This window comes from Fenollaria massiliensis (assembly GCF_000312505.2).
GTDB classification, from domain to species: domain Bacteria; phylum Bacillota; class Clostridia; order Tissierellales; family Peptoniphilaceae; genus Fenollaria; species Fenollaria massiliensis.
Genome location: NZ_HG326227.1, coordinates 57,672 through 173,014 on the forward strand (window position 1 = coordinate 57,672; position 115,343 = coordinate 173,014).

General features: G+C 33.5%; 119 protein-coding genes, 7 tRNA genes, 4 pseudogenes, 1 riboswitch and 1 other annotated feature (2 of these 132 cut by a window edge). Of the genes and pseudogenes, 125 read left to right on the forward strand and 5 right to left on the reverse strand.

Going from position 1 to position 115,343, the window contains the following annotated elements; genetic code table 11:
* From BN30_RS06015 to BN30_RS09650, 26 genes and pseudogenes are all read left to right on the forward strand, one after another.
* Positions 1-1,211, forward strand: the 3' portion of a protein-coding gene (locus BN30_RS06015; RefSeq protein WP_019214607.1) for an MFS transporter. Its footprint begins 1 nt before the window's first position; only the last 1,211 of its 1,212 coding nucleotides appear in the window; the start codon is cut by the window's left edge — 2 of its three bases fall inside, at positions 1-2; the stop codon is at positions 1,209-1,211.
* Positions 1,212-1,671: 460 nt separating this feature from the next.
* A riboswitch (cobalamin riboswitch) is annotated at positions 1,672-1,843 on the forward strand.
* A 160-nt stretch (positions 1,844-2,003) separates the two neighbouring features.
* Positions 2,004-3,380 carry a sirohydrochlorin cobaltochelatase gene (locus BN30_RS06020; protein WP_019214608.1) on the forward strand — a complete coding sequence of 459 codons (1,377 nt, stop codon included), beginning with the start codon at positions 2,004-2,006 and terminating at the stop codon, positions 3,378-3,380.
* A gap of 3 nt (positions 3,381-3,383) precedes the next feature.
* Positions 3,384-4,400: a pyridoxal phosphate-dependent aminotransferase gene (locus tag BN30_RS06025; protein WP_019214609.1), complete on the forward strand. Its 1,017-nt coding sequence runs from the start codon at positions 3,384-3,386 to the stop codon at positions 4,398-4,400.
* Positions 4,397-5,698: a cobyrinic acid a,c-diamide synthase CobB gene (locus BN30_RS06030; protein WP_019214610.1), complete on the forward strand. Its 1,302-nt coding sequence runs from the start codon at positions 4,397-4,399 to the stop codon at positions 5,696-5,698. Before BN30_RS06025 ends, BN30_RS06030 begins: the two co-directional genes overlap by 4 nt.
* The gene (locus BN30_RS06035) at positions 5,688-6,317 is read left to right on the forward strand and encodes a precorrin-8X methylmutase (RefSeq protein WP_019214611.1); all 630 of its coding nucleotides are present in this window, start codon (positions 5,688-5,690) and stop codon (positions 6,315-6,317) included. The genes BN30_RS06030 and BN30_RS06035 overlap by 11 nt, the downstream gene beginning before the upstream one ends.
* Entirely contained in the window at positions 6,314-7,381 is a 1,068-nt protein-coding gene (cbiD, locus tag BN30_RS06040) for a cobalt-precorrin-5B (C(1))-methyltransferase CbiD (protein WP_019214612.1), read from the forward strand. The genes BN30_RS06035 and cbiD overlap by 4 nt, the downstream gene beginning before the upstream one ends.
* Complete coding sequence (gene cbiE, locus BN30_RS06045) at positions 7,375-7,965, forward strand: precorrin-6y C5,15-methyltransferase (decarboxylating) subunit CbiE (RefSeq protein ID WP_019214613.1); 591 nt, start codon at positions 7,375-7,377, stop codon at positions 7,963-7,965. The genes cbiD and cbiE overlap by 7 nt, the downstream gene beginning before the upstream one ends.
* A gap of 31 nt (positions 7,966-7,996) precedes the next feature.
* The gene (locus BN30_RS06050; RefSeq protein WP_195890978.1) at positions 7,997-8,500 is read left to right on the forward strand and encodes a bifunctional cobalt-precorrin-7 (C(5))-methyltransferase/cobalt-precorrin-6B (C(15))-methyltransferase; all 504 of its coding nucleotides are present in this window, start codon (positions 7,997-7,999) and stop codon (positions 8,498-8,500) included.
* Positions 8,493-9,248 (forward strand): precorrin-4 C(11)-methyltransferase, encoded by a 756-nt coding sequence (gene cobM, locus BN30_RS06055; protein WP_019214615.1) that lies wholly within the window; start codon positions 8,493-8,495, stop codon positions 9,246-9,248. The genes BN30_RS06050 and cobM overlap by 8 nt, the downstream gene beginning before the upstream one ends.
* A pseudogene (locus BN30_RS09210) lies at positions 9,241-10,199 on the forward strand (cobalt-precorrin 5A hydrolase). The gene cobM and the pseudogene BN30_RS09210 overlap by 8 nt, the downstream one beginning before the upstream one ends.
* A 1-nt stretch (position 10,200) precedes the next feature.
* The gene (gene cobJ, locus BN30_RS06065) at positions 10,201-10,920 is read left to right on the forward strand and encodes a precorrin-3B C(17)-methyltransferase (protein WP_019214616.1); all 720 of its coding nucleotides are present in this window, start codon (positions 10,201-10,203) and stop codon (positions 10,918-10,920) included.
* Positions 10,917-11,674 (forward strand): annotated as a pseudogene (gene cobK / locus BN30_RS06075) (precorrin-6A reductase). The gene cobJ and the pseudogene cobK overlap by 4 nt, the downstream one beginning before the upstream one ends.
* Complete coding sequence (locus tag BN30_RS06080) at positions 11,658-11,954, forward strand: cysteine-rich small domain-containing protein (protein WP_019214619.1); 297 nt, start codon at positions 11,658-11,660, stop codon at positions 11,952-11,954. Before cobK ends, BN30_RS06080 begins: the two are co-directional and overlap by 17 nt.
* Positions 11,947-12,480 (forward strand): bifunctional adenosylcobinamide kinase/adenosylcobinamide-phosphate guanylyltransferase, encoded by a 534-nt coding sequence (gene cobU, locus BN30_RS06085; RefSeq protein WP_019214620.1) that lies wholly within the window; start codon positions 11,947-11,949, stop codon positions 12,478-12,480. The genes BN30_RS06080 and cobU overlap by 8 nt, the downstream gene beginning before the upstream one ends.
* Positions 12,477-13,196 carry an adenosylcobinamide-GDP ribazoletransferase gene (cobS, locus tag BN30_RS06090; RefSeq protein ID WP_019214621.1) on the forward strand — a complete coding sequence of 240 codons (720 nt, stop codon included), beginning with the start codon at positions 12,477-12,479 and terminating at the stop codon, positions 13,194-13,196. The genes cobU and cobS overlap by 4 nt, the downstream gene beginning before the upstream one ends.
* A gap of 8 nt (positions 13,197-13,204) precedes the next feature.
* Positions 13,205-13,777: a histidine phosphatase family protein gene (locus BN30_RS06095; protein WP_019214622.1), complete on the forward strand. Its 573-nt coding sequence runs from the start codon at positions 13,205-13,207 to the stop codon at positions 13,775-13,777.
* A 1-nt stretch (position 13,778) separates the two neighbouring features.
* Positions 13,779-14,558 (forward strand): TraX family protein, encoded by a 780-nt coding sequence (locus tag BN30_RS09215; RefSeq protein ID WP_019214623.1) that lies wholly within the window; start codon positions 13,779-13,781, stop codon positions 14,556-14,558.
* A complete protein-coding gene (locus tag BN30_RS06105; protein WP_019214624.1) occupies positions 14,558-15,442 on the forward strand; it encodes an S-layer homology domain-containing protein in 885 nt (294 codons plus the stop codon). The genes BN30_RS09215 and BN30_RS06105 overlap by 1 nt, the downstream gene beginning before the upstream one ends.
* A 119-nt stretch (positions 15,443-15,561) precedes the next feature.
* Positions 15,562-16,143: a hypothetical protein gene (locus tag BN30_RS06110; protein ID WP_019214625.1), complete on the forward strand. Its 582-nt coding sequence runs from the start codon at positions 15,562-15,564 to the stop codon at positions 16,141-16,143.
* Positions 16,143-17,054 carry a DMT family transporter gene (locus BN30_RS09220; protein ID WP_019214626.1) on the forward strand — a complete coding sequence of 304 codons (912 nt, stop codon included), beginning with the start codon at positions 16,143-16,145 and terminating at the stop codon, positions 17,052-17,054. Before BN30_RS06110 ends, BN30_RS09220 begins: the two co-directional genes overlap by 1 nt.
* Before the next feature lie 196 nt (positions 17,055-17,250).
* Positions 17,251-17,327, forward strand: a tRNA-His gene (locus tag BN30_RS06120).
* A gap of 17 nt (positions 17,328-17,344) precedes the next feature.
* A tRNA-Lys gene (locus tag BN30_RS06125) sits at positions 17,345-17,421 on the forward strand.
* 4 nt (positions 17,422-17,425) lie between these two features.
* A tRNA-Leu gene (locus BN30_RS06130) sits at positions 17,426-17,509 on the forward strand.
* A 106-nt stretch (positions 17,510-17,615) separates the two neighbouring features.
* Positions 17,616-17,691, forward strand: a tRNA-Arg gene (locus BN30_RS06135).
* 291 nt (positions 17,692-17,982) lie between these two features.
* Entirely contained in the window at positions 17,983-19,914 is a 1,932-nt protein-coding gene (gene thrS / locus BN30_RS06140; protein WP_019214627.1) for a threonine--tRNA ligase, read from the forward strand.
* 130 nt (positions 19,915-20,044) lie between these two features.
* Positions 20,045-21,070, forward strand: a complete 1,026-nt coding sequence (locus tag BN30_RS09650) for a C40 family peptidase (RefSeq protein ID WP_019214628.1) — start codon at positions 20,045-20,047, stop codon at positions 21,068-21,070.
* A gap of 154 nt (positions 21,071-21,224) precedes the next feature.
* Here BN30_RS09650 and BN30_RS06150 read toward each other — a convergent pair whose 3' ends face one another.
* Positions 21,225-22,217, reverse strand: a complete 993-nt coding sequence (locus BN30_RS06150; protein WP_019214629.1) for a helix-turn-helix domain-containing protein — start codon at positions 22,215-22,217, stop codon at positions 21,225-21,227.
* A gap of 159 nt (positions 22,218-22,376) precedes the next feature.
* On the opposite strand from BN30_RS06150, the gene BN30_RS06155 reads away from it, so the two are divergent.
* The 25 genes from BN30_RS06155 (at position 22,377) to BN30_RS06265 (ending at position 46,959) form a co-directional block, all read left to right on the forward strand.
* Entirely contained in the window at positions 22,377-24,131 is a 1,755-nt protein-coding gene (locus tag BN30_RS06155) for an ABC transporter ATP-binding protein (RefSeq protein WP_019214630.1), read from the forward strand.
* On the forward strand, positions 24,115-25,836 hold the full coding sequence (locus BN30_RS06160; RefSeq protein ID WP_019214631.1) for an ABC transporter ATP-binding protein: 1,722 nt from the start codon (positions 24,115-24,117) through the stop codon (positions 25,834-25,836). The genes BN30_RS06155 and BN30_RS06160 overlap by 17 nt, the downstream gene beginning before the upstream one ends.
* A 10-nt stretch (positions 25,837-25,846) precedes the next feature.
* Positions 25,847-26,446: an MptD family putative ECF transporter S component gene (locus tag BN30_RS06165; RefSeq protein WP_019214632.1), complete on the forward strand. Its 600-nt coding sequence runs from the start codon at positions 25,847-25,849 to the stop codon at positions 26,444-26,446.
* On the forward strand, positions 26,443-27,159 hold the full coding sequence (locus BN30_RS06170) for an energy-coupling factor transporter transmembrane component T (RefSeq protein WP_019214633.1): 717 nt from the start codon (positions 26,443-26,445) through the stop codon (positions 27,157-27,159). Before BN30_RS06165 ends, BN30_RS06170 begins: the two co-directional genes overlap by 4 nt.
* On the forward strand, positions 27,152-27,358 hold the full coding sequence (locus BN30_RS10410) for an ATP-binding cassette domain-containing protein (RefSeq protein ID WP_019214634.1): 207 nt from the start codon (positions 27,152-27,154) through the stop codon (positions 27,356-27,358). The genes BN30_RS06170 and BN30_RS10410 overlap by 8 nt, the downstream gene beginning before the upstream one ends.
* A gap of 22 nt (positions 27,359-27,380) precedes the next feature.
* Entirely contained in the window at positions 27,381-28,556 is a 1,176-nt protein-coding gene (locus BN30_RS10415; RefSeq protein ID WP_278244162.1) for an ABC transporter ATP-binding protein, read from the forward strand.
* A 354-nt stretch (positions 28,557-28,910) separates the two neighbouring features.
* The gene (gene recJ, locus BN30_RS06180) at positions 28,911-30,662 is read left to right on the forward strand and encodes a single-stranded-DNA-specific exonuclease RecJ (protein WP_019214636.1); all 1,752 of its coding nucleotides are present in this window, start codon (positions 28,911-28,913) and stop codon (positions 30,660-30,662) included.
* Between the two features lie 4 nt (positions 30,663-30,666).
* The gene (locus BN30_RS06185; RefSeq protein WP_019214637.1) at positions 30,667-32,811 is read left to right on the forward strand and encodes a RelA/SpoT family protein; all 2,145 of its coding nucleotides are present in this window, start codon (positions 30,667-30,669) and stop codon (positions 32,809-32,811) included.
* 2 nt (positions 32,812-32,813) lie between these two features.
* On the forward strand, positions 32,814-33,263 hold the full coding sequence (dtd, locus tag BN30_RS06190; protein ID WP_019214638.1) for a D-aminoacyl-tRNA deacylase: 450 nt from the start codon (positions 32,814-32,816) through the stop codon (positions 33,261-33,263).
* Positions 33,264-33,893, forward strand: a complete 630-nt coding sequence (locus tag BN30_RS06195; protein ID WP_019214639.1) for an MBL fold metallo-hydrolase — start codon at positions 33,264-33,266, stop codon at positions 33,891-33,893.
* Entirely contained in the window at positions 33,877-35,139 is a 1,263-nt protein-coding gene (gene hemZ, locus BN30_RS06200; RefSeq protein WP_019214640.1) for a coproporphyrinogen dehydrogenase HemZ, read from the forward strand. The genes BN30_RS06195 and hemZ overlap by 17 nt, the downstream gene beginning before the upstream one ends.
* A gap of 18 nt (positions 35,140-35,157) precedes the next feature.
* Positions 35,158-36,951: an aspartate--tRNA ligase gene (gene aspS / locus BN30_RS06205; RefSeq protein WP_019214641.1), complete on the forward strand. Its 1,794-nt coding sequence runs from the start codon at positions 35,158-35,160 to the stop codon at positions 36,949-36,951.
* Complete coding sequence (locus BN30_RS06210) at positions 36,929-37,636, forward strand: tRNA threonylcarbamoyladenosine dehydratase (protein ID WP_019214642.1); 708 nt, start codon at positions 36,929-36,931, stop codon at positions 37,634-37,636. Before aspS ends, BN30_RS06210 begins: the two co-directional genes overlap by 23 nt.
* On the forward strand, positions 37,623-38,051 hold the full coding sequence (locus BN30_RS06215; RefSeq protein ID WP_019214643.1) for a SoxR reducing system RseC family protein: 429 nt from the start codon (positions 37,623-37,625) through the stop codon (positions 38,049-38,051). Before BN30_RS06210 ends, BN30_RS06215 begins: the two co-directional genes overlap by 14 nt.
* Positions 38,052-38,076: 25 nt before the next feature.
* Positions 38,077-39,318: a serine hydroxymethyltransferase gene (gene glyA / locus BN30_RS06220; RefSeq protein ID WP_019214644.1), complete on the forward strand. Its 1,242-nt coding sequence runs from the start codon at positions 38,077-38,079 to the stop codon at positions 39,316-39,318.
* A 206-nt stretch (positions 39,319-39,524) separates the two neighbouring features.
* A complete protein-coding gene (der, locus tag BN30_RS06225; RefSeq protein WP_019214645.1) occupies positions 39,525-40,838 on the forward strand; it encodes a ribosome biogenesis GTPase Der in 1,314 nt (437 codons plus the stop codon).
* The gene (gene plsY, locus BN30_RS06230) at positions 40,838-41,431 is read left to right on the forward strand and encodes a glycerol-3-phosphate 1-O-acyltransferase PlsY (protein WP_019214646.1); all 594 of its coding nucleotides are present in this window, start codon (positions 40,838-40,840) and stop codon (positions 41,429-41,431) included. The genes der and plsY overlap by 1 nt, the downstream gene beginning before the upstream one ends.
* Before the next feature lie 9 nt (positions 41,432-41,440).
* The gene (locus BN30_RS06235; protein ID WP_019214647.1) at positions 41,441-42,448 is read left to right on the forward strand and encodes an NAD(P)H-dependent glycerol-3-phosphate dehydrogenase; all 1,008 of its coding nucleotides are present in this window, start codon (positions 41,441-41,443) and stop codon (positions 42,446-42,448) included.
* Positions 42,435-43,661, forward strand: coding sequence for a biotin/lipoyl attachment domain-containing protein (locus tag BN30_RS09235; RefSeq protein WP_019214648.1), 1,227 nt, complete (start codon positions 42,435-42,437; stop codon positions 43,659-43,661). The genes BN30_RS06235 and BN30_RS09235 overlap by 14 nt, the downstream gene beginning before the upstream one ends.
* Entirely contained in the window at positions 43,661-44,350 is a 690-nt protein-coding gene (locus BN30_RS06245; protein WP_019214649.1) for a YggS family pyridoxal phosphate-dependent enzyme, read from the forward strand. The genes BN30_RS09235 and BN30_RS06245 overlap by 1 nt, the downstream gene beginning before the upstream one ends.
* 10 nt (positions 44,351-44,360) lie before the next feature.
* Positions 44,361-44,543, forward strand: a complete 183-nt coding sequence (locus BN30_RS10085) for a hypothetical protein (RefSeq protein WP_019214650.1) — start codon at positions 44,361-44,363, stop codon at positions 44,541-44,543.
* Positions 44,537-44,806 carry a cell division protein SepF gene (locus BN30_RS10090; protein WP_019214651.1) on the forward strand — a complete coding sequence of 90 codons (270 nt, stop codon included), beginning with the start codon at positions 44,537-44,539 and terminating at the stop codon, positions 44,804-44,806. The genes BN30_RS10085 and BN30_RS10090 overlap by 7 nt, the downstream gene beginning before the upstream one ends.
* Complete coding sequence (locus tag BN30_RS06255) at positions 44,806-45,579, forward strand: YlmH family RNA-binding protein (protein ID WP_019214652.1); 774 nt, start codon at positions 44,806-44,808, stop codon at positions 45,577-45,579. The genes BN30_RS10090 and BN30_RS06255 overlap by 1 nt, the downstream gene beginning before the upstream one ends.
* Before the next feature lie 7 nt (positions 45,580-45,586).
* Complete coding sequence (gene lspA, locus BN30_RS06260; RefSeq protein ID WP_019214653.1) at positions 45,587-46,054, forward strand: signal peptidase II; 468 nt, start codon at positions 45,587-45,589, stop codon at positions 46,052-46,054.
* Positions 46,045-46,959 (forward strand): RluA family pseudouridine synthase, encoded by a 915-nt coding sequence (locus BN30_RS06265; RefSeq protein WP_019214654.1) that lies wholly within the window; start codon positions 46,045-46,047, stop codon positions 46,957-46,959. The genes lspA and BN30_RS06265 overlap by 10 nt, the downstream gene beginning before the upstream one ends.
* Here the strand turns inward: BN30_RS06265 and BN30_RS09245 are convergent.
* Positions 46,943-48,655 (reverse strand): Rqc2 family fibronectin-binding protein, encoded by a 1,713-nt coding sequence (locus BN30_RS09245; protein WP_019214655.1) that lies wholly within the window; start codon positions 48,653-48,655, stop codon positions 46,943-46,945. The two genes, BN30_RS06265 and BN30_RS09245, sit on opposite strands and share 17 nt — an antisense overlap.
* A 119-nt stretch (positions 48,656-48,774) precedes the next feature.
* Between BN30_RS09245 and BN30_RS06275 the strand changes: the two genes are divergently transcribed.
* Genes BN30_RS06275 through BN30_RS09655 form a run of 16 tightly spaced genes read left to right on the forward strand, consistent with a single transcriptional unit; the run spans position 48,775 to position 63,647 of the window.
* On the forward strand, positions 48,775-49,656 hold the full coding sequence (locus BN30_RS06275) for a YicC/YloC family endoribonuclease (RefSeq protein WP_019214656.1): 882 nt from the start codon (positions 48,775-48,777) through the stop codon (positions 49,654-49,656).
* Positions 49,657-49,663: 7 nt separating this feature from the next.
* The gene (locus BN30_RS06280; RefSeq protein ID WP_019214657.1) at positions 49,664-49,903 is read left to right on the forward strand and encodes an extracellular matrix/biofilm biosynthesis regulator RemA family protein; all 240 of its coding nucleotides are present in this window, start codon (positions 49,664-49,666) and stop codon (positions 49,901-49,903) included.
* The gene (gene gmk, locus BN30_RS06285) at positions 49,904-50,515 is read left to right on the forward strand and encodes a guanylate kinase (protein ID WP_019214658.1); all 612 of its coding nucleotides are present in this window, start codon (positions 49,904-49,906) and stop codon (positions 50,513-50,515) included.
* Complete coding sequence (gene rpoZ / locus BN30_RS06290) at positions 50,512-50,697, forward strand: DNA-directed RNA polymerase subunit omega (RefSeq protein WP_019214659.1); 186 nt, start codon at positions 50,512-50,514, stop codon at positions 50,695-50,697. The genes gmk and rpoZ overlap by 4 nt, the downstream gene beginning before the upstream one ends.
* A gap of 1 nt (position 50,698) precedes the next feature.
* Positions 50,699-51,892 carry a bifunctional phosphopantothenoylcysteine decarboxylase/phosphopantothenate--cysteine ligase CoaBC gene (gene coaBC / locus BN30_RS06295; RefSeq protein WP_019214660.1) on the forward strand — a complete coding sequence of 398 codons (1,194 nt, stop codon included), beginning with the start codon at positions 50,699-50,701 and terminating at the stop codon, positions 51,890-51,892.
* A complete protein-coding gene (gene priA / locus BN30_RS06300) occupies positions 51,892-54,246 on the forward strand; it encodes a replication restart helicase PriA (RefSeq protein WP_019214661.1) in 2,355 nt (784 codons plus the stop codon). Before coaBC ends, priA begins: the two co-directional genes overlap by 1 nt.
* Positions 54,247-54,255: 9 nt before the next feature.
* The gene (gene def, locus BN30_RS06305; protein ID WP_019214662.1) at positions 54,256-54,759 is read left to right on the forward strand and encodes a peptide deformylase; all 504 of its coding nucleotides are present in this window, start codon (positions 54,256-54,258) and stop codon (positions 54,757-54,759) included.
* Positions 54,759-55,691: a methionyl-tRNA formyltransferase gene (gene fmt, locus BN30_RS06310; RefSeq protein WP_019214663.1), complete on the forward strand. Its 933-nt coding sequence runs from the start codon at positions 54,759-54,761 to the stop codon at positions 55,689-55,691. The genes def and fmt overlap by 1 nt, the downstream gene beginning before the upstream one ends.
* The gene (locus BN30_RS06315; RefSeq protein ID WP_019214664.1) at positions 55,691-56,404 is read left to right on the forward strand and encodes a zinc metallopeptidase; all 714 of its coding nucleotides are present in this window, start codon (positions 55,691-55,693) and stop codon (positions 56,402-56,404) included. The genes fmt and BN30_RS06315 overlap by 1 nt, the downstream gene beginning before the upstream one ends.
* Positions 56,397-57,683, forward strand: a complete 1,287-nt coding sequence (rsmB, locus tag BN30_RS06320; RefSeq protein WP_019214665.1) for a 16S rRNA (cytosine(967)-C(5))-methyltransferase RsmB — start codon at positions 56,397-56,399, stop codon at positions 57,681-57,683. The genes BN30_RS06315 and rsmB overlap by 8 nt, the downstream gene beginning before the upstream one ends.
* Before the next feature lies 1 nt (position 57,684).
* Positions 57,685-58,716 carry a dual-specificity RNA methyltransferase RlmN gene (rlmN, locus tag BN30_RS06325; protein ID WP_019214666.1) on the forward strand — a complete coding sequence of 344 codons (1,032 nt, stop codon included), beginning with the start codon at positions 57,685-57,687 and terminating at the stop codon, positions 58,714-58,716.
* A 12-nt stretch (positions 58,717-58,728) separates the two neighbouring features.
* Positions 58,729-59,460 carry a Stp1/IreP family PP2C-type Ser/Thr phosphatase gene (locus tag BN30_RS06330; RefSeq protein WP_019214667.1) on the forward strand — a complete coding sequence of 244 codons (732 nt, stop codon included), beginning with the start codon at positions 58,729-58,731 and terminating at the stop codon, positions 59,458-59,460.
* Between the two features lie 10 nt (positions 59,461-59,470).
* Positions 59,471-61,501, forward strand: coding sequence for a Stk1 family PASTA domain-containing Ser/Thr kinase (gene pknB / locus BN30_RS09250; RefSeq protein ID WP_019214668.1), 2,031 nt, complete (start codon positions 59,471-59,473; stop codon positions 61,499-61,501).
* Positions 61,501-62,361, forward strand: coding sequence for a ribosome small subunit-dependent GTPase A (rsgA, locus tag BN30_RS06340; protein WP_019214669.1), 861 nt, complete (start codon positions 61,501-61,503; stop codon positions 62,359-62,361). The genes pknB and rsgA overlap by 1 nt, the downstream gene beginning before the upstream one ends.
* Before the next feature lies 1 nt (position 62,362).
* A complete protein-coding gene (rpe, locus tag BN30_RS06345) occupies positions 62,363-63,013 on the forward strand; it encodes a ribulose-phosphate 3-epimerase (protein ID WP_019214670.1) in 651 nt (216 codons plus the stop codon).
* Positions 63,003-63,647, forward strand: coding sequence for a thiamine diphosphokinase (locus BN30_RS09655; RefSeq protein ID WP_019214671.1), 645 nt, complete (start codon positions 63,003-63,005; stop codon positions 63,645-63,647). The genes rpe and BN30_RS09655 overlap by 11 nt, the downstream gene beginning before the upstream one ends.
* A 99-nt stretch (positions 63,648-63,746) precedes the next feature.
* Here BN30_RS09655 and rpmB read toward each other — a convergent pair whose 3' ends face one another.
* Entirely contained in the window at positions 63,747-63,938 is a 192-nt protein-coding gene (gene rpmB, locus BN30_RS06355) for a 50S ribosomal protein L28 (protein WP_019214672.1), read from the reverse strand.
* A 232-nt stretch (positions 63,939-64,170) separates the two neighbouring features.
* Between rpmB and BN30_RS06360 the strand changes: the two genes are divergently transcribed.
* From BN30_RS06360 to BN30_RS06385, 6 genes are read left to right on the forward strand one after another with little or no spacing between them, the layout of a single operon-like run.
* Positions 64,171-64,533 carry an Asp23/Gls24 family envelope stress response protein gene (locus BN30_RS06360; protein ID WP_019214673.1) on the forward strand — a complete coding sequence of 121 codons (363 nt, stop codon included), beginning with the start codon at positions 64,171-64,173 and terminating at the stop codon, positions 64,531-64,533.
* 9 nt (positions 64,534-64,542) lie between these two features.
* Positions 64,543-66,183 carry a DAK2 domain-containing protein gene (locus BN30_RS06365; RefSeq protein ID WP_019214674.1) on the forward strand — a complete coding sequence of 547 codons (1,641 nt, stop codon included), beginning with the start codon at positions 64,543-64,545 and terminating at the stop codon, positions 66,181-66,183.
* Positions 66,183-68,207 (forward strand): ATP-dependent DNA helicase RecG, encoded by a 2,025-nt coding sequence (recG, locus tag BN30_RS06370; RefSeq protein WP_019214675.1) that lies wholly within the window; start codon positions 66,183-66,185, stop codon positions 68,205-68,207. Before BN30_RS06365 ends, recG begins: the two co-directional genes overlap by 1 nt.
* A 10-nt stretch (positions 68,208-68,217) precedes the next feature.
* Positions 68,218-68,775: a 16S rRNA (guanine(966)-N(2))-methyltransferase RsmD gene (gene rsmD, locus BN30_RS06375; protein ID WP_019214676.1), complete on the forward strand. Its 558-nt coding sequence runs from the start codon at positions 68,218-68,220 to the stop codon at positions 68,773-68,775.
* Positions 68,772-69,251 (forward strand): pantetheine-phosphate adenylyltransferase, encoded by a 480-nt coding sequence (coaD, locus tag BN30_RS06380; protein ID WP_019214677.1) that lies wholly within the window; start codon positions 68,772-68,774, stop codon positions 69,249-69,251. Before rsmD ends, coaD begins: the two co-directional genes overlap by 4 nt.
* A 3-nt stretch (positions 69,252-69,254) precedes the next feature.
* Positions 69,255-69,749 (forward strand): hypothetical protein, encoded by a 495-nt coding sequence (locus tag BN30_RS06385; protein ID WP_019214678.1) that lies wholly within the window; start codon positions 69,255-69,257, stop codon positions 69,747-69,749.
* A gap of 59 nt (positions 69,750-69,808) precedes the next feature.
* Here the strand turns inward: BN30_RS06385 and lpdA are convergent, their stop codons facing one another.
* Together lpdA and BN30_RS09660 are read right to left on the reverse strand one after the other, a co-directional pair.
* Positions 69,809-71,203, reverse strand: coding sequence for a dihydrolipoyl dehydrogenase (gene lpdA, locus BN30_RS06390; protein ID WP_019214679.1), 1,395 nt, complete (start codon positions 71,201-71,203; stop codon positions 69,809-69,811).
* 81 nt (positions 71,204-71,284) lie between these two features.
* Positions 71,285-72,436 carry a tRNA(Met) cytidine acetate ligase gene (locus tag BN30_RS09660; RefSeq protein ID WP_019214680.1) on the reverse strand — a complete coding sequence of 384 codons (1,152 nt, stop codon included), beginning with the start codon at positions 72,434-72,436 and terminating at the stop codon, positions 71,285-71,287.
* Positions 72,437-72,530: 94 nt separating this feature from the next.
* On the opposite strand from BN30_RS09660, the pseudogene BN30_RS09265 reads away from it, so the two are divergent.
* The 52 genes and pseudogenes from BN30_RS09265 to hisS form a co-directional block, all read left to right on the forward strand.
* A pseudogene (locus BN30_RS09265) lies at positions 72,531-73,732 on the forward strand (acetate kinase).
* Between the two features lie 116 nt (positions 73,733-73,848).
* Positions 73,849-74,028: a 50S ribosomal protein L32 gene (rpmF, locus tag BN30_RS06405; RefSeq protein WP_019214681.1), complete on the forward strand. Its 180-nt coding sequence runs from the start codon at positions 73,849-73,851 to the stop codon at positions 74,026-74,028.
* Positions 74,029-74,302: 274 nt separating this feature from the next.
* On the forward strand, positions 74,303-74,392 hold the full coding sequence (locus BN30_RS10555; RefSeq protein ID WP_242824756.1) for a helix-turn-helix domain-containing protein: 90 nt from the start codon (positions 74,303-74,305) through the stop codon (positions 74,390-74,392).
* 11 nt (positions 74,393-74,403) lie between these two features.
* Positions 74,404-75,006: a hypothetical protein gene (locus BN30_RS06410; RefSeq protein WP_019214682.1), complete on the forward strand. Its 603-nt coding sequence runs from the start codon at positions 74,404-74,406 to the stop codon at positions 75,004-75,006.
* A 656-nt stretch (positions 75,007-75,662) separates the two neighbouring features.
* On the forward strand, positions 75,663-76,121 hold the full coding sequence (locus tag BN30_RS06425) for a Csac_0668 family 2Fe-2S cluster-binding (seleno)protein (RefSeq protein WP_479723591.1): 459 nt from the start codon (positions 75,663-75,665) through the stop codon (positions 76,119-76,121).
* Positions 76,122-76,262: 141 nt separating this feature from the next.
* Complete coding sequence (locus BN30_RS10235) at positions 76,263-76,520, forward strand: hypothetical protein (RefSeq protein WP_019214686.1); 258 nt, start codon at positions 76,263-76,265, stop codon at positions 76,518-76,520.
* 343 nt (positions 76,521-76,863) lie between these two features.
* Complete coding sequence (locus BN30_RS10345) at positions 76,864-76,992, forward strand: RNA polymerase sigma factor (RefSeq protein ID WP_019214687.1); 129 nt, start codon at positions 76,864-76,866, stop codon at positions 76,990-76,992.
* Positions 76,993-77,076: 84 nt separating this feature from the next.
* Positions 77,077-78,051, forward strand: coding sequence for a phosphate acyltransferase PlsX (gene plsX, locus BN30_RS06440; protein ID WP_019214688.1), 975 nt, complete (start codon positions 77,077-77,079; stop codon positions 78,049-78,051).
* Between the two features lie 11 nt (positions 78,052-78,062).
* Entirely contained in the window at positions 78,063-78,290 is a 228-nt protein-coding gene (locus tag BN30_RS06445) for an acyl carrier protein (RefSeq protein ID WP_019214689.1), read from the forward strand.
* Complete coding sequence (locus BN30_RS09665; protein ID WP_019214690.1) at positions 78,290-79,003, forward strand: ribonuclease III family protein; 714 nt, start codon at positions 78,290-78,292, stop codon at positions 79,001-79,003. Before BN30_RS06445 ends, BN30_RS09665 begins: the two co-directional genes overlap by 1 nt.
* Positions 79,000-80,079 carry an elongator complex protein 3 gene (locus tag BN30_RS09280; RefSeq protein WP_019214691.1) on the forward strand — a complete coding sequence of 360 codons (1,080 nt, stop codon included), beginning with the start codon at positions 79,000-79,002 and terminating at the stop codon, positions 80,077-80,079. Before BN30_RS09665 ends, BN30_RS09280 begins: the two co-directional genes overlap by 4 nt.
* Positions 80,066-83,569: a chromosome segregation protein SMC gene (smc, locus tag BN30_RS06460; protein ID WP_019214692.1), complete on the forward strand. Its 3,504-nt coding sequence runs from the start codon at positions 80,066-80,068 to the stop codon at positions 83,567-83,569. The genes BN30_RS09280 and smc overlap by 14 nt, the downstream gene beginning before the upstream one ends.
* 250 nt (positions 83,570-83,819) lie before the next feature.
* Positions 83,820-84,710, forward strand: a complete 891-nt coding sequence (ftsY, locus tag BN30_RS06465; protein ID WP_341348926.1) for a signal recognition particle-docking protein FtsY — start codon at positions 83,820-83,822, stop codon at positions 84,708-84,710.
* Between the two features lie 140 nt (positions 84,711-84,850).
* A complete protein-coding gene (locus BN30_RS06470) occupies positions 84,851-85,204 on the forward strand; it encodes a sigma factor-like helix-turn-helix DNA-binding protein (protein WP_019214694.1) in 354 nt (117 codons plus the stop codon).
* An 11-nt stretch (positions 85,205-85,215) separates the two neighbouring features.
* On the forward strand, positions 85,216-86,556 hold the full coding sequence (gene ffh / locus BN30_RS06475) for a signal recognition particle protein (protein WP_019214695.1): 1,341 nt from the start codon (positions 85,216-85,218) through the stop codon (positions 86,554-86,556).
* A gap of 15 nt (positions 86,557-86,571) precedes the next feature.
* Positions 86,572-86,874 carry a 30S ribosomal protein S16 gene (gene rpsP, locus BN30_RS06480; protein ID WP_026880687.1) on the forward strand — a complete coding sequence of 101 codons (303 nt, stop codon included), beginning with the start codon at positions 86,572-86,574 and terminating at the stop codon, positions 86,872-86,874.
* A 15-nt stretch (positions 86,875-86,889) separates the two neighbouring features.
* Complete coding sequence (locus BN30_RS06485) at positions 86,890-87,117, forward strand: KH domain-containing protein (RefSeq protein ID WP_019214697.1); 228 nt, start codon at positions 86,890-86,892, stop codon at positions 87,115-87,117.
* A 3-nt stretch (positions 87,118-87,120) separates the two neighbouring features.
* On the forward strand, positions 87,121-87,609 hold the full coding sequence (gene rimM / locus BN30_RS06490) for a ribosome maturation factor RimM (protein WP_019214698.1): 489 nt from the start codon (positions 87,121-87,123) through the stop codon (positions 87,607-87,609).
* Positions 87,609-88,337 (forward strand): tRNA (guanosine(37)-N1)-methyltransferase TrmD, encoded by a 729-nt coding sequence (gene trmD / locus BN30_RS06495; RefSeq protein ID WP_026880689.1) that lies wholly within the window; start codon positions 87,609-87,611, stop codon positions 88,335-88,337. The genes rimM and trmD overlap by 1 nt, the downstream gene beginning before the upstream one ends.
* 1 nt (position 88,338) lies before the next feature.
* On the forward strand, positions 88,339-88,686 hold the full coding sequence (gene rplS / locus BN30_RS06500) for a 50S ribosomal protein L19 (protein WP_019214700.1): 348 nt from the start codon (positions 88,339-88,341) through the stop codon (positions 88,684-88,686).
* A 107-nt stretch (positions 88,687-88,793) separates the two neighbouring features.
* Positions 88,794-89,633, forward strand: a complete 840-nt coding sequence (gene ylqF, locus BN30_RS06505; RefSeq protein ID WP_019214701.1) for a ribosome biogenesis GTPase YlqF — start codon at positions 88,794-88,796, stop codon at positions 89,631-89,633.
* Positions 89,626-90,252, forward strand: coding sequence for a ribonuclease HII (locus BN30_RS09285; RefSeq protein WP_019214702.1), 627 nt, complete (start codon positions 89,626-89,628; stop codon positions 90,250-90,252). Before ylqF ends, BN30_RS09285 begins: the two co-directional genes overlap by 8 nt.
* Positions 90,242-90,619: a YraN family protein gene (locus BN30_RS06515; protein ID WP_019214703.1), complete on the forward strand. Its 378-nt coding sequence runs from the start codon at positions 90,242-90,244 to the stop codon at positions 90,617-90,619. The genes BN30_RS09285 and BN30_RS06515 overlap by 11 nt, the downstream gene beginning before the upstream one ends.
* A 2-nt stretch (positions 90,620-90,621) precedes the next feature.
* A pseudogene (locus tag BN30_RS09290) lies at positions 90,622-92,147 on the forward strand (YifB family Mg chelatase-like AAA ATPase).
* A 1-nt stretch (position 92,148) separates the two neighbouring features.
* Positions 92,149-93,231 carry a DNA-processing protein DprA gene (dprA, locus tag BN30_RS06525; RefSeq protein WP_019214704.1) on the forward strand — a complete coding sequence of 361 codons (1,083 nt, stop codon included), beginning with the start codon at positions 92,149-92,151 and terminating at the stop codon, positions 93,229-93,231.
* A gap of 6 nt (positions 93,232-93,237) precedes the next feature.
* The gene (gene topA / locus BN30_RS06530; RefSeq protein WP_019214705.1) at positions 93,238-95,313 is read left to right on the forward strand and encodes a type I DNA topoisomerase; all 2,076 of its coding nucleotides are present in this window, start codon (positions 93,238-93,240) and stop codon (positions 95,311-95,313) included.
* A 53-nt stretch (positions 95,314-95,366) separates the two neighbouring features.
* Positions 95,367-95,432: a sequence feature (ribosomal protein L21 leader region), on the forward strand.
* A gap of 11 nt (positions 95,433-95,443) precedes the next feature.
* Positions 95,444-95,755, forward strand: coding sequence for a 50S ribosomal protein L21 (gene rplU, locus BN30_RS06535; protein ID WP_019214706.1), 312 nt, complete (start codon positions 95,444-95,446; stop codon positions 95,753-95,755).
* 2 nt (positions 95,756-95,757) lie between these two features.
* Positions 95,758-96,120 (forward strand): ribosomal-processing cysteine protease Prp, encoded by a 363-nt coding sequence (locus tag BN30_RS06540; RefSeq protein ID WP_019214707.1) that lies wholly within the window; start codon positions 95,758-95,760, stop codon positions 96,118-96,120.
* Positions 96,114-96,404, forward strand: a complete 291-nt coding sequence (gene rpmA, locus BN30_RS06545) for a 50S ribosomal protein L27 (RefSeq protein WP_019214708.1) — start codon at positions 96,114-96,116, stop codon at positions 96,402-96,404. Before BN30_RS06540 ends, rpmA begins: the two co-directional genes overlap by 7 nt.
* Positions 96,405-96,459: 55 nt before the next feature.
* On the forward strand, positions 96,460-97,719 hold the full coding sequence (obgE, locus tag BN30_RS06550; RefSeq protein WP_034450663.1) for a GTPase ObgE: 1,260 nt from the start codon (positions 96,460-96,462) through the stop codon (positions 97,717-97,719).
* A gap of 8 nt (positions 97,720-97,727) precedes the next feature.
* Positions 97,728-98,021, forward strand: coding sequence for a YhbY family RNA-binding protein (locus BN30_RS06555; RefSeq protein WP_019214710.1), 294 nt, complete (start codon positions 97,728-97,730; stop codon positions 98,019-98,021).
* A complete protein-coding gene (gene nadD, locus BN30_RS06560; RefSeq protein ID WP_019214711.1) occupies positions 98,011-98,601 on the forward strand; it encodes a nicotinate (nicotinamide) nucleotide adenylyltransferase in 591 nt (196 codons plus the stop codon). Before BN30_RS06555 ends, nadD begins: the two co-directional genes overlap by 11 nt.
* Positions 98,594-99,169, forward strand: a complete 576-nt coding sequence (yqeK, locus tag BN30_RS06565; protein WP_019214712.1) for a bis(5'-nucleosyl)-tetraphosphatase (symmetrical) YqeK — start codon at positions 98,594-98,596, stop codon at positions 99,167-99,169. Before nadD ends, yqeK begins: the two co-directional genes overlap by 8 nt.
* 3 nt (positions 99,170-99,172) lie before the next feature.
* Positions 99,173-99,514 carry a ribosome silencing factor gene (gene rsfS / locus BN30_RS06570; protein ID WP_019214713.1) on the forward strand — a complete coding sequence of 114 codons (342 nt, stop codon included), beginning with the start codon at positions 99,173-99,175 and terminating at the stop codon, positions 99,512-99,514.
* A gap of 2 nt (positions 99,515-99,516) precedes the next feature.
* Complete coding sequence (locus BN30_RS06575; RefSeq protein WP_019214714.1) at positions 99,517-99,897, forward strand: RidA family protein; 381 nt, start codon at positions 99,517-99,519, stop codon at positions 99,895-99,897.
* Positions 99,898-99,906: 9 nt separating this feature from the next.
* A complete protein-coding gene (locus tag BN30_RS06580; RefSeq protein WP_019214715.1) occupies positions 99,907-100,860 on the forward strand; it encodes an L-threonine 3-dehydrogenase in 954 nt (317 codons plus the stop codon).
* A 204-nt stretch (positions 100,861-101,064) separates the two neighbouring features.
* Positions 101,065-101,520, forward strand: a complete 456-nt coding sequence (gene tnpA / locus BN30_RS06585; protein WP_019214255.1) for an IS200/IS605 family transposase — start codon at positions 101,065-101,067, stop codon at positions 101,518-101,520.
* Positions 101,521-101,964: 444 nt separating this feature from the next.
* On the forward strand, positions 101,965-103,152 hold the full coding sequence (gene nifS / locus BN30_RS06590; RefSeq protein WP_019214716.1) for a cysteine desulfurase NifS: 1,188 nt from the start codon (positions 101,965-101,967) through the stop codon (positions 103,150-103,152).
* Positions 103,152-103,601, forward strand: coding sequence for a Fe-S cluster assembly scaffold protein NifU (nifU, locus tag BN30_RS06595; protein ID WP_019214717.1), 450 nt, complete (start codon positions 103,152-103,154; stop codon positions 103,599-103,601). The genes nifS and nifU overlap by 1 nt, the downstream gene beginning before the upstream one ends.
* A 4-nt stretch (positions 103,602-103,605) precedes the next feature.
* Positions 103,606-104,814: an AI-2E family transporter gene (locus BN30_RS06600; RefSeq protein WP_084691392.1), complete on the forward strand. Its 1,209-nt coding sequence runs from the start codon at positions 103,606-103,608 to the stop codon at positions 104,812-104,814.
* Between the two features lie 10 nt (positions 104,815-104,824).
* Positions 104,825-107,458: an alanine--tRNA ligase gene (alaS, locus tag BN30_RS06605; protein ID WP_019214719.1), complete on the forward strand. Its 2,634-nt coding sequence runs from the start codon at positions 104,825-104,827 to the stop codon at positions 107,456-107,458.
* Positions 107,459-107,524: 66 nt separating this feature from the next.
* Positions 107,525-107,776, forward strand: coding sequence for an IreB family regulatory phosphoprotein (locus BN30_RS06610; protein WP_019214720.1), 252 nt, complete (start codon positions 107,525-107,527; stop codon positions 107,774-107,776).
* Positions 107,777-107,817: 41 nt separating this feature from the next.
* Positions 107,818-108,249 carry a Holliday junction resolvase RuvX gene (gene ruvX, locus BN30_RS06615; protein ID WP_019214721.1) on the forward strand — a complete coding sequence of 144 codons (432 nt, stop codon included), beginning with the start codon at positions 107,818-107,820 and terminating at the stop codon, positions 108,247-108,249.
* Positions 108,239-108,478, forward strand: a complete 240-nt coding sequence (locus BN30_RS06620; RefSeq protein ID WP_019214722.1) for a DUF1292 domain-containing protein — start codon at positions 108,239-108,241, stop codon at positions 108,476-108,478. Before ruvX ends, BN30_RS06620 begins: the two co-directional genes overlap by 11 nt.
* Positions 108,479-108,493: 15 nt before the next feature.
* Positions 108,494-110,155: a ribonuclease J gene (locus tag BN30_RS06625; protein ID WP_019214723.1), complete on the forward strand. Its 1,662-nt coding sequence runs from the start codon at positions 108,494-108,496 to the stop codon at positions 110,153-110,155.
* Positions 110,156-110,181: 26 nt separating this feature from the next.
* Positions 110,182-112,806, forward strand: coding sequence for a valine--tRNA ligase (locus BN30_RS06630; protein WP_019214724.1), 2,625 nt, complete (start codon positions 110,182-110,184; stop codon positions 112,804-112,806).
* 7 nt (positions 112,807-112,813) lie between these two features.
* Complete coding sequence (locus tag BN30_RS06635; protein WP_019214725.1) at positions 112,814-113,788, forward strand: CPBP family intramembrane glutamic endopeptidase; 975 nt, start codon at positions 112,814-112,816, stop codon at positions 113,786-113,788.
* Between the two features lie 92 nt (positions 113,789-113,880).
* Positions 113,881-113,956: transfer RNA gene (locus tag BN30_RS06640), tRNA-Phe, on the forward strand.
* Between the two features lie 3 nt (positions 113,957-113,959).
* Positions 113,960-114,034: transfer RNA gene (locus BN30_RS06645), tRNA-Gly, on the forward strand.
* Between the two features lie 7 nt (positions 114,035-114,041).
* Positions 114,042-114,115 (forward strand) — tRNA-Cys (locus BN30_RS06650).
* 81 nt (positions 114,116-114,196) lie between these two features.
* A complete protein-coding gene (locus BN30_RS06655; RefSeq protein WP_019214726.1) occupies positions 114,197-114,895 on the forward strand; it encodes a DUF6873 family GME fold protein in 699 nt (232 codons plus the stop codon).
* A gap of 1 nt (position 114,896) precedes the next feature.
* Positions 114,897-115,343, forward strand: partial view of a histidine--tRNA ligase gene (gene hisS / locus BN30_RS06660; protein WP_019214727.1) — the 5' end (the start) only. The gene runs 855 nt beyond the window's last position; 447 of the gene's 1,302 nt are visible here — the first part of the coding sequence; the start codon lies at positions 114,897-114,899; its stop codon lies beyond the right edge, outside the window.

The following is a 115,343-nucleotide window of genomic DNA, read 5'->3' on the forward strand; positions in this document are numbered from 1 at the left end:
TGAGTCAAACAAAAGAAACAAATATGAAAAATTTCAAAAAGACAAAAATAATATATATTATAATGATGTCTTTATATGGATTTGCAGATAAACTTTATGGTAGTATATATATTGCATTTATGCGATCTGCAAATTTATCTATGCTTCAAATATCTAATCTATTCAGTATTGAACAAATTTTATTAGCAATATTTGATTACCCTACTGGTACCATATCAGACAAAATAGGTAGGAAAAAAATAGCATCTCATGGCTTTATAACTTGGGGGATCAGTTTACTAATATTTGCTTATTCTAAAAGCTATACTTATTTTTTAATTTCAATGATTTTAATGGCATTAGGACTAGCACTTATCTCTGGAGCGCCAGGTGCCTGGCTTGTAGACCATATGATAAAAGATGGTGTTTACGAAGAAAGGACTAAAATATTCCCACAAATACAAACTATAGTTAGTTTTTTTGCAATAATAGCATCTATTTTTTCATATTTTTTTATAGATATTTCTAATAGTTTGCCTATTATAGTTGCTGGACTAATCTCTATATTTACAGGTTTGTACTCATACGTTGTGGGAGAAGATAATTATGGATTTAGTAAGCATCCTAGTCTGTTGAAAACGTTGAATGAAAACTTGAAATCCTTTCTTAAAGATAAGAGAATGATATTCTTAACAATAAAAAAATTATTGTCGTATGTTTCTTTTGTGGCTTTTATACTTTATTGGCAAATATATCTAACGGAGACACTAGAATTAGAAGCAAAGTTTTTACCAATATTTCTTATTATATTTATGTTTTCTTTAACTGCTGGAAATTATCTGTCTTCGAGAATTGCAAATAAGTTAGAGAATTATTATGTATCTATTGTTGGACTTATAGTAAGTGCTGTAGGTTTTGCATTATTAATTCTTGGGGATAATTTAATAACATTTATTATAGGCTCTATTCTTATTGAAGTTGGATTTGGAATAGAACAAGCTATGACACCTACATGGACTATGGAATATATTAAAAGTGAAGTCAGAGCATCATATGCTTCAATATTTAGTACGATACAATCCATTTTTGGATTCTTTATTATAAATTTGTTAGGCCTTTTCTCTGAATTAGCAGGTATAAATATTGTATGGCTACTTGGAATTGTAGTTATTTTTCTTGAAATAGGTATTGTTCTATTATTTGTTAAAAAATATAAATCAATAAGGAGTTAATAGTGAAATTATATGAAATCATATATTAACATGTGTAATATCTAAATCATAAAATTTATAATTTTCAATGATGAAGAGCATGTTAATCTAATGAATAGATTGTTTAAAACTAAAAGTTTAATTAAAAGTTCATGATATGTCTTTTGAGTCTTTAAATCAATTGATGAATATATTACTATAACAACGAAATAATTTAGAAGAAAACAAAATGGATGCCACCTATTTTGTATAGGCTAGCATCCGTTTATTTAAAATTAATAATAAAATAAAAAAATGCACTTATGTCAAAACAATTGTTTTACATCTGTGCATTTTTTTGTAAGCTAAATTTTTAGGAAATTATTTTTGAAAAAGTATGCACATATTATATAGCTCTAATTAAGTCGTGTCCGTGTTTTGAATCACAAATAATAAAATTTATAAAAATTTATTATTACACTTGAAAAAAATTTTTATATATGATATTATATAGGTGTAATTTTTGAATGTTCAATATAAAGGGAAGCTGGTGTAAATCCAGCACAGCCCCCGCTACTGTAAATAGTGACGAGTCTATGTATACCACTGGGAAACTGGGAAGGTTTAGATGAGGTTGATCTATAAGTCAGGATATCTTTAGAACGTTCGTATAAAGTTACTTCTTCGGTGGGAAGGAAAAACTTACTAAATATGTATGTTTTATATCCTTGATACCCCTATTCAAGGATTTTTATTTTCCAAAAAACCGGCGAGAGAAAAGGCGCGCTTCTCCTATTTTTCCTTTTCTCTCGAGTACATATTATGGAGGTTCATATGAAAAAGGCAATATTACTTAGTTTTTTTGGCACAACAAGGCTTAGGGAACACGAAAGAGTCATTGATAAATTTATTAATGGCTTTAAAAATGAATTTAATGACTGTGATATTAAAATATGCTTCACTTCAAGGATAGTTAAAAAGATACTTGAAAAAAAGGGCATGTCTTTTGATGATGAGTGTGAGGCTATTAAGAAGCTTAAAGAAGCTGGATACAAAGACATAAGAGTAGTTTCGACAAACATCATCCCTGGAGAAGAGTATAAGAAGCTTAAAAATGTTTCAAATAGACTGACTACGCCATTTATCAGTAATAGCAAGGATATAGCTAAGCTTATAGATGGAATGACTGCCTTTAAATTAAACGAAGGCGAAGAATTTATCTATGTTGGTCATGGTACTTATCACGTGGCTGATAGGATATACGAAGACATTGACAATGCTTTTAGAGAAAAGAACAATAAATATCACATGATGAGCATTGAGGGTGAACTTGATCTTGATAGCGTTGTAGAAAATTTATCTAAAGATACAAAAACAATTTATCTAAGACCATTTATGCTAGTTTCTGGTGTTCACATGCTTGAAGACATCGCTTCTGATGATGAGGACTCAATCAAGTCAAGGCTAGAAAAGCTTGGTTACGAAGTAAAACTTATTGACAAGGGTCTTGGAGAAGAAGATTATTTCTTAAACGACTCTATAGAAAAAGTTAAGGCAATGGAAGAGCCGCTACTAAATATAGTTGGCGTAGGACCTGGCGATGAAGATTTACTAACTGTCAAGGCTATACTTACTTTAAAAAATACAAACGCTGTCTTTGTTCTTGACAACAGAGGCCGTAATCTTGCTCTTGACACAGTTATGAGCTACGTTAAAGATAAGCCAATCATCAAGATGCCGTTTGATATGAAAAGTGCTAACGAAGCTTTATATAATGATTTAAAACTTAAACTGGAAGAGACTTTAGCTGAGTATAGAGACGTGAGCTTCGTAACTATAGGCGATGCGGCAGTTTTTTCGACACCTATGAATCTAAGTAAGATACTTGATAAAAAGATAAATATAAATCTAATTAATGGTATGCCATCTTTCGTTGCACTGACTGCCATGAATAAAGAGCTGCTTATTGAAAAAGGCGAAAGTCTTGTGATAAGCGATAACACAGAGCTAGTTGAGGCAGCAAAGCCTGACAGAGCTGTTATACTTAAGGGAACTCTCAATAAAGAAGCTGTTTTAAAGCTTAAAGATACTTACGAGGCTGAATATTTTAAGAGAATATCGATGCCGAACGAAATGTATCTTACAGATGAGGAAGAAATACGCAAGGATAACGATTATATCTCGCTATTCTACTTAAAGAAAAGGAAGTAAATTATGCACGGAGCCAATTTTTATGATTATGATAAAAAACTCATAGATTTCAGCTCTAACATAAACGTATTTAATATGAACGAAAGACTTTTCTCAATTATCAGGGAAGATTTTGACCATGTCAATGTTTATCCTGATATAAAAGCGAGAGAAGCGATAGATAATGTAGCCACTTACTTGGCTTGTGATGCGTCTAATATTATCCTGGGCAATGGGTCTATAGAGATAATTGATAAGGCGATACACAGGGCGAGTCGAGTGGTTATTTTTGACCCTTCGTTTTACGAGTACGAGCTTAGAGCGAGTGTTTACAAAAAAGAACTGATTAGAATAAATTATAAGGATTTTAAAATAAATTTTGATGAATTAAATATTTTAAAGAAGAATGACTTACTTATACTCACTAACCCAAATAATCCTAATGGCAGATTATTAAAAAAAGAAGAACTAATTAAGGCGCAAGAAATTTGCAAAGAGCATGGTGCGACACTTTTACTTGACGAGGCCTTTATTGAGTTTACTCTGCATGATTATGACAGCATAAAATTATTTAAGGATGAAGACGTGATTATTGTAAGAGCCATGACAAAGACATTTGCTTTGCCAGGCGTGCGCTTTGGCTTTGCCTATGCGCCTAAGGATTTCAAAGACTACTACGATGAATTGAGTCTTGCTTGGTCGACTGGCTTTATACAAAATGAAGCAGCAAAATTATTGGCAAATAACGAAGAATATTTAAGTCAAACAAAAAAATATTATCAAGAAGAGAGAGCTAGATTAAAAAATTTATATAAAGATTTTAAAAATTTTGAGATGATAGATAGCGATGCGAATTTCTATTTAATTAAATTAAAAAAATATAATGACGAAGAAATGTATAAGATTATGCTAGAAAAGGGTATATTAATAAGAAGGATGCAAGGCTACAAGAATATTGGGAAAAATTACGTGCGCCTTGCGATAAGAACTCGTGAAGAGAATGATTATTTAATCGAAAAACTAAGGGAGATAGAAAATTGAAAGGCATATGCATAGCCGCAATGAACTCAAATAGCGGCAAGACAACTATAAGTTTAGCTTTGGCAAGACTGCTTGCGAATAAAAATAATAAAGTGAAGTATCTTAAGAGTGGACCCGATTTTATCGATTCAAGACTCGGCTCATTCGCATCTAAGGGGGACTATGGTAATGTTGACATCTTCATGCAAAAGAGTGGCGCAACTGAAGTAGGTGCAAGTGATGCGGACTACTGTGTTCTAGAAGGAGTCATGGGCTACCTAGACGGCATATATAATACGATGGAGGCATCAACTTATGCTAATGCAAAAGCTTTGGGACTTAAAACTGTTTTAGTACTTACACCAAAGGGCGAGATGTTTTCACTAATTGCTAAGCTAAAAGGCTTTACAGACTACGCTGATAATATTGTTGGCGTCATATTTAATAAAACACATGCAAAATTATATACGATATATAAGGATCTAGTAGAAAAAGAACTTGGCTTAGAAGTTTTTGGCAATATCGAAATGGACGAGGACTTTGTTATAGAGGACAAGGACCTTGGACTAGAACTGCCAAGTGATATCAAGGCTTTTGATGAGAAGCTTGACAGAATAGCTGCAAAATTAGAAAAAGAGATAGATTTTGAAAAACTTTTAAAATATTTCGAAGCGGCAAAGACAGAAGCAAAAAAAGATTTTCCAAAATCAAAAACTAGAGTAGCGATAGCCTATGACAAGGCATTTAATTTCTATTACAAAGAGAATATTGATTTTCTAGAAAAATATTTTAATGTGAAATATTTTTCTGTGTTAGACGAGGAAGAAGTTCCTGAAGCTGATTTACTTTACATTGGCGGAGGCAATTTAAAAGATCATTTAGAGATAATCGAAAAATCAAAATCCTTAGAAAGCATAAAAAAATATTATGATAATGGCGGAAAAATATTTACCGAAGGTGAAGCGACTTACTTTTTAGCAGAAAGCTTTAACGAGCACAAGATGCTTGGCATTATGAATGGCAAGGCTGTTAGTGAAAAAAGGCTTCATAACTTTGGTTACGCTTATCTAAAAGCACTTAGAAAGAATTTTTTATTTGATCAAGACAAAATTTTCCATTCGCAAGAATTTCATAAGAGCAGCTTAAGTGATAATGAATTTAATTTATTTAAGGTAGAAAAACCATATAGAGAAGACACTTGGACGAGCTCTTTTGCAAACGAAAGAGTCGTTGCGATTGAGCAAAACATTTCCTTTGTTCAAGATGAAGAATATTTTTATAAAAAGATAGATAGTTTAAGAGGTGAAAATGATGTATAATTACGACAACAACCCCATGAATATTGAAAACACAAGTATGGACATAATCGATAAGGAGCTTGAAGGCACTAAGTTTACTGATACCGAAAAGCTTATAGTGAAGAGAATGATTCATTCGACAGGCGATTTTGATTATAAAAACATAATTGATATAAGAAATAATTTTCTTGATGAAGCACTTGATGCGCTTAAAAATGGTGCCAAGATTTATACTGATACAAGGATGACTATGGCAGGCGTGAATGAAACTAGCTTAAAGAAGCTAAACTGCGAGATCATTAATCACATCAAGGACGACGACGTAAGGGAGCTTGCTAAAGAAAAAGGAACAACAAGAAGCTACCAAGCGATAGAGAAGACTATAGGTGAAGACATAGCCATATATTCAGTAGGCAACGCGCCAACCGCTCTATATAGAATCATAGAACTGATTAAAGAAGAAAAAATTCATCCAAAGGCAGTTATTGGTGTGCCGGTAGGCTTTGTTGGAGCTGCTGAATCAAAGGAAGCGCTTAGAGAAGTAGGCATAGCACAAATCTCGACAGTAGGCAACAAAGGCGGCTCAAACGTAGCAGCATCAATAATTAACGCGCTTTTATATATTTTATACAGAAAATGAATAAATACGATATAGTTGATGGTAAAAGCCTTAGATATGGCTACACAACAGGCACATGCGCGGCTGTTGCAACACATGCAGCGCTTATAAATCTATTGGACGCGCCAGTTAGTGAATATGATATAGACCTTCCTTGCAATGAGACTATTAATGTTGCTATCAACTCTAATGAAAAGGAGGGTGGCTACGCCATAAGCTCGGTTATAAAGGACGCTGGTGATGACCCTGATCAAACCAATGGCATAGAGATTTTTGCAAAAGTTTCTTTAAGAGATGATGGCAAGGTCATTATCAAAGGTGGCGAAGGCGTTGGCGTTTATACAAATGATTCAATTTTTGGCAAGAAAGGCGAGTACGCTATAAATAAGGTGCCAAGAGAGATGATTACAAAAGAAGTCGAGCTTTTAACTGATAAAGGCGCTGACGTTACTATATTTACGCCCATGGGTGTAGAGATTGGCAAAAAGACTTTTAATCCAAACATTGGCATTGAAGGAGGCATCTCGATAATCGGCTCTACTGGGCTAGTTAAGCCTATGAGTGAAGATGCTCTTCTTAAAACTATAAATTTAGAGATAAAAACGCTTTATCTTGATAAATGTTCGAGAGAAATCGTTCTTACGCCAGGCAGTCACGGCCTTAAAGAGGCTAATAGCATTGGTATAAAAGAAAATGTTGTTTTAACTAGTAATTACATCGGCGACTCATTAAAGATGGCTTATGAAATTGGTTTTAGAAAGATTACTCTTATTGGTCACATAGGTAAGTTTGCTAAGCTATCGATTGGTGTATTTAACACGCATTCAAAGAACGCCGATACTCGTATGGAGGCCTTTGTGTATTATTTAGCGATGATGAATAAGCCTTATGAACTCATTAAAGAGGTGGATGCCTTTATCACAGCAGAAAAATGCTACAATTATCTGTATGATGCAGGCTACAAGGATGTTTTGTGCGCTATGGAAGAGGGAAGCGAAAAACGCGTTAAAACTTATTTAAAAGATGATTCGCTTGAAGTCAGCGTAAAAGTATATTCGTTTGAAAAAGGGGTTTTAGATTGTTAATAGTTGTTGGAGTAGGACCAGGTAAAAGTGAATATATGAGCGTTAGAGCCTATAGGACTATTAAAAATGCTTCTAAGGTTTATGCGTTTAAAAGGGTCAAGGAAGAGCTTGAAGATGAATTCACTCATATAAATGAAATTTCTGTTAAAGATCTAAAAAATATTACAGAAGGCGTTTTATTATTATCTGGCGACCCATCATTTTTTGGCGCAGTTGATTATCTGAAGCGTGAGGGCATAGCCATTGATGAGGTTATTCCGTCTATAACAGCTTTTCAGTACCTAATGAGCAAGTCACAAGTTAATTGGAACGAAGCAAAAACATATTCTCTTCACGGAAGAGAGCTTGATGATGGATTCAAGACCATAGTTATGAATAATGATAAGGTTATAGTTTTATGTGACAAGGACAATAATCCAAAGGCTATAAAAAAATATTTGGACGAAAAAAATATTAAAAGAAAATTTATCGTTGGCACAAATTTATCTCAAAATGGAGAAATAATTAAGACTTACGATGCGGACGATGAGATTGATATAGAAAATAGTTTATCGGTGGTGATTATTATAAATGAAGTGGTTTAAGGACGAGGACTTCATCAGAGGTGAGGTCCCTATGACGAAGTTCATAAAGAGAAACGCAATAGTGAGTTTACTAGACGTGGGTGAAGACGACAAAGTTTTGGAGATAGGCACGGGCACTGGCAGCGTCACTTGTCAAATGGCCGCGATTTGTAAAGAGGTCACTACGATTGAAAGAAATGACGAGGCTATAGAGGTAGCGAAGAAAAATTTTGAAAAGTTCGGCCTAAATAATGTTAAGCTCATAAAGGGCAAGGCGCCTGAGGGAATGGATGGAGCTGATTTTAACAAGGTTTACATCGGCGGCTCAGGAAAAAATTTAGAGAGCATTATGGATAAGCTTGATGAAAAAAATAATTTTACTGTAATCGCTAGTTTTATTATTTTTGAAAATGCTTATGAATTTAAAGATTTACTAAAAAAGAGAAATTATAAAAACATTGATACATACATGATAAATGTGTCTAGAGCGGAGAAGCTTGAGATGATGATAGCTGAAAATCCGGTGATTATTGTGAGGGGTGAAAAGAATGATTAGTTTTGTAGGTGCAGGACCTGGGGATAGTGATTTAATTACAGTTAAGGGACTAAAATTATTAAATGCAGCGGACGTGATTATATATGCTGGCTCTTTAGTATCGAAGGATATATTATCTGGGATAAAAGAGGGCGCAAAGGTATTTGACTCAGCTAAGATGACTTTGGAAGAAGTTATAGAAGAGTTTACAAAAGCAGAGGAAGCTGGTTTAAACACGGTTAGACTACATACAGGCGACCCAAGCATATATGGAGCAATTAAGGAACAAATAGATATGCTGGACTTACTTGGATACAAATACGAAGTGATTCCAGGCGTTACAAGTGCTACAGCTGCTTGCGCTAGAATAGCTAAGGAATTCACTCTACCTGAAGTTAGTCAAACGCTCATCATCACTCGCATGGAGGGAAGGACTAAGGTTCCTGAGACTGAAAAACTAGCCGAGCTAGCTAAGCACAAGACATCTATGGCAATCTATCTTTCGGCTTCACTAACAGAAAAGGTTCAAGAGGCTTTACTTGAAGGCTATGAAGATCCAAATACGCCCGTAGTTATCGCATATAAAGCGACATGGGCAGATGAAAAAATTATTTATACAAACATTGCAAATCTTGTTAAAGATGCCAAAGAGCACAAGATTACTAAGCACGCACTAATACTTGTTGGTAATTTTATTAATGCTCATTACGAAAGAAGTAAACTTTATGATCCAAGCTTCTCGACTGAGTATAGAAAAGCACATGAATAAGATTATTATCACTTACACCGAGGCCGGTCTTGCTATAGCAAAAACCATAGCTTCTAGCTTTGATGCAGAAATTTTTTATAAAGATAAAAATATTGATAAAGTTTTAGAAAAAGAATGGTCTTCAATTGAAACAATAATTTTCATTAGCGCTACTGGCATAGCGGTTCGTAAAATTGCTCATTTAATAAAGGATAAGTACACAGATCCAGCAGTTCTTGTGATTGACGACAAGGCAAAGCATGTTATATCGCTTCTTTCTGGGCACATAGGCGGGGCAAATGAACTTGCCATAGATATTGCTAAGACCATAGGCGCAGAGCCTGTCATAACAACAGCCTCAGACAATAGAGGTCTAGAAGCGCTTGACATTTATTTAAGAGACAATGATTTTGCATATAACTCAAGAGAAGCTCTTACAATAATTATGGGTGCCATAGTAAATAATAAAAAAATTTATCTAGATGCAGATGATTTTGATTTTAAATATGAAAAGTTCACGAACGATAGAAGTGAAGCAGACTACGCCATAATCCAAGATGAAGGCTATATGATAAATGATGATAAAAATACTCTTTATATCATAAAGAAAAAATACAATATGGGCATAGGACTAAGACGAGGCACGGACTTTGCTGTTTTAGAAAAAGCTTTTCAAGAAATTCTTAAAGAGATGGACATAAATCCAAAGGCAATTAAGCGTTTTGGCTCAATCGATATAAAAAAAGACGAAGAGGCACTTCTAGAGCTTTGCAAAAAATATGATAGAGAGCTAATTTTTATACAGCAGATGAACTTAACAAGGTAGATGTCTCGGAAAAGTCTGATTTTGTTAAGAAGATTACAGGTGCTTACTCAGTTAGTGAGGCGGCGGCGAAACTACTTGGCGGCAAAATTATTTTAACAAAAAAGATTATCGATTCAATAACATTTTCAATTACGGAGGAGATATAAAATGAATAAATTATATGTTGTGGGCATAGGACCCGGTTCAAAAGAAAATATGACTTTTAAGGCAGTGGACGCGATTAAAGAAGCGGATACAATAGTCGCATACACAAAGTACCTTGATTATGTAGAGGACTTTATAGCTGGCAAAGAAATTATCAAAACTGGCATGACTGGCGAAAAAGAAAGATGTCAGCTTGCTATCGATGAGTACAATAAAGGCAAGACTGTTGCCATTATTTCAACAGGCGACTCAGGTCTATATGGCATGGCTGGTCTTGTTTATGAAATAGATTCAAGTATAAATATCGAGGTAGTTCCTGGCGTGAGCGCTGCGTTCTCGTCAGCGAGCGTTGTTGGCGCGCCTTTAATGCATGACACAGCTTTAATCAGCTTATCAGACCTACTTACTGATTGGGATCTTATTCTAAAGAGGGTTAGGAACTGCGCTGATGCTGACATGGTTATCGCTCTATATAATCCAAAGAGCAAAAAGAGAGTAGATAACTTAAAAGAAGCACTTGATATAATTAGAGAATATAGAGATGCATCGACACCTATTGCCATGGTTAAAAACGCTCTAAGAGAAGGCATGGACTATAAAATCGGTACGCTTGCTGACGTTGATTATGATTTCTGCGAGATGAATACTACTGTCATCATTGGCAATAGCCAAAGCTATATTAAGAATGGCAAGTTCATTACGCCTAGGGGATACAAGCTATGATACTGATCATAGGCGGAACAAGCGAAGGCGAAGAGATATACGAAAGACTTAAGGACAAGTACGAATTATATCTATCGGTAGCAACAGAGAGCGGAAAAAAACTTTATGCATCAAAGGATTTAATCATGGGCAGGATGAATAAGGACGGATTTAAAGATTTTATCAAAAAAATAATATTGACATGATTATAGATGCTTCACATCCATTCGCAGTTGAGGTAACTAAGAACGCTTCAGAGGCAGCGAAAGAGATGAATATAAGCTACCTTCGTTATGCGAGAAGCGTTTTGGACTACGAAGAAAAGGATAATATAGTTAGAGTGCCATCATATGAGGCGGCTTTTAAATATATTGACACGTTAAAAGATAAGGAAGAAAATTTTTTATTCACGACTGGTTCGAACAGGATAAAAGATTTTGAAAAAGTGAAGGGCAAGAATAGATTTATCTATAGAGTCTTACCGAGTGCTGAGAGCATAAAGATTTGCGACGACAATCATATCGAAATGAAAAACATCATTGCTCAGATGGGTCCATTCACACTTGAAGAAAATGTCGCTTTGATCAATAGGTACGATATAAAATATTTAGTTAGTAAAGAAAGCGGCAAGGTAGGCGGAACTGACGCTAAACTTGATGCTTGTTTACAAACAAATATTATTTGTGTTATAATTACAAGAGAAGAAGAAAATGCTATACATAGCATAGATGAATTAATTAATTACGTGGAGGCTAATTATGGAAGATTCATATAGATTTTTTAATAACAAGAAATGTGCTTACATGCCTTGCCATAAAGTTGATAACACTGAGGATTTTAACTGCTTGTTCTGTTATTGTCCTTTATATCTAATGGAAGAGTGTGGCGGCAATTATAAGATGGCAGCTGGTATTAAGGACTGCTCTGACTGTTTATTACCTCATAGACCAAAGGGTTATGATTATATAATAAAAAAGTTTAGAGAGTACAATCAAAAAAAGGCAGAAGAATATATCGCAAATCTTGAAAAAGAAATGAATAAAGACAATGATTAAGCTTGTTTTAGGCGGAGCAAGAAGCGGTAAGAGTGAATTTGCTGAAGATATTTATAAGGGTGTCGATGACGTGACATATATAGCTACTGCTAAAGCCATTGACAAAGAATTTGCAAATAGAATTGCACTTCATAAAAAAAGGCGCAATACTAAGTGGACTACCATAGAAGCTTATGATAATTTTGCGTCCATCGATATGAAGACTAAATACTATTTTCTTGACGATGTGACAAATATGCTCACAAACATACTTTTTGATCACGTTAAAGATAGAGATATTACTGATGAAGATGCAAGTTTAGTAGAAAAACTTGTGATAGATGAATTTGCAGTTTTATTTAAAAATATAAAAGAAATGGATGCTGATTTAATTATCGTTTCATCAGAGCTTGGTGCAGGACTTGTGCCAGAAGCAAAATTATCGAGACTATTTAGAGATATGCACGGAAAAATCAATCAATACATCGCTAAAAATGCGGACGAGGTTTATTACGTTATCGCGTCCATAGGAGTGAAGATAAAGTGAAGGGACTAATACTAGCCTTGCAATTCTTAACTAGAGTGCCAATAAATATAGGAATTGATTTTAATAAGAAAAACATAGGAGCAATGCTATGTTTCTTTCCTTTTGTTGGCTTAATTATAGCTTTATTCACATTTATTCCGACAATATTTTTGCGTGATAAAATATCCATGGATTTACTTGCATTACTAAATATAATTTTTTATCTGGCTATAACAGGCGCGCTGCACATGGATGGTCTATCCGATACAGCCGATGCCTTTTTATCAAATAGAAGCAAGGACAGAATGAAGGCCATAATGAAGGATTCTACAGTCGGTACTTTTGGCGTAATAAGCATAGTCATAGTACTTGCTGCGAAATTTTTTGCTTTTAGAGAGCTGGCGCTTCAAGGCTTTAAATGGGACTACATATTTATATTTATTTACTCAAAAACACTTGCGATGAATGCTTTTATCTACTTTAAAAGCGCTGATAGCAGCACTTTGTTCAAGACATTTAAAGATAGCAAAAATATTTTTCTAATAAATTTTATGAATTTTGTAATTATAGTAGCTAGCATTTTATTTGATTACAAAGTTTTAATGTATTTAATTATCGAAGCAATAATTTTTATAATATTATATATAATTTCACTTAAGAAAATAGATGGCGCGACAGGAGATGTTATTGGCGCAGCCATAGAATTATCGGAAACAGTGAATTTATTCATCATATAGGGGGTAATATGAAATTTTATTTAATAAGACATGGCGAATCAGAAGACAATTTAAAAAAGATCACATCACGCGTCGATACTAAATTATCGGCTAATGGCAAAGCTCAGGTAAAGACCTTAAGAGATGAGTACAAAGATATTAGCGATAAAAAAGTTATTGTATCAAATTTACTCAGAGCGCAAGAGACAGCTGATCTACTCGGTGTTAAGTCATACGAAATTGATGAGAGGGTTAGGGAGATAGATTTAGGCGAGTTTCAAGGACATTCATTCGATGAACTTGAGATACTTTATCCTGAAGAGACAAAGAAGCGCTTTGAGGAGCCATTTACATTTAAGTTTCCTGGCGGCGAATCATTCACTGATCTAAGGAAGCGCGCAGAAGAATTTTATGAAGAGAAGTCAAAGCTTGATGAGGATATAGTTGTTATATCGCACGAGGGCTTTATCAAGACTATATTGTCCATAGTTATCGGCAAGAAAGAAGCTTATTATAATTTTAAGATAGAAAACGCTAGAATATGCGAAATTGAAGTTATAGATGGCTTTCCTATCATTAATAAACTAAATTACGGAGATTAAAATGGAAGCACAAACAAAATTATTTGAAAATAAAAAAATTGGGGGATTAAATCAAACACAGCTTAAGTTTATAGCGATACTGTCAATGCTTGTTGACCATTTAGTATACGGGATTTTTGAAGTGGGCTTGTATCAAAATATAATCAGCGCTGCAAACATCACCATTGGCGGATCGTACGTAACAGGCGAGATGATGGATAAAATTCACTTCTTTGGTAGGATAGTGATTGGCAGGATTGCCTTTCCATTATTTTGTTTTTTCATAGTTCAAGGCTTTATGCATACAAGAAACAGAATGAAATATGCACTAAGATTATTTATATTCGCTTTTATTTCAGAAGTGCCATTTGACCTAGTAAGTTCAAACACAATTTTTGATCCAAACTATCAAAACGTATTCTTTACATTATTTTTAGGCTTAGCAGCACTTATCATCATAGAAAAATTTGCAAATCAGCCATTTATAAGGATAGCTGGCGTATTACTTTGTATATTTGCAGCCAAATTTTTAAGAACTGATTATGATATATTTGGTGTAATTTTAATAATACTAATGTATTTTGTGAGATTCAATAAATTCCAAAACTTAATGGTTGGTATGTCAACACGCTTCTTCTATGGCTTTTATTATCAAATGACAGCCTTCGTACTAATGTATTTATATAATGGAGAAAGGGGAAAGGGTTTTAAATATTTCTTCTATGCATTCTACCCAGTTCATTTATTATTAATTTATTTCTTAAGAATGTATATAGCAAAAAACCCGATAGCAATATTCTAATGAAAAAGACGATAATTTTAATTGTAATAGCTATGCTAATAAGCCTTGCTTCACCTAGGCTCATGGCTGAGGAAGCTATCAAAACTATAAATATTAAATCAGCTAAATTTGAAAATAATAAAATCGAGATTGAAATCGATACTAATGAAGCTTATCAAAATTTGGAGCTTGACTACAAAATAGATAATCGCAAATGGCTTAGCGATGATTTTGACAATCTTATCACACTTGAATATAAAGAAAAAACTCGCAAATATGTACACAGTTTTAAAGAGGAAATAAAATTTTCTAAGAGCCTTGAAATTAGAATAAGACCTATAATAAATGCTAAAAAAGGTGATTTTTCAAACGTTATTATTTTTAACTATATTCTAAATGCGAAAAATTATGATTCGTGGGCGGCTGATTTTATTCATAAAGCAGATACACTTGGCTTGGTAACTGAGTCGATGAGAGAGGATATGAGCTCTAGTGCGACTAGACTTGAATTTATTGAATCACTAATCAAGGCGCTTGAGTACAAAAAGACAATTAAGGATTTTGAAAAAGAAGAAGTCAATGACACAAAATCCATTGCCGTGAAGAAAGCATATAAATTAAATTTATTAACTTATAATAAGGATAAAACTTTTGGACCAGATAGAAAAATTACAAGAGAAGAAGTAGCTGTAATCTTGGATAAACTCTCTAGCATAATCAAGGCGGAAGACAAGTTTGAGAATAAACTTAAATACGATGATGCGAGCAAATGGGCTCTTAGCGCAATTGATAGCGTTATTAAAAAGGGTATGCTTCTTGGCGATACAAAAGAAAGATTTAACCCAAAAAAGAATATGACAAGACAGGAAGTTTTAGTCACAGTTCTTAGATTAATTGAGATATAATTTTAACTGCTGAGCCATGTGCCAGCAGTTTTCTATATTATTTATAGATTTTTATCGTGTTGACAATTATATTTATCAAGTGTATAATATTTATTAGAGATTATTTTTTGGAGGTTATTATGAAAAAAATATTAATTTCATTACTATTAGCAATATCATTACTTAGCGTTGCTTGCTCAGTACCTAGCACTAAACAAGCAGAGAAGAAGACTGAAACTGCTAGTGAAGAAAAAACAGAAGAAAAAGATAAAGCTGATGATAAGGCTGAAGAAAAAGATGACAAAAAAGAAGCTGGAGATATGAAGGACAAGGTAAATATCAAGTATTTTGACGAATTTAAAGATGATGAAGTCCTTGCTATAGCAAATGTTACTTATAACAATGACAAGGAAGATTTATTTGCCGCATACAATGTAAAAGAATTACGTCTTAGCGAGAATGACGATGCTAAAGAATATCTAATCATACCGAAGGATGACAAGACTGATCTTGTGATTAAGTCAAGTGACTCTGATGGAGATGGTGAGTCATTTACTTTAGGTAAAAAATTTGGACTAAAGCTAGCTATATCAGATAGCGATCTTGATAAGTTCGTATTTACTGTTAAGAATGGCGATAAGACTAAGGACTTTAGCTTGAAGCTTAAAGAAGATGGAAGCTTAGACTTAGATAAAGAAATAATGGAGGTTGTATTTAAATAATGAAAGATAAAACCAAGGGTATATTATGTATGATAGCATCTGCATTAGCATTTTCACTAATGCAGATAGCTGTTAAACTTACATCAGAAGGTGTAAGCATATTTTTACAAGTTGTTTTTAGAAATTTCTTATTGTCAATATTTAGCATTGTAATGCTTAAAAAACATGGAGAAAGTCTAGTTCCTGTAAAAGAACATAGAGTTGCTCTATTTTTTAGAGGCTTTTTAGGTTTATTCGGTGCAGTTATGTATTTTTATGCGACAAAGAATTTGCCAACAGCAAATGCAGCTATTTTACAAAAGAGTTCACCTTTCTTTGTAATGATATTTGCGGCGATATTCTTAAATGAAAAATTAACAAGATTTCATATCATGTCTCTAGTCGTTGCTTTTATTGGAGCCTACTTAGTAACAAATCCATCGGGTAATTACAATCTAATTCCAGCACTATCAGGTATATTCTCAGCAATTTTCGCAGCAGGAGCATATACTATAATAGGCTCGCTTGGAAAAACTGAGAACCCATATAGAATTATGCTTGCTTTTGGCGCAGTTACGTGTGCTTGCTTAATTGTACCTTTAGTACTAACATATAAGAGCCCACTTCCAATTGATTGGTTATGGTTAGTCCTTATAGGCGTATTTGGAGGCTTAGGTCAATATTTATTAACAATTGCATATCTATATGCACCAGCAGGCGAGGTAAGTATATATAACTACACATCAGTTATTTTCTCAGCGATACTTGGATTTATAATCTTTAGAGACAAGATTGAACCTATAGAATATATAGGCATAGTTTTAATTTTAATGTCAGCTGTAATACTATTCTTATATAATCAAAAGAACCTTGGACGCTTAAAAAAACAAAAAATTAAAAAATTTAAAAAAACTATTGACAAAGATGGATAATAGTTGTATAATAAACGAGTGCTTGATGAGATTAGGCACTTACTAAATAATAGATAAAAGAAATTAATAAAATGTAAAGATTTTTTAAAAAAGGTCTTGACAAGCTTTCTTTTATTTGTTATAATAGCAAAGTACTTGTTAAGAGAACTGACTAGTTTGGCTGAACATAGTAAGTGATCTTAATTCCAGAGATATGGTGGGTATAGCCTAGTTGGTTAGGGCGCCAGATTGTGGCTCTGGAGGTCATGAGTTCGAATCTCATTATCCACCCCATAATTTTTTTAAAATTTGGTCCATTAGCTCAGCCGGCCAGAGCACCTGACTTTTAATCAGGGTGTCCCGCGTTCGAGTCGCGGATGGATCACCAACATGCGGGAGTGGCGGAATTGGCAGACGCGCTAGACTTAGGATCTAGTGTCAACGACGTGGGGGTTCAAGTCCTCTTTCCCGCACCAAAAGAAGTGTTCGCACTTCTTTTTTTTATACATAAATTACGTTTTACTAATCCATTGAAATAATCATGTCAAAGCCATTACTATAAACATGATTAATAAACTATCGGCATCTATAGCTCAGTGGATAGAGCAGCTGACTCCGGATCAGCAGGTCAAAGGTTCGACTCCTTTTAGATGCGCCAAAAAATTCTTGACAAAGCAAAGTCTTTGTGATACTATATAATAAATTAATATTTAAAGATAATGAGAGGAAGAGTAGTATACTTAAGCTTATCAAGAGAGGGAATGCTGGCTGTGATTTTCCTATAAGCACTTATATGAAGACTAACCTTGAATCGGATCCGAAAGGAATCACGGAGTTGAGCACGTTATAGCTCTAGAAAAGAAGTAATTAGGGTGGAACCACGGTCTCATCGTCCCTTGAGGGATGGTGGGCTTTTTTTATTTCACCATTAATATTATAGGAGGTAAAAATGTCAAAAATTAATGTAACACTACCTGACGGCTCAAGTAGAGAGTATGAAAAAGGAGTCAAACTTTATGATGTGTGCAAAGACATATCAGAAGTATTATTAAGAGATGTATTAGGAGCCGTTGTTAATGGCACAACAATGGGTTTACAAGAAACGCTAGAAGAAGATAGTAAAGTAAAATTTGTTAAATTTGAAGACAAAGAAGGTAAGGCTATATTTTGGCATACATCAGCCCATCTTATGGCTTATGCAATACAAAGATTATACAAGGACGTTAAATTCGCGATAGGTCCATCAATTGACGATGGTTTTTACTATGACTTCGATACAGAACATAGATTTGTTCCAGAAGATTTTGAAAAGATAGAAAAAGAAATGACTGCCATAGTTAAAGAAGGCGGTATTCTTGAAAGATATGAAATGCCTAGGAATGAAGCGATTGAGCACTTCAAGAAACTTGGTGAAAAATATAAAGTAGAATTAATCGAAGACCTTCCAGAAGATGCTCATATTTCATTCTACAAATTAGGTGACTTCGTTGACCTATGCAAAGGACCACACCTTTATGACATCTCAAAGATTAAAGCATTTAAACTACTTTCAATTGCAGGCGCTTATTGGAGAGGAGACGAGCACAATGAAATGCTTCAAAGAATTTATGCTGTATCCTTCCCTAAGAAGAAGATGCTTGATGAGCATTTAGCAAGACTTGAAGAAGCAAAGCTTAGAGACCACAGAAAGATTGGCAAGGAGATGGATTTATTCAGCATGCATGACGAAGGACCAGGCTTCCCATTCTTCCATCCAAATGGAATGGTCGTTAGAAACGAGCTTTTATCATGGTGGAGAGATGTTTTAGCTAAGAATGGTTATGGCGAAATTTTAACACCTATCATCTTAAATGAAGACCTATGGCACAGAAGCGGTCACTGGGATCACTATAAAGAAAATATGTACTTTACTAAGATAGATGATAAAGATTATGCAATCAAACCAATGAACTGCCCAGGCTCAACTATAGTATACGCAAACAGCCAACACTCATACAAAGAGCTTCCAATCAGACTTTCTGAGTTTGGTCAAGTACACAGACACGAACTTTCTGGTACATTACACGGATTATTCAGAGTAAGAACATTTACTCAAGACGACGCTCACGTATATTGCTTGCCATCACAAGTTGAAGACGAAGTATTTAAGATGATAGACCTAGCAGACTATTTATACAGCACATTCGGTTTCAAATACTCAGTTGAATTATCAACAAGACCTGATGATTTCATGGGCGAGATAGAAACTTGGAATATAGCTGAAGCGGCACTTAAGTCAGCACTTGAAAAGAGAGGTATTAAATACACTATAAACGAAGGTGACGGCGCTTTCTATGGACCAAAGATTGACTTCCACTTAGAGGACGCTATAGGAAGAACTTGGCAATGCGGAACTATTCAGCTAGATTTCCAAATGCCAATTAACTTCGATTTAACATATATCGATGAAAACGGCGAAAAGAAGAGACCAGTTATGCTTCACAGAGCTTTATTTGGCTCATTAGAAAGATTCTTAGGAATACTTATCGAACAATTTATCGGTAAGTTCCCACTATGGCTTGCACCAGTACAAGTAAAGATATTATCAATATCAGAAAAGTTCAACGACTATGCAAAATCTGTTTACGATGAACTAAAATCAAAGGGATACAGAGTTGTTCTTGATGATAGAAATGAAAAGATTGGCAAGAAGATAAGAGAAGCACAAGTTGAAAAAGTTGAGTATATGTTAATAATAGGTGAAGAAGAAGTTAATACAAATACAGTTACTATTAGACATAGAGACTTAGGAGATCAAGGAAAAGTATCATTAGATGACTTTATCGCTAGAATAAAAAAAGAAATCGATACTAAAGAAATTGTAAAAAAAGAAGATAAATAATATACTACTAAAGTATGAAAATTAAGAAAAAATTAAAAAATTTATTTGATAATCAAGGGAAATTTAAGATTTTCCTTGATTTTTTTGTGATTTTATTATATAATATCTAATACCTAAGGGAGGTAATATAATGAAAAACTCAAATCACAGATCATGCGTCTTGCTAGTTTCTTTATTTCTAATCTCATTGATTGGATTTAAAGACTATGGCGTTATGGTTAAACCTTTCGTTAGCAAAGATAATGTAAAATTTAGCGATAAAGAAATTGTTAACATAATAAATGAAGATAATGACTCATATACAGTTAGTAAAAGCGGAAAAGTTATAGATATTTCTAAAGATTATTTGATAGTTACGCACAAAGATACAAAGATGTATAAAGTAGTGTCATTTACAGGTATTGCTGCGTCTAAGGGGCTTGCTCCTTTTGATTACTTGCTACCAGGAGATACTGTTGAGTTATTACAAAAAAGTGACGATGGATACATATTTGTAGACTCTAAGAAACGTGTTGGATTTATTGATATTAAAGATTTAGAGAATATCAAAGAAGCTAATTCAACACAAGCATATTCAAAGGTTAATAAGACTTTAAAGTCAGGAGATAAAACGCTTGCATTAAAGAGAAACGATAAGGTTAGTGTAATTGCTTATGACGGACAAACATTTACATTAAGTGATGGAACTAATTCATTTAAAGCTCATAAGAACGATATATCATTAACAGAATTAAAAGAAGAAAAAGTAGAAGTAGACAGATCAGCATACGCTGGCAGAAACGATGTCGCTGGACTTATAGATTTTGCTAAATCGCAAATAGGTAAGCCATACGTATTCGCGTCAGCTGGACCAGATAGCTTCGACTGCTCTGGCTTAGTTTATTATTGCTACAAGAGTGTTTTAGGTATAACTGTTCCAAGATCATCAGCAGCTCTTGTTTCATGCGGTGTTTCTGTTGAGAGAGAAGATTTACTTCCTGGCGATATACTTTTATTTAATACATCAGGTTCTGGTATATCACATGCAGGTATTTATATAGGGGGCGGCAAGATGGTCCATGCATCAAGTGGACAGCTTATGAGCGTTGTTATTTCAGACATCGACTCAGGTTATTATTTGCCAAGATTTGTCGCAGCTAGAAGAGTAATTAAATAATTTATATTGAGCTCCTATTATGGAGCTCTTTTTCATGTCGGGTGCATGAGATTATTTTCATGTATGAGCCTCAATAAGAAAGGTCTAGTTATATCTAGACCTTTTTCTTTGCTATTTTATTTTTTCTTTGCTATTTTATTCTTTCTTTGCTATTTTATTCGCAGTGATCACATTTTATCTCGTGGTGATTGCAAACTGAATTTCGTACCTCACTAGGAAGTTTTCCTTTGTATCTCTTGTAATATATGGAGAATTTACTTGCCGATGTGTATCCAACAGACTCTGCTATCTCTTTTATAGGCAGCCCTGTGTTTAGTAGAAGTGTTTCAGCCACATTCATTCTTTTTCTCTGAGTATACTCTGTAATGCTTTGACCATATTTCTCTTTGAATAGATTTTTTAGTTTAGTTCCGCTCATTTTAGATATTTTTTCAAGAGTCCCTTGTTTTACATTCGTTTCAAAATGATCTTCTAAAAATCTAGCGACATCTTCAAGAGCTTTATCATCATCAATTTCAATTTTATATTTTTTTCTATTTAAGTATGTGTCAATCACTATACTTATCCACTCATTTGCCTTAGCTTTAAAGAAAAAATCAGCGGCGGGGGCATCCATCTTACAATTTAAAATTTCCATAGCCACTTTTTCTAAGGACTTTGTAAGAATAATTTGATTCGGTTGAAGTAAAGCTGAATAAAATGATTCTGTATCTATATTTATAGCTTCAAGATGTTTTTCTATTAGTTCTTTTTTAAAGCCAATGGAAACGGTAAGAAAATAACAATTCTCATGCAATAAAAAAACAAAATCATCTTTTATATTATCAAAATCAAAAGTACATAAAGAGTTCGCGGTAAGCGTTTGATATGGATTAAATTTTTCTCCGTTTGCGCTAACTATGTAGCTTGTGTAAATTGATACATAGTCTGCCATGCTATAGGTACTATTTCGAATTACTTCTTCTTTAATATAAAAATCATGTATATCAATAATGAAGCCGTCTCCTTCATAAAACCAATATAGGCCTTCTCCATAAGTAGAGTCCTCTTTTTTCCAACAAAAAGTGTGGCCTGCACTTGAGTACTTCTTATTGTTTTTACATTCATCCACCATCATAAACTCTTTTACAAAATCATAATATGTCATAATACACCTATCCCTTTTAGACAATATCCCTAATAGACTTAGTTAGCCGCAGCTATTGCATAATTAATTATAGCTGATGTATAATAAAAAAGCAAGGATAATATTTGCTAGCAAAGAAAATTTTATCTAAAAGGAATATCAAAGAAAGGAGATAATATTATGAAGATTTACAAAAAACTATTTGCTTATGTACAGGATAAAAAATATCTTGGTTTTTTAGCTATAGTCTTTTCTGCTATATCTGCTGTACTTACGGTATATGGATTTTATTTAATCTACAAATTTCTGGATAATTTAATAATTAATTCAGATTTATCTGGTGCAGAGAGCATAGCATTAAAATCTGTTATCACACTAACAAGTGGAGCAATATTTTATTTTGTTTCAGGAATGTTTTCACACTTATTGGGATTTAGGCTTGAAACAAATTTAAGGAAGAGGGGGATCGATGGTTTAGAGAAAGCTAGTTTTAGGTTCTTTGACTTAAATCCATCTGGTCAAATAAGAAAGATCATAGATGACAACGCCGCACAAACCCATCAGGTAGTAGCACACATGATACCTGATAGCTCTCAGGCAATAGTTACACCAGTACTTGTACTAGCACTCGGCTTTATAGTAAGTATAAGAGTTGGTATCACTTTACTTGCTCTTACAATAATCGGAGGCTTAATTTTGGGGGCAATGATGGGCGAGCAAAAATTTATGCAGATATACCAAGAAGCTCTATCTAAACTAAGCGCTGAAACTGTTGAGTACGTTAGAGGGATGCAAGTTGTAAAGATATTTAGAGCAAATGTTGAGTCATTTAAAAGTTTCTACAAGGCGATAAAGGATTACTCGAAGTATGCTTATGATTATTCACTATCTTGTAAAAAGCCTTATGTTTTGTATCAATGCTTATTTTTTGGACTGATTGCAATTTTAATTATTCCTATAGTTTATTTTATGACTAGCTTAGGCAGTACCAAGGTGATTTTACTTGAGCTTATCATGATTTTATTTTTATCAGGAGTTCTCTTTGTTTCATTTATGAGGATGATGTGGTACTCCTTGAACATCTCTAGAGGAAATTATGCAGTAGATACTTTAGAGGCACTTTACAAGGATATGCAAAAAGACAAATTAGTGCATGGCAATGTCAATAATTTTAAAAACTATAATATAGAATTTGAAGGTGTAAGCTTTGCTTATAACGATAAAGCTGTCATTGAAAATTTATCCTTTAAATTAGAAGAAGGAAAGTCCTATGCACTAGTCGGTTCATCCGGATCAGGCAAATCAACAGTAGCAAAACTTATATCAGGTTTTTACAATGTTAATGAAGGAAGCATAAAGATAGGCGGGATGCCAATATCTGAATATTCTGACGAAGCCTTAATTAAAGCCATATCCTTTGTTTTTCAAAGTTCAAAATTATTTAAGAAAAGCATTTATGACAATGTTGCTTTAGCTAATAAAGATGCGGGCAAAGATGACGTTATGAGAGCCTTAAAATTAGCAGGATGCGATTTGATACTAGACAAATTCCCAGAAAGAGAAAATACAATCATAGGCTCAAAAGGAGTTTATTTATCTGGCGGAGAAAAACAAAGAATTGCAATTGCTAGGGCAATTTTAAAGGATTCCAAAATTATTATTATGGATGAGGCATCAGCATCTATTGACCCAGATAACGAGTTTGAATTGCAAAAAGCTTTCAAAAATCTTATGAAGGATAAAACAGTTATCATGATTGCTCACAGGCTATCTACAATTAAAGACCTTGATGAAATACTTGTGATGGATTGTGGGAAAATTATAGAAAGAGGCTCTGACAAAGAATTAATGTCAAAAGATACAAGGTATAAGAGACTGCAAGAGATGTTTAACAGTGCGAATGAATGGAGGGTTTCAAATGAAGGAGTTTTATAAAAAAAGATTTGCTCTTACAGATAAAGGAGCAAGAAATTTAAGTAAAGCAACGCTGGCTTCATTTTTCGTTTATTGTATAAACATGCTTCCTGCAATATTACTAATGATTTTTGCTCAGGAAGTTTTGGAAAATATTGTTAAAAGCAAGGGATTTTATATAGTATTCTCAGTTTTGACCTTGATAGCAATGTATATTTTGCTTTCTATCGAATACGATAAATTATATAGCACAACATATCAAGAAAGTGCGGACTTAAGAATAAGGACAGCGGAGAATTTATCAAAATTACCTCTGTCATACTTTTCTAAACATGATATTTCAGACCTAGCACAGACAATCATGTCTGATATTGAAGGTATAGAGCATGCAATGAGCCACTCGATACCAAAAGTGGGCGGTATGGCACTCTTCTTCCCACTAATATCCATCATGATGCTAGTTAGCAATGTCAAGATGGGTTTAGCTGTAATTATTCCAACGATATTGAGCTTTATATTCATACCTTTATCTAAAAAATATTCAGTTAAGGGAGAAAAAAGATATTATGACGTTCTAAGAGAAAACTCAGAAAGCTTTCAAGAGAATATCGAGATGCAAATGGAGATTAAAGCCTATGGCTTATCAGAAGAAATGAAAGAAAAGCTATATGAAAAAATGGATAAAAGCGAAAAAGTGCACTTAAAGACAGAAATAACTACAATTTTAACTATGTCTATATCTTCAATATTTAGTTTTATTTCCCTTGCTGTTGTGATATTTGTTGGTGTAAATTTAATTATTAATAAAGAGATAAGTGCTCTCTACCTTGTTGGATATTTACTAGCAGCTATGAAGATAAAAGACGCTTTAGATGCATCTAAAGAGGGCTTGATGGAAATATTTTATTTATCGCCAAAAATTGAAAGACTAAAAGAAATCCAAAATCAAGAATTACAAGAAGGCGATAACTATAATTTAAAAAAAATTGATATTGATCTAAAAGATGTTGAATTTGCCTACAATAAAGACGCAAAAGTTTTAGATGGCGTAAGCTTTAAAGCAAAGCAAGGCGAGGTCACTGCTTTAGTAGGCGCAAGTGGCTGCGGTAAAACAACTATCTTGAAACTTATATCAAGACTTTATGATTACGACGAGGGACAAATCTTAATCGATGGCAAAGATATAAAAGAAATATCAACAGAATCCCTTTTTGATAAGGTGTCTATTGTTTTCCAAGATGTAGTTCTATTTAATCAAAGCGTTATGGAAAATATTAGGATCGGAAAGCAAGATGCAAGTGACGAAGAAGTTAAAAGAGCAGCAAAACTTGCAAATTGCACAGATTTTATAGAAAAAATGGATAAGGGTTTCGATACAGTTATTGGTGAAAACGGTGCTGAACTATCAGGCGGAGAAAGACAAAGGTTATCAATAGCCAGAGCCTTCTTAAAAGATGCACCGATATTGATCTTAGACGAGATAGCAGCAAGCCTTGATGTTGACAATGAGAAAAAAATTCAAGAGTCTTTAAACAATTTAATTAAAGATAAAACTGTTGTCATCATTTCACACAGAATGAAATCCATAGAAAATGCAGACAAGATTGTAGTTCTTGAAAACGGAAAATTAGAAAGTGAAGGCAAGCATGAAGAGCTTTTACAAAAATCAAAAGTTTACAAGAATTTAATAGAAAAAACAAAAATGGCAGAAGAATTTATTTATTAGGAGGTTTAAAATGAATAAAAATAATATGAATGGTCTAAAAACAAAGGATTTGATTACTATAGGGGTTTTCACAGCTCTCTATTTTATATTTAATATGATTGGTGGAATGCCTTTTGGAATGAATCCTGTATTAACCTTTTATCAGCCAATGGGTAGTGCTCTTTTATCAGGAATAATATTTATGTTTCTGATCTCGAAAGTGGCTAAAAGGGGAACTATTGCTATTTTGGCAATAATAATTTGTATTTTGAGATTTGCAACTGGCATGCATTGGGCTATGGGTCTTGGAACTTTAGTTATGGGGATAATTGCTGAATTTATAGCAGGAAGCAAGGCTTATAAAAGTAAAAAAATTAACATCCTATCTTTTGGAGTATTTGCACTTGGAGATATAGGGACTTTTGTCGTATATTTTATGGATCCTAAGTCTTGGTCAAATGCAATGATAGAAAAGGGGACAGATATAACATATATAGAGTCTATGAATGCAGCAGCTGCTGATTGGATGATTTATGTTATTGTAATTGGAACTTTTTTAGTTGCTTTATTTAGTGCTTTTATAGGTTCTAAACTTTTGAAAAAGCAATTTGAAAAGGCGGGTATTCTATGATTTCAGGAGAATTGAATACACATATTAATCCATGCACAAAAATAGTTTTGCTATTTTTGTGCATAATTATATCTAGTATATTGCCATCAATAGAATATGAATTAGCTTTTGTAGCATTAATTGCTATTTTTAGTCTTATAAATAGAAAAATAAAAATTGCATTTACTGGGATATTAATATATCTATTAGTTTATTTTCTTAGTATTTTAACTGTAAGATACGGAAGTAATACTTTTAGAAGTATATTTATGCCGTTTTTGGGTTTAGTTAATAAAATTTATCCGGTATGTATGCTTTCTATGACAATACTAAGCACAACGAAAGTGGGGGAATTTTTATCTGCTATGGATTACGTTAATGTTTCTAAAAAAATTTCTATTCCCCTAGCAGTAATGCTTAGGTATATGCCAACAGTAAAAGAAGATTGGCGATATATAAAAGATTCAATGGGGCTTAGAGGGATTTCTCCATCCTTTTTTGGATTTATAAAAAACCCTTCTTTAACCGTAGAATGCATTTATTCTCCTATGATAATTATGGCAGCAAAAGCAGCAGATGAATTAACTATAGCTTCTATCACAAGAGGAATTGAATCACCAAATAAACGAACTTCAATTATAAGAATTAATTTTGGAATTTTAGATTATTTATCTCTAATAATTGGAGTAATAATTACTGCATTTACAATATATTTGAGGTATTTTTATGATTAAGTTAAATGAAGTTTGTTTCAAATATAGAAACACTAAGGATATTAGCCTAGATAATATAAATCTAGAAATAAAAAAAGGAGAGTTTATTTTAATATGTGGTTCTTCTGGATCTGGCAAAACCTCTATTACAAGGCTTATAAATAAGTTGATACCATATTATTATGAAGGAGATTTAAATGGTGATGTAAAAAATAAATGATAAATTATTATCTAACTATCAAATGTTTGAACTTTCAAAAAATGTCGGAAGTGTTTTTCAAAATCCTAGAACCCAATTCTTTAATGTGGATACAAATAGTGAAATTGTATTCGCACTAGAAAACCAAGGAGTAGAAAGAGAAATTTTAGAAAAGAAATTAGATGAAACCTGCAATAAATTAGAAATAAATAAACTAAAAAATAGAAATATTTTTCATTTATCTGGAGGAGAGAAACAAAAAATTGCTTTTGCATCAGTTTATGCAACAAATCCAGATATTTATTTACTTGATGAGCCTTCTTCTAATTTGGATATACCGACAATAGATATATTAAAAAAACACTTATCAATGTTGAAGGAGAGTGGTAAAACAGTTATTATATCTGAACATAGAATCTATTATATAATGGATTTAGTTGATAGAATTATTTATATGAAGAATGGGAAAATTGATAAAATTTTTTCCAATAAGGATTTTTTAAGTTTATCTGAAGATGAAATTAAGACTATGGGTTTAAGAACAAGAAACAAACCTAGTTTAAATATAAAAGAAAAATCACCAATTATAGATAAGTCTTATTTACAGGTAAATAATGTTTCAATTTATAGGAAAGATAAATGCCTTATAGATAGACTTAATTTTTGTGCAAACAAGGGTGATATTATTGCTGTTTTAGGATCTAACGGCATAGGGAAAACTACTTTTTTAAGAACTCTTTGCGGACTTTATACTGATTATAAGGGTGAGTTTATTTTAAAATCTAAAAAAATTGATGAAAAAGCAAGAAAGCAAATATCTTATATGGTTATGCAAGACGTAAATTATCAATTATTTGCTGAGAGTGTCTTTGCTGAATGTAAATTAGGGATAAAGAATGTAAAAGATGATTTAATTAATGAACTGCTAAATGATTTTGACTTATATAATTATAAAAACAGCCACCCTAACACTTTGTCTGGGGGACAAAAGCAAAGACTTGCCATAGTTTGTGGACTATTGTGTAACAAAGAAATTTTTATTTTAGACGAGCCTACAAGTGGGCTTGATTATAAAAATATGCTTAAAACTGTAGAATTATTGAAGTCACATTCAAAAGATAAAATAATTTTTATAGCTACCCATGATTTTGAATTTGCAAGTTTAATTTGTAATCGTGTATTAGATTTAGAAAAAAAACAAGATATACGTGTGATATAATAGAGAAAATTTTTATAAAAATATCTGAGCTAATTAAAAAATATAGAAATAAAGATAAAATAATTTTTATCGTTTCACACGACATAGAATTTTTAAATGAAGTAGCTGATGAAGTTTATGAATTATAAAAAAGTTTATATAAAATTTAAAACAGCAATATTTATGAGAAGGGTCTAGTTATATCTAGGCCTTTTTCGTATTATACAATTGAGTACTTATATAATACGAAGCAATATAATCAAAACTTTAAGATTTTGTATATTACTTTTTTATATAGATTTTCTTTATAAAAAATGCTTTTAATATGAAGCAATTTATGATATAATAATTAAATATAGATAATGGGGTTATTGTATGCAAAAATGGTTTTTGAAAAATAGAAATGCTGAAAATTATACGGCAGTTAAAAATATAGTAAAAGATGATTTATTAGCAAAAGTTCTTTGCAATAGAGGTATTGTAGAAGAGGGAGAAGTAATTGATTACTTAAATGATGACTACTCTTTAATCTACAGAACAGAAGGCCTTCCGGATTTGGAACCGGCTCGTAAAATTATTAAGGACGCTATTGACAATCACAAAAAAATCAGAATCGTTGGCGATTATGACTCAGATGGCATCATGTCTACTACGCTTTTACTAAGAAGCCTTAAGACATTTAGAGCAGAGACTAGCTTTGAAGTGCCTGATAGAAAGCAAGATGGCTACGGCATTAACAAGCGCATTGTTGACGGCTGTATAAAAGACGACGTTTCTGTCATAATTACTTGTGACAATGGTGTATCAGCCTTTGAAGCTGTGAAATATGCGAAAGATAATGGCATCAAGGTCATTGTGACAGACCACCACTTACCAAAAATTGAAGATGGTAAAGAGATTTCTGTTGAAGCGGATGCAATAATTGATCCAAAAGTAGAAAAATCTTCATATCCATTCAAGGATATATGCGGTGCCTTTGTGGCGTTTAAGCTAATCACATATATTAGCAAGGACTATGAATTTAATGCGGATTTAATTGATGAAATTATTCAGTATGCCGCATTTGCAACTATAACAGACATTATGCCGCTACTTGATGAGAACAGAGATTTGATTAAAAGAGGCTTAGAACTAATAAATTCAAGACCAGCCAAGGCATTTTACCACTTGAAAAATGAGCTAAAAGTTGATAAGGAGATAAATGTATTTCATATTGGTTTTATTTTAGGGCCATCAGTCAATGCTATAGGCAGGTTAAGCAATGCAAATCACGCGATTGCAGCTTTTGAGTCTTATGACGATGATAAGATTATAGCCATCTGCAAAGAGTTATACGCTTTAAATCAAGAGAGAAAAGATTTAACAGAGCTTGGTTATGAAGTAGCTATCAAAGAGATAGAGGCAGATGAAAATTTTCTTGATAAAGATGTAATAATTGTAAAATCAAAAGATATAGAAAGAAGCGTCGCGGGTATTGTAGCTGGAAGGCTTAAGGAAAGATACTATAGGCCAGCTATAGCTTTATACGAAGAAGACGGCGTTCTGTATGGTTCAGCTAGATCAATTGAAGAATACAATTTATTTGATGAGCTAAGCAAGGCAAAGGATTTTTTAAGTGGCTTTGGTGGACACAAATTAGCGGCAGGACTTGAACTAAAACTTGATAATTATGACAAATTCGTCACATTTATAAATAACAATTCAAATTTAACGGACGAAGATAAGATAGAAAAAATTTACATCGACGCTTTTTATCCAATTGATTTTCAAAAGTTTTCGATTTTTGATACGATTGAAAAATTAAAACCATTTGGGGAGAAGAATCCGGATGTGTTATTTGCAGACAAGGATCTTGTTTTAAAAGATATAAGCGTTTTCGGACAGAATCGCAACGTTATAAAGCTAAAATTTAGAACTAAGCTTGACAACATCATGACGGCGATACTATTCTACAAAGAAGAAGAGTTTAAAAAAGACTACGAAGACGAGTTTAATTCGGATATTTACAGAGATTTAGCGAGTGGCAAAGAGATAATCATGGATATTTGCTACAATCTTAGAATAAATGAGTATATGAACAATAAAAATCTTGAAATAAATGTAAAGCACTTTAGATTTAGGAGGTGAGCTTATGATAGAAGATTTAATTAAAATTATTGAAAAATATATGACTGAAGAGGAAGTTGCCTTTGTAATGAAGGCTTATGAATATGCAAAATTAATGCATAAGGATCAAAAGAGAAAGTCTGGTGAGCCTTATATTATTCACCCTGTCAATGTCGCTATCATACTAGCTGACCTTGATATGGACGTTGAAACCATTGTATCTGCTTTATTACACGACGTTGTTGAGGACACTCCAGCTACTTATGATGACATTAAAGAGATGTTTTCTGAAGATGTGGCTAAGATTGTTGACGGCGTAACTAAGTTAAACAAGCTTAATTATAAGAGCTCTGAGGCTTTCCAAGCAGAAAATCTTAGAAAAATGATTCTAGCTATGAATAATGATATAAGAGTCATAATAGTTAAGCTTGCGGATAGACTTCATAATCTTCGTACGCTTGAGTACATGAATGAAGAGAAGAGAAAGCAAAAGGCTCAAGAAACTATAGAGATATATGCACCACTTGCTGGAAGGCTCGGAATTTTCAAGATTAAGTGGGAACTTGAGGATTTATCATTAAGATATCTTGATCCAGAAGGATACTATGATTTGGTAGAGAAAATCAATAAAAAGAGAAGTGAACGTGAAAAAGAGATTAATGAGATTATTAAGAAGATATCAGCAGAGCTTGATAAGCAAGAGCTTCACTACGACATAAGCGGTAGGCCTAAGAATTTCTACAGCATATACAAGAAAATGAAGGGCAAGAGCAAAAGTTTTGAGTCCATATATGATTTGATTGCGGTAAGAATTTTGGTCGACACAGTTAAGGACTGCTATGCGGTTCTTGGTATAGTTCACTCCATGTGGAAGCCTCTTCCAGGAAGATTTAAAGACTACATAGCCATGCCTAAGCCAAACATGTATCAATCGCTTCACACAACAGTTATATCAGATACTGGCGAGATATTTGAAATACAGATCAGGACATATGAAATGCATGAAGTGGCCGAGTATGGTATCGCTGCGCATTGGAAATACAAGGGCGGTAAGACTCAGGGTAAAGACGTTGATAGCAAGCTTGATTGGTTAAGGCAATTACTTGAGTGGCAAAAAGATTTAAAGGATCCAAAAGAGTTTATAGATACACTTAAGATAGATTTCTTCGATGATGAAGTATTTGTATTTACACCAAATGGTGATGTTGTCGACCTTCCAGAAGGATCAACTCCAGTTGACTTTGCTTACAGAGTTCACACAGGCGTTGGTAACACTTGTGTTGGCGCTAAAGTCGATTCAAGGATAGTTCCACTAAACTATAAGCTTAAGAATGGTAATATAGTTGAGGTTATCACACAAAAATCATCATCAGGTCCAAGTAGAGACTGGCTGAAATTTGTTAAGAGCCCAAGAGCTAGACAAAAGATAAAACAATGGTTTAAGTCTAAGGAAAAAGACATCAGCATAGAAAAAGGCAAGGAGCTATTTGATAGAGAAGCGAAAAAACTTGGCCTTGAAACAAATATTTTAGATAATGAAAAAATTTATCAAAAATTAGCAAAAGAGCTGTCGATAAACTCGATTAGTGATTTATTTGCGTCCATTGGATATGGCAATTTTAAAGAAAAATTAGTTATAAATAAAATTTTAAATATTAAAAATGCTATTGAAAATGTTGGCTTAACAAAAAATGAAGATGATTATCTAAAGAGCTCTTCATCGAAAAAAGACGCTACGGGCGTTAGAATAGATGGACTTGAGGGCATGAAGATAAAGTTTGCTAAGTGCTGTAACCCAGTTCCTGGTGATGAAATCATTGGTTTTGTTACTAGAGGCTATGGTGTATCTGTTCATAGAAAAGACTGTACAAACATTGCTAATTATCTTGACTCAGACAGATGCTTAGATGCCGAGTGGGACACTGAAGCTAGTGATAAATTCCTTGCAAATGTTACAATTAGAGCGGTTGACAGAACTGGTATACTATCAGAAATAACCGCTATGGCTAAAGAAGCCAATGTTGGTATACAATCACTGAGCGCTAAGAGCAATACAATTAGCGATATATTTATATATTTGACGTTTGAAGTAGTAGGAAAGGATGAGCTTGATAAGATGATACAAAAACTTAAAACGATAAATGGAATTTTGGATGTTTACAGGGCATAGATATGAGAGCAATTGTACAGAGAGTAGAAGAAACTCGATTAGAAGTTGATGAAAAGCTTGTAAGCGAAATAAATGGCGGCCTTTTGGTGTATATCGCTGTTGAGGATGATGATACAGAGGCAGATCTTGAATATATCTTCAAAAAAGTCACTAATATGAGAATTTTTTCTGATGAAGATGACAAGATGAACCTATCTGTTCAAGATGTTCATGGCGAAATACTTCTTGTTTCGCAGTTCACTTTATATGGTGACGCAAGAAAGGGCAATAGACCAAATTTCATGAGAAGCGCTAAGGCTGAGAAAGCTGAAAGCTATTACGAAATATTTAAAGAAAAATTAAAAGCAAGTGGAATAAAATTTAAATCAGGAGTTTTTGGAGCAGATATGCACATACATGCGCATCTTTCTGGACCTGTGACAATATTATTGGATTCGAAGAAGGAGTTTTAAATGAATATTTTTAAGAAAAATGTTGGTGTATATGGATCAAATTCATACATTATTAGTAATGATGATGGCGATGCAATAATCATAGACGTTGGCGGTAATGCTGATGATTTATATGCTTATATGAAAGAACATAATCTAAATCTAAAAGCGATTTTACTTACACATGGTCACTTTGATCACGTTTTAGGCGTAAATGCGCTAAGAAAATTAACAGGAGCACCATCATATATATCAAAAGATGATTATGATATGACACAAAGAACAGATTTTATGCTAAATGACAAGATGAGAAATTACATAGATGAACCTATAAACATAGACCACACAATTGATAAAGAGGGTCCAATGAAATTTGGTAGCATTGAGCTTAATGTAATAAAAACTCCTGGACACACAAAGGGCGGATTAACTTATCAAATAGGTGATAACTTATTTGTTGGTGACACTATATTCTTCCACTCAGTTGGCAGAAGCGACCTTTATGGCGGGGACGAAGCTGAACTTATGGATTCAGTTAATAAAGTTTTGAATTTAGAAGGCAATTACACAATATATCCAGGACACAGCATGAACACTAGCTCAGAAGAGGAAAGGGCAAACAATCCTTACGTCAATGCTAAGAGAAGCTAGTATAAAGAGGATAAAAGAGCTCTTTTGGGAATTTCAAAATATCAAGTCTGGCGTTATTTATGAAATTTTGGATGATGGTGTAAAATTTTCTATAGATGGCAAAGAGAGAACGCTAAGTGGTTTTGATAAATTGACAAATAATGAGATGAAATCTCTTATTTACAAAGAGTTTTTAAAAGAAGGCATAAATCTTCCTTGGGGCATACTTACTGGAATTAAGCCAATGAAGCTATATGCTAAATCAGATGATAAAGAGGCTTTTAAAGAAAAATTCTTTATTTCAGATGAAAAATTTGAGCTGATGGAGAAAACTTTTAAAAATCAAGTGCTTGGGTTCAATCCAAAATATAGTTTATATGTGCACATACCATTTTGCAAGGGAATTTGCTCCTATTGCTCATTTTATACAAATGACATCACTAAAAAATCTTTTGATTTTACAAAATACATTGACACAGTTATCGATGAGATGAAATTTGAGAGTAAAATTAGTGATATATCAGAGCCTGACAGTATATACATAGGCGGTGGAACACCATCTGCGATTGATAAGGCCAATATAGAAAGATTATTAAAATATATCAAAGAAAATTATAAATTTAAAGAGCTAACTTTTGAGTGCGGCAGAGCCGATACTATGGATAAGGAACTCTTTGATATACTTGATAAATATGGTGTTACGAGGATTTGTATCAATCCGCAGACTATGAATGAAGAGACACTTAAGAGAGTTCATAGAAATGCGAGCCTTGATGAGCTTTACAAAGTTTATAAGCTTTCTAGGAACTATAATTTTGATATCAATATGGATTTAATCATAGGCCTTGAAGGCGAGAGGAGAGATGATTACACCAATTCAGTTAAAAAGCTTATAGCTATGAGACCTGAGTCCATCACCATACACAATTTAGCTTTAAAGAGAAGGGCAGTTCTTGCTCAGGAAGATTTTAAGCTTGAAAACATCGATTTATCAAAAGAAATTTACGCTATGCTTTATGCGGCTGGTTATGAGCCATACTACATGTACAGACAGAAGATGACAAACTCAAATCTTGAGAATCTTGCTTTTTCATTAGCTTGTAAGGCGTCTATTTATAATGTGATTTCGATGAATGATTTAAGTAGTATATACGCTTTTGGTGCTGGAGCCGTATCAAAATATATTGACAATGATAATTTAGAGCGAAAATTTAATTATAAAGACATTGATTTGTATATAAAAAACGTTTATAATAAAGATATATAGATTATTGGGAGGATATTTATGGAAACAATGGGAAACTTGCGCAGGAGTGACTACTGTGGCGAATTAAGAATGAAAGACATAGAAAGGGAAGTTATTCTAATGGGCTGGGTGCAAACTCAAAGAAACTTAGGACAACTTATCTTTGTTGATATAAGAGATATAAGTGGTATATCTCAAGTAGTTTTTGACGAGACTATCACTAAAGATGTCTTTGAAAAAGCTAAGGGACTTAAGGGTGAGTATGTTATTGCCGTTAGAGGAAAGGTTAGAGAGAGATCTCAAAAGAACCCACACATCCCAACTGGTGATATCGAAATTTTAGCCGAAGAGCTTAAGATACTTGATACAGCTCAAACACCGCCTATCTATGTAAAAGATGATGACAATGTTGGCGAGCAAATGAGATTAAAATACAGATTTCTTGATTTAAGAAAGCCATTCATGCAAAAAACTCTTATGACAAGAGCAAAAATTTACAAAGCTTTCAGAGACTTTTTAAATGATCACAGATTTATAGAGATAGAAACACCTATGCTTGGCAAATCAACTCCAGAAGGAGCTAGAGACTACATCGTTCCAAGTAGAGTTAATCCTGGAAAGTTCTTTGCCCTACCACAATCACCACAATTATTCAAGCAATTATTAATGGTTTCAGGCATGGATAGATACTATCAAATCACTAAGTGTTTTAGAGACGAAGACCTTAGAGCTAACAGACAACCAGAGTTTACTCAAGTCGATATTGAAATGAGTTTCGTTGACGAAGACGACGTTATGTCAATCAATGAAAAGCTTATAGCACATATATTTAAAGAAATTTTGGATATAGATATAAAGCTTCCTTTAAGAAGAATGCCATTTGACGAAGCGATGGATAAATATGGCGTTGATAAACCAGACTTAAGATTTGGATTTTTAATTCACGATGTGAGCAGCATATTTAAGAACAGCGGCTTTAAGGTATTTAAAGATACTGTTGATGCTGGCAATATGGTTAACGCAATCAACATAGACGGTTATCAAGAAAAATTTACAAGAAAAGATATTACTAAGCTAGAAGAATTTGCTAAGACATTCGGAGCAAAGGGTCTTGCTTGGGTTAAGTATGTAGATAATGAATTTACTGGTCCTATAGCAAAATTCTTTACTGATGAAGAAAAAGAAGCTCTTATTAAAGAGATGGATATAAAAAATAACGATTTAATTTTATTCGTAGCAGATAAAAAATCTGTTGTTAAGAAAACTCTTGGCAACTTAAGAAATGAAATTGCTAAAGAATTAAATTTAAACGATCCAGATAAGTTTGAACTACTTTGGATAACAGACTTCCCACTATTTGAATACAGTGAAGAGGAAGGAAGATACATGGCTATGCACCATCCATTCACACATCCAAAAGTTGAGGATATACCATATATCGAAGAAAGAAAAGATACTGTTAAGGCAAAAGCATACGACATCGTTATCAATGGCGAAGAAATTGGCGGAGGAAGTATAAGAATCAATAACTCCGATTTACAAGAAAAAATGTTTAAGGCACTTGGCTTTACTAAAGAAAGAGCTGAGGAACAATTTGGCTTCTTCATCGAGGCCTTCAAGTACGGAGCTCCACCACATGGAGGAATTGCCTACGGTCTAGATAGATTCGTTCAATTGTTAACAAAGCATGACAATATCAAAGACGTTATCGCTTTCCCTAAGACACAATCAGCAACAGACATATTAACAGGAGCACCAAGCGAAGTTGATGACAAGCAATTACATGAAGTATCTATAAAGGTAGATATAAATGAAGCCGCAAAGAACGATTAGGACTAGAGTTGTTTTAGGAGACGAAATTTTTAATAGTTTTAAAGATGTTAACATTTTAATTGTTGGTATAGGCGGTGTTGGTTCATTTACCTTAGAGTCCTTAGTTCGCTTTGGCATAGAGCATATCACTATAGTTGATTTCGACACAGTTAGCGAATCAAATATTAATAGGCAAATTTTAGCTCTCGATGATACCATTGGCAAGAAAAAAGTTGATGTGATGAGAGAAAGACTTCTTAAGATTAACGATGAACTTGATATAAGATGCATTGATAAGATTTATTCTAAAGAGATTAATGATGAAATCTTTGACAGGCAATACGATTATGTAGTTGACGCCATCGATATGCTTAAAAATAAAATTGAGCTAATCGAGACTTGCCTTGAAAAAAATATTAAAATTATCAGCGCAATGGGATGTGGCAATAAGCTTGATCCGACAAAACTTGAGATATCAACGCTTGACAAGACGAGCGTATGTCCATTAGCAAGAAAATTAAGACAAAAGATAGATAAAAGAGTACAAAAGAAAATTAACGTGGTTTATTCAAAAGAAGAACCTATAGAGAAGAAATTAAAGGATGATGGTAAGGTGGTGACAGGGTCTATATCCTTTGTAACAGCTACAGGCGGTTTATTAATCGCATCAAAGCTTGTTAGAGACCTATTAGATGGAAGAAAATGAAAGCATAGGCAGAATTATTAAGATAGAAGATGGCGAAATGCTTATATCTATGAAGAGGGACTCAGCATGTGGCTCGTGCGAATCGTGCGCAGCTGGATGCGATTCAAAAGAGCACCTAGTTAAAGCAAAGCCAAGAGCAAACTACAAGGTAGGCGACTTAGTATCTATAAGAGTTGATTCGAGAAAGATGCTTAGAGGGGTAATGATGGTATATTTAGTACCTTTACTAGCATTTTTGATAGGAATTTTTGCTTCAAACTACATTTTTAAAAAATTTAGCTTTAAAATTCCCGACTTTTATAGTATAATATTAGGTGTAGTCCTATTAATAATATCTTTATTCATAGTTAAGTCTTATGACAAAAGATATTCTAAAGGAGACAATGATTTATTAATCATAAATAAGCTAAATTAATTTTATTTAAAGGGAGGAAATTAGGATGGATTTTGACAATCTAAAAAAGACAGACAAAGAGATTTTTGATGTCATTGAAAAAGAACACAATAGACAACAAGATCACTTTGAAATGATAGCATCTGAAAACTATGTTTCAAAAGCTGTTATGGAAGCAATGGGAAGTGAACTAACTAACAAGTACGCTGAAGGATATCCAGCAAAGAGATATTATGGCGGATGCGAAGTAGTTGACATCGCTGAAAACATTGCTAGAGACAGACTTTGCAAGCTATTTAACGCTGAACATGCAAACGTTCAACCACACTCAGGAGCTAATGCTAACATCGGTGTTTACTTTGCTGTATTAAAACCTGGCGATAAGGTTTTAGGTATGAACCTTAGCGAAGGTGGTCACTTAACACACGGTTCACCAGTTAACATCTCAGGATCATTCTTTGATTTCGCTGCTTATGGAGTTGACTCTAAGACAGAAGTTATTAATTATGATACACTTAGAGAGATAGCTCTAAAAGAAAAACCAAAGCTAATAGTAGCAGGTGCAAGTGCTTATCCAAGAATTATTGATTTCAAGAAATTCAGAGAAATCGCTGACGAAGTAGGCGCTATGCTAATGGTAGACATGGCACATATCGCTGGATTAGTAGCTACAGGCTTACATCCATCTCCAGTACCTTATGCTGATTTTGTTACAACAACAACACACAAAACATTAAGAGGACCTAGAGGAGGAGCTATACTTTGTAGAGAAGAAAACGCTAAGAAACTTGACAAAGCTATATTCCCAGGAATCCAAGGCGGACCACTAATGCACGTTATAGCTGCAAAAGCAGTTGCATTTGGTGAAGCACTTAAACCAGAATTTACAGATTATTGTAAACAAATTTTAGCAAATGCTCAAGTACTTGCTAAAGAACTTGATAAATACGGATTTAGATTAATTTCAGGCGGTACAGATAACCACCTAATCTTAATCGATATTAAGAAGAAAGGCTTCACAGGTAAAGAAGCTGAAGCAATGCTTGGTGAAATTGGTATTGCAGTTAACAAAAACACAATTCCTAACGAAACAGAATCTCCATTCGTTACAAGCGGTATCAGAATTGGTACTCCAGCTTTGACAACTAGAGGATTCAAAGAAGACGAAATGAGAGAAGTTGCTGAAATCTTCAGAGATACATTTGATACATCAATTGACAGAAAGAAAATTAGACAAAGAGTATCAGATATCTGCAAGAGATTCCCAATGTACGAAGGAATATTCTAAAAAACGAATAAATATTATATTAGAAGCGAGAGATTATCTTTCGCTTCTTTTTTGTGCAAAAATTTTTATTGCATATTAAAAATTATTAATGAATGATATATTATTAAGAAATATATTTTAATGAGAAAATATCTTTCTTAATACTTATTAAGTGTTGAAAACTGTTAATCTTTGTGTTATAATAGTTAGGATAAGGAGGTGTCTGTATGAATAGAGCTGTAGTTAGTATAGTAGGTAAACCAAATGTTGGTAAATCAACTTTATTTAATAAAATTGTTGGTAGAAGAATATCTATCACTGAAGACACACCTGGTGTAACAAGAGACAGGATTTATGCTGAAGCAAGCTGGCAGCAACACGTTTTTGATGTTATCGACACAGGAGGACTTGATCCTTTTGACGATGACAAGATTATGTCAAACATCAGAAAGCAAGCGAACATCGCTATAGAAGCTTCTGACGTGATATTATTTATTGTTGACGGAAGAAATCCAGCGACAGCACTTGATCATGAGATTGCAAATATATTAAGAAAATCAAATAAAAAGATAATTTTAGTTGCAAATAAGACTGAAGGCAAAAGAAAAGATGAATTTTATAATGTTTATGAACTTGCCTTAGGCGAACCGATGTCAATATCTGCTGAGCAAGGACTTGGTATAGGAGATCTTCTTGATGAGATAATTAAGAATTTCCCTGAGGATAGAGACTTCGAAGAAAAAGAAAACTTATTAAAAGTAGCCTTTATCGGAAAGCCAAATGTTGGTAAATCATCTTTAACTAACAGAATTTTAGGTGAAGAAAGAGTTATAGTAACTGACATCGCTGGAACTACAAGAGATGCTATCGACTCATACATCAATATCAAAGGACAAGAGTTTATGTTCATCGACACAGCCGGTCTTAGAAAAAAATCAAGAGTAGATTCATCGGTAGAAGCTTATTCACAAGTAAGAACGCTTTCAAGTGTTGATAGAGCTGATGTATGTGTATTTTTGATAGATGCTGTAGAAGGATTTACTGAACAAGACTCAAAAGTAGTAGGATATGCTCACAATCAAGGTAAAGCGATAATTATCTGTGTAAATAAATGGGACATAGTGGAAAAAGATTCTAAGACTATGAAAACATTTACTGACAGTCTTAGAAATAACTTGCCATTCTTATCTTATGCGCCAATATTATTTATATCGGCTCTAACTGGTAAGAGGGTTGATGAACTTATTGACAAGATCATGGAAATTAATGAATCATACAGCCATAGACTTTCTACTGGTTTATTAAATGATATAATTTCTAACGCAACACTAATCAATCAACCGCCATCTGATAAGGGCAAGAGACTTAAGATACTTTATGCAACTCAATCAGGAACTAGACCACCAGAGTTTACCATCTTTGTAAATGATAAAGAATTAACACATTTTTCATACACAAGATTTTTGGAAAATCAAATAAGAAATGTTTATCCTTTCGAGGGAACATCTATAATTATAAACTATAAGAACAGGAGCGAGTAATGAAAGGCGTATTACTAATTATCATTACTTACTTAATTGGATCAATCTCTAACTCATACATCTTAGGCAAATTATTTAAGATGAAAGACATTAGGGATTATGGCAGCAAAAATGCCGGCGCAACAAACATGATTAGAGTTTTTGGCGCGAAGCTTGGCTTAATCACACTTTTTTTAGATGTATCTAAAGGCGTTCTAGCAGTATTTTTATCCAGATACTTTGAAGTGGATTTTGCTCAGTACATCGCTTTATTAGGAGTAGTACTTGGACATGACTTTCCATTTTATCTAAATTTTAGTGCAGGAAAAGGCGTATCAACTACTATAGGCGGCTTATTACTTATAGACTACAAATTCGCTCTAGCAGTGATGGTATCTATGTTTTTAATAGTTTTAATTACAAAATACGTTTCATTATCATCTTTACTTATGTTCTTAGCGTTTTTCATATACACTTGGCTTAAGTTTAAAGAGATAAATTTAGCAGTTCTAATAAGTTTTGCTGTTGCTTTAATAGGTATATTAAGGCACTCTAAGAACATAACTAGATTAATAAAAGGCGAGGAAAATAAATTATATATATTTAAAAAGTGAGGCAGAGTTTTGAGAATTTCAGTAATAGGTGGAGGTAGCTTCGGTTCAGCTCTAGCTATACACCTAGCAAAGAGTCAAGAAGAATTAAGTCTATACATTAGAAATAAGGATTCTTACAATTTAATAAAAGAAACTCGAATGAACAAAAAATATTTAAAGGATGTTAAAATTCCTGAGAATATATTTTTAATTAATGACATAGAAGAAGCGGTTAAAGACGCTGATATCGTTGTACTTGCGGTACCTAGTCAAGAACTAAGAAATGTTTTAAAGACTATAGAAAAGTATATTGACGAAGAGAAAATTTTTGTCAATGTTAGCAAAGGTATTGAAATAAGTACGCTTAAGACTATGAGCGAAGTTTTTTATGACTTCAATCCAAAGGCAAGATTTGTTTCACTATCTGGTCCATCACACGCAGAGGAAGTTGCTGTTGGCATACCAACAACCATTGTCAGCGCATCAAAATCTGTTTCTGATGCAGAGCTAATTCAAGATATATTTTCAAATGACAATCTAAGAGTTTATGTCAATGATGACCTTTTAGGTGTTGAACTTGCTGGTGCAACTAAGAACATCATTGCTCTAGGAAGCGGTATATGTGAGGGGAGAGGCTACGGTGATAATACTAAGGCGGCTCTAATCACAAGAGGCATACATGAAATAACAAAGCTTGGGCTTGCACTTGGCGCTAAAGCATCGACATTCTATGGACTTGCAGGTATAGGCGATTTGGTTGTTACTTGCACTAGTAGACACTCAAGAAACAAAACTTGTGGTGTATATATAGGCGAGGGATTATCGGCAGAAGGCGCTATTGACAAGGTAGGCATGGTTGTCGAAGGCATAAAAACTACTAAATCAACTTATATGCTTAAAGAAAAATATTCGGTTGAAATGCCTATAGTTGATATGATGTACAAGCTTTTATATGAAAACTATCCTCTAGACAGCGTTGTTGCTGAGCTTATGGGTAGACCACTAAAGCATGAGATGGAAAAATATGAAGATAGATAAGAAGAACGGCAAGGGCTTTTCAAGCTTTTTAGGAGCGTTAGTAGCCTTCATATTCATAATCGTAGCATTTAATACTATAATCACATCATTTTTTAAAAAAGACGTTAAGACCGAAACACCTGTTGAAGAAGTTTTTTATAATTCTGTTGTGATGAATGCGGCATTAATCAAGACTGAAGAGGTTTATCAAGCAGGAAGACATTCTTATTTCACAACTCAAGCCAAAGAAGGCGAAAAAGTTAAGAAAGGTCTTGAGAATTTAAGCGTAACTAAGAGCGCAAACGATGTGATTGATAAAAAATTAGCAGCAATAAATAAAAGACTTAAGGATCTTGATTATGATACATCTGATGATATTGGCTTAGATAACAAAGTGATGACATCAAAAATTAAGGCTTTACAGATAAGTATAAATCAAAAGAGATACGAGGATTTATCTCAAATTTTAAATAGCACTGAAGATGATGAGGATAAATACTATGAAAGTATTAAAAATTACTCCATTGACAAGCTTTTAGAGATGAAGGATGAACTACTTATAAATAAAAGAAGCGATGCACCATCAATTAGAGTGTCAATGTCAGGTATAGTTAGTTATTTTATCGATGGACTTGAAGATAAGTACACGAACAAGAATTTTGATGCTATATTCGAAAAAGATTTACTTGAAGATAGCAAGAGCTACAGTATAAACAAAGCGCAGAGCAATGATAAGTTCAAGATATTTGATAATTTTTCTATGAATATCTTGGCCTTTTCTAACAATGAAAAACTCGAAGATGTTAATGTAAATGATGTAGTCCTAATTGAGTGGGACTTGACTGGGACTAAAACTTATGCTAGAGTACTTAAGAAGGAAAAAGTTGATAAGACTTATAAATTTTTATTAAATATCAGAGAGAGAATATCTGAGCTTTATAAAGATAGATTTTCTAAGATGGAAATAATTTTTGATGAGTACAAAACTTTTAAATTGCCAAAGAGTGCTTTAATTGATAAAGGTAGCGAAAAAGGGGTATATATTAAAGACATAGATAATACCATTAGATATAAAAGAGTGCTTTTAGTCGGCAGTGACAGAGATAACATATATGTGATGAGAACTGACGATAACGGGCTAATGAAGTATAAGAAGCTAAAATTTAGAAGTATAAAGTATTATGACGAAGTTGTGGTATTCCCATCGACTGTAAAGGAGGGCGACATACTATAATGAGTGTAAAAGAAAATTTAATAGATCTTTTAGAATCTATTGATAAAGAAATAGATCTTGCTGGCAGAAAAAAAGACGAAGTAAAATTACTTGCAGTTACAAAAACTGTAGATATTAATCGAATCAAAGAGATTAAAGAATTTGGTCTACACGAGATTGGCGAGAACAAAGTTCAAGAGATAGAAGAAAAGTATGATGCTTTAAAGGATGATTTCGAATTTCACATGATAGGCAGTCTTCAAAAGAATAAGATAAATAAATTACTTGGCAAGATTAAGCTGATTCATTCGCTTGACAGCCTAAGCCTTATCGAAGCGCTTGACAAGAGACTAGCAAGTAATAATATGGAATTAGACGGTTTATTGCAAGTAAATATCTCTAAAGAGGAGTCAAAGAGCGGCTTCTACAAAGATGAAGTAGAAGAAGTTTTAGAAAAAATGCAAAAGTACAAGAACCTACATATACTTGGCTTTATGACTATGGCTCCATTTACAGAGGATGAGGCTGTTGTCAGAAGCACATTTAGAGGTCTTTACGAGCTAAAAGAAAAGATGGCTAGCAAAAAATTTGACAATGTCAATTTAAAATATCTATCCATGGGTATGACGCACGATTATAAAATAGCAATACAAGAAGGCTCAAATATTTTGAGGATTGGCTCAAAGATATTTGGCGAAAGAAATTATTAGGAGGTTTATTATGGGTTTTATGGACAAAGTTAAGTATTTCTTAGGATTCGGCGATGACGATTACGATGAAGAATACTATGACGATGAAGATGAAGTTGTAGAGGAAGAGCCACAAAAGGAAACATCTATCTTCTCAAGAAAAAAGAAAAGGAAAATGTTGTTCCTATTCAAAGAAAAACTGGATCTATGGTGATCACAGTACAAGAACCACTTGGCTACGATGAAGCGCCACTAATTATTGACGATTTAAGATTAGGCAAGGCAGTTGTTGTTAATTTTGAACAACTAGAAGCAAGTGTAAAAAGACAAATTTTTGACTTTATCAATGGCGGCATCTACGCTATCGACGGAAGCATTCAAAAAGTGACTAGAGACATCTTTGTTTTAGCACCAAAGAACATTGCAATAGACGGCTTAAAAGATGAACTTAAAAGCAGAGGCATGTTTCCATTTTAATGAATAAGTCAAAAAATTTAGATAATATCAGTACTGAGAACAAAGAAATTGCAAGAAGGGTTATAGATCTTTGTGAGATCGTGGCAAAGACTAGGTCTATACAGTGCACAGACTTCTACAACCCTTTTGAAGTGAAGGAGATTTCTTCACTTATCAATACGTATGATACTATAAGTTTTAGCCTTATTGGGAATGAAGATTCTGAGAGTAAGGCTATTTTAATTTATCCTGATTACATGAATGAAGTAAACGCAGCTGATTTTGTAAGCCTTATACATGTAGACAAGAAGGATTATGATATTGCTCATAAAGATGTTTTAGGCTCACTTCTTTCACTTGGCATCAAGAGAGAGAAGGTCGGTGACATAATTATTAATGACGAGGCTATATATTTTTATATTAGAAACGAAATTTTAGATTATGTTTTACTCAATTTAGAAAAGATAAAAAATTACGGAGTAGACCTTGAGGTGATTGATTTAGAAACGCCTCTAGCTCGCGCGATAGATTATGAGGAAAAGCTTGTGACGTGCGCATCAGCAAGACTTGATTTGGTATTGGCAAATGTTTATAATTTATCCAGAAGTGATGCAAAAAACGCCATAGAAGCAGGTCTTGTGAAAATAAATTACAAGGTGACATACAAGATTAGCGAAACGCTTGATGTAGGCGACATGGTATCTATGCGTAGACGCGGACGCTTTATTGTAGGCGATTACTTGGGTCTTAGTAAAAAGGATAAACTTAAACTTGTTATAAAAATTGTAAAGTAGGTGTTATATGATTTATTTTTTAATAGTGGTACTAGCGATTGCTTTGGATCAAATAACAAAGTATTTTGCTAAACTTCATTTGGATGGCAAAGCTGCCTATGAAATAATTCCAAACTTTTTTTCTTTTGATTACGTTGAGAATAGAGGCGCGGCTTTTGGCATTATGCAGGGCAAACATATATTTTTCTTTATAGTTACCTTCATTGCCATAGCAATAATTTTATATATTTTCATAACAGAGTATAAAACTCTTATGGTATATGAAAAAGTATTTCTATCCTTTTTCTTAGCAGGAATCATTGGTAATTTTATTGATAGAGCCTTTAGAGGATACGTTATTGATTTTATTTCGTTTAAGTTTGGCTCATACCAATATCCATGCTTTAACCTAGCTGATAGCTACATGTGTGTGATCATAGTTTTATTTATTGGCTACTACATTTATAGAAAGATTAAAGATAAAAAATGCAAATAAAAGAAATTAAGATAGATGATCAAGATGCTGGTCAAAGGCTAGATGCATTTTTAGCAAATTTTGATGAGAGCAAGACGAGGTCCATGTACAAAAAGCTTATTGAAGAAGGATATGTTAGTGTTAATGACAGCCTCTCAAAACCATCATACAAAATAAATGTAGGGGACATTATTGAAATAAAAGAAAAAGAGTCAAGGCGCTTTGAAAAAGTGGCCATGGATATAAAAGTTCTCTATGAAGATGATGATATAGCTGTCATCGATAAGCCAAGAGGACTTATAGTTCATCCTACAAATGATGACGAGCTAAGTCTTGTGAATTATTTGTTATATAGATTTGACTCACTAAGCAGCATTGATGAATCAAGGCCGGGTATAATCCATAGGCTTGATAAGGATACTAGCGGCCTTATTATAATAGCAAAAAACAATGAAGCACATGAAAAGATGAAGGAGCTATTTAAGTCGAGAGAGATTTATAAAGAGTACATCACCATCGCTGTGGGTACTTTTAAGGATGAAGTGACTATGGTTGATAAGGGCATTATGCGTGACCCGATTAAAAAGATCAAGATGTGTGCCTCAGATGAAGGCAAAGAAGCTCACTCCGAAATCCATTTAATTAAACAAAATGAGAATTACGCTTATTTAAGTGTAGTTATTAAAACAGGAAGAACGCATCAAATCAGAGTTCATCTTGCTTATATTAATCATCCAGTTCTTGGCGACAAAACTTATGGATATAGAGGAAAAATAAAAATGGACGGACAAGTCTTACATTGCAGAAAAGTAAGTTTTATCCATCCAATTACGCATAATTTAATAACAATAGAAAGTGATTTGCCAGAATATTTTAAAGAGGCACTAATCAAAACGAATTTATATAAAGCTAAAGATCTACAGTGATGGTTTTGAAGTTCACATAATTAACGAGGCCGGTCTTACCGCTTGGATGTTTTTTAACATTCTTTCTCGTAGTGAAGTCAACATCAACCTTGTTAGAGTCTTTGGCTTTTGAATTTTTTGCGGCAATTTTAGCTGCGAAGACTAAAAGCTCATCGCTTGGGTAGCCACCTGACTTGATTACGACGTGTGATCCAGGAAAGCCTTTGACGTGCATCCATACATCGTTTTTGTCAGCGACTTTGAAAGTGATGTACTCGTTTTGCAAATTATTCTTGCCATAATAAACTTTACTTGTATCGTCATAATCAATAGAATGTATGGCGATTTTTTTTGGTTTATTTTTTATTTTTTTATCTTTTTTAATATAATTATTCTTTATTAACTCAAAATATATCTCATCAAGGTTCTTTACATCGTCAGTTCTGTCTATAGCGTCACTTACAAGCTCAAGATAATTTATCTCATCTTCAGTATTTTCAATTTGCTTTTCTAAAACTATCTCTCTTTGCTTCATTTTTTGATATCTCTTGTAGTATTTTTGTGCATTTTGCACAGCCGATAACTTTTGATCAAGAGGAACCGAAATTTCATTCATATTATCATAAAAGTTTTCAAGTTTAATATCTTTTAGTCCCTTAGAAATTTTGTGTATATTTGATGAGATAAGGTCAGCGTATACCTTGTATGCCTCCCTGTTAGCACTTTCAAGCATCTCTTCTTTTTGCTTTTGTAATTTATTTTTAGCCCTCTTAAGATTTGCACTTATAGTATGTCTCATGTTTTGTGAGCGCTGCGCTATTCTGTCTTTTTGGTCCTTTTCATAATAATATTTATCCAGAAGCTCACTTATGCTAGGAAAATTTTCTTTCTCAAGCGAAGCGTATTGATTTAGGCTGATGGCGTTGTATGCACTCTTTCTTTCGCTTAGCTTATAAATATTGAAGCTATAATTTTTTTCTTTAACTTCTTCAAAAGTTTTTATAAAAGATGAAATAAATTTATTCGCATCATTCTCATCAAGATTTTTAAGAAGATTCTTATCATCTATTGCTGCGTCGAATAATATTTTATTCGCAATCTCAGTACTTAGGCCAAGGAAGGACCTCATTAAAAAGTCTCTTAGCTCAAGATCAGCATTATTAGTCATCATATTTTTAAGATCTTCTTCATCAACGCTTATAGGTGAGACTCTATCAAAGACAGGAGGCCTTTCATATATAAGACCTGGCTCTATCTCTCTTTTGCTAGACATGACAGTAGAAACTCTTTTAATTGCATCAATAACCTTGTGATTTTCGTTGCAAAGAACTATGTTTGAGTACTTGCCCATGATTTCAACGACAAGATAATAAAGAGCTTCTTCATGAAATTCATTGTAGCCACTAAAAACAAATTGTGCGGCTCTATCAAAACCAAATTGCTCGACCTTAACGAGCTTTGATCCAGATAGATTCTTTCTAAGTATCATAGAGAATAAAGGCGCTTCACTAGGATTTTCTTTACTAATCTTGCTCACATAAAAGCGCGGATTATTACTCGAAGCACTAACAAGTACTTTAAAAGAACCATCTTTGCTTCTCATATTAATCATTATCTCATCTTTTTCAGTTTGATATATCTTGTCGACCCTTGCACCGATGTAATTATTATTGAACTCATCAGTCAAGGCTCTTGTTACTATTGCGTCAAATGACATTTAATCACTCCTTATTTATATTATATACAAAGTTACTCTATTTAAATATGAAGAATTTGTCATATTCTATATATATTTTTATAAATAAATGGTATAATATATGCATAAGGAGTGAGACTATGTTAAAAAGTATGACCTCATACGGTTCTAGCGAATATGTTTGTGAAAAATATAAAATAAAATTTGAACTAAAATCTGTAAACAACAGATATTTTGATTTAAACCTAAGAAGCCCGCGCTCGCTTATCGAGTACGAGGACAAGATTAGGCTTGCAATTAAAAAAAGAATATCCAGAGCAAAGATCGACTGCTTTCTAACAGTTGTCTTTCTAGAGGATGATCCTAACGATGTTGAAGTGGATTTAGTATTTTTAAGAAAATATATGAAGGCGCTTAGCTTAATTAAGGAAGAGCTTGGCCTTGATGACGAGATTAAGCTTGAAGACATAATCAGTCAACAAGAAGTTTTAAGCATAGTGAAAAATAATTATGAGAGCGATGAATTTTTAGATATAATGCTTGAAACACTTGAGAAGGCACTTGATAATTTTGACGACATGAGAATTAGAGAGGGAGAAAATCTTAAGAGCGATATACTAAACAATCTTACAGCAATTGAAGAAAATGTTGACAAGATAAAAGAGATTTACATTGATTATACAGATGAATACAAAGAAGATTTTATGAAGAAATATAATGAGCTCATCGAGGACAAGAGCATCATCGATGAAAAAAGACTTGAGTTTGAACTTGCACTATTAGTCGATAAATACGCCATCGACGAAGAGATAGTTAGAATGTATAGCCACATATCTCAATTCAAGTCCATGCTTAATTCAGACGAGACCATTGGCAAGAAGATGGATTTTTTAATTCAAGAGATGAACAGAGAGTCAAATACTATACTTAGCAAGACTAAAAATATTGAAATATCTAAGATAGGCGTTGAGCAAAAGAACCTTATCGAAAAGATTAGAGAACAAATACAAAATATAGAGTAGGTGAATTATGGAATACATTAACGTAGGATTTGGTAATTTAATCAATAAACATAGAGTCATAGCTGTCGTTGGACCAGAGTCTGCTCCTATAAAGAGATTAATTATGGAGAATCGTGATACAATTAGACTCATAGACGCGACTTGCGGCAAGAAAACTAGAAGCGTTATCATCATGGATAACGAGTCCATAGTTCTTTCAACGCTAGCAACTTCAACTATTAGCGAAAGATTGAATGGAGGTAATTAGATGAAAAGAGGTTTTTTGATAGTTCTTTCCGGACCTTCTGGCTGCGGTAAAGGCACTGTTGCTGACGAACTGTTTAGACGCAACGACGACATAGTCTTTTCAGTCTCAGCAACAACTAGAGAGGCTCGTCCAGGCGAAGTAGATGGCAAGAGCTACTTCTTCTTAAGCGAAGAAGAGTTTTTAAAGAAGGTAGAAAACGATGAGTTCTTGGAATATGCTAGCGTTCACGGACATTACTATGGAACTCCAAAAGATTTTATCACTAAAAAGATAGAAGAGGGAGAGATAGTACTGCTTGATATAGACGTTCAAGGGGCGCTTCAAATAAAACAAAAGATGAAAGAAGTAGTCTTTATATTTTTAGTACCGCCATCGATGTCGGAGCTAAAAAGAAGATTAGTTGGCAGAGCGACTGAGAGCGAAAAAGATTTAGAACTTAGAATTGCGAACGGTTTTAAAGAGATAAGCTTCGTTGAAGAATATGATTTCTTTGTAGTTAATGATTATTTAGAAGATGCCGTTAGAGATATCGAGGCCATAATCAAGGCTGAAAAGCATAGAGCGAAGAGATTCAAATATATAAAAGATAGAGTATTGGGGGAAAACAAATGATTTATATTAAAAATAAGGAAGATTTAGAAAAATTATCAAGATATGCCTTAGTTATGATACTTTCAAAGAGAGCTAGGCAAATAGTTGATGGAGCTGAGGCGAAGGTAGATACTGAGTCACACAATCCAGTATCCATCGCTATGGATGAGTATCTTGAAGACAAGATAGAATACGATATTTAAGATGAAGAAAAACATTGTAGTATGTGTCTCTGGCGGCATAGCAGCTTACAAGGCGGCAGATCTTGTATCTAAGCTTTCAAAAGTACACAACGTAAGAGTACTTATGACGAGGGATGCCGTTAAATTTGTGGGCAGCGAAACGTTTAAGATACTTTCAAAAAATAATGTTTATACGGATGTCTTTAATGACGAGGCTAAACCTATGCACATAGAAATAGCTAAGTGGGCAGACATCTTTGTTGTGGCGCCTGCATCAGCTAATACTATAGCCAAACTTGCCAGCGGCATTTGTGATGATATGGTAAGTTTAGCATTTTTAGCAAGCAAGGCAAAAAAACTTGTTGTTCCAGCCATGAACACAGCTATGCTTGAAAATTTGGCGACACAAGATAATATTCAAACGCTTAAAGATAGAGGCATAGATATACTTGATTCAGACAGCGGACTGCTTGCTTGTGGAGACGTAGGCAAGGGCAAAATGCCAGATCCAGATAGAATAATTGATCGCATCGATTATCTATTATCGGAAAAAGATTTGAAAAAATATAAAATACTTGTAACAGCTGGTCATACAGTAGAAGCGATTGACCCTGTTAGATATATCTCAAACCGATCAACAGGCAAGATGGGTTACCAAATCGCTTTAAAAGCTTATAATAGAGGAGCGAATGTCACTTTAATCATCGGACCAAATGATCTTGATATAAAAGATCCATTCAATATCATTAATGTTGTCTCATCAAAGGATATGTATGAAGCGGTGAACAAAGAGTTTGAAGGAGCAGATGCCTTGATCATGGCGGCTGCACCAGCTGATTTCACTCCAGCAGAATACAGTGAAGAGAAGATCAAAAAAGAAGATAGCGATAATCACGATATTAAAATAAAAAAGACTGATGATATAATCAAGTCGCTTAAAGATAAAAAAGATGACAAAGTCGTGATAGGTTTTGCGGCTGAATCAGAAAATGTTATTGCAAATGCAAAGAAAAAACTTTTATCTAAGGGCGCTGATATGATAGTCGCTAACGACATTACACTTAAGGGCTCAGGCTTTAAGAGTGATGAGAACAAAGTAAGCTTTGTATATAAAAATAAAAATGCGACATCATTTGATTTAATGAAAAAAAGTGAGCTAGCTGATATCATTCTTGATAATCTAGCTGTACTATTAAAAGATAGAAAGAAAAATTAATGTTTGCTCAAGTTGTTATTGACACAAAATCGAGAGTTTTAGATAGAGTTTTTACTTATAAGACTGACGAAGCCATCAGCGTTGGAACTAGAGTTTTAGTTCCATTTGGCAGGTCAAATAAGCCTAGCATCGCTGTGGTTTTAAACACATGTGATGAAGTAGACATAGATGAAGCAAAGATAAAATCCATAATCAAGGTGCTTGATGAGAAGGCAATCATCGACGAGAAGATGATTGAGCTTGCTCTATGGCTTAGAAATAGATACATCTCGACTTATAATGACGCACTTAGACTAGTTTTTCCGCCAGGAGGCATTAAGGAGCTAGAACTTTTTTATTATGCTAATGACGATGCACATGGACTTGAAAAGGATAAGGCATATAAAAAAGATGATTTGCTTAAAATTATGACGCTTAATGATTTTAATAAACTCGTTAAAGAAAATATTTTAATTGAAAAATATAAGATTAAGCAAAAAGTTAAGGAGCATTACGAAAAATACATTAGCCTAGTGACTTATGACGAGAAAGCGAGTGAAAAGCAAAGAGCTGTACTTGATTATTTAAGAGAGAATGATGGCATCGCTCTTGAAAAAAATATAATCACTAGCCTTAATATATCTTCATCACCTATAAAAACTCTTATAAAAAAAGGCTTAGTGAGAGAAGATTATATTCAAGAATCAAGAAAAAGAGGCTACGATGTGCCTTCTTATGAAAAGATTAAGCTTAACAAGGAACAAGAAAATGTTTATAAACGCATGGAACGTTCGATTGAGCATAATTTAGGCGAAAAATTTTTACTAAGAGGCGTAACTGGATCTGGAAAGACAGAAATTTACCTACATCTTGTTGAAAAATGTCTTCAAATGGGTAAAGATGCTATAGTACTAGTACCTGAAATAAGTCTTACGCCACAAACAATTAGGCGCTTTATAGGACGTTTCCAAAGAAAAGTACATGTACTCCACTCAAAACTAAGTTTATCTGAACGCTTTGATGAGTATGATGATATAAAATCAACATCGCCAAGTATAGTTATAGGTGCAAGATCAGCGATATTTGCTCCATGCAGAAACTTAGGGATTATAATCATTGATGAAGAGCACGATCAAAGCTACATATCAGACATGAATCCAAAGTATCAAACAGACGAAGTGGCTTATTATAGAAGCATGAGCGAGGGGGCAACGCTATTACTAGCAAGTGCTACACCATCGATATCGTCTTACTATAATGCTAAGCACGGCATATATGAGCTACTTGAGCTTGATAAAAAGGCAAAAGGACAAAAGGAAGCTGATATAGAGCTAGTCAATATGATAGACGAGCTTCAAAGAGGAAACATCAGTCAAATATCATCAAGATTTTATGAAATTATTGATGAGAATCTTAAGGCAAATAAGCAAAGCATAGTTTTTTTAAATAGACGCGGCTATAACAAAGAAATATTTTGTAAAAAGTGCGGCTATACCTTTACTTGTGACAATTGTGATGTGAGCATGACTTATCACAAGGGCATAAATAAGCTTAAGTGTCACTACTGTGGTCTTGTGAAAAATATTCCGAAGACTTGCCCAAGATGCGGGGCAGAGGCCCTAAGCTTTGCTGGTTATGGTATAGAAAAGGTTGAGGAACTACTTAGAAAGACTTTTCCAGAAGCGAAAATACTTAGAGCAGATAGCGACACAATCAAAACAGAGGACGACTACATCAATTTATATAAAAAAATGAACTCAGGAGCAGTCGATATACTTATTGGCACTCAGATGATTAGCAAGGGACTTGACTTTAAAAATGTTGATGCGGCGATCATCGTATCAATCGATGCTAATTTAAATTTCCCAAGCTATTCAGCAAGTGAAGACACTTATAACTTAATCACTCAAGTTGCTGGCAGAGCTGGACGCGATGAAAAAGGCAGAGTGCTTCTTCAAAGCTACGCTAGCGATAACGAGACGATTAGCTATGCGATGAGGGGTAATTACGAAGCTTTTTATAGAAATGAGATTGCTTTAAGAAAAGAATTTTTGTATCCGCCATTTATCAATATGATATACATCGTTGGTACTAGTCTTGATAAAAACATCGTTCAAGCTGAGATGGATTACTTAAGAAGCGATATCGAGAGATATTTGAATAATAATGGCATCAGATGCAATGTCTCAAAGCTAATGCAATGCGCGATTGAAAAGATAAACGCAAGCTATAGATATCAAATAATTTTAAAATACACGAACACTTATTCGAAAGAGATAAAAGATTATATTCGCTTCATTTTATATAGAAGCAAATTTGCAAAGAACAAAAAAGTAAATTATAACATTTATATAAATCCAAAAAATTTTTTATAGGAGGTAAAGATGGCACTTAGAAATATTAGACACGATCAAGATGAAATACTTAGAAAACAGTCAAAACTAGTTAAGGTTTTTGATGATAAACTTAAAGAATTAGCAGATGATATGATAGAGACAATGAATCATGCAGAAGGCGTTGGTCTTGCTGCAGTACAAGTAGGTATACTTAAGCAAATGATAGTCATAGACATAGGTGAAGGACCGATGGTCTTTGTAAATCCAGATATAATCGAAACAGCCGGTAGCTGCGATGATTACGAGGGCTGTCTATCAGTTCCAGGATACTCTGGTGTGGTTGAAAGACCAGAAAAGCTTAAGCTTAAGTACCAAGACCTTGAAGGAAAAGAACATGAGCTTGAGACTGAAGGCTTCTTAACAAGAGTTATATGCCACGAGACAGATCATTTGAAGGGTATTTTATATACAGACAAAGCAAAAGAAATGTTCACAAATGACGAGCTTAAGGCAAAATTAGATAAAGAACATAAGATGGCAGAGGCTAAATAATGAAACTCATCTACATGGGAACGCCATTATTTAGCTTAGCTCCCTTAAAGGCTTTAAAAGATCATGGCTTTGAAATCACCTTGCTAATAACTCAGCCAGACAGAAGACGCGGCAGAAAGATGCAAATCACTTACTCAGAGCTAAAAACTTATGCTCTTGAGAATGATATAGAAGTTTTTCAGCCAGAGGACGTCAATAGTCATGAATCAATAGAAAAAATTAAAAATACTGATGCTGATGTCATCGTTGTCGCTTCTTATGGCCAAATTATTAAAGAAGAAATACTTTATATGAAGAAGTATCATGCAATAAATATACACGCTTCACTCTTGCCAAAATATAGAGGAGCGGCTCCTGTTCAAGCAGCCATCATTAACGAAGACAAAGTAACAGGCATCACTCTTATGAAGATGTCAAAGGGCCTTGATACAGGAAACATGCTGATGACAAGAGAGATAGCTATAGCAGATGACGATACAGCAGATACACTTACTATGAAGCTATCTAATTTAGGCGCTGAGATGATAGTAGAGTATTTAGCTGGTCTTGATACGCTTGATGAAGGCACTCCACAAGATGATTCAAAGAGCTCTTATGTTAGAATGATTAAAAAAGAGGACGCTTTTATCGATTTTAGTGAAAGTGCTTCAAAAACTGAGCATATAATTAGGGCTATGCAGCCATGGCCAGTTGCCTTCACTACTTATAAGGGTGAGAATATGAAAATATTTAAGGCTGCCATAGTTAAAGATACTAGTGATAAAAAGATAGGTACTATACTAAATGTTAATGAAGATGGCATTTTGATTAAGTGCAAGGACGATGCCATCATCATAAGTGAAGTACAAATGCCAAATAAAAAGAGAATGAAAGTTTCTGATTATATAAGAGGAAATAAGATTGAGATAGGTGAAAGGTTAGGAGATAGATAATGATAAATTTTTTAATGCTTACTGGAAGATATCATAATTATATAAGCTCATATTTTATATATATAATTCCAGCTATGCTACTAAGCTTATTCGCTCAATATAAGATACAGGCTGTATATAGAGAATACATGGGTAGACTTAGTTCGCTCGGTAAAAGCGGTTCAGAGATTGCTAGAGCGATACTTGATAAGCATGGACTTAGAAATGTAAATATAAAGGAAGTTCCGGGCACCTTGAGTGATTTTTATGATCCGAGAGATAAAAGTCTTTCTTTATCAAGAGATATATCTGCTGGTACATCCATCGCTTCAATTGCAGTTGCAGCTCATGAAGTCGGACATGCAATTCAAGATAAAGAGAGCTATCCAATGCTAAATTTAAGAAGCTTCATGGCACCGGCTGTAAGAATTTCAAGCAGCTTAGCAATGTATTTGATACTAGCAGGATTATTTTTTGATTTTACTAGATTATTTGATATAGGTATAATTTTATATGCAGTCATAGTTTTATTCACACTAGTGACACTACCAGTTGAGTTTAATGCATCAAGAAGAGCTTTAAACGAGATAAGATCAATGCCGGGAGTAAACGACGAGACCATATATGGTTCTAAAAAAGTTTTAAAGGCAGCGGCTCTAACATACGTTGCATCAGCTTTTGCGGCGCTAAGTGAACTACTAAGACTACTTTCAATGAGGAGAAGAGATGACTAAGATTAACGATAGATACAGAAGCTTTTTGATATTAAAAGATATTTTTGCAAGCGGAGCATACTCAAACATAAGCCTAAGAACTGAGCTTAATAAGATTGACAGCGAAGTATCTAAATCCTTCGTAACAAAGCTTGTTTATGGCGTTGTTGAGAGAAAAAACTATCTTGATTACATCATCTCAAAGCTTTCATCGACAAAACTAAGTAAGATGGATATAGACATAGTCATTATTTTAGAAATGGCTTTATATCAAATCATATACATGGACAAGGTGCCTGAGAGCGCCGCAGTCAATGAGGCAGTAAAGCTTGCTAAGATTGTTAATAAAAGGCTTTCTGGATTTGTTAACGCTAATCTTAGAAATTTTTTAAGAAATAAAGATGACTTGATGAAAATTAATATTGATGATGAAGATGAAAGATTAGCTGTAAAATATTCAATTAATGAAGAATTTTTGGAGCTTTTAAAGAGTGATTACGATACAGAAACTGTAAATAATTTTTTAAACAGGTCCATGGATGAAAGGCTTCTTAATCTTAGAGTAAACACAAAGAAGACTACTAAGGATAGCATCAAAGCAGTTCTTGATAAATTTAATATTAAGTATGAAGAAAGCGATATATCTGTTGATAGTCTCATCATTTATGATAAAGTGAGCGATGTTGTAAAAAGTTTATTTAAGCAAGGATATGTTTCTTTTCAAGATGCGACGAGCTCTAGCCTTCAAGATTATATAAAGCTTGATAAGGGTGATAAGGTGCTTGATTTATGTGCAGCACCTGGAGGAAAATCCATGCACATGGCAGAGAAACTTGAAATGGGCTCAATCACAAGCTGTGATATATATGAGCACAAGATAAATCTACTAAAGAACGAAGCAAATAGACTTGGACTTGATAATATTAATTTTCAGATCAATGATGCCATGAAATTAAATAAAGAATTTATTAATAAATTTGATAAAGTATTGTTAGATGTTCCTTGCTCAGGAAGTGGTATAATATCTAGAAAGCCTGAGATAAAATATCAAATCGATTTAAAAGAGCTAAAAGAGCTTAACGATAAGCAGTGGAAAATATTAAATATTTCCAAGGAATATGTTAAAAAGGGCGGTCTGCTTGTATACAGTACTTGTAGTATACTTAAGCTAGAGAACGAAATTATGGTAAAAAAATTTCTTGAAGAAAACAATGATTTTAATTTGGAAAAATTTATTAAGCACATGCCAACAGAAAAGATTAACGATGGCTTTTTCATTTCATATCTAAGGAAGGAATAATTTGAATAACATTATTAACAATATGTATATTTCAGAGCTTGAGACATATTTTTTAGATCTTGGCGAGAAAAAATTTAGAGCAAAGCAGTTATTTGAAGCTATTCATAAGCAAAAGATAAAAAATCTAGATAAACTCACTACATTCTCACAAGATTTAAAAGATAAAATAAATAATAGCTCTGAGATATATGGAGTAAAAAAAGTTTTAGAACTAAAATCAAAACTTGACGAAACAAAGAAATATCTTTTTGAACTTCATGACGAGAATGTGATTGAAAGCGTTTTGATGAAGTACAAATATGGCTACACTGTTTGCATATCAACACAGGTTGGCTGCAAGATGGGATGCGCTTTTTGTGCTTCAACAAAGAAAGGTTTAATAAGAAACCTTTATGCATCGGAAATGCTTGACGAAATATACGAGATTGAAAGACTAAATGATATAAATGTATCAAACATTGTATTAATGGGTAGCGGCGAAGCACTTGATAATTTTGACGAACTTATAAGATTTATTGAACTAATTAGTGCTAAAGAGGGTAAGAATTTATCGAAGAGAAATATAACTATATCAACGTGTGGTCTTGCCGATAAGATTTTAAAATTAGCCGAATATGATTATCCAATAACACTAACGATATCATTACATAATGCAGACGAAGAAGAGAGAAAAAAGATTATGCCGATTACAAGGAAGTATCCTTTTGATGAGCTTATACCAGCTCTTAAAGAGTATCAGGCAAAAATCAATAAAAGGATATCCTTTGAATACGTTTTAATCGATGGACTTAATGACTCTTATCAATCTGCTTTAGATATAAAAAATTTATTAAAAGATATTAAGTCACACATCAACTTAATTCCGCTTAATAAGATTAAAGAGTACGACGAAGAGCCAAGCACTTCTGAAAATATTAATAAATTTAAAAAATATTTAGAAGATTTTGGCTTTAACGTAACTATTAGGCGTGAGTTAGGAGCGGATATAAACGCTTCGTGTGGACAGCTTAGAAATAATTATCTTGAACAATAGGAGGTGGTCTATGTGAATCTTGGTTATGTATCAGATAAAGGCAAAACGAGAAGCAATAATGAAGATAACTTTTTTATCTACGATGATTATCCATTCCCATTCTTTGTAATTGCAGATGGAGTTGGTGGACACAAGGCAGGCGAACTAGCTAGTAAGATGGCGGTCGATACCATTGCCGATGTTTTAAAGAATAAAAATGATGCGGTTTGTATAGACGATGTTGAAGACGCTATAAGAACTAGCATTGTAAGCGCAAACAATTCCATTTACAAATATTCAAAGTTTAATAAAGAGTGTGAGGGCATGGGCACAACAGTTTTGGTATGCGCCTATTACAAAAACACTTGCCTTATAGCTCACGTAGGCGACTCAAGAGCCTATCTTATAAGAGAGCACGAAATAGCTCAGCTAACAGAGGATCATACTTTTGGTAACGAGCTAATAAAAAGGGCTGGAAGCAAGATTTTTAATGTTAAAAATATAGATAACAAAAACGCTTTAACCAGAGCTTTGGGAACAGAGAAGACTGTTGTCATCGACACTTACAAGTTCATTCACAGAAGTGATGACATAGTGCTTCTATGTACAGACGGACTAAATAAAGAGGTTGAAGATAACTCGATACTTGCAATAGTAGAGAAATACAAGAGCGACTCAATGCAAAAGGTAGCTGAAGAATTAAAGGATAGAGCTATACTTATGGGCGGAAGAGATAATGTTACTATAATAACTATAAAAGCTTAGGGGTGAGAAAATGGATAAAATGATAGGAAAACTTTTATCAGATCGATATGAAATACTAGAAAAAATTGGCGATGGAGGCATGGCAACTGTTTACAAAGCCAGATGTAGAGTTTTAGATAGATATGTTGCTATAAAAATTTTAAGACCTGAATATGCAAGCGACGAAGAATTTATAAAGAAGTTTAATAGAGAATCAAAGGCAGCTGCATCATTATCGAGTCAAAACATAGTTGGCATCTACGATGTAGGCACAGATAAAATCGATGAAGAAAGTATTTATTATATAGTTATGGAATATATAGACGGAACTACATTAAAGGATATAATCGATAGCAAGGGAAAACTTTCTGAAGATGATGCAATTGATTACTCAATACAAATACTTAGAGCCTTAAAGGATGCTCATGACCATAATGTTGTTCATAGAGATATAAAACCACATAATATTATGATTACTAAGCAAGGCACAGTTAAAGTAACTGATTTTGGTATAGCGAGGGCATCAACATCAACAACGGTTACAACAACATCAGATGTTCTTGGCTCAGTTCATTATATATCGCCTGAGCAAGCTAGAGGCGGCTATACTGATAATAAAACTGATATATATTCATTTGGTATAGTTTTATATGAGATGCTAACGGGAAAGAAGCCTTATGATGGGGACAATCCGATCTCAGTAGCGATGAAACAAATACAAGATGATATAATTCCGCCGTCTGAGTATATTCCAAATATGAATAAAAATCTTGAACAAATAATACTTAAGTGTACAAGAAAAAAACAAAGTGAAAGATATCAAAGCGTTGACGACATCTTATCGGACTTTTTATACTTAGATGATGAAGGCAGCTTTAATTATAACAAGCAAAATGATAACTGGAATGACGAAACAGTCGTTTTAAAACAAGAAGATATAATTAGAGAAGAAAAAAATGAAAAGATTAAAAGAAATAGGGAGGAAAATATTTCTGAAATGAGACAATCAAACAGAAATCGCCGCAGAAGAAAAAAAGAAAATGGCTTAGTAGGCGTTTTCTTAGGAATAATAACAGCTCTAATATTAGTTGCTGGACTATTCTTTGGATATAATTACTTAAAGGGCGCTTTAAGCGGAGGCGGCTCAGATGAAGTAGCAGTACCAAATGTTGTGGGCGACGATTTAGATACAGCTAAATCAAAACTTGAAAAACTTGGACTTACTTATGAAGTTGTTGCCAAAGAAAAAACTGATGGCAAGGCAAATATTGTTACAAAACAAGATCCAGAAGCAGATTTTAAAGTTAAAAAAGACTTTAAGGTATCATTAACTATATCAGAATCAGAAGATAGTGTTGAAGTACCAAATGTAGTTGGAGAAACAATCCTTGATGCAGAAAGCATTCTTTATAAATATGGTTTAAAATTAGCAGAACCAAGCTATGAAGAAGACAGCGAGCATGAAGAAGGCACTATAATTAGACAAGAGCCAAGCGAAGGCTCTGTAGCTGATAAGAATAGCTTGATAAAGGTTGTTGTTAGCAAAGGCGATTCTAATGCCATCGAAGTTCCTGACTTTGTAGGCAGAAATAAAGATGAAGTTATAAAAGAAATAACAGATTTAGGATTAAAATATAAAATAACAAGCAAAGACAGCGAAGATTATGATAAAGACATTGTTACAGAGCAATCAGTAACATCAGGCTCAACTGTACAAAAAGATGAAGTTATTTCGCTTGTAGTATCTAAAGGCAGAATAGAAAAGCCAGCAGAAGAAGAAAATACAGAAAACAATGATACAAATGAAAAAACAAAAGAAGAAGATAAAAAGCCAAAAGAAAATGCAGTAATTGTTATAGACATAGTTCTTCAAGCCGATCCAGACCTTGATCAAACACACTTCACTATAATTAAAAACTCTAACGGAGTTAAAGAAACTGTTTATGATCAAATGGTTAAAAGAGAAGACGGTCAAGTGAGATTTAAGTATAATGCAAAAGAAGGAGATACCTTCGATATTTATAAGAACGACACTTATATAACAACAAAACAAGCTAAATAATGAAGGGTAAGATAATTAAATCTATCTCTGGTGTTTTCTTTATCGAAAGTGAGGAAAATGTCTATGAGGCAAAGCAGTTAGGAAGCTTTAAAAAACTTAAAATGAAGCCACTTGTAGGCGATATTGCAAACTTTGTAGAAAAGGATGGCTCTTATTTAATAGAAAGCATTGAAGAGAGAAAAAATGAGCTTATAAGGCCAATCGTAGCAAACGTTGATAATTTACTAATAGTCATGACTATATCAACACCGAGTATAAATTTGCTCTTGCTTGATAAATTTTTAGTCATGGCTGAGTATAATCACATCAGGCCTATAATTATAATAAACAAAAAAGATATCAAAATTGATGAGCTTATATATAAGATGTATAAAAACATTGGCTACGATGTTTTTGAGACAAGCATATATGATGATGAATCCATCCATAAGGTGTTAGAGGAAATAAAAGGACAAACTTCTGTTTTATCGGGGCCATCAGGTGTTGGAAAATCATCAATCATGAATTATCTCAATAAAAATAAGCTGATTAAAACACAAGAGATATCAATGAAACTAAATAAGGGTAAGCAAACAACAAGGTCTGTGCAGTTATATTCGATCGATGAGGCGACAAGCATCATAGATACGCCAGGTTTTACATCACTTGAACTTGACTTTTTGCAAGAGGAAGATGAGTTAAAAAATTATATAAGAGAGTTTAATAAGTATAAGAACAAATGCAGGTTTGCATCGTGTGCACATATCAATGAACCAGATTGTGAGATAAAAAAACAATTAGAAGAAGAAAATATTTCTCACATTAGGTATAAAGATTATCTACTAATGTATGAAGAAATAAAAGCAAAGAGGAGGTATTGACTTGAGAGAGATAGCACCATCATTATTGTCGGCAAACTTTTATAATTTGCAAGATGATTTAGAAAGACTTAAAAAATCAGGCATTAAGTATTTGCATCTTGATGTTATGGATGGAAACTTTGTTCCAAACATATCTTTTGGTCTGCCAATCATTAAATCAGTAAGAAAAAATACAGATTTTATTCTTGACTGCCACTTAATGATTGAAAAACCTGAAAGATATTTGGAAGATTTTAAAAATGCCGGAGCAGACATATTAACAGTGCATCAAGAGGCGACTATACACTTACAAAGAACGCTTGCCGAAATCAGAAGACTTGGCATGAAGGCGGGCGTTTCGCTAAATCCATCGACAAGTGAAGAAACACTTAAGTATATCATGGATGACCTTGATTTAATACTGATTATGTCAGTTAATCCAGGTTTTGGAGGTCAATCATACATCGAAAGTGTTAATGAAAAGATTAAAAGAGTGAGAAAGATGATTGATGAGAGCGAAAGAGACATCATATTAGAGGCCGACGGAGGAGTCAACAAGGATAATATTAAAGAATTAGAAGATTTAGGAGTAGATTTATTTGTTGCTGGCTCAGCAGCATTTAAAAATTCAGAAATAGAAAAGAATATAGGAGGATTAAGAGATGATAAATAAAGTAGCGATAGTATTAAATGGACCAATTGATTGTTTTTTAACAGGAAGCATAAGAGATTATGCCTTTGTTATAGCTGTTGACGGAGGTTTGAATCATTTAGTTAAATATGATATGGATGCAGATTTATTCATAGGTGATTATGATAGCGTTAATGACGATGCAAAAGGATATATAGAAACAAGTAATATAACACATGTAGATTACAATGAGGATAAGGATAAGACTGATTTTGAACTTGCCTTAGAGTATGTTAAAGAAAAGTGCGAGATAAAAACTGTTGATATTTACTGTGCTATGGGCGGAAGAGAAGACCATACAATGACAGTATTAAATAATGTTTTAGCTTATAGTAAAGATTTAAATATAACTGTTTATGGAGGCGACCAAGCAGTAAAAGTACTTAACGAAGGCGACGAGATTAAAGTTGTAAACAGAATCGATGTTACATCATTCTCAATGGTACCAGTTGATGAAGAATTTACTGTATCAATAAAATCAGCTAAGTGGGAGCTTGATCACGAAACTGTTTCAAGATCTAGTTCATTACTTATGAGCAACAAGGCGATGGGCGATCACGCTTTAATCACAGCACATAAGAACAGAGCATTTTTATTCATAACATTGTTCATATAATTAAATAAAAAACACAAATAAAAAATACCGATGCATAAATTTGATATGCATCGGTATTTTATGTATTGAGCAAAAAAAATTGCAGTAAGTCTGCAATTTTTATTCGGCTCTTTGCACCTTGCCTGATCTAAGGCATCTAGTACAAACATTTATTCTTTTTACAGTTCCGTTAACGTTTGCTCTAACTCTTCTTAAGTTTGGCTTCCAAGTTCTTCTTGAGTGTCTTAAAGAGTGAGATACTTTATTACCAGCAATTTTACCTTTACCACATATATCGCAAACTTTTCCCATTTTCTTACCTCCTCTCAAGCTTTAACTACTTAATTATAGCAAAGTTCATTACAAAAATCAAGCTTTTTTTATAAAAAATAAAAAAATTTTAAATAAAATGTCAAAAAAACATAAAATTTGCATATATATCTTTAAAAAAAAGCTATTTAATGATATAATATAATTAATTATGGACACAAATAATTAAAACTAAATGAGAAAATAAATTTATTAATTGAATGGAGGGAGATTTATGCCTTGTCAATATACTAATGATTTAGGAACTATTAATATTGCCGACAATGTTATCGCTAAGATAGCAGGACTATCTGCCATGGAAAGCTATGGTATAGTAGGTATGAGTGCAATTGATGCGAAAGACGGTTTTTACAATTTACTTAACATGGAAAATTTATCTAAGGGTGTAAAGGTAAGTACAGACGGACAACACGTTGATATATCTTTATACGTTGTTTTAGAGTTTGGAGTAAAAATTTCGGTTGTTTGCGACAATATTATTGAAAAAGTTAAATACAATGTTGAAAAACAAACAGCTATGTCTGTTAAAAATGTCAATGTTTTTGTCCAAGGACTAAGAATGAATGACAAAAAGTAGGAGGTAAATGTGAGTACTAATAGAATTGACGCAATTGTTTTAAAGAAAGCATTGATTGGAGCACTTAATTCTCTTGGCGAAAATAAAGAGATAGTTGACGCTTTAAATGTATTTCCTGTTCCAGATGGAGATACAGGTACAAACATGCTTCTAACAATGAAGTCAGCAGTTACAAATGCAGTTAAAGAAGAAAATAAAACTATAAAAGAAATAGCAAACGCTTTAAGTAAGGGAGCTCTTCTTGGAGCTAGAGGAAACTCTGGTGTAATTTTATCTCAGCTTCTTAGAGGTTTTAAAGAAGCTATAGAAGATAAGGAATACATTGACATCGAAGGACTTATGGAAGCCTTTGTTAAAGCAAGTGAAGTTGCTTATAAGGCTGTTATGAGACCTACAGAAGGCACTATATTAACAGTTTCAAAAGATTTAGCAGGTTTTGGATTAAAGAACTATAGAAAATATACAGAACTTTCTAAATTTGCTGATGATGCACTTATAGCTTTGGAAGAATCACTTAACAGAACACCAGAACTTCTTAGCGTATTAAAAGAAGCTGGTGTAGTTGACGCTGGTGGTAAGGGTCTTTACTTTATAGTTAAAGGCGCAATTAAAGGTGCTAGAACTGAAAAATTAGAAATTACAGTTCAAGATATAAATAAAACTAAACAAACAGCTAATAGAAAAGAAATTTCTACAGATAATATTAAATATGGTTATTGCACTGAATTTATCATAACTGGTGATACTAGTAAGGTTGATGAGTTTAAGGAAACTATATCAAAGATAGGCGACTCAATGGTTGTCGTTGCTCTAGATGATATAATCAAATGCCATATACACTCAAACAATCCAGGACAAGTTATCGAAGAGGCTTTAAAACTTGGTTATCTAAAAGATATCAAGATTGATAACATGCGTCTTCAACACCATGAAATATTATTTAGCGAAGAAGAGTATAAAAACAGCAATAAAGAAGAAAAAGCAAAAGAACACAAAAAATATGGCTTCATAGCTGTAAGTTCAGGCGATGGCTTTACTAAGATATTTAAGGACTTAAAGATTGATGAAGTTGTCACTGGCGGCCAAACTATGAACCCTTCAACAGAAGATTTCATGGAAGCTATTGACAATATCAACGCAGACGATATATTCATCTTCCCTAATAACAAAAACATCATCATGGCAGCTAAGCAAACTATTGATCTTAGCGATAAGAATATCCATGTTGTTGAAACAAGAAACATGCCAGAAGCCATCAGCGCTATGATTACTTTCGATGAAGAAATGAGCGCAGATGAAATTCTTGAGAGCATGAGGGAAGCTATAAGCGAAGTAAAAACTGGTGAAGTTACTTTTGCTGTAAGAGATACTACTATTGATGGTAAAGAGATAAAGAAGGGTAATTACCTTGCTATCAGCTCATCAAAGATACTTGCAAGCTCAGCTGATTTAAATGAAACTACTATGGCTATGCTTGATGAACTTATCGATGAAGATACATCTTTAGTAACTTTATATCTAGGCGAAGATGCTGAAAAATCTCAAGCAGAGGAATTAATCGAAGAACTTGAAGAAAAATATCCTGATATAGATTTTGAAGCTATTGAGTCTAAACAAGCTTTATACTATTATATAATTTCATTGGAATAATGAAGCTAAAAGAAGTCAAGGGAGTAGGAAGCAAAACTGAAGAGTATTTAAACAGACTCGGTTTATATACAGCCGAAGATGCACTTTTAAATAGACCCAGAAGATATGAGGACAGGAAGAACCTAAGATATATATCTGATGAGAGTTTATCTGATGCGTCTTTGTTTAAGGTTAAAATCATATCTTCGCCTATAATGAGGCAGAGAAATATGATGATGTTTGATGTTTGTGACGAGAAAAACAATGCGAAAGTTTTCTTCTTCGGCATGAATTTTTACAGAAACATATTTAAGCCGGGCAAAACATTCTACCTCTTTGGCAAATTAAATAAAAATAAATTTGGTTATAGCTTTTCCAATCCTGAGTTTTACAACAGCTTAAACACAGACAGACTTGGCTATATTGGTCCAATATACAATCTTGTAAAGGGCCTATACAATTCAAAGCTAGTCTCAATAGTAAGTGAGCTACTTAATACAAAGGGTTTAGTTAAAGAGATAATTCCAGAGATTTTAATACGCGATTATGATTTATACGGCATAGATGAAGCGCTAAAAGAACTGCATTTTCCAACATCTCACGAGACTTTGGAGAAGGCGAGAAGAACTTTAGCTTTTAGAGAGATATTTACCGTTGAATATGGTTTTAAAATCTTAAGAAAAGAAGTACAGGATGAAAATTTTGTAAAATTCAAGCACTTTGATGAAGAAGATAACTTTATTAAAGGTCTTGGCTTTGAGTTAACACCTGATCAAAAAACTGTTATAGATGAGATCAATGTTGATATGCAAGCTGATAAGAGGATGAATAGACTCGTTCAGGGAGATGTTGGTAGCGGTAAGACCATAGTCGCTGTATATGCCATGTATAAGGCTTATCTCAATGGCTATCAAGCAGCTATGATGGCTCCGACTGAAATCTTAGCTAAGCAGCACTACGAGAGCCTTAAAGATATTTTCAAAGGTAAAGATATAAAAGTAACTTTATTATCATCATCTATATCAAATAAAGAAAAAAACGAGATTTATGATGGATTAGATAGCGGAGAGATTGACTTAGTTGTCGGAACTCACTCAATAATCCAAGATAAAGTAAATTTTAAAAATCTTGGGCTTGTAATAACTGATGAGCAGCACAGATTTGGCGTAAAGCAAAGGGCTAATCTAACGAATAAATCGGTATACGCAGACACCCTTGTAATGAGCGCAACACCTATACCAAGGACTATGTCTTTAATTTTCTATGGTGACCTTGATATATCAACTATCAAGACCATGCCGCCAGGAAGAAAAAAGGTCGAGACATACGCTGTGCCTTATTCTTATAAGGAAAGAATTTTTAATTTTATAGAAAAAGAATTAAAAAATTCAAAGCAGGTCTATGTTGTTACACCTCTAATCGAAGAGAGCGAATCGCTTGACTTATCAAACGCAAATGATGTATACTTAGAGCTAAAGGAGCACTTTAAGAACTATAATGTTGCTCTGCTTCATGGAAAAACATCTAATGAAGATAAGAACAAGATTATGTCTAATTATGAAGAGAACAAAGTGCAAATACTTGTTTCAACTACTGTTATAGAAGTCGGTGTAAACGTTGCTAATGCTAATCTTATGGTCATATTAAACGCAGAAAGATTTGGCCTATCCACACTTCACCAGTTAAGAGGAAGAGTAGGAAGAAGCTCTGATCAAGCGTATTGCGTCCTTGTTTATGACAAGCTAAATGATATTAGTTACGAAAGATTAAAATTGATGCAAGAGACTGGCGATGGTTTTGAAATATCGAAAAAAGACTTGATACTAAGAGGACCAGGAGACTTCTTTGGAACAAAGCAGCACGGAGCCATAGATTTTAAATTTTTTGATTTTGATAAAGATACCGAGATGATTAATGATATTAATAAAGAGATTTTATCAATATTAAGAGGCGACATTGAATACGAAAAAAACAGATATGATGCTTTATTAAATAATATGGATTCAGTTTTTTATGACAGTAAACAAGATATCATCTTAAATTAAGAGGCAAGAGATGAGAGTTATATCAGGCAAATTCAAATCAAGAAAATTACTTGCACCAAAGGGCCTTAATACGAGACCGACTTTGGATAATATAAAAGAAACAATATTTAATATCATATCGCCAATAACGATAAACGCAAAAGTCTTGGACCTTTTTAGCGGAACAGGACAGATTGGCATTGAGTTTTACTCAAGAGGCGCGAAGGAAGTATATCTAGTAGATTCATCGCACGAGGCCATAAGCGTGATAAATAAAAATTTAGAAAGCTTAAAGCTTGATGGCGAGATAAATGTCATGAAGATGGATGCCATAAGAGCCTTAAAAGGGCCTCTTAAGGAGAAAAAATTCGATTATATCTTCTTAGATCCACCATATAAAAAGCATGAGCTTCTAAATGAAGTACTTAAGCTAATTATCTCACTTGATCTACTCGATGAGAGAGGCACCATAATCATAGAAGAGAATAAAGATTATGACTTTAGCGAGGCCATTAGCACAGATGATTTTGATATTGATACAAGAACAATTGGCGATAAGAAAATATTTTTTATTAGAGGTGTTAAATGAAAGCAATTTACCCAGGTAGCTTTGACCCTATAACCAATGGACACATTGATATCATCAACAGATCGAAGGATATCTTTGATGAATTGATTATAGGTATAACTACTAATGTACAGAAAAAACACTTATTCACTATTGATGAAAGAAAAAAGATGATAGAAGAAATTTTTAAAGATGAGAAGAAGATTAAAGTAAAAACTTTTGATGGACTTCTTACTTCATTTTGTGAAGAAGAGAAGACAAACTATGTCATCAGAGGACTTAGAGCCGTTTCTGATTATGAATATGAACTTCAGATGGCTATGGCGAACAAGTCACTTAATAAAAATTTAGAGACTATATTTTTAGTTGCTTCACACAAGTTTAACTTTTTAAGTTCTTCTATAGTTAAGGAAATTGCTTACTATCATGGAGATATATCGGCACTAGTGCCAAAAAATGTTGAAATTAAATTGAAAAACAAATACGAAAGGGGTTAAAAAATGGATGTATTAGGTCTTATTGATGAGATTGAGGATATTGTTGAATCAGCAGGTTCTCTACCTCTAACAAGTAAGGTTTTAGTTCAAAAAGAAGAATTACTAGATATAATCAGCGAGTTAAGAATAAAACTTCCAGATGAAATAAAACAAGCTGCATGGATTAAAGAAGAAAGAGAAAGAATTATTAGCGAAGCAAATAAAGATGCAGAACAAATTATTAAAGAAACAAGATTAAAACTTGAAGAACTTGTAAGCAAGGAAGAAGTTTTAAAAGAAGCAAACGAAAGAGCAAAGGATCTTATGAACAAGGCACAAATCGCTTCAACAAATTTAAAACGCTCTTCACTTGAATACTCAGACAAGCTTCTAATGAACGCTCAAGAGAATTTAAAGGACATGATTACTACTTTAAATGAAAACAGAACAGAGCTTAGAAAGATGTCTGCTAGCGTTAATCAAGAAAATCAAGTAGCAAAAGAAAAAGAAGAAAAGTAAAAAAATAAATGCGAAAGTACATAAATTACCTTCGCATTTATTTTTTATTTTTTATAAAATTATTTTGCCATTGGTGAGTTTGTTGACTTGCCTTCAAGTGTTTCTACTGCATCCTTAAATACTTCGGCAATAGTTGGGTGAGCATATATCATATTTGATAAGTCTTCAACGCTTAGACCATTGGCCATAGCTATAACAGCGTAGTGAATCAATAGGTCGGCGTCTTTACCAATTATGTGGCAGCCTAAGATTTTCTTGTGGTCTTTTGTTGATAGCATCTTTATAAAGCCTTTAGTTCCGCCAACTGCAAGTGCCTTACCATTTGCTTGGTACATGGACTTAGCTTTATCATACTCAATACCTTCTTTTTCAAGATCTTGTTCAGTTTTACCAACTTGAGCAAGTTCTGGAACTGTGTATAAAACAGCTGGAACGATTGAAAGATCAGTTTTTGGCTCAATTCCAGATAATTTTTCAACTACGTGGAAGCCTTGAGCTGTAGCGAAGTGAGCAAGTTGAGTGTTTTTGTATATAACGTCGCCGATAGCGTAGATATTGTCATTTGATGTTTTTAAGTTTTCATCAACTAAAACGCCGCCGTCCTTTGTTTCAACTTTAGCTGCTTCAGTGTTAAGTCCGTCAGTATTGCTTGCTCTGCCTAGTGCAACTAGTACGTATTCAGCTTCATACTCTTTTAAAGTATCTTTGCCAACCATTTGAGTAGTTACTTTAAGCATATCACCAGCTTGTTCAATCTTCTTAGAGTGTTGCTTTGTAGCGAACTTTAGATTTGGATTCTTTAATATTGATTGTAATCTCTTTTGTATTTCTATATCAGCTGTCTTGAACATATTGTTACCAATAACAGTTACTTCAGTACCAAAACTTGCATATATAGTAGCAAATTCAAGACCTATAACGCCTGTACCTATAACTATCATTGACTTAGGTATTTCTTTTAAGCTTAAAAGAGTAGTTGAGTTTAAAACTTTTGGCAAATCACAGCCTTCAAGTGGCTTGATATCCTTTGATCCAGTAGCTATGATACATTTATCGAATGTAACGTTTTCTTCGACGCCTTCATTTAAAACTACTTTTACTTCATTTTCACTAACGAATGAAGCAGTACCCTTTAAAAGCTTGATATTGTCATAAGTTGAGATTAAATATTCGATTCCATCTCTAAGTTTACTCATGACATCTTGTTTTCTTTGATAAATTTTTTCAGTATCAAGGCTATAGCCATCAACTTTTACGCCAAATTCTTCCGAATTTTGTACTTCGCTATAAAAATCAGCTATCTTTACCATAGTCTTAGTAGGTATACAGCCAATGTTTAGGCAAGTACCACCAAGTAAGTTCTTTTCAACAAGAACTACATCATTTCCTAGTTGAGCTGCTCTGAAAGCGGCTTCGTATCCGCCAGGACCTGCACCTATAATTAGTAATTTCATTTATGTCCTCCTTTATTTTATTTATTATATTATTCTTAACATTTTAATTATATCATATAATTAGCTAATTTTTATAAAATTTTAAACGCTTAATAAATTTATTTTATACGCGTCTTTTACATCCATGCCTTTCATTAGATAATAAATTTGATCATTGTTTATCAATATCTCAAGGTCTAGCTTGCTCTCATGACTCAAATTATCAAGATCTTTGTACTTGCTAATAATATTTACATCGCTATGTTTTTTTATCTCTTTTAAAACTTTTTTCCCTATATCGTTAGCGCATAAAGGAATTATGAAGTCATATTCTTTGTCCCTTGAAACATTATCTTTATATATATTTAATAGCATAGCAAGCATAAATCTATTGATCTTGCTTTTTGAAAAGTTTTTTCTTGAGACCATATCCATAAATTCATTATAGCCCTTCGCTTCATAGATGTGCTTTTTAATATAGTTTACAGTATCTTCATCGTATTCAAAATACATTTTAAAATTCTTTTCTCTTATAAAAATAGACTTAATATAGGAAAAATATTTTTCTAAATCAATAATTTTTTCATCGGGCAGTGCTGGTACAAAATTATTTACATCCCTTCCTTTATATATTAAGTCTCTTATATGAGTCGCACTTGCAAAATCATTTTCATCATAAGCATCGTTATAACTTGGGCCATGTCTTTGAAGGGCAAAAGCTTTTATTTTGCTCTCTGTTTCATTAAGAGCACTTATATAGTTATAAGCAAGGATATTGTTAGATTTATTCATAATATCTGACGAAGTAAGCTCATTAAAGCTTAAAGCATAGGCCCTTGAAAAAGAAAGACCGTTTGATAAATATTTTTTAAGTATTTCATCAAAAGCATTTTTATTTTCTATCATTAGACAAAGTGCCTTATCAAGCGTTTCTAAGCCATCTTCACTACCAAAACTTAAATAATCAATCACATTTAATTTATTTAGTATATTCACAGCGTTTTTAGAAAATATATCTGCAGGCGCTACCGAAGAAAAAAGTGGCAGCTCAAGAACTAGGTCACAGCCATATTCACAGGCAATCTTGGCTCTTTCATATTTAGAAAAAGCACTAGGAAGACCCCTTTGAACAAAATTACCACTCATTAGAGCGACGACAGCATCAACGCCTAGAGCTTCTTTTGTCTTATTTATATGATATAGGTGACCGTTGTGAAACGGATTATATTCACAAATAATTCCAGCTATTTTCAACTTTTTCCCTTCTTTCTTAAAAAACACTTGAAATTTTCTATATTTTATTATATCATATATGTATATGATTTGTTAAATATTTAGGGAGGTAAAAATGAAAATATTAGTAATTAATTGCGGATCATCATCATTAAAGTATCAATTAATGAACATGGATGATGAAAGCGTAATCTGTAAAGGTTTAGTTGAAAGAATCGGTATCGAAGGATCTAAGCTTACTCATAAAGTTGAAGGAAGAGAAAACTTTGTAGTTGAAGAAGCTATGAAAAACCATAAAGATGCCATGAAACACGTATTTGATGCACTTGTTAGCAAGGAACACGGAGTTGTTGCTTCACTTGATGAAATCGACGGTATCGGTCACAGAGTACTACATGGTGGAGACATAATAACTGACTCAACACTAGTAACTGAAGACGTTAAGAAAACTATCGAAAAATTCATCTGCTTCGGACCACTTCATAACCCAGCAAACCTTATGGGTATAGAAGCTTGCGAAGAACTTGTAAAGGGCAAACCAAACGTTGTTGTTATGGATACAGCCTTCCATCAAACAATGCCAGCTAAGAACTACATGTACGCTATTGACTACGATTTATACGAAAAGTACAGACTTAGAAAAATACGGGTTTCCACGGAACTTCTCATAAATATATAGCACATAGAATGGCTGAAATACTTAATAAAGACTTATCAGAACTAAACATAATTAACTGCCACTTAGGTAACGGCTCAAGTTTAGCTTGCATTAAGAATGGTAAAGTTTATGATACATCCATGGGTGTTACACCGCTTGAAGGACTTGTAATGGGAACAAGATCAGGCGATATCGACCCAACAGTTGTAACATTCCTTTGTGAAAACGAAAATATTACTCCACACGAAGCTAACCAATGGTTAAATAAAAAATCAGGTGTACTTGGAGTTTCTAAGTTAAGCTCAGACTTTAGAGACCTTGAAGAAGCAAGAGACAAAGGCAATGAAAAAGCTGCTCTTGCACTTGATATGTTCACAAACAGAGTTAAAAAATACATTGGCGCTTACATGGCACAAATGCCAGAGCTTGACGCAATCGTTATGACAGGTGGTATCGGTGAAAACTCAGACACAATGAGAAGAGAAATTCTTCATGGACTAGAACACCTAGGAATTGAACTAGATGATAAGAAAAACGACGGAACAAGAGCAAAAGAAGTAAACATCGCTAAAGATGGCGCTAAGATTAAGATCTACATTTGCCCAACAAATGAAGAATTAATGATAGCAAGAGACACAAAAGAAATTATTTCAAAATAATTTAAAATAAAATATAAAAAGTCTTGACAAATAGATAAAAAAACAGTATAATTGTAATGTTATAAAAGCGAATTAGTAAACAAATACATTTACTGTAAGTTAAGGAGGTGTTTTTAATGGCAGTACCTAAAGGACGTACATCAAAACAAAGACGTAATAAAAGAAGAGCTTCATCTTATACATTAAGAAAAGCAACATTCGTTGAATGTCCTCAATGTCATGAAATGAAAAGACCACACAGAGTATGCATGAGCTGTGGTTACTACAATGGTGAAAAGGTTTTAGATGTTGAATAAAAAATACTCAGGTTAAATCCTGAGTTTTTTTATTGTTAGTGTTTCCACTATGCTAACATGATTTGGAAGGGTTTGTAGTAGGACACATAAAAAAAAGACTAAAGAATTTAAAGAAACATTTAGAATAATAAGAAAAAATGGAAAAATATTACCATAGATATTATATGATAATATACTAGAAAAGGTAATCAAAAATATGAAAAAGTATTGAATTTTGAACAAAATTATGCTAAACTATAGTTAAACAAATAAAGGTGAAGTAATAAATAATAGAATCGAGAAATACCGTAAACCTTTAGGTTTATCGCAACATAGATTTAAAAAAGCAGGGATATCAAAGACAAGTATAAACAAAATTATATGAGGAGGTAAGAAATGAAGAATATAAAAAAACTTTCAATAGCACTTGTGCTTTTTGCATTAGTTTTTAGTCTGAATGTAGTAATGGCTGCGAAAAAAAGTAACAATGAAAAATGTTTTTCAAGTAAGACTTTTTTAGTAGAATCTAGAGATACGAAAGGATCTACGCATTTTAAAATCCGCTTGTTAAAAGGAAGTGTAGCTATTTTTGGTAGAGAGAAATGGAAAAAAGGTGATACCGTAGTTATTAAGCTAAAGTCTTTAAAAGGAAAAGATTTAGAAGTAGGTATTTTACCTGCCGAAGATATTAAAGCTGGTTGGGGCTATAATGATTATGGTGCTCCTATAAAAAAGAGAGTAGAAAACCCAGAAGATGATGTAAAATTTACTATTCCGAATGATGGAGAATATGGAATTTACGTTAAAGATATGAAATCAAATGCTTTTTCTTTTCTAGAATTATTTAGGGGAAAAGAAATAGTATCTACAAAGTCGGAAGGGAAAAAATCAGAAAAAGATCATAAACATGAATTAAATAAACATAATTGTATTGAATTTGAGTTAGAAGTAAATAAAAAATTTATAAATCCTTTAACTGAAACAGAAGGATTGGAATAAAATTATTATCATAGCTCTTGTGGTAGCATACCTGACTCCGATGTTTATTATAAAAGCCATTAAAAGTGATGGAGATAGATCTTAGCATTATACAATTTTGTCTGGAATATGTCTATCTTTATTCCTTCTATATCTAACAGCTTTAATAAACAGTTGATTAAATTCATTATAAAAAATGATGGAAAATATATTCAAATTATTTTTAGAGCGATTAAGATTAAAACTTATTCGCTTTTTTCTTTGTCAAAAATAAGAAAGAAAATAGAAGTGCAAAAAGAAAAAATGTTCCTACTAGGTCCAATTGATTTGGAGCAGTTCCAAGTGGGACAAGGAAAAAAACTAGGACTATCTCAATAAATACTAACGCAAGCACAAGTATAAAATAGGCTAAATTGACTTATCGGTCTATTTATGATATAATATATCTTAACAATTAAACGGATAAGGGGTAATAATATGGCAATTTCTTATAAACCATTATGGCACTTATTGGTGGGAAGAGAAATGAATAAAGAAGACTTAAAAAGAGCTGCAACCTGTAGATCCATTGAAAGAGGTATTAGATATCCTGATTAACTATAGTAATAATATTTATTCAGACAGGAGGAAATAAAGTGAGTCAAGAAAATAAGATAAATCAATCTTGCTGAGGTTCAATACAAAAAACCACTGGTACAGTGGAAGAAAAAGCAAATTGCCCCAAATGTCACAAAATAGGAGAAAAGGTTAAGAATATAACTGTAAAGCATATGGTATCAGAAAACCTTATGGGAAAGGTTGTAGATGAAGAAACTTACTATTTATGTATGAATGAAGATTGTGATGTCGTGTATTATAACTTAAACAATGAAAGAGTTTTTTATAAGGAAGATGTAAAAGTTCCTATATGGTTTAAAAAGGATGCAAATCCCAAATATATATGCTATTGCAACCAAGTTACAGAGCAACAAATTATAAATGCTGTTTTAGATGATGGTGCAAAGAATATTAAAGATATTATTAGACTTACAGGGGCAATGAAAAATGCAAAGTGCGAAATTAACAATCCTTTGGGTAAATGCTGTAGTCCTTTTATTCAAGAAACCATAAATAAAGCATTAAATAGCAAAAAATAGTTTGCGACAAATAATTTATAAAGTACGTCATAACAGTAATAAAATTAAAAATAATAAAAAACTATATAATTAAAATTTTAGCGGTTCAGATGTAAAAGTCTGGGCCGCTTTTTTATTTTCCCCTGAAAGGAGGTCACCTATATGGTAAATGATGAAGTTAATAATAAGGCTATAAATATTGAGATAAAAGTGGCTCAGTATTCAGCAAAGGCTATTTTAAAAGCTATGAAAAAGATTATAGAAGATGCCAATGAAAAAAGTCAACAACTTGCAGATTATATTAGTGAAAAAAGAAAAACCAATTCAAGGAAACTTAAGGATATGGTAAAGAAAGGTCATCTGGAAAATATTGATAAGCAAATCGAAAATAAATTCAATGCTTTTAAGGATTACGCATAAAGGCGTAAAATAAATTGGGGGTTTGTTAGAGATAAAGATACAAGACTTTATATTAACAATACAAACTACACAAAAGAAATGAATAATGAAAATTGGAAAAGGCTGGATGATTTATTTTAATGTGTTGTTAGATGACAAGAAATTTAATAATGAAACTTTTAAAGAGATAGCATAAATGTTAACTCTTTTTTATTACAAGAAAGGAGGTATATATAGGAGATAGAAATTAAAAACGCTATCGTCTTTTTTATATTAAATACGGGTAAAAATATTAACAAGAAATTTGTAACGTTTTGATTTTTCAATCGCCTAACTATTAGAAAGCAAGAAAGGGTGTGATTTTATGGACTATGATTACGAAATAATATATAAAGAATATTTTTCTAAAGTATATTTATATGTTTTGACCATTAGTCATGATGAACATATAGCTGAAGAAATCACACAAGAAACTTTTTTTAAAGTAAAATAACTACGTATCTCATCTCATTCATAAAAAACTTGATTTAATAGATAAAATAATGTATAATAATTATGATTTAGAACGGAGGAAATTATGAAATTATTAATTGATACACAAGGCGGAGACAAAGCTCCTATAGCTATGTTAAATGCTGTGCAAATGGCAAAGAAAGAAAATAATTCTTTAGATTTTGTTTTATTTGGCGATAAAAAAGAAATTGAAGAAGCTTTGGGCGCTGACGCAAAAAATTATGAGATAATTCAAACTGAAGATGTAATCACTAATGAGGACGAAGCAGCTCTATCCATAAGAAAAAAAGATAAAGCTTCCATAGTTTTAGCATCAAAGTACTTAGTTGAATATGATGACGCTGATGCATTTATATCAGCTGGTTCAACTGGCGCGCTACTTGCAGCAGCTATGCTTATAGTAAAGAGGATAGATGGCTTCAAAAGAGCGAGCATACCAACATTCTTGCCAGGATTAAAGGGGCCAACACTACTTTTGGACTCAGGAGCAAATGTTGACTGCGAACCAGAATTTATTTATGAGTTTGCAAAACTAGGCTCAAAGTATGTTGAAAAGCTACTTGGCATTCAAAATCCAAAGGTTGCTTTAGTATCTAACGGTGCTGAAGCAAAAAAAGGCAATGAATTAACTAAGAAGGCTCATGAAATTCTTAAAAATTCAGAACTTAATTTTATTGGTAACATCGAAGCAAACGAGATACTTACTACTGAAGCAGACATAATTGTTCAAGATGGTTTTGTTGGTAACGTAATCTTAAAAGAGCTTGAGGGTATGAGCAAAGTTTTTGTAGGCAATGTTAAAAACTTTATTATGCAAGATAATAAATATTTCTCATCAGATGAGATGAAGATGTCATTTATGAAAGATTTGATGTCTCTTATGGGACTAACTAAATATGGTGGATCACCAGTATTAGGAGTGAACAAAGCTATAGTTAAGGCGCACGGCAACAGTGACGAAAAAGCTTTTTATCTAGCTATAAAAAATACTGTTGATTTTGTAAATTCTGGAGTTATAGAATATTTAAAAGAAAATTAGGAGGAACTATCGTGGAAGAAAAAATTAAAGAGATAATTGCTAAACAATTTAAAGTTGATGTAAAAGATTTAAAAGACGAAACAACATTTAAAGAAGATTTAAAGGCAGATTCCATCGCCATAGTTGAATTAATAATGAATTTAGAAGACGAACTAAATGTAAGCTTAGATGATGACAAGGTTACAAGCGTTAAAACTGTTGGAGAGGCAATCGCATTAGCCAAAGAAGCAATTAAATAATGAAGAATTATGATATATCCGATGCTCGCGAAAAGCTCAATAGCTTGCAGGCGATTATCGGATATACTTTTAATGATACAAATTTGCTCTTTACTAGCTTAGTTCATAAGAGCTCAGAGGAGGCAAAATTTTTAACTGCGCCATATAATGCTCAGAGCCTAGAGTTTTTAGGCGACAAAGTACTTTCTTATGCCTTGGCAAAATATTTATTCACTAAGTACATAGACAAGGACGAAGGCACTTTATCTGAGCTTATTGCTATGCTTGGAAAGGCTTCATACCAAAATATGGTTGCGAAAGACCTTCATTTAGACGAGTACATCTATATGGAGGCTAATCTAAGGATAAATCTTGATAAAACATCAATACTAGCTGATCACTTAGAAGCTTTGATAGCGGCTATTTACTTAGATTCAGACATTGACACAGCTGAAAAATTTATTTTGGATAAATATTTAAAGTATGCACATATTGTTCTAGATGCAAATAATGAATTTATAAATTATAAGAGTATTTTAATTGAATATGCTCAAAAACATGATTTAGAATTAGTATATACGCTTTTGAATGAATATGGTCCAGATAATGATAAGAGTTTTGAGTATGCTGTAGAACTTGATGGTTATAGGGCAATTGCTATAGCCAAGAGAAAGAAGACTGCTCAGCAATTGGCATCTAAAGAACTTGCGATTGAGATGAAATTGATAAAATGAAAAAAAACTATATAATACCAATTTTTATACCGCATCTAGGCTGCCCAAACGATTGTATTTTCTGCAATCAAAAGAAGATTGCTAAGGACTATGATGCGCAAAAAGAAGAAAATATAAAAAATGATATAGAAAAATATTTGGCACTATATGAAGGAAAGAAGGATATAGAGCTTGCTTTTTATGGCGGAAGCTTTACTGCGCTTGATTATCCGCTTATGCTTAGCTACTTAAAGCTTGCAAATACATATATCGAGCGCGGTTTAATAGATAGCATAAGGATATCGACAAGGCCGGACGCTATTAGCGAAGAAATTCTTGACGAGCTTGAAAAGTATAAGGTAAAAATAATTGAGCTTGGTGCTCAGTCAATGAATGATGAGGTTTTAGCTGCACTAAAGAGAGGACACAAGGCGCTTGACACTATTCGCAGCGCTAAAATGATTAAGGATAGAGGCTTTACTCTTGGACTACAGATGATGACAGGCCTATATAAGTCCACTAAAGATATGGATATAGCTACAGCTGAAGCGATAGCTACGCTTGAGCCGGATTTTGTAAGAATATATCCAACCTTAGTTATAAAAGATACAGAACTAGTGGGTAAACTTGAAGATGGCTCATACAAGCCATCAGATGTTGATGAAGCAATTGATACGCTTAAGAGCATCGTTATAATATTTGAAGCAAAAGATATAGAGATAATCAGGATAGGTCTTCAAACTACTGATAATATACAGCTAGGTAAGGACGTAGTGGCAGGGCCATTCCACCCAGCGATACGCTCATTAACTTATGAGGCTATCTACCTTGACATCATAGAAGAATTTATTGAAATAAATAAAATTACTAATGATTTCACAATAATTTCTTCTAAAAAAGTAGCTTCTTTCTTAAGCGGCTCAAATAAATCGAATAGAAAGAAAATTTATAATAAATATAAAATTAATTACGAGATAAAAGGCATCTTTGATGAGGATGACAGGTTAATGTTTTACGACGGAAGCCCACAAAGTTACTCATTTAAGGAGCTTATAAAGAATAAGTACGAAAGGGGCAAATATTTTGCGTTTAAATAAATTAATATTGAAGGGCTTTAAATCCTTCGCAAATAGAACTGAAATAGTCTTTACCCCTGGAGTTACAACTGTTGTAGGTCCTAATGGCAGCGGTAAGAGTAATATATCTGACGCTGTTAGATGGGTTTTAGGTGAGCAAAGTAATAAATCACTTAGAGCAAACAAGGCGAGCGACGTTATTTTCCAAGGAACAGAAGAGAAAAAAGCGCTTGGATACGCTCAAGTAAGTATAATATTTTCAAATGATGATAACTCTCTACCTGTTGAATATCAAGAGGTTGAGGTCACAAGGCGCATGTATCGTTCAGGTGAGAGCGAATTTTTGATTAATAATAAAAAAGCTAGGATGAAGGACGTTAGAGAACTTTTCCTAGATACTGGTGTGGGTAAGGACGGCTACTCCATCATTGGACAAGGAAGGATAGATGAAATTCTTTCAAATAAACCAGAAGACAGAAGAGCCATCTTTGAAGAGGCATCAGGCGTTAGTAAATATAGATACAAAAAAGAAGAATCCTTAAGAAAGCTTGAGAAGACTGAAGCAAATTTACTCAGAATAAAAGATATTCTTTATGAGATAGAGCAAAATGAAGCGAGACTTAAGGGCGAATCAGAAAAGGCTAGGGAGTACAAAAGCCTTATGGAAGAGTACAAAAAAGTAGATGTATCTATATCATATAATGCTTATGAAAAGATTGAGAAGAATTTAATTAAATTTAATGCAGATAAAGATAGACTCATTGATGATTTAAAATTAAGCGAAATAAAGAATAAAGAAGTCGAAGAAAGCGCAGCGCCACTACAAGCTGAACTTAAGAAATATGAGGCACTTATTGATGAGATTAAAGAGCAAAGAAATAAAGATCTAAGAGACTTTGATATCAACAGGCAAAAACTTGAAATAAACAAAGAAAAACTTAGATCAATTGAAGATAAAGTGCTTGATAATAAACTTAAAGAGAAAGAACATGAGAATAAATTATTAGAATCAGAAGAAAAGATAAAAACATTATCTCTTGTTAAAAAATCTAGCGAAGAAACTCTTTTGAATTTAGCAAATGAGCTTGAAAAGCTTAAAAATGAAAACGCTAGCTTTGACAGAACTAGCTATGATGACGCTATAAACATGGGTATGGAGCTTGATAAAAAGATTGAGGCGCTAAGATTAAGCATAGAAAATTATAAAAATAATAAAAATAGCCAAAACGAAAAACTTAAAGACATAGAGAAAAAGATTCGCGATAAAGAAAATGATTTAAACAAGCAAAATGATGAATTTAAAAAATATAATGATGAACTTAATGATTTAAATAATTTATTTAGCAAAAAAGAAGAGCTTTATAAAAAAGCTAAAGATGATATCACAGAAAAAGTAGATGATTTAGCGAAGTCTAAGGAAAATTATTTTGCTATGGAAAATGACCTTAGAGTTTTACAAAAAAGTTATGAGATGCACAAGAATCTTGAAGAAAACCTTGATGGCTACTACAGAAGCGTTAAAGAGATATCTAAAGCAGCAAAGAAAAATTATTTTAAATCAAATTCAAGACTTGTGGTTGATATATTTAATTGTGATGAAAAGTATTCACTTGCAATAGAATCAGCGCTACAATCGAATTTGCAAGCTATAGTCATAGATAGAGACGACGATGCCAAAGAATACATCGACTTTTTAAAGAAAAATAACTATGGTAGAGCAACTTTCTATCCACTTAATAGATATAATTTTAAATCTAATGAAAATTATAATATTAATGATAAAGATGCTATAGGTTTTGCGAGTGAACTTATTAACTATGATAAAAAATATGATAATTTATTTAATAGCCTTCTTCAAAGAACAGTTGTAACGACAACATTTGACGCTGCACTTAGAATATCGAAAGCCTATAAGCAATATAGATACGTTAGTTTAGATGGACAGATAATTAATTCATCTGGATCAATAGTTGGAGGTAGCCAAGTTAAATCTTCATTTATTTCGCGTAAACACATGCTTAATAAGCTAATGGATGAGATAAATGATAAGAAAAATGCTCTAGAAGATGCCAAAAAGCTTCTTATTAATAAGGAAGAAGAGATTAAATCAGAAAAAATCTCTTATGACAAGCTAAATGAAGAGATATTAAGTATCAATGAAAAGATAAATACAGCTAAAAAAGAAATTAATTCACTTGAGATAAATATTACTTTTGCTCAAAGAGATATAAGCGAAGCAAAAACTCAAGTTGAAGAAATAAATAAGTCATTTGAAGCGCTTGATGAACATATCAGTCAAGGAAATAATGATTTAGATGCGCTTAATAAAGAAAAAGAAGAGCACGAGAAGAAGATAGAGCAAGAAAAAGAACTTATTAAGGGCTTTGAAGAAGAAAAAGAGAGACGAAATGAAAAGCTTCTTCAAATAAGCGTAGAAAAATCTACTTTAGAGCTAAAGCTTGAAAAAACGGTTGAAGATATCGCTTTTTCTGAAGAATATATTGCTAGATCAAATGATATAAAAGAAAGCCTTGCAAATGACTACCAAGAACTAAACAAAAATAAAGAAGCACTTGAGAATGAAAATACTAGCATCATGGACTTCTTGAAGAAGAATGAAGAGCTCGAGCAAGAATACATTGACAAGATCAATCAAAAGACAGATGAAAAAGAAAAAGTTTTATCCAAGATTTTTGATTTGCAAAATGAGATAAAGTCATGTCAAGAAGGCATAATTGCCATTAAAGACGAGATTAATAAAAATGAGGTCCTACTTGCTCGTAACGAAGTAATGAAGGATAACATCAAAGAAAAATTATCAAATGATTACTTTATAAATGTTGAAAATATTGATAAAGAAAGTCTTGTTAAGGCTAGTACAAAAGATTTAAAAGAGCTTCAAGAAAAGATTGATGCACTTGGCGATGTATCATTATCATCTATAAAAGAGTATGAAGATACATTAACAAGATTAGAATTCTTAAGAAAGCAATATGATGACATGCAAGACTCTAAAGAGGACTTACTTAATATAATTGATGATATCGATGAAACTATCAAGATAAAATTTAAAGATAATTTTAATATCATTCAAGGATATTTCTCAGAAATATTCCAAAACTTATTTGGTGGCGGCGAAGCGAAGATATATATAAGCGATGAAAATGATATACTTAACTCAGGTATTGAGATAGAGGCACGTCCACCAGGAAAGAGCATGCAATCACTAAGCCTACTATCAGGTGGAGAGAAGACATTAACAGCGATAGCACTATTATTCGCTGTGCTAAAATCAAAACCATCGCCATTCTGTATATTAGACGAAATCGATGCGGCTCTTGATGATGCCAACATAAGTAAGTACACAGCCTACCTTGACAGGATTAAGGATGAAACACAATTTATCCTTATCACTCATAGAAAGGTAACTATGGAGATATCAGACGCTATATATGGAATTACTATGAAAGAAAAGGGTATAAGCTCGATACTTTCGATGAAATTAACTTAAGAGGTGAAATATGTTTAACTGGTTTAAAAAGAAAAATAAAGACGAAGAGAATAAAAAAGTTCAGGAAGAAAAAATTGATATATTGACAGAAGATGCTGATGCGGCGCAAATAAACGAAGATGCACATGAAAATGAAAAAATAAATTTCAATCAAGATGCGCAAAGCATTAATCAAAATCAAGGTAATGAAGAAAAAGTACAAGAAAAGCCCGAAGAGGTCAAAGAAGAAAAAACATCTTTCTTTAAAAGAATGTTTTCTGGACTTGAAAAGACAAGACAAAATCTAAATTATAAGCTTCAAACAGTATTCAAAGGAACTGACATTAATGATGATTTTTATGATGAGCTTGAAGAAGTTTTAGTCACATCAGACATTGGCGTTGAAACTGTTATGAACATTATCGATAATCTAAAAGAAAGAATCGTTAGAGAAAATGTTCTAGATAGAAAAGATGCTCTTCCTTTACTTAAAGATGAAATAAAAAAGATAATGAATGACAATATTACATCGAGAGATTTAAAGCTTGAGCCATCGCCAGCCATACTTTTAGTTGTTGGGGTCAATGGTGTTGGCAAGACGACTACCATAGGTAAGCTTAGCTACCAATTTAGACAAGAGGGTAAAAGTGTTTTAATCGCCGCTGCAGATACATTTAGAGCAGCTGCCATTGAACAGCTTAAAGAGTGGGCCAATAGAGCAAACGTTGATATCATTGCTCATGAAGAGTCAGCTGACCCGGCAAGCGTTATTTTTGATGCAATCATGGCGGCTAAAGCAAGAAAGACTGATATACTTATCTGCGACACAGCAGGAAGGCTTCATAACAAGCAAAACTTAATGAACGAGCTTAATAAGATTAAAAGAGTTATCGATAGAGAATTTCCAAACGCAGTTAAAGAAAATCTATTGGTTCTTGATGCGACAACTGGTCAAAACGCAATCATTCAAGCAAAATCATTTAAAGAAACAAGTGATATAACAGGCGTTTGTGTTACTAAACTTGACGGAACTGCAAAGGGAGGCGTAATCATCGCACTTGAAAGCGAACTACACTTGCCAGTTAAGATTATAGGTGTCGGAGAAAAAATAGAAGACCTTCAAGCGTTTAACGTCGATGACTTCGTTGAAGCATTATTTTAAAAATATTTAAATAATTTTAAAAAAAAGTATTGACAAAAGTCAATCTATATAGTATTATATTAACTGTCAAGTAAATAGCTTGACAGTTTTTTATGTGATAGCACTAAGAAAGAAACGAATTTTATAAGGAATAAGATAAAATGAAAGTATTAGATGATTATATATATATCGGAAGGCTATTAGATTTTTATGGAAGCCTCTTAACAGAAAGTGAGTCAAAATCAGTTGATTACTACTACAACGAAGACTACTCATTAACAGAGATAGCTGAACTTCTTTCAATATCTAGACAAGCGGTGAGCCTTAACATTAAAAGAGCTATAGACAAATTGAAGTCTTTTGAGGGTGCACTTAAGCTTATAGAAAAGTTTGAAAAGAAAAAAGAGGATAAAGAAAAATTAGAAATTATTTTTAAAGGTCTTTCAAGCTGTGACGATATAGATGAAATTAAAGGAAGAATTAAAGAAGCTGAAGAGATTATAAAAGAGATGTAAAAGGAGCAAGAATGATATTCGAGAGCTTATCAGAAAAACTACAAAAAACATTAGATGGCTTAAGGGGCAAGGGCAGACTTAGTGAAAAGGATGTTGACGCAGCACTTAGAGAAGTAAAGCTAGCCCTTCTAGAAGCAGACGTTAATTATAAAGTAGTTAAAAAATTTATAGATAATTTAAAAACAAGAGCCATTGGTTCAGAAGTTATGGAGAGCTTAACTCCTGGTCAACAAGTTATTAAGATAGTTAATGAAGAATTAATCAATCTTATGGGCAAGACCAAGGAAGGCTTAAATCTTAGCAAAAACCCAAGCATTATCTTGATGTGCGGTCTTCAAGGTGCAGGTAAGACAACAACAACTGGTAAACTTGCCATAAACCTTAGAAAGAAAGGCAGAAGACCACTTTTAGTTGCTTGCGACGTCTATAGACCAGCAGCTATTAAACAGCTAGAAGTAGTTGGAAAGTCAGTTGACGTGCCAGTATTTTCTATGGGAGATAAAATAAAGCCGCTAGATATAGCTAAAAGCGCTATAGAACACGCTAAGAAGAATGGTAACGACATAGTTATAGTCGATACAGCAGGACGTTTACACATAGACGAAGTGCTTATGGATGAGCTAAAAGGTTTAAAAGAAAATCTTGATCCATCAGAAATACTTCTTGTACTTGACTCAATGACAGGACAAGATGCAGTAAACGTTGCTAAATCATTTGATGATGCGCTCGGCATAACAGGTGTTATCTTAACAAAACTAGATGGCGACGCTAGAGGCGGTGCGGCACTTTCAATTAGAGCCGTAACTGATAAACCAATCAAATATGTTGGTATGGGCGAAAAGATGGATGAGCTTGAAGAGTTTCATCCAGACAGATTAGTTTCAAAGATACTTGGTATGGGAGACGTACTTACTCTTATTGAGAAAGCACAAAGCAATATTGACCAAAAGAAAGCTATGGAGCTAGAGAAAAAATTAAGGGAAGAAACATTTACCCTTGATGACTTCCTAGATCAAATAGCTCAGATGAGAAACTTAGGACCAATTGAAAATATACTTCAAATGATACCAGGAATGAATTCAAAAGCCTTAAAGGGCATTAATGTAAGTGATAAAGATATAGGCAGAGTTGAAGCCATCATCAGAAGTATGACTATGAAAGAGAGAATGACTCCAAACATAATCAATGCTTCGAGAAAGAAGAGGATTGCACTAGGAAGTGGCACAACAACTAATGATGTTAACAAGCTTCTAAAGCAATTCGAAGATACAAAGAAGATGATGAAACGCTTTGGCAGCATGGAAAAGTCTATGAAAAGAAAAGGAAAATTCAATTTTCCATTTAATATATAATTTTAAGGAGGTGAGATTGTGGTAAAAATTCGTTTAAAAAGAATGGGATCAAAAAAGAATCCATTTTACAGAATCGTTGTAGCTGATTCAAGAAGAGCTAGAGATGGTAAGTTCATCGAACAACTTGGTTATTATGACCCATTAACTGAGCCAAAGACAATTAAATTTGATCAAGAAAAGGCTGAACAATGGATAGCAAATGGAGCTAAAGCAAGTGAAACAGTTCAAAGATTATTCAAATCTCAAGGATATGATATAACAGCAAAAACTGCTAAGAAAGCTGAAGCAACAGAAGAAACAGAAGCTGTAGAAGCTTAGGATGTGGGGGTTAATATGAAAGAATTAGTTGAATTTTTAGCAAAATCTATTGTTGATAACAAAGACGATGTTAAAGTTACAGTTAATGAATCAGCAAACGAGGTCAACATTGATCTATATGTAAATCCAGATGATATAGGCAGAGTTATTGGTAAAGGCGGTAAGGTTGTTAAAGCAATCAGACTTATTGCTGGAGCTACTCTTAAAGACTCAAGAAGAATTAATTTAGAAATAAGGGAATAAATCTTGGATCTTATTAAGATAGCAAAGATTGTCTCTAGTCATGGCTTAAATGGAGAGGTGAAAATCTTTCCATACACAGATGATTTAAATGGTTTCAAAGAGTATAAAAAAATCTATGTCGATGGAGAAGAGCTTGAGATTATAAGTCAAAAGATAGCTTCAAAATTTATTGTACTTAAGTTAAAGGGCTTTGATTATATTGATGATGTCAAAAGACTTATTGATAAGGATGCTTTTATTGATAAAGCCCAAATGCCTTCACTAAATGAAGGCGAGTACTATATTCATGAGCTTATAGCTATGGAAGTATATAGTGAGGCTAACGAATTTATTGGCACTGTTAAAGATGTCATGGAAACGGGTGCAAATCATGTGCTTGTTGTTGATCATGACGGAAAGGAAGCACTTATTCCTTTTGTTAAAGCCTTTATCAAAGAACTTGACTTGAAAAATAAAAAGATCAAAGTCAAACTCATAGAAGGTATCTTATGATAAAGTTTAACGTCTTAACGCTATTTCCTGAGATGTTTACAGCACTTACTGATTTTAGTATAATCAAAAGAGCTATAGATAATGAACTTATAGAGATCAATCTTATTAATTTTAGAGATTATTCTAAGGACAAGCACAATAAAGTTGATGATTACCCTTATGGCGGAGGCAGCGGCATGCTTTTAAAAGCTGATGTTCTTAAGGACTGCTTAGAAGACATTAAGCCAAAAAGGCTTATCTATCTTTCACCAAAAGGCAAATTATTCAATCAAGACTTGGCTAAAGAATATTCAAAACTTGACGAGATAACAATTCTTTGTGGGCACTACGAAGGTTTAGATGAGAGGATCATCAAAAACTATGTCGATGAAGAGCTATCTATCGGGGATTATGTATTGACTGGTGGTGAACTACCCGCTATGGTAATCATAGATACTATATCGAGGTTAGTTGATTCAGTAATAAAAGAAGATTCGTATTCAGACGAAACTCACATGTCAAATTTTTTAGAATATCCTCAGTATACCAGACCTTATGATTTGGATGGGGACAAGGTTCCAGAAGTATTACTTAGCGGAAACCATCAAGATGTCGATGACTTTAGACTTATTGAGTCATTTAAGGCAACTGTTAAAAACAGGATAGATTTACTTGATTTTGCTAAGCTAGATAAAAAGGAAATGAAAAATTTGAGAGAAATTTTAAATAAACTAAAGAAGGAGGACTAAGATGGACTATATAAAGATGCTTGAAGCACAACAATTAAAAGACAACATTCCTCAATTTCATGTAGGTGATACTGTTCAAGTACACTATAAAGTTGTAGAAGGTACACGTGAAAGAATCCAAGTGTACGAAGGTACTGTAATTAAGAGACAAAACGGCGGAGCTAAAGAAACATTTACAGTAAGAAGATTGTCTTATGGTATTGGTGTTGAAAGAACATTCTTACTACACTCTCCAAGAATTGACAAAATCGTTCTTGTAAGAAAAGGTAGAGTTAGAAGAGCTAAACTTTATTACTTAAGAGACAGAGTTGGTAAGTCTGCTAAAGTTAAAGAAAAACAATCATTTTAATTAAGTTAAAGACATTCTATATGAAGAGTGTCTTTTTTCTTTGCAATATTTATTTACATTGACTATTTTTTGTGATAATATAGAAGATAGTTAGGAAGGTGTATGTTATGAACATAAATTGGTACCCTGGACACATGAAAAAGACCAGAGAGTCTTTACTAGAGATGTCAAAGTTAGTCGATATAGTTATAGAGCTAATAGATGCGAGAGCGCCTATGTCGAGCACTAACCCAATAATTAAAGAAATTACAGAAAATAAAGCTAAAATAATATTATTAAATAAAGCTGACTTAGCAGACGATAAAGTGAATAAGAAGTGGATAGCTCATTTTAAGGACGCAAAGTGCATTGAGTTTAACGCGAAAAATAAATCAAACGTGAAGAAAATTATTGACTTATCACGCAAAGAGGTCGATAAGTATCATGAAGAGCACAAGCAAAGAGAGCACTTTGGACCTATCAAGGCCATGGTTGTTGGTATACCAAATGTTGGCAAGTCTACTTTTATTAATTTAATGAACAATAGAAAGAGCCTAAAGACAGGCAACAAACCAGGTGTAACTAAGAAAAATCAATGGATCAAGGTCGATAATGACTTTATGCTGTTGGACACACCAGGCGTTTTATGGCCAAAATTCGAAAGCCAAGAGATAGGCTTGAACCTTGCCTTCATCGGTTCCATCAAAGATGAGATACTTAATAAAGATGACATAGCCATCGCTTTAATTAAATTTCTAAAAGAGCATTATAGTGGCGCACTTAACGCAAGATACAAGGTTAATGAAGACGCTACAGAGCTTGAAATACTTGAAGAGATAGCGAAAAACAGAGGCTTTATACTTAAGGGCAATGAACTTGATGTATACAAAGCCATAAATATATTAGTAGATGAGTTTAGAAATGGACTTTTAGGAAGAATTTCGCTTGAGGAGCCGTTTGATGAATAAAGATTATGAAAATAAACTTTTTGATGAAGGTCATAAAATTGTAGTAGGCATAGACGAAGTAGGTAGAGGCCCCTTTTTTGGAGATGTACTTGCTTGCGCCATAGCTTTTAAAAAGGACTTCTTTATGGAAGAGGTCAATGACTCAAAGAAACTCAGTCAAAAGAAGAGAGAAAAAATTTTTAAAGAGCTAGTAAAAAATGCTATCGGCATTGGTATTGGCAAGGCAAGTCCTGAGGAAATTGATGAAATAAACATCAAAGAAGCAACTCATCTAGCTATGCAAAGGGCAGTAGAAGACTTTCATGACGAAATGAACTATAAGCTTAAACCTGATATAATTTTGATTGACGCAGAAAAAATTAAGGCGGATATAGAGCAAAGAGCCATTGTTCATGGTGATGCGACTGTATTTACTATAGCTGCGGCAAGTATTGTTGCAAAAGTTTTAAGAGACGCTGATATAAGTTATTTAGCGCAGAAGTATCCAGAGTATGATCTTGAGAATAACAAGGGCTATGGCACTAAAAAGCATAGAGAGGCCATTTTAAAATACGGCCCAACGCCGCTACATAGAAAAACTTTTTTGAGAAATCTTTTGGGTAATAATGATGCAAAATAATTTTAATAGAAAAGACAATAGAAAAAAAGGGAGATTTGGCGAAGAAGAGGCTAAAGAATTTCTTCAAAATGAAGGATACTTTATACTCGATCAAAACTATCAGGTAAGAGATGGCGAGATTGACATAATTGCAAGAGACGATGAGTATCTAATTTTTGTTGAAGTTAAGGCAAGAAACAAGATGGACTATGGTAGGCCCATGGAGGCAGTTACTAAATCCAAGCAAAAGAAGATAATCAAAACTGCCGAATATTATTTGTATGAGCATCAAAACTTAAATTATCAGCCTAGATTTGATGTTGTTGAAGTAAATTTTTCTACGAATAAAATAAAACATATTAAAAATGCATTTTGGATAGGAGATTAAAGATGTATTCTAAAGTAAATACTTGTGTTTTACAAGGCTTGAACGCAAAGATAATTAACGTTGAAAGCGACTTATCGAGTGGCTTACCACAATTTAATATTGTTGGGCTTGCTGATACTGCAATAAAAGAGTCTAAAGAAAGAGTTAGAACTGCAGTAAAAAACTCAGACATAGAGTTTCCGATTAAGAGGATAACCATCAATTTAGCACCAGCTAATGAAAAAAAGAAGGTTCACAGATGGACCTTGCCATCGCCGTAGGCATTTTACTTGCCAATGGTGATATCGACAATCAAGATACTGATGATATGGTCATCATAGGCGAGCTTGCCCTTGATGGCGCAGTAAACTCAGTTCAAGGCGCTCTTCCTATGCTTATATCGATGCGTGATTTGAACGTTAAAAAATGCATAGTACCAGATGCAAATAAAAAAGAGTGCGCAATAGTTGAAGACATAGAGATAATTCCTGTAAAAAATTTAAGAGAAGTGGTTGACTATCTTAATGGTCAAGTTAATATAGAGCCTTATAAAAATGATGAAGAAGAAATTATAAATACAGTTGATGACAGCGTAGATTTTGCTGATATGAAGGGTCAAGAAGGACTTAAGAGAGCTATGGAAATAGCTGCCGCTGGCGGACATAATATGCTAATCATAGGACCACCAGGCTCAGGTAAGACCATGGCTGCAAGAAGACTTGCGACAATACTACCCGATTTAACGTTTGAAGAAGCTATAGAGATTACTAAAATTTACTCTATATCAGGCTTATTAAAAGATGAAGGTCTTGTAAAGAGAAGACCGTTTAGGTCGCCTCATCACACATCATCAGATGTTGCCTTGATAGGCGGAGGAAGAATACCAAAACCAGGCGAGGTCTCACTAGCACATCACGGCGTTTTATTCTTAGACGAGTTGCCAGAATTTCCTAGAAAAGTTTTGGAAGTGTTAAGACAGCCGATTGAAGATGGCGAAGTAACAGTTTCACGTGTTAACGCAACTTTGAAATATCCGTCAAAGTTTATGTTTGTTGCTTCAATGAACCCATGTCCATGTGGTTACTATGGCGATGAAACTCATCAATGCACTTGCACTCAAAGTCAGATCGACAGATATTTAGGTAAAATTTCAAGCCCATTACTTGATAGAATAGATATTCATATCGAAGTAAAACCTGTTAAATACGATGAACTAAGCTCAAAAACTGAGTGCGAATCATCTGAAACTATTCGAGAGAGGGTTAACAGGGCAAGAAAAAGACAGCTTGAAAGATATAAAAACGAAGGAATCATTTCAAATTCAGAGCTTACAAATAAAATGATTAAAAAATATATCAAACTTGATGAAAAAGCTCAAGAAATTATGGAATTTGCCTTTAAGAAATTTAATTTTAGCGCTAGAAGCTATAATAAAATACTTAAACTTGCTAGAACTATAGCCGATTTAGCTGACAGCGACTTAGTTTTAGAAAAGCATGTGCTTGAAGCAATTCAATACAGAACACTAGATAAGAAATATTGGAGATAAGATGGATAATAGAGATGTACTTTTGTATTTAAATAGCATTTATGCGGAAAGAGCTGTTGTATTTAGCTTATTTGATTTAAACATAGAGCTAAATGATATTATGAATATGGATAGAGCTTCATTAAAAAAGCTAAATATATTTTCGGATAATATTATAAATAAAATTCTTAATGATGATAAAGAAGCTATAGTATATAGAATCAAGGAAAAACTTGATAAGATTGACGCTGATTTTATGACTTTTCTAGACAAGGACTTTCCAAGCAGATTACTTTTTATAGATGATCCACCATATTTATTGTTTTACAAAGGAAAGATTATCGATGACGACTCAAACTCAGTAGCCATAGTTGGTGCGAGAAAGTCAACAAGCTATGGCCAGCTCGCTTGTAAAGAGATTGCTCGTGATTTATCTATGAAAAAGATTTGTATAATATCAGGTCTTGCGCTTGGCATTGATTCAATCGCTCATCAAACAGCACTTGAGAATGCTAACAGAACCATAGCCGTCATTGGCAACGGCATTGACCAGATATATCCAAGGAGAAATGAAAGACTTTATTCTGAAATTGCTGACCACGGATCAGTCATCTCAGAGTTTCCTCTTGGTGAGCAGCCGCTTAAATTTAATTTTCCAGTTAGAAATAGAATTATAAGCGCCCTATCAAGATTAGTTATAGTTGTCGAAGCGCAAAAAAGAAGCGGCTCACTAATTACAGCGAGACTTGCTCTTGAACAAGGAAGAGATGTTTATGCTGTGCCAGGAAACATTTTCTCGGCTAATAGTGAGGGCTGCAACATGCTTATTAGGGATGGCGCTGGCATATACACAAATGCAGATGACCTAATTGAAACTAGTGGTCTTGTGGACAATTCCATTAGCATGAACAAAGAAAATTTAGATTTAAGTGAAGATGAAAGAAAAGTTTATGATATAATAAAGAATGGCGATGTAAATTATGAGATAATACTCGCAAAAGCAGGACTTGATAGCGCATCCTTATCGGCTCTACTAACTATACTTGAGCTAAAGGGCGTAATAACAAGTCAAGGACAAAGAACATACTATGCGAACAGAAGGTGATGAAAGATGGATTTAATTATAGTTGAGTCCCCAACGAAGGCAAAGACCATATCTAAGTTTTTGCCAAAAACTTATAAGATTATAGCTTCGAAGGGACATTTAAGAGACCTACCTAAAAGTAGGTTTGCGATTGATGTAGAAAATAATTTTGAACCAGAATATATTAATATAAGAGGAAAAGGACCTGTTATTAATGAGCTTAAAGATCTAGCTAAAAAAGCTGATAGAGTTTATCTTGCAACCGACCCCGATAGAGAGGGAGAGGCAATTAGCTATCACTTAGCCTACATATTGGGTATAGATCTTAAAGATCTTGATAGAATTGAGTTTCACGAAATAACAAAAAATGCTGTAACTAAGGCTATAGCTGAGCCTAGAAGCATTGACATGGACTTAGTTGATGCTCAGCAAGCAAGAAGAGTTTTAGATAGAATTGTTGGTTATAAGATAAGTCCTATCCTTTGGAAGAAGATAAGATCTGGCTTATCAGCAGGTAGAGTGCAATCGAGTGCGCTTAAACTTATTGTCGACAGAAAAAGAGAGATAGATGCCTTTGTTCCTGAAGAATACTGGAACTTAAAAGCTTTATATAAGCATGGCGCTGAAGAGTACGAAGCAAAGTTTGTCGGTACAATGGATGGCAAGGGCAAAGTTAATAAACTTGATGTTCATAACGTAAAAGAAAAGAATGCCATAGTTAAAGAGATAAAGGCTTCTGAACACATTTGTGAAAGCGTTAAAAAATCTCTTTCATCAAGAATGCCAAGTCCGCCATATACAACAAGTACGCTTCAACAAGATGCATCGAGGATATTAAATTTTTCTTCTTCAAAAACAATGAAGGTCGCTCAAAGCCTTTATGAAGGTATAAACATAGGTAAGGGCTCACAAACTGGTCTTATCACATACATGAGAACAGACTCAACAAGGCTTTCTGACGAGGCATGCGGTGCTGCTCAAAGCTATATAATTAATAAATTTGGCAAAGAATATCACAAGAAGAATAATTATGCACATAAGCAGTCAAAAAACACACAAGACGCGCATGAAGCGATTAGACCTGTTAATATAAATATAAATCCAAGCGAAATTTCAAAATATTTATCACAAGATGAATTAAAACTTTATAGATTAATATGGCAAAGATTTTTAATGACGCAAATGGCGAGCGCAAAATTTGATACCTTGACAATAGATTTTGCTTCAGGCAAATATATTTTTAGAGCGAACTACAAGAGCTTAAAATTTGATGGTTTCTTAAAGGTTTCTTCGTATGAAAAATTTGACGAGAAAAAAGATGTCAAGCTTAAAGCAAATGATAAAGTTGATTTAGAAAAAATTGAAGGCGAGAAAAAATTTACTCAGCCTAAGAGTTATTATACAGAAGCAACTTTGATTAAAGCACTTGAAGAGCTTGGTATAGGTAGACCAAGTACTTACTCACCAACTATATCTACGCTAATCAATCGTAATTATATCGAGATAGAGAAGAAAATGTTTATACCGACTGAACTAGGTATATCAGTAACAAAACTTTTGGAAGATAACTTCAAGTCTATAGTCGATGCAAAATTTACTGCTTATCTTGAGAGCAAACTTGATGATATATCAGTTGGCAAGCTTGAGTGGAAGGACGTTATAGCTAGTTTTTATAAAGATTTTATCAAAGATGTAGAAAAAGCTGAAAAAGAAGCTAAAGATTATGAACTTAAAGACGAAGTGAGTGACGTTAAGTGTAAATTATGCGGAAGACCTATGCTTATAAAGAGATCAAGATATGGCAAGTTCCTTGGCTGCTCAGGTTTTCCTGAGTGCAAATACACAGAAGCAATCGTTGAAAAGACTGGAGCTGTGTGCCCTAAGTGCGGCCACGACATTATAAAGAAAAAATCAAAGACAGGCAGAATTTTTTATGGCTGCTCAAACTATCCAAATTGTGATTTTGCTACTTTTGATGAAGTTTATTCAAAACCATGTCCTAAGTGTGGAAAGTATAGAACAATAAAAAGAAAAAGCAAAGAAAACGTTATTACGTGCCCAAATTGTGGCTTCGAAGAAGTGATTGAGAAGAAAAAAAGCTAAAATATAAAAAATATTGAAAAAAAGCTTGACATTTTCATCATTTCTGATATAATAGTTAGGTAAACCGCACAGAATTGGTTTTAAGTTAATCACCAATAATGGCGAGACTAAATTAGAGGAGGTATTAGACTTGTACGCAATAGTAGAAACAGGTGGAAAGCAATACATGGTTAAAGAAAACGATGTAATCCACGTAGAAAAGTTAGAAGCTAACGAAGGCGACGAAATTAGCTTAGAAAATGTACTTTTCGTCTCTAATGATGGGGATAACAAAGTAGGTAAACCTTACGTTGAAGGTGCTAAGGTTACTTGCAAAGTTTTGAAACAAGGTAAATCTAAAAAGATTATCGTTTTCAAATATAAACCTAAAAAGAACGAAAGAAAGAAAAAAGGTCACAGACAACCATTTACAAGACTAGAAGTAACTAAGATCGAAGCTTAGTTATGACTACAGTAACTTTTTTCGAAAAGGATGGCAAGATATTAGAATTTGAATTTGATGGACATGCAAATTACGCACATGAAGATGGCATAGTTTGTGCGAGTCTTTCAGCACTTTCAATATCGACAGTCAATTCTTTAGAAGAAATAGCAGGATTAAATGAAAACGAAGAATATTTCGTGGAAATTTATGAAGATGAAGATAAAGACGAGGTTAAATTAAATTTTAAGTATAAGACAGATGATCCTGACAAGGACTACATAAGTCAGATACTACTTAGGTCTTTATTACTAAGCGTTAAAAATATATATAAGGAATACTCCGATAGAGTAGCTTTATATGTGAAGGAGGTAAAGAAATGTTAAAAATTAATTTACAATTATTCTCCTCTAAAAAGGGACTTGGTTCTTCAAAAAACGGTAGAGATAGTAAGCCAAAAATGCTTGGAACAAAGCGTGGAGACGGCCAATTCGTTCTATCAGGTAACATTCTAGTAAGACAAAGAGGAACAAAGATTCATCCCGGTAATAATGTCGGTAGAGGAAAAGACGATACACTTTTTGCTATGATTGATGGCGTTGTTAAATTCGAAAGAAAAGACAAGAAAAGAAAACAAGTAAGTGTATATCCAAAAGAAGTTTTAGCATAGTTTGAAGGAACCGGTACACGGTTCCTTTTTTTAAGGTGGTGATAATGTGTTAGACATGGTAGTTTTAGAACTAAAAGCTGGCAAGGGCGGCGACGGCATGGTTGGCTGGAGAAGAGAAAAGTTTGAACCTGCTGGAGGGCCCTACGGTGGCGATGGAGGCAAAGGAGCATCCATAATTTTAAAAGCTGACTCAAATATGAGAACGCTTATAGATTTTAAACATAAAAGAATATTTAAGGCTGATAATGGCGAAAACGGCAAGAATAAATTGCAATATGGTAAAGATGGCGAGGACATGATACTTAAGGTTCCTGTTGGAACACTTGTTAAGGAGTTTAATTCAAAGGGACTTATTATGGACTTAAAAAATGATGGCGACGAAGTCATCATAGCTAAAGGCGGCAGAGGCGGCAGAGGCAATGCGAAATTCAAAAACTCTGTAAGGCAGGCACCAACATTTGCAGAGCCAGGTAAAAAAGGTGAAGAGATAAAAGTAATACTTGAGTTAAAGCTTATAGCTGACGTTGGCTTCATAGGCTACCCAAACGTAGGCAAATCATCACTTTTATCGGTGATTTCAAGAGCAAAACCAAAGATTGCTAACTATCACTTTACAACACTTGAGCCAAACCTTGGTGTAGTTACAACAAAGGATAACAACAGCTTTGTTGCAGCCGACATCCCAGGACTTATTGAGGGCGCACACGAAGGACTTGGACTTGGCCATAGCTTTTTAAAGCATATAGAAAGGACTAACGTACTTGCTCACGTCGTTGATGCATCAAGATCTGAAAGAGAAAATCCGATTGAAGATTTTAAAAAGATAAATGAAGAATTATTTTCATATAATGAAAAATTAAAAAATAAAAAGCAATTAGTCGTATTAAATAAGGCTGATTTAGTTTATGAAAAAGAAGAGCTAGAAAAGCTTCAAAATGAGTTTAAAGAGATGGGCTACGATAGCGTTATTACAAGCAGCGCAACACTTGAAGGCGTTGAGATGCTTAAGTATAAGCTATATGACATCATTAAAGACATGCCAAGAAATGCTAACGAAACATTTGACGATACTGTATACATTAAAGAAGATACAGACATTCCAGTTCATGTATATAAATCAAATGGCATTTATTTCGTTGAAGGAACTAAGGTAGAAAACGTTTTAGCCGGCGTTTATGCAGATAATATAGATTCGCTAAGATATTTCCAAAGATTCCTTGAAAAAGAAGGCATCATGGATGAACTTAGAGAGCTTGGACTAGAAGACTCAGATACAGTCGATGTATGCGGCTTTGAGTTTGATTATTATAGTTAGGTGATATTATGACAGGAAAAGAAAGAGCAAAATTAAAATCAATCGCACAAAATTTAAAAGCAACATTTCAAATAGGTAAGGATGGTATTTCGGCTGAATTTATCAATCAAATCGATGATTATTTAGAAAAGAATGAAATTGTTAAAATTAGAGTTTTAAATAATTCATCAGAAGATGTTAAAGAAGCACAAGCCTTTCTTATGGAAGAATTAAACTGTGAATTCGTTCAACAAATTGGCTCAATATTTGTAATTTATAGAGAGTCATTAAAAAGGACAAGACTTTTGCAAGATGAAAAATAAGATACTTATTTTTGGCGGCACGTTTAATCCCATTCACAATGGACATTTAATCTTGGCTGAAAACTCAATCAATGAAGAAGGCTTTGACAAAGTAGTCTTTATCCCAACTATGAATCCATATTATAAGGATACACTTGATTTTGATACAAGACTTAAAATGTTAAAGATGGCGATAAAGGATAATGATAAATTTGCCTACTCAAGCATAGAGAAAAAATATAATTTAGAGGGCAAACTTTATTTAATACTTGAAAAAATTTCAAAGCTTAGTGATGATGACGTCACTATACTTATAGGCTCAGACAGTCTTATGAATCTTGATTGGTGGTACAAAATAGATGAAATACTTAAAAAATATAAAATCCTGGTACTAAGAAGAGATGACGAAGACGAGGCCATTGAGATGAAGATTAATGAGTATAAAGAAAAGTATGGAGCCGATATAAAAGTATTAAATAACAAAAGAGTAGAGATATCATCAAGCATGATACGCGAGATGATTAAAGAAGGAAAGTCAATTAAATATCTTGTCACTGATGAGGTAGAAAAGTTTATAAAGGATGAGAACTTATATGTATGATATTGAAAAGTTTAAAGAAAAACTTAGAAGTGAAGTAAAAGAGTCAAGGTATGAGCATTCTTTGTCAGTTATGAATTTTTCAGTAGAACTTGCAAAATATTACGGCGTAGATGAAGAAAAAGCAAGGGTCGCAGGACTTTTACACGACTGTGCAAAATATAAAGATACTGATAAGATATTGCAAAAGGCAAAAGAATTTGATATAATAATTAGTGGTGATTTAAGTCACACAATAAAAGTACTTCATGCTTTACTTGGATACTATATAGCAAGAGATGAGTACGGAATAAAAGATGAGGAAATACTTTTAGCAATAAAAAATCACGCTCTTGGAAGAGAAAATATGAGCGACTTAGAAAAAATTGTGTTTTACGCAGATTTTGCAGAACCTTTAAGGACTTATGCTATGGCTGAAAAGCTTAGAGAGTTTAAATATGAAGGTCTATCAAAAGCGGCGTATGAAGCAGTGAACTATAACCTATGCTATTTATTAGAAGAGGGTTTATATGTTCATCCACAATCATTAAAAACGAGGAATTCTTTATTATTGGAATTGAAAGGAGAATAATTTTTGGAAATTAAAGAGAAATTAGAAATAATTCAAAATGCAATTGAAGCTAAGAAGGGCTTTGATATTGATACTATATTTATAGGAGAAAAAAGCTCTATTGCTGATTATTTTGTAATCTGTTCAGCCAATAATAAATCACAAGCTGAGTCAATCATGGACGAGGTAGACGAAAAACTTGCTGTGCAAGGAATTTTGCCAAGACGCGTTGAAGGAAAGGCAACAAGCAATTGGATAATTATGGATTATGAAGACATAATCGTTCACATATTTTTAAGTGATGACAGAGAGTACTATAATCTTGAAAGATTATGGAAAAATTTAGAAATAGAAAGTGAGGAATAACCATGAGTCTAAAAACTGTAGACACTAAAAAAGCACCAGGTGCTGTAGGACCATATTCTCAAGCGATTGCTTTTGAAAGATTTTGTTTCACATCAGGACAATTACCAATAAATCCTGAAACAGGAGAATTAATCTCAGATGATATTGAAAAAGCTACTGAACAATCAATTAAAAATGTTGAAGCAATTCTAAACGAAGCTGGCTTTACATTAGAAGATGTAGTTAAGACAACTATTTTTGTAAAAGATATGAAAGATTTTTCAAAAGTTAATGGCGTTTACGAAAAATACTTCTCAAGTCATAAACCTGCAAGATCTTGCGTAGAGGTATCAACTCTACCTAAGAATGGGCTTATCGAAATAGAAGCAATTGCATACAAATAGGAGGAAGAAATGAGAAAAGTATTAGTTACTGGAGCTTTAGGACAAATCGGTTCTGAACTTGTAAAGAGATTTAGAAAAGAATATGGCGACCACAATGTTATTGTATCAGATGTTAGAGAATTACCTGAAAGAAAAGACATCATCGATGCAGGTCCATTCGAATTAATCGACGTTACTGATGGCAATAGAATTAAAGAAGTAGCCGATAAATATAAAGTAAACACTATAGTTCACTTAGCAGCACTTCTTTCAGCAGTTGGTGAAAAAGTGCCACAAAAGTGCTGGCAAATAAATATGGGCGGTTTATTCAACGTTCTTGAAGTTGCTAGAGAAAATGAATGCCAAGTATTTACACCAAGTTCAATCGCTTGCTTTGGACCAGATACACCAAAGGATAAAACACCTCAAACAACATTACAAAGACCAACATCTATGTACGGTGTAACTAAGGTAGCTGGAGAAAACCTTTGCGATTACTATCACTTAAGATTTGGTGTTGACACAAGAGGAGTTAGATTCCCTGGCATCATCTCATACGATACACTTCCAGGCGGAGGAACAACTGACTACGCTGTTGATATCTATTATGATGCAATTAAAAAAGGTTCATACGAATGCTTCATCAAAGAAGGTACATACATGGATATGATGTATATGCCAGACGCTTTGAACGCAGTAATTCAACTTATTGAAGCTGACGGATCAAAACTAATACACAGAAACGCATTTAATATCGCTGCAATGAGCTTTGAACCAGAAGAAATTAAAAAGTCAATACAAAAATTCATGCCAGAATTTACTATGACATACAATGTTGACCCAGTAAGACAAGCAATTGCAGATTCATGGCCAAACTCATTAGACGATAGCTGTGCAAGAGCAGAATGGGGCTGGAAGCCTGAGTATGACCTTGACACAATGAGTAAAGACATGCTTGAAAAGCTAAAAGAAAAACTAAAATAATTAATTAAAAACAATTTAGTTAAAAAATTATGCAAAACAGAGTGAGAAATCATTCTGTTTTTTTGTATTAGAAAACCCCCAGTTAGACTGGGGGTTCAGTTTAGCTTTAGCGGTGATAAACAAACAAAAAAACCTCCCTATTTGATATAATATAATTGTAATCTGTCAATTGCAATATAAAATCAAATAAGGGAGGAATTAAAAATGTCATTGAATGACACACATAGTTTATCACATACTAAATGGAATTGCAAATACCACATAGTGTTTGCACCCAAGTATAGAAGGAAAGAATTTTTTGGAGATAAAAGACTTGAAATAGGACAAATTTTAAGAGAATTATGTAGTTGGAAAGAAGTTAATATAATAGAAGCAGAAGTTTGCCCAGATCATGTACACATGTTGGTAGAAATACCACCCAAATTAGCAGTATCAAGCTTCATGGGATTCTTAAAAGGAAAAAGCAGTATAATGATTTATGAAAAATGGGGCAATTTAAAATATAAGTACAGAGGACGTCAATTTTGGTGTAGAGGTTATTATGTAGATACAGCAGGAAAAAATACAAAAATCATACAAGAGTATATACAAAATCAATTGAAACAAGACCAGCTTAGTGAACAGCTGACATTTGATACAATAGACCCTTTTAAAGGGTAGCTAGTATAATTTGCAAGTGACAGATTAACCAACGTCCTTGAGGCGTGGCTAGTAATACAGGCCCTTTGGGCCGCATGAGAAAAACCCCCGGCTAGGCCGGGGGATATTTATTGTGTTTATAAAATATTTTCTTGGGTATATATAGGTCGAAGAAAAGAAATTTTGGTAAATTGTTTCATTTGAACATATAAAATAATTAAGTTTATTAAAAGAATTTTATCTCAAACGCTCTTAGTATTACAAATTCTTATACCTGAGAAAAAATTTAAGATTGCTTGACAAATATTTATATATATAATATAATATGAATACAATTGAATATAAACATATACATATTACGGGCCAATCATATTACATAAAGAATTTTATTATCACATACATATACATATAAAAATAAAATAGGGATTTTTTATTTTTGTATGATTTTATAAAAGGGGGATTATGATGGGCTTTATTTATTTGGATAATGCTGCAACAACAAGAGTTAGAAAAGAAGTTATAGATGCTATGCTACCATATTATGGAGAAAAGTACTTCAACGCATCAAGTCTTTACTCATTAGCAACTGATGTAAAGAAGGATGTGGTAGAGGCAAGAGAAAAGATTGCATCATACTTTAACTGCAAGGCAGATGAAATATATTTTACAAGCTGTGGCTCAGAATCAGACAACTGGGCTTTAAAGGGATGTGCTTTTAAGTACAAGGACAAAGGTAGACACATAATTACAACAAAGATTGAGCACCCAGCTATACTTAACACATGCAAATTCCTTGAAAAGGAAGGTTTTGAAATAACATACCTAAGCGTTGATTCAGACGGTTTTATTGATCTTAAAGAGCTTGAAAACGCTATAAGAGAAGATACTATACTTATTAGTATAATGTTTGCAAATAATGAGATAGGAACTATTGAGCCAATCAAAGAAGCGGCTGCTATAGCTCATAAGCACAATGTTTTCTTCCATACAGACGCTGTTCAAGCAGTTGGTAATGTTAGGATAGACGTTCAAGACTTAGGTGTTGACATGATGAGTTTATCAGGACATAAACTTTATGGACCAAAGGGCATAGGTGCTTTATACATCAGAAAAGGTGTTAATATTGACAATTTAATTCATGGTGGTGGACAAGAAAGAAAGAGAAGAGCGGGAACTGAAAACACTGCTGAAATCATCGGTCTTGCAAAAGCTATAGAATTATTATATGACAATTTTGATAAGCACAATAATTATCTAAGAGATAAAAGAGATAGATTAGTTAAAGAAATTATGGAAAAAATTCCATATACACTATATAACGGAAGCAAGGACGAAAGCAAGAGATTACCAGGAAACGCTTCATTCTGCTTTAAGTACGTTGAAGGCGAAGCTCTTCTACTAATGCTTGACGCAGCTGGCATAGCTGGCTCAACAGGTTCTGCGTGTGCATCAGGTTCACTTGATCCATCACATGTATTACTTGCTATAGGCTTACCACACGAAATTGCTCACGGTTCTTTAAGATTAACATTCTCAGAAGAAATCACTGATGAAGATGTAGACTACGTTGTAGATAGTCTTGTAAAGATTATAGAAAGATTAAGACAAATGTCTCCTCTATATGATGAGGCTATTGCGAAAGGAGAAATATAATGTTATATTCTGAAAAAGTTATGGATCACTTCATGCATCCAAGAAATGTAGGAGAGATGGAAAACCCAAGTGGTGTTGGCGAAGTTGGTAATGCAAAGTGCGGCGACATCATGAGGATGTACCTTAAGATAGACGAAAACGATATAATTACAGATGTTAAGTTTAAGACTTATGGCTGCGGTACAGCTATCGCATCATCATCAATGGCTACAGAACTTATTAAAGGAAAGTCAATAAATGATGCTATAAACCTATCTAACAAGGAAGTTGCTGAAAATTTGGATGGACTACCACCAATTAAGATGCACTGCTCAGTACTTGCTGAAGAAGCTATCAAGGCAGCACTTTATGACTACCAAGAAAAGTCTGGTCACAAGGTAAAAGGTCTTGAAAATTACGAACCACCAAAAGATGATTTACATGACCACGAGCATGTAGAACTAGACTAAAAAGATGAACTTATTAACAAGTACAAGTAACGAGAACATTATTAGTTTGATAAATCAAGGAGGAGCCTTAAATGGTATCCTCCTTGGTTTGCAAATAATAATATTAGCTTTGGGCATATATTATCTTATTAATATAGGTAACAGACACGTTGAAGACGGCGAAAGACTTATATTTTCTAAAACTGTAATCATAAAATTTATTATAGCAGTTTTGGCGGTGCTTTTCTTCATATACATATACAAGAGCTTCCTTATGGTAAGAACGGTAACACTATCTATACTAGTTGCGGCAATGCTTGCGTACTTTTTAAACCCTATGGTGAAAAGCGTGCGTAAAAGACTTAAGATTTCGGAGACTCTTGCGATTTTAACTGTTTTTCTAATAGTTGTTCTTATATTTTTAATCTTAGGATTCACAGTATTTCCTAAGACTATTTCTGATATCAAAAATCTGTTAATTAAATTCCCAGAGTATTATGAACAAACGCTTAAATCAATCAATGAATTTTTAAGTCAATATGAAATTCTTAAAGGAATAAATCTTGATAATAAGCTTATAGTTGATAATTTATCAAAAATTTATAAAACACAAACAGCCAACGCGGGCAATTTTTTACTTGCTTCTGCTAAGAATGTTATGAGTTTTGTATTTTCTTTGGTGCTAACACCAATATTTGCTTTTTACTTTTTAAAGGACAAGGAGCAAATAAAGAATAGATTCAAAGGACTTTTACCAGAATCTAAAAAAGAGAGATTACTAAGACTATTCTCAAACATTCATGATGATATGACTAAGTATGTCATTGGCAAAATTAAGATGGCGATTTTCGTAGGGTTTGCAACATTTATAATGCTTCTTATCTTAGGGGTTGAATTTTCTTTTGTTATAGGTATAATTACTTGTGTTGCTGACATAATTCCTTATGTCGGACCACTTATGGGTTTAGTGCCAGCCTTTGTTTTTGGTTTTATAGAAAGTCCAATAAAAGCACTTTGGATACTTATTATGTATTTATTCCTTCAATGGGTAGAAAATAACATAGTCGGACCAAAGATATTATCAGAAGAAACTGGCTTTCATCCAATAGTTGTTTTATTCCTTTTAGTATTAGGAGCGTCACTATTCGGATTTTTAGGTATGATACTAGCTGTACCTATTGCACTTGTTATAAAAACGGTGTATAATGAGTATATTGTAAATAAAAATAATTAGAGGTGTATATATGAAAAATTTATCTTTAGACCAAATAAGAGATGAATATTTAAATTTCTTTAAAAATCAAGACCACTTAGCTGAAAAAAGTTTTTCGCTAATACCAAAGGATGATAAATCATTATTATTAATAGGTGCTGGTATGGCACCACTTAAAAAGTTCTTTACAGGCGAATTAAGTGCTCCATCGAAGAGAATGACTACTTGCCAAAAGTGTATCAGAACTGGCGATATCGACAATGTTGGTAAAACTGATAGACACGGAACTTTCTTTGAAATGCTTGGAAACTTCTCTTTTGGAGATTATTTCAAAAAAGAAGCAATTCATTGGGCGTGGACTTTACTTACAGAAAAATTTGAAATAGAACCTGAAAAGCTATGGATCACAGTATTTAAGGATGACGACGAAGCCTTTGATTTATGGGTAAAAGAAGGCCAAGATCCAAAGAGATTAGTAAGACTTGGCAAAGAAGACAACTTCTGGGAGCTAGAGACAGGTCCATCAGGTCCATGTACTGAAATTTTCTACGATAGAGGAGAAAGCTACGGCACATTAAAAAACTTTGATGATGGAGTAGAAAACGAAAGACTTATAGAAGTTTGGAACCTTGTATTTACTCAATTTGATAGAAAATCAAAAGATGAGTATGAACCGTTAAGCCATCCTAATATAGATACTGGAATGGGCCTTGAAAGAATGGCATGTGTTATGCAAGGCGTTCACTCAATCTTCGATATTAAAGAAATTAGAAGCATTATTGAAGAGATTGAAAGACTTTCAAATAAAAAATATAAAGAAAATGAAAAAGATGACATATCTATAAGAATAATCGCTGACCACGTAAGAAGCATGACATTTATGGTTTCAGACGGCATTATACCATCAAACGAGTCAAGAGGTTATGTACTTAGAAAGATAATTAGGCGTGCGATCAGACACGGTAAGCTTCTTGGCATAGACAGACCATTCTTAGCTGATCTTGTTCAAAAAGTTATCGATGGCTGGTCATATCACTATACAGAACTTGCTCAAAATAAAGATACTATAATCAAGATTATAAGCGCTGAAGAAGCTAAATTTGAAGAAACTATCAATCAAGGTATGAACATACTAAACTCATACATTGATGAGCTTAAAAAAGAAGGAAAGAAGAGTCTTTCTGGCGAAAAAGCTTTCATTCTATATGATACTTATGGCTTCCCATTTGATATAACTAAGGAAATTCTTGAAGAAAATGGAATTTCAGTAGATGAAGACGAGTTCAATAAGAACATGCAAGAGCAAAAGCTTAGAGCAAAAGAAAATGCTCATATAGAAGACTCTGGCTGGAATAGTGACCTAAATCTTGACATTTATGAAAATTATAAGAATGAATTTATCGGCTATGAATTCAATGTTAATGATGATGCTAAGGTAAACGCTATAGTTAAGGATAAAAATCTTGTTGACTCAATCAAGGAAGGCGACAAAGCCATAGTTATACTTGATAAAACACCTTTCTACGGTCAATCAGGTGGACAAGTTGGTGACGTCGGTACGCTTAAAAATGATAAGGCTACTTTAAGGGTAATCGATACAAAGAAGACTAAGACTGGACTTGTGCTTCACGAAGTTGAAGTAGAAAAAGGTGAGCTAAAAACTGGCGATAAGCTAGACGCTGAGATTGATTACAAGCTTAGACAAGATACACGCAAGAACCATACAGCAACCCACCTACTACACAAAGCTTTAAAGATGGTTCTAGGCACTCATGTTAATCAAGCAGGCTCCTTAGTTAGCCCAACAAGACTTAGATTTGACTTTACACACTTCCAAGCAATGACTGCTGAAGAAATAAAACAAGTTGAAAACATTGTTAATGAAAGCATTTTTGATGCTATAGACGTTGACACATCAGTAGTTAGTTTAGAAGAATCTAAAAAGATGGGCGCAACAGGTCTATTTGAAGACAAATACGGAGATTTAGTAAGAGTAGTTAAAGTTGGCGATTTCTCAATGGAATTATGCGGTGGTACTCACGTTAAAAATACTTCCGAAGTAGGAATATTTAAGATAGTTCAAGAAACTGGTATAGCAGCAGGTGTTAGGAGAATCGAAGCTTTAACAGGCAGAAACACATATAAATACTTAAATGATAACGAGGCTGAACTAGATAAGCTTAGTGAAACATTTAAAACTAATAAAGATGACCTTATTAATAAGGCTGAACAAACAATTAGCGATTTAAAAGATAGAGAAAAACAAATAAAAGATTTAAAGAACAAGATACAAAATGCAGAGCTTAAAAATCTTGATAGTGAAGTGAAAAATATTAACGGTATCAATTATATAATTAGTGTGATTGATGCTGGCAACATGAACGAATTAAGACAAGCAGGCGACAAGCTTAAAGACAAAGTTAAATCAGGTATAGTTATGGTAGCAGCTGACATTGGTGGTAAAACATCATTTATAATTACACTTACAAAAGATATTGTAAGCAAGGTAGTTACAGCAAACATCTTGATGAAAAACATCGCTCCATTACTAGATGCTAAGGGCGGCGGAAGAGATGACATGGCTCAAGCTGGTGGAGGCAACTCAGATAGGCTTAAAGATTTTGAAATAAAAGCTGAAGAAAAATTAAAAGAGATATTAGGCTAATTATTATAAGAAATAATCATTGAAGACTTCGCTCTTTTATGATATACTATAGGTAGAGGTGATAGTATGGATAAGAAATTTGATGAGACAATGAAATTTAATATTCAAAAGGAAACAGTTCAATCACCAAAAGAAATATTAAATAAAGTTTGTGAAGCTCTAGAAGCTAAAGGATACAATCCTATCAACCAAATTATAGGATATATCTTATCAGGCGATCCGACATATATAACAAGCTACAACGATGCGAGATCGATGATTATACAAATGGAAAGAGATGAGCTTTTGGAGGCAATACTCGTTGATTATTTGAAATGATTAATAGGGGCTTATAACCCCTATTATTTTTAGGTGAAATTATGGAAAGAATTTTAGCTTTAGATGTTGGCGATAAAACAGTTGGTCTTGCGATTTCAGATGAATTGCAAATCATTGTCACAACACTAAACACAATTTTTAGAACTTCAAAATTAGAAGATAGAGACAAATTAAAGGAAATCATTGAACAGTACGGCGTAAAAACTTTAGTTGTTGGTCTTCCTAAGAACATGGATGGAAGCCTTGGACCACAAGCAAAAAAAGTTAAAAAGTACATGGATTTTATGAGAAAAAACATAGAAGATATTGAAATTGTCTATGTTGATGAGAGACTAACTACTGTTAGTGCGACAAGAGTTTTAATTGATACGAATGTGCGCAGAGAAAACAGAAAAAAGTATGTTGACTCAATCGCTGCGAATTATATTTTGAGAACATATTTAGATATGCAAAGGGGAAAAAATGGAGAATAAAATATTGCTTCATGACGATAACGGAAAAGAGATAGAATTTATCGTAGAAGCTACATTTGAGATAGATACTGAAAAGTATATAGTAATGTATGAAACAGAAGAAGATGAAGACTACTATATAATGAAGTATACTGAAGATGAAGAAGGAAATTTAGTATTCATAGGCTTAGACGATGAGGAGCTAAGAGAAGCTCAAGAAGCCTTTGAAGAATTAGATAAAACAAATTAATAAAAGGAGGAAAAGATGTTAAAGAGTAACAAACTAAGGATCATCCCACTGGGTGGCCTTAATGAGATCGGAAAGAACATTACTCTTATTGAATGTGATAACGATATAGTTATATGCGATTGCGGTATGACATTTCCAGAGGACGAGATGCTGGGCGTGGATATCGTAATTCCAGATATCACATATTTAGAAAAAAATAAAGAGAGAATTAAAGGTATAGTCTTAACACATGGTCACGAGGACCACATAGGAGCTATACCATACGTCTTAAAGAAGATAAATGTACCTATTTATGGTACTAGACTAACTTTAGGACTACTAGAAAATAAATTAAAGGAACACAATTTAAAACCAAAGATGCACGTTGTGAACTTTAATGATAAGGTTAGATTAGGCAAAATTGTTGTTGAATTTATCAGACAATGTCATAGTATACCTGACTCAGCAGCACTAGCATTTCACACACCTGCAGGCGTTATAGTTCATACAGGTGACTTTAAGATTGACTTTACACCAATTATGGGTGGGGTGAACGATTTAAACAGATTCGCTGAGCTTGGCGATAAAGGCGTTCTTTGCTTATTAGCAGAGAGTACAAACGTTGAAAGAAAGGGCTATACTCTAAGTGAAAGAGTAGTTGGCGAGACATTTAGAACCATTTTCCACGAGTATACTGAGAATAGAATCATAGTTGCGACATTTGCATCAAATATACAAAGAATACAACAAATTATTGAAGCAGCTGAAAAACATGGCAGAAAGATAGTTTTATCAGGAAGATCCATGATAAACAACGTTAATGTTGCTAAAGATTTAGGCTACTTAAGAGTTAAAGACTCAAGTCTTATTGATATAAATAAGATGAATAAGTATGATGACAGAGAGCTTTGCATAATAACAACAGGATCTCAAGGCGAGCCAATGAGTGCACTTACAAGGATTGCTTATAACGAGCACAGAAAAATTCAGCTTACACCAAATGATTTAATCATACTTTCAGCTCATCCAATACCAGGCAATGAAAATGCCATTTCAAAGGTCATTAACAAGCTTATAGAGCTTGATGCAAAAGTTATATACGAATCACTTGGCGAAATACACGTATCAGGACACGCATGTCAAGAAGAGCTTAAGCTTATACATTCACTTATTAAGCCGAGATATTTCATACCAGTTCACGGTGAACAAAGACATCTTAAGATACACGCGTCCCTTGCTGAGAGCATGGGCATGAATCCTAAGAATATCTTCATTATGAAAAACGGTGAAGTGCTTGAACTTGACAAGAGAAAGGCAGAAATAGTTGATGAAGTCACTTCAGGCAATGTTTTGGTCGATGGCCTTGGCGTTGGTGACGTTGGTAACATCGTTTTAAGAGATAGAAAACACTTATCTGAAGACGGCTTGATCATAGTTGTCTTGACACTAAGTAAAGAAGACGGCTCAACTATAGCTGGCCCGGACATCATATCAAGAGGCTTTGTCTATGTTAGAGAAGCAGATGATCTGATGGAAGAAGCAAAGAAAAAAGTTATCCTTGCTATAGAAGATTGCCAAAGAAGACATATATCAGACTGGTCAAGCATTAAAAATGCCATCAGAGACAGTTTGAAAAAGTATATATATCAAACAATGAAGAGAAATCCTATGATACTTCCTGTAATTATGGAGGTATAATTATAAAATTTTACTCGGGAGGAATTATGAAAAATTTAGAAAAATCATATAATCCAGCTGATTTTGAAGATAATATTTATAAATTTTGGATGGACAATGAATATTTCAAGCCAAGCACTGACGATAGTAAAGAATCTTTTACCATCATCATGCCGCCACCAAACGTAACAGGTAACCTTCATCTTGGTCATGCACTTAATGGTACAATACAAGATATAGTTATCAGATATAAGAGAATGCAAGGCTACAACGCACTTTGGCTACCAGGAACTGACCATGCATCCATTTCTACTGAAGCAAAAGTTGTTGAAAAGCTTAAAAAAGAAGGCATTAAGAAGAGCGACTTAACAAGAGAAGAGTTCTTAGAAGAAGCTTGGGACTGGACTCATAAATATGGTGGCAACATCAAAGAGCAGCTAAAAAAATTAGGTTCATCATGTGATTGGTCTCGTGATAGCTTTACGCTTGATGAGCACTTAACAAAGGCTGTTTACGAAGTTTTTGAAAGGTTATACAAAAAAGATTATATTTATAGAGGCATGAGGATAGTTAACTGGTGTCCACACTGCCACACAGCTGTATCAGATACTGAAGTTATACATGAGCCACAAGAAGGAAAGATGTGGTATATAAAGTACCCATACTCAGATAAGACTGGCTATGTAACTATTGCAACTACTAGACCAGAGACACTTTTAGGTGACTTAGCAGTAGCTGTTAATCCAGACGATGAAAGATATACTGATTTAGTTGGCAAAACACTTGATTTGCCATTAACAGATAGACAAATACCAGTTATTGCCGATGAATATGTTGATTCATCCTTCGGTACAGGCTGCGTAAAGATTACGCCATCACATGACCCTAACGACTTCGAAGTAGGTGCTAGACACAATCTTGGTCAACTAATCGTTATAGATGAAGATGCTAAAATAAATGAAAATGGCTACGCTTACAAAGGTCTTGACAGATACGAAGCAAGAGAGAGAATAATCAAAGACCTTGACGAACAAGGCCTACTAGTAAAGGTAGAAAAACACGAAAACTCTGTTGGTCACTGCGAAAGATGCAATACAATCATCGAGCCATTAGCTTCACTTCAATGGTTTGTTAAGATGGAAGAGATGGCTAAAAAAGCGCTCGAAGCATATAGAGAAAACAAAGTAAATATAATTCCTGAAAGATTTGGTAAAATTTATGAAAATTGGCTTGAAAACATCAGAGACTGGTGTATTTCCCGTCAATTATGGTGGGGACACAGAATCCCTGTTTATTATTGTGACGACTGCGGTGAATACATCGTGAGTAAGGAAAAACCAGAAAAGTGCGATAAGTGCGGTTCAGAACATCTAAGACAAGATGAAGACACACTTGACACTTGGTTCTCATCAGCTCTTTGGCCATTCTCAACACTTGGCTGGCCAGACACAGACTCAGATGATTACAAGAGATTTTTCCCAACAGATTTATTAGTAACAGGCTATGACATAATATTCTTCTGGGTAAGTAGAATGATATTCTCATCATTAGAACAAACTGGCGAGGTACCATTTAAAGACGTGTTATTAACAGGTCTTATCAGAGACGTACAAGGCAGAAAGATGAGTAAATCACTAGGTAACGGCATTGACCCACTACAAGTAATTAGTGAATATGGCGCCGATGCGCTAAGATACTCACTTATCACAAATAACGCTCCAGGTAATGATATTAAATATAGCGTTAAAAAAGTTGAGCCACAAAGGAATTTTGCCAATAAATTATGGAACGCATCAAGATTTGTTCTTATGAACCTTGATGATAGAGATGACTATAGCGCCCGCTATGACAAATTAGAAAGAGAAGATAAGTGGATAATCTCAAGACTAAAAACTGTTGTAGACGAAATCAACAATAATCTTGATAAATACGAGATAGGTATAGCAGCTGCTAAAGTACAAGACTTTATTTGGGAGGACTTCTGCGACTGGTATATAGAACTTGTTAAGACAAGATTATACGATAGAGACAACATTAACGCTCAAAACGTTATTTTATACATCTTGGAAAATATTTTAAAGATACTTCATCCATTCATGCCATTTATCACAGAAGAGATTTGGAGCTACTTACCAAATAGAAAGACTCCACTAATCATCAGCGATTGGCCAAAGGATATAAAATATTACGAAGAAGAGCTAAATGATTTAGAATTAATCAAAAACGCTATCAAGGCAATTAGAAAGATGAAGACAGATATGAACATCGAGCCTTCAAAGCACTTCTCAATGCTAGTTTATCCAAACGATGAAGCGGCAGGAAAACTTTATAGTGATAGTGCTAATTATTTTAAAGACCTTGAACATATTGACAAAATCACTATACTTGATAATAAAGACATGATCAATAAAGATTTTACATCCATAATGATGACAAATGCGGAAATTTTCTTCCCATTAAACGAGTTAATAGATTTTGAAAAAGAAAAACAAAGACTTAAGGAAGAAAAAGAAAAATTAGATTTTGAAGTAGAAAGACTTGAGAAAAAACTTTCAAATGAAAAATTTGTTAGCAAAGCACCAAAAGATGTTGTTGACAAAGAGAAAGAAAAACTAGAAAATTACAAAGACTTATTAGATAAAACTATAAAGAGACTAGAAGAACTAAAGTAGGTGAGAGATGTATAAAGAAAATAAATTAAACAAAACCGGTATAGACATCAATAAAGCTTCGTGGCTATATACAGTACTTTTTATTGCATACATCTTCCTAGGCTCAATGCTTCAAACAGTAGACCTTTACCTAGGTTTATTCGCGGGCGAAGTGCTGATACTTTTAGTTCCAGTCTTAGTTTATGTTAAGCAAAAGAAAGTTAATTTCAAAAGATATTTTAGACTAAATAAAATCACAGGCAAAGAAGCACTTACATCAGTACTTTTAACACTTTTAGTTTATCCACTAGTTGGAATAAGCTCGGCACTTTTAATCAAGTTCTATAGCCTATTTGGCGAGGTAAGAGTACCACAGATCAACGTAAAATCAGGCGGAGTCATGAGCATATACAGCGTTTTGATTATAGGCGTGCTACCAGCCATTTGCGAAGAATTTTTCGTAAGAGGCCTTTTGAGCGCACCAGCAAAAAAATCAAAGGGAAAAGTATTTACCTATGTATATACAGCATTATTATTTATGCTAATGCATGTGAATCCATTCAACATAGTCGCGCCATTCATACTTGGATACGTATTTTCAGTTTTAAACGAAAAAACAAATTCACTTTACTCCTCAATGCTAGGCCACTTTACATTCAATACCTGCTCAGTTATACTTAGCATATTCCAAAAAGATTTGCTAGATAGCGCATCAGGTAGCGATATGAACGTATTAACACTAGGCGAAGCCGATTTAAACATAAGTCTTTTACAAGGCATATTCATGGTACTCATAGCCATAGTCATAATTTTTGTACTATATAGAGTTTTATCAAAAATGAAGACAAAAGAAGTGATAGAAGAAACAGACTGCACTTTGGACGTAGAAGCGCCAGCAAAGTTCTCATACCTGCCACTAGCCTTTAACATAGTAGTATGGATCATCATGGCAGGATTGCCTCTACTTATGTCACTAGGCATGATAAAAAATTTAGCAGTATAATATTTTTAAAATATTAAATAAATATTAAAAAAGTCTTGACAATTAAATCAATTTATAGTATCATAGACTAGTCAGCACGAGCTGACTAGTGTGCCCAGATAGCTCAGTCGGTAGAGCAGTAGACTGAAAATCTACGTGTGGCTGGTTCGATCCCGGCTCTGGGCACCACTTGCGGAAATGGCTCAGTGGTAGAGCATCGCCTTGCCAAGGCGAGGGTCGCGAGTTCGAATCTCGTTTTCCGCTCCATTTTTTTGGCGGCATAGCCAAGTGGTAAGGCACAGGTCTGCAAAACCTTGACCACCAGTTCAAATCTGGTTGCCGCCTCCACAAACTTGAAGCGTGTTTGAAGCACGCTTCTTTTTTTGCGCCTAAAATGCTTTTTGTGATATAATTATCTTAGGTGATGAAATGATTGCTATAGTTGACAGAGCTTATTATGATATTCTTCGCTATAAGCTTAGTGAATTTAATATAAAGGCTTTTCCATCGTTTGAGAGTAAAATTTTGAAAGGGGCGGTCAAGACTCATCCTGATATGTCACTTTTTAAATATGACGAAGAGACTTTAATTGCGAGCTGCGAATCTTTTGATTATTATAATGAAATTTTTAAAGGTACTAAGATAAATATCATCAATGCAAATGAAGATCCTCATGAAAAATATCCATCTGATATAAAGTTCAATGCGCTACGCGCAGGTGATCACTTGATTTGCAAAAGAGATGTATGTGCTAAAAGCATTATAAAACGTTTTGATGAGGAAAAGATTACAAACTCATCTCAAGGCTATGTGAAATGCTCTGTGATTGATATAGGTGGCGAGTATTTTGCGACGGATGACAAATATTTGCATGAAATTATAAAATCTTTGGGCAAAAAATGCATTTTGCTAGACAAGGGCTTTGTAAAGATTAAAGATTATGACTATGGATTTATAGGCGGGGCGAGTGGATATGCGCGTGATAAGATATTTTTAACGGGTAAAATTATTAGCGAGGCTAATAGGATTCGCTTGGAAGAATTTGCACGAGAAATCAATAAAGAATTGATTTATTTGACGGAATATGATATATTTGATATAGGAACTTTGATGATTATGGAGGAATAATATGCTAGTAAAACCATCGATATTGCCGGGTACTATGGAACTTTTACCTCATGAGCAATTAATTTTTAACAGGATGAAGGACATAATTAGAGAAACTTATGAACTTTTCTCTTTTTTACCTATTGATACGCCTGCTTTGGAGAAGACTGAGATACTTCTTGCTAAGGGCGGCGGAGAAACTGAAAAACAAATTTATAATATTGCAAATACTTCGACTGAGACATCTTTGCGCTTTGATTTGACTGTGCCTCTTGCAAGATACGTTAGTATGCATGAGCATGAACTTAAATTTCCATTCAAAAGATATCAAATCGCCAAGGTTTATAGGGGCGAGAGGAACCAAAAGGGTAGATACAGAGAGTTTTACCAATGTGACTGCGATATCATAGGCGATGAAAAGCTTTCAAAATTCTATGATGCAGAGCTTGTTAAAATTATCAGCATTATA

Bases quoted from the DNA above. Each gene is read 5' to 3' on its own strand.
- rsmD (WP_019214676.1), top strand. From the start codon at position 68,218: ATGAGAGTTATATCAGGCAAATTCAAATCAAGAAAATTACTTGCACCA.
- rpmA (WP_019214708.1), top strand. From the start codon at position 96,114: ATGTTAAAAATTAATTTACAATTATTCTCCTCTAAAAAGGGACTTGGT.
- BN30_RS09245 (WP_019214655.1), bottom strand. From the start codon at position 48,655: ATGTCATTTGACGCAATAGTAACAAGAGCCTTGACTGATGAGTTCAAT.
- ruvX (WP_019214721.1), top strand. From the start codon at position 107,818: ATGGAAAGAATTTTAGCTTTAGATGTTGGCGATAAAACAGTTGGTCTT.
- BN30_RS06095 (WP_019214622.1), top strand. From the start codon at position 13,205: ATGAAATTTTATTTAATAAGACATGGCGAATCAGAAGACAATTTAAAA.
- BN30_RS06080 (WP_019214619.1), top strand. From the start codon at position 11,658: ATGGAAGATTCATATAGATTTTTTAATAACAAGAAATGTGCTTACATG.
- topA (WP_019214705.1), top strand. From the start codon at position 93,238: ATGGATTTAATTATAGTTGAGTCCCCAACGAAGGCAAAGACCATATCT.
- cobM (WP_019214615.1), top strand. From the start codon at position 8,493: ATGATTAGTTTTGTAGGTGCAGGACCTGGGGATAGTGATTTAATTACA.
- BN30_RS09655 (WP_019214671.1), top strand. From the start codon at position 63,003: ATGATAAATAAAGTAGCGATAGTATTAAATGGACCAATTGATTGTTTT.
- BN30_RS06580 (WP_019214715.1), top strand. From the start codon at position 99,907: ATGAGAAAAGTATTAGTTACTGGAGCTTTAGGACAAATCGGTTCTGAA.
- gmk (WP_019214658.1), top strand. From the start codon at position 49,904: ATGAAAAGAGGTTTTTTGATAGTTCTTTCCGGACCTTCTGGCTGCGGT.
- glyA (WP_019214644.1), top strand. From the start codon at position 38,077: ATGGATTTTGACAATCTAAAAAAGACAGACAAAGAGATTTTTGATGTC.
- rpmF (WP_019214681.1), top strand. From the start codon at position 73,849: ATGGCAGTACCTAAAGGACGTACATCAAAACAAAGACGTAATAAAAGA.
- BN30_RS06655 (WP_019214726.1), top strand. From the start codon at position 114,197: ATGATTGCTATAGTTGACAGAGCTTATTATGATATTCTTCGCTATAAG.
- BN30_RS06155 (WP_019214630.1), top strand. From the start codon at position 22,377: ATGAAGATTTACAAAAAACTATTTGCTTATGTACAGGATAAAAAATAT.
- BN30_RS09220 (WP_019214626.1), top strand. From the start codon at position 16,143: ATGAAAGATAAAACCAAGGGTATATTATGTATGATAGCATCTGCATTA.
- BN30_RS09235 (WP_019214648.1), top strand. From the start codon at position 42,435: ATGAAGATAGATAAGAAGAACGGCAAGGGCTTTTCAAGCTTTTTAGGA.
- BN30_RS06020 (WP_019214608.1), top strand. From the start codon at position 2,004: ATGAAAAAGGCAATATTACTTAGTTTTTTTGGCACAACAAGGCTTAGG.
- dtd (WP_019214638.1), top strand. From the start codon at position 32,814: ATGAGAGCAATTGTACAGAGAGTAGAAGAAACTCGATTAGAAGTTGAT.
- alaS (WP_019214719.1), top strand. From the start codon at position 104,825: ATGAAAAATTTATCTTTAGACCAAATAAGAGATGAATATTTAAATTTC.
- BN30_RS06540 (WP_019214707.1), top strand. From the start codon at position 95,758: ATGACTACAGTAACTTTTTTCGAAAAGGATGGCAAGATATTAGAATTT.
- BN30_RS06600 (WP_084691392.1), top strand. From the start codon at position 103,606: ATGAACTTATTAACAAGTACAAGTAACGAGAACATTATTAGTTTGATA.
- BN30_RS06470 (WP_019214694.1), top strand. From the start codon at position 84,851: ATGAAAGTATTAGATGATTATATATATATCGGAAGGCTATTAGATTTT.
- BN30_RS06275 (WP_019214656.1), top strand. From the start codon at position 48,775: ATGTTAAAAAGTATGACCTCATACGGTTCTAGCGAATATGTTTGTGAA.
- coaD (WP_019214677.1), top strand. From the start codon at position 68,772: ATGAAAGCAATTTACCCAGGTAGCTTTGACCCTATAACCAATGGACAC.
- rsmB (WP_019214665.1), top strand. From the start codon at position 56,397: ATGACTAAGATTAACGATAGATACAGAAGCTTTTTGATATTAAAAGAT.
- BN30_RS06195 (WP_019214639.1), top strand. From the start codon at position 33,264: ATGAATATTTTTAAGAAAAATGTTGGTGTATATGGATCAAATTCATAC.
- cbiD (WP_019214612.1), top strand. From the start codon at position 6,314: ATGAATAAATACGATATAGTTGATGGTAAAAGCCTTAGATATGGCTAC.
- tnpA (WP_019214255.1), top strand. From the start codon at position 101,065: ATGTCATTGAATGACACACATAGTTTATCACATACTAAATGGAATTGC.
- obgE (WP_034450663.1), top strand. From the start codon at position 96,460: ATGGTAGTTTTAGAACTAAAAGCTGGCAAGGGCGGCGACGGCATGGTT.
- BN30_RS10090 (WP_019214651.1), top strand. From the start codon at position 44,537: ATGGTGATCACAGTACAAGAACCACTTGGCTACGATGAAGCGCCACTA.
- def (WP_019214662.1), top strand. From the start codon at position 54,256: ATGGCACTTAGAAATATTAGACACGATCAAGATGAAATACTTAGAAAA.
- BN30_RS06315 (WP_019214664.1), top strand. From the start codon at position 55,691: ATGATAAATTTTTTAATGCTTACTGGAAGATATCATAATTATATAAGC.
- BN30_RS06255 (WP_019214652.1), top strand. From the start codon at position 44,806: ATGAATAAGTCAAAAAATTTAGATAATATCAGTACTGAGAACAAAGAA.
- BN30_RS10415 (WP_278244162.1), top strand. From the start codon at position 27,381: ATGTTTGAACTTTCAAAAAATGTCGGAAGTGTTTTTCAAAATCCTAGA.
- BN30_RS06410 (WP_019214682.1), top strand. From the start codon at position 74,404: ATGAAGAATATAAAAAAACTTTCAATAGCACTTGTGCTTTTTGCATTA.
- rpmB (WP_019214672.1), bottom strand. From the start codon at position 63,938: ATGGGAAAAGTTTGCGATATATGTGGTAAAGGTAAAATTGCTGGTAAT.
- BN30_RS06035 (WP_019214611.1), top strand. From the start codon at position 5,688: ATGATGTATAATTACGACAACAACCCCATGAATATTGAAAACACAAGT.
- BN30_RS06385 (WP_019214678.1), top strand. From the start codon at position 69,255: ATGGATGTATTAGGTCTTATTGATGAGATTGAGGATATTGTTGAATCA.
- BN30_RS09285 (WP_019214702.1), top strand. From the start codon at position 89,626: ATGAATAAAGATTATGAAAATAAACTTTTTGATGAAGGTCATAAAATT.
- BN30_RS06485 (WP_019214697.1), top strand. From the start codon at position 86,890: ATGAAAGAATTAGTTGAATTTTTAGCAAAATCTATTGTTGATAACAAA.
- BN30_RS06165 (WP_019214632.1), top strand. From the start codon at position 25,847: ATGAATAAAAATAATATGAATGGTCTAAAAACAAAGGATTTGATTACT.
- nadD (WP_019214711.1), top strand. From the start codon at position 98,011: ATGAAAAATAAGATACTTATTTTTGGCGGCACGTTTAATCCCATTCAC.
- der (WP_019214645.1), top strand. From the start codon at position 39,525: ATGAATAGAGCTGTAGTTAGTATAGTAGGTAAACCAAATGTTGGTAAA.
- BN30_RS06620 (WP_019214722.1), top strand. From the start codon at position 108,239: ATGGAGAATAAAATATTGCTTCATGACGATAACGGAAAAGAGATAGAA.
- BN30_RS06265 (WP_019214654.1), top strand. From the start codon at position 46,045: ATGCAAATAAAAGAAATTAAGATAGATGATCAAGATGCTGGTCAAAGG.
- BN30_RS06610 (WP_019214720.1), top strand. From the start codon at position 107,525: ATGGATAAGAAATTTGATGAGACAATGAAATTTAATATTCAAAAGGAA.
- recJ (WP_019214636.1), top strand. From the start codon at position 28,911: ATGCAAAAATGGTTTTTGAAAAATAGAAATGCTGAAAATTATACGGCA.
- coaBC (WP_019214660.1), top strand. From the start codon at position 50,699: ATGAAGAAAAACATTGTAGTATGTGTCTCTGGCGGCATAGCAGCTTAC.
- BN30_RS10235 (WP_019214686.1), top strand. From the start codon at position 76,263: ATGGTAAATGATGAAGTTAATAATAAGGCTATAAATATTGAGATAAAA.
- priA (WP_019214661.1), top strand. From the start codon at position 51,892: ATGTTTGCTCAAGTTGTTATTGACACAAAATCGAGAGTTTTAGATAGA.
- BN30_RS06150 (WP_019214629.1), bottom strand. From the start codon at position 22,217: ATGACATATTATGATTTTGTAAAAGAGTTTATGATGGTGGATGAATGT.
- nifU (WP_019214717.1), top strand. From the start codon at position 103,152: ATGTTATATTCTGAAAAAGTTATGGATCACTTCATGCATCCAAGAAAT.
- rpoZ (WP_019214659.1), top strand. From the start codon at position 50,512: ATGATTTATATTAAAAATAAGGAAGATTTAGAAAAATTATCAAGATAT.
- BN30_RS06515 (WP_019214703.1), top strand. From the start codon at position 90,242: ATGCAAAATAATTTTAATAGAAAAGACAATAGAAAAAAAGGGAGATTT.
- rplS (WP_019214700.1), top strand. From the start codon at position 88,339: ATGGACTATATAAAGATGCTTGAAGCACAACAATTAAAAGACAACATT.
- ylqF (WP_019214701.1), top strand. From the start codon at position 88,794: ATGAACATAAATTGGTACCCTGGACACATGAAAAAGACCAGAGAGTCT.
- BN30_RS06555 (WP_019214710.1), top strand. From the start codon at position 97,728: ATGACAGGAAAAGAAAGAGCAAAATTAAAATCAATCGCACAAAATTTA.
- rsgA (WP_019214669.1), top strand. From the start codon at position 61,501: ATGAAGGGTAAGATAATTAAATCTATCTCTGGTGTTTTCTTTATCGAA.
- cobJ (WP_019214616.1), top strand. From the start codon at position 10,201: ATGAATAAATTATATGTTGTGGGCATAGGACCCGGTTCAAAAGAAAAT.
- hemZ (WP_019214640.1), top strand. From the start codon at position 33,877: ATGCTAAGAGAAGCTAGTATAAAGAGGATAAAAGAGCTCTTTTGGGAA.
- BN30_RS06170 (WP_019214633.1), top strand. From the start codon at position 26,443: ATGATTTCAGGAGAATTGAATACACATATTAATCCATGCACAAAAATA.
- BN30_RS06210 (WP_019214642.1), top strand. From the start codon at position 36,929: ATGAAGCCGCAAAGAACGATTAGGACTAGAGTTGTTTTAGGAGACGAA.
- BN30_RS10085 (WP_019214650.1), top strand. From the start codon at position 44,361: ATGGGTTTTATGGACAAAGTTAAGTATTTCTTAGGATTCGGCGATGAC.
- cobU (WP_019214620.1), top strand. From the start codon at position 11,947: ATGATTAAGCTTGTTTTAGGCGGAGCAAGAAGCGGTAAGAGTGAATTT.
- dprA (WP_019214704.1), top strand. From the start codon at position 92,149: ATGGATAATAGAGATGTACTTTTGTATTTAAATAGCATTTATGCGGAA.
- BN30_RS06110 (WP_019214625.1), top strand. From the start codon at position 15,562: ATGAAAAAAATATTAATTTCATTACTATTAGCAATATCATTACTTAGC.
- recG (WP_019214675.1), top strand. From the start codon at position 66,183: ATGAAGCTAAAAGAAGTCAAGGGAGTAGGAAGCAAAACTGAAGAGTAT.
- BN30_RS06215 (WP_019214643.1), top strand. From the start codon at position 37,623: ATGGAAGAAAATGAAAGCATAGGCAGAATTATTAAGATAGAAGATGGC.
- BN30_RS06360 (WP_019214673.1), top strand. From the start codon at position 64,171: ATGCCTTGTCAATATACTAATGATTTAGGAACTATTAATATTGCCGAC.
- plsX (WP_019214688.1), top strand. From the start codon at position 77,077: ATGAAATTATTAATTGATACACAAGGCGGAGACAAAGCTCCTATAGCT.
- BN30_RS06575 (WP_019214714.1), top strand. From the start codon at position 99,517: ATGAGTCTAAAAACTGTAGACACTAAAAAAGCACCAGGTGCTGTAGGA.
- yqeK (WP_019214712.1), top strand. From the start codon at position 98,594: ATGTATGATATTGAAAAGTTTAAAGAAAAACTTAGAAGTGAAGTAAAA.
- BN30_RS06050 (WP_195890978.1), top strand. From the start codon at position 7,997: ATGACGAAGTTCATAAAGAGAAACGCAATAGTGAGTTTACTAGACGTG.
- BN30_RS10410 (WP_019214634.1), top strand. From the start codon at position 27,152: ATGATTAAGTTAAATGAAGTTTGTTTCAAATATAGAAACACTAAGGAT.
- BN30_RS09215 (WP_019214623.1), top strand. From the start codon at position 13,779: ATGGAAGCACAAACAAAATTATTTGAAAATAAAAAAATTGGGGGATTA.
- aspS (WP_019214641.1), top strand. From the start codon at position 35,158: ATGGAAACAATGGGAAACTTGCGCAGGAGTGACTACTGTGGCGAATTA.
- BN30_RS09280 (WP_019214691.1), top strand. From the start codon at position 79,000: ATGAAAAAAAACTATATAATACCAATTTTTATACCGCATCTAGGCTGC.
- BN30_RS09650 (WP_019214628.1), top strand. From the start codon at position 20,045: ATGAAAAACTCAAATCACAGATCATGCGTCTTGCTAGTTTCTTTATTT.
- BN30_RS06625 (WP_019214723.1), top strand. From the start codon at position 108,494: ATGTTAAAGAGTAACAAACTAAGGATCATCCCACTGGGTGGCCTTAAT.
- lpdA (WP_019214679.1), bottom strand. From the start codon at position 71,203: ATGAAATTACTAATTATAGGTGCAGGTCCTGGCGGATACGAAGCCGCT.
- ffh (WP_019214695.1), top strand. From the start codon at position 85,216: ATGATATTCGAGAGCTTATCAGAAAAACTACAAAAAACATTAGATGGC.
- BN30_RS06185 (WP_019214637.1), top strand. From the start codon at position 30,667: ATGATAGAAGATTTAATTAAAATTATTGAAAAATATATGACTGAAGAG.
- BN30_RS06160 (WP_019214631.1), top strand. From the start codon at position 24,115: ATGAAGGAGTTTTATAAAAAAAGATTTGCTCTTACAGATAAAGGAGCA.
- BN30_RS06025 (WP_019214609.1), top strand. From the start codon at position 3,384: ATGCACGGAGCCAATTTTTATGATTATGATAAAAAACTCATAGATTTC.
- BN30_RS06630 (WP_019214724.1), top strand. From the start codon at position 110,182: ATGAAAAATTTAGAAAAATCATATAATCCAGCTGATTTTGAAGATAAT.
- BN30_RS06245 (WP_019214649.1), top strand. From the start codon at position 43,661: ATGAGTGTAAAAGAAAATTTAATAGATCTTTTAGAATCTATTGATAAA.
- plsY (WP_019214646.1), top strand. From the start codon at position 40,838: ATGAAAGGCGTATTACTAATTATCATTACTTACTTAATTGGATCAATC.
- BN30_RS06280 (WP_019214657.1), top strand. From the start codon at position 49,664: ATGGAATACATTAACGTAGGATTTGGTAATTTAATCAATAAACATAGA.
- BN30_RS06105 (WP_019214624.1), top strand. From the start codon at position 14,558: ATGAAAAAGACGATAATTTTAATTGTAATAGCTATGCTAATAAGCCTT.
- ftsY (WP_341348926.1), top strand. From the start codon at position 83,820: ATGTTTTCTGGACTTGAAAAGACAAGACAAAATCTAAATTATAAGCTT.
- thrS (WP_019214627.1), top strand. From the start codon at position 17,983: ATGTCAAAAATTAATGTAACACTACCTGACGGCTCAAGTAGAGAGTAT.
- BN30_RS06635 (WP_019214725.1), top strand. From the start codon at position 112,814: ATGTATAAAGAAAATAAATTAAACAAAACCGGTATAGACATCAATAAA.
- lspA (WP_019214653.1), top strand. From the start codon at position 45,587: ATGATTTATTTTTTAATAGTGGTACTAGCGATTGCTTTGGATCAAATA.
- fmt (WP_019214663.1), top strand. From the start codon at position 54,759: ATGAAACTCATCTACATGGGAACGCCATTATTTAGCTTAGCTCCCTTA.
- nifS (WP_019214716.1), top strand. From the start codon at position 101,965: ATGGGCTTTATTTATTTGGATAATGCTGCAACAACAAGAGTTAGAAAA.
- BN30_RS10345 (WP_019214687.1), top strand. From the start codon at position 76,864: ATGGACTATGATTACGAAATAATATATAAAGAATATTTTTCTAAAGTA.
- BN30_RS09665 (WP_019214690.1), top strand. From the start codon at position 78,290: ATGAAGAATTATGATATATCCGATGCTCGCGAAAAGCTCAATAGCTTG.
- pknB (WP_019214668.1), top strand. From the start codon at position 59,471: ATGGATAAAATGATAGGAAAACTTTTATCAGATCGATATGAAATACTA.